The organism is Streptomyces sp. NPDC034037, assembly GCF_055575715.1.
Genome location: NZ_JBVISC010000002.1, coordinates 801009 through 915704, shown reverse-complemented (window position 1 = coordinate 915704; position 114696 = coordinate 801009). Strand labels below are relative to the sequence as shown.

Genomic DNA, 114696 nt, shown 5'->3' with positions numbered 1-114696 from the left:
AGTCCGAGCGGACCATGGCCTATCTCAAGCGGGAGGACATCCCCTTCCACTACGCCCTCGCCGACGCGTTCACCATCTGTGACGACTACCACTGCTCGTTCATGGGCGCCACCGACCCCAACCGCTACTACATGCTCACCGGCCATGTCGGCAACGACGGCAAGGGCGGCGGCCCGGTCCTCGGCAACCAGGAGGCGGGCTACGACTGGACGACGTACGCCGAGCGCCTGGAGCAGGCGGGCATCTCCTGGAAGGTCTACCAGGACATCGGCGACGGCCTGGACGCGGCCGGGCACTGGGGCTGGATCGACGACGCCTACCGCGGCAACTACGGCGACAACTCCCTGCTGTACTTCAACAAGTTCCGCAACGCCAAGCCCGGCGACCCGCTCCACGACAAGGCCCGCACCGGCACCAATGCCAAGGCGGGCGACGGGTACTTCGACATCCTCGCGGCCGACGTGCGGGCCGACCGGCTCCCGCAGGTCTCCTACATCGCCTGCCCCGAGGCGTTCACCGAGCACCCCAACTGGCCGGTGAACTACGGCGCCTGGTACATCGCCCAGATCCTCGACGCGCTCACCTCCAACCCCGACGTGTGGGCCAAGACGGCGCTGTTCGTCACCTACGACGAGAACGACGGCTACTTCGACCACATCGTCCCGCCGTACGTCCCCAAGGACGCGGCCCAGGGCAAGTCCACCGTCGACACGACGCTCGACTACTTCCCCGGCAACGCCTCCTACGCGGCCGGCCACTACGGCCTCGGCCAGCGCGTCCCGATGATCGTCGTCTCGCCGTGGAGCACCGGCGGCTTCGTGAACTCCGAGGTCTTCGACCACACGTCGATCATCCGGTTCATGGAGCGGCGCTTCGGCGTCAAGGAGCCCAACATCTCGCCCTGGCGCCGCGCGATCTGCGGCGACCTGACCTCCGCCTTCGACTTCAGCGGCAAGGACACCGGCCCGGCACGGCTGCCCGACACCGCCGCCTACGAGCCGCCGGACGACAAGCGCCACCCCGACTACGTGCCGAAGGCGCCCGCGAACCCGGCCCTGCCCAAGCAGGAGCGGGGCACGCGCCCCGCCCGCGCACTGCCGTACGCCCCGCTGGTCGACGGCAGCGCGGACGCGGCCGCCGGCAAGTTCACCCTGACGTTCGGCGGCGGCGACAAGGCGGGCGTCTGCTTCCACGTCCGCTCGGCCAACCGCACCGACGGCCCCTGGACGTACACCACGGAGGCGGGCAAGACGCTCTCCGACACCTGGAACTCCGCGTACTCCGGCGGCTCGTACGACCTGTCGGTGTTCGGTCCGAACGGCTTCCTGCGCACCTTCAAGGGCCCCGGCAAGAAGGCGGGCCCGGAGGTCACCGCCCGGCACGACGGGACGACCGGCAACATCAGGCTGACGCTGCGGAACGCGGGCGGCACGGATGTGAACCTCACGCTGACCAACGCCTACGGCGGCACCCCGCAGACCTTCAAGGTCAAGGCCGGCGCCACCGTGTCGCACACCGTCGACCTGCGGGCGAGCAGGCGCTGGTACGACCTGAGCGTGAAGTCCGACGCCGACACGGGCTTCCTGCGCAGGCTCGCGGGCCACGTGGAGACCGGCGCGGCGGGCGTGAGCGACCCGGCGATCATCACCGGCTGACCGGCGCCGGTGGCGCGGAGGGCGGCGAGCGGGGGCCTCGGCGGGCGACAGCCGGGACTCCCGCGGCGACGGTACCGCAGACGTTCCCGGAGCGGCCGGTGTCCCCTCTTCTCCGTGGCCCCCGACGTCTCAGACGCCGCCCCCGCCGTCGACGCTCAGCACGGTGCCGGTGATGAAGTCGGCGTCGGGCCCGGCGAGGAAGGCCACCGCGGCGGCTATGTCCTCCGGCGTGCCGATCCTGCCCAGCGGCCGGTCGGCGGCCTCGGCGAGGAACTCGGCGTCGGACTGGCCGAGTTGACGCGCCTCCCGGGCGAGCATCGGTGTACGGGTGTCGCCCGGGGCGACGCAGTTGACCCTGATGCCGGCGGGGCTGTGGTCCAGCGCCATGGCCTGCGTCAGCATCACCACACCGGCCTTGGCCGCGCAGTACGCCGCGGCCTTCTTTCCGGCGCGCAGCCCCCATCCGGAGGCCACGGTGACGATGCGGCCCTGCCCCGCCCGCTCCATGAGGGGCAGCACCGCCCGGCACACCAGGAAGACGGAGTCCACGTTGTCCGCGAACGACCTGTGCCATTCCGCCAGGGACAGCTCCGGCACCGTGCCGCGCCGGATGCTGCCCGCGACACAGCACACGTCGGTGATGGTGCCGAGGCGGCCGGTGACCTCCTCGACCAGGGCCGACACCTCGCTCTCCGCGGCCAGGTCGCACAGGAACGACTCGGCGCGCCCGCCCGCCTCCCGGATGCGCCCGGCCACCGCCTCGGCCTCGTGGTCCCGGTCGACGACCGCGACGTGCACGCCGTCGTCCGCGAGCCGCCGCGCGACGGCGCCGCCGATGCCCCCGCCGCCCCCGGTGACCAGGGCCACCCGCGTGCCGCGGTTTGCCGCCGTCATCGCGGGCCGCCCTGGAGCGTGCCGTCGAACAACTGGGTGAGCAGCGCCTTCTGGGTGTGGAGTCGGTTCTCGGCCTGCTGGAAGATCTTCGACCACGGGCCGTCCTTCACCTCGGCGTCGACCTCCTCGCCCCGATTGGTGGGCATGCAGTCGAGGAACACCGCCCCGTCGGCGGCCCGCCGCATCAGCGGTGCGGTGATCCGCCACCGGTCCGCGAGCCGGGTCCTCGCCTGGATCTCCTCCTGGCCGACGAGCGTCGGGGACTTCCAGCTCAGGGTGTACACCGCCGCACAGTCCTGGACGGCCCCCTCCAGATCGTGGGTGAGCTCGATGCTCGCACCGGTACGGGCGGCGACGGACCGGGCGGCCCGGGTCACCCGCTCCTCCGGCGCGAAGCCCGGGGGGTGCGCGACGGTGATGCGGTGCCCGAGCACGGCCGCGGCCATCATCGAGGAGTGCAGCACCCCGGGGGTCTTCTGCCGCGGCGAGTAGGACCAGGCGTACACGACCCGTTTGGCCGGTACCCGCGCCCCGTACAGCTCGCGCAGCGTCATGAGGTCGGCGAGCACCTGGCAGGGGTGCTCCTCGTCGTCCAGCGCGTTGATGACGGGGATCGTCGCGCGCTCGGTCATCGCGCGCAGCCGGCGGTGGCCCGCGCCGTAGTCGTCCATGTCGTACCAGCGGACCACGAGCGCGTCGAGATAGCGGTTGAGGACGCCGATGGTGTCCTCGATCGACTCGCGGTTGGCGAGCCGCAGTTCCTCCACCCCGTACGGGTAGCTGTGCGCGCCGAGTTGGGAGGCGGCGACCTGGAAGGAGACCCTGGTTCTGGTGGAGGGCACGTTGAAGAGGAGTCCGATGCAGCGGCCCGCCAGGTGGGCACGGGTGTCGTCGCCGCGTTTCATCGCTTCGGCGAGGTCGAGCAGGCAGCACATCTCCTTGGCGGAGAGGTCCTGTATGCGCAGGATGTGTCGCACACTCATGTGAGGACTCCTGTCTCGGTGGGTGGGGTGACGCGCTTGCGCAGGCACCGCTCGGCGATGACGGAGAGCAGCAGCATCGCCAGCGCGATGACGAGACTGACGCCGAAGAACGGCAGCATGGCGACGGTGGCCGCGATGACCGCCAGATTCAGCCGGGCGGTGCCGCCCCGGGGCAGCAGTCTGGCCGCGGAGAGGAAGGCCATCAGGAAGATGAGCAGGTAGGTGGCCGACGACGCCTTGATGAGGGCGGTCTCACTGGAGTCGGTGACGAGGAGGACGACGACCGACACCGCGTAGCCCGGCAGGAGCGCGAGAATGGCGCGCGTCGGGATCCGGCCCCGGGCGGTGAGCCTGCTCAGCTTGGCGGGCAGGAGGCCGTCGCGGGCGAGGGCGAAGACGAGGCGCGAGGTGCCCAGGCACCAGGCGTTGGTGGTGAGGAGCAGCAGAACTCCGGCGACGAGGAATCCGCTGCTCCGCAGGCCGGTCCCGGTGGCCACCTGGAGGAGCCGCACGAATGCCGTCAGATCCGACTGCCCCGACCCGCCGGAGTCGCCCGCGGGCGATGCGGGCAGCGCCACCGAGACGGTGAAGGCCATCGCGAAGTACAGGAGCCCCACACAGCTGACGGCGTAGAGAATGCCTTGGGGAAAGGTGCGTTCGGGGTCCCGTACCTCCTCGGCCACCGGCGCGGCGTTCTCCCAGCCGATGAATCCGAAGAAGCAGATGAGCAACGTGGTGCCGAGAGCGCTCCAGCCGTGCGGTGCGAACGGCGTGAGGCGCGTGTAGTCCCCCTTGGGCAGCGCCAGGCAGATGACGACGGCCAGCAACAGCACCACGGTGCCGAGAACCACCATCTGGGCGCGCGTACTCACCTTGATCCCCCAGAGGTTGAGGGCCACGCAGAACACGATGACGGCCGCGCCCGCGAGCAGCGCCGCCCGGTTCGAGGCGCTGGAGTCGACGGCCGAGAGCAGATAGCGGCCCGCGGCGAGTCCCAGCACGGGATTGCCGGCGAGCAGGGTGATGAGCAGGAAGACGGCGGCGATCCGGCCCGCCCGCGCGCCGAAGGCCGCTTCCACGAACTGGGCGACGCCCTTGCTCGTGGGATGCCGTACGGAGAGCTTCGCGAAGATCAGGGCGAAGGGGTAGCTGTAGAGGATCAGCAGCCCCCACGCGACCAGGGACAGCGGTCCCGCCTCGGCCCAGGCGAGCGCGGGAATGAGCAGCACGCCCGCGCCCATCACGGAGGTGATGTAGTGGACGACGAGCCCCGATGTGGTCAGCTGCCGCGGCAGTTGAGGGGGCTCGTGGCCTGGTGCGGGAGTCCCCCCGGCAGACGTCATACGGTCTGTTCCGCCTGTTCCTCGCGCGAGCCGCGCCAGAGCCCGTCCATGGTCTCGTGACTGATCTGTTTGTGCAGATCGGCATGGGAGGCGTAGCCCATGTTGATGATGAGCCGACGGCCGCGGCTCAGGGGATAGACACGGTGCAGGGTGGTGTCGGTGCGCATCAGGTAGAGGTCGCCCGGCCGCAGTTCGAAGGAGTGGATGGGCTGCCTGAGGAACTGCCGGTGCACTTGCGGGTCCTGCTTGTTCCAGTACGTGCGCGGCACGCACTGGACGAATCCGCCGTGCTCCGCGGGCGGGCAGTCGACCACCCAGACGAGCGCGAAGCTGTAGTCGTCCCAGTGCCAGCCGTGCGTGTCACCGGACCGCTCCAGCTCGGTGATCACGTACCGCTCCGGCTCGTAGGGGCACATGAGCACCGGCTCACCGGCGACTCTGCCCAGAGCTCTGAGGAGATCCGGGGAGGAATACACCGCCGGAATGACGGATCCGTGGTCGCTGATTTCCTTGTGGCGGACATTGCGCATGTGCCGGGGCGTATGTCCGGTCTCCTTGAAGCTGATTCCACGGCGAACGCCGTGCTCCGCTACGAGGCTTTCGATTTCGTCCGCAATCGCTGTTTTGACACGGTCGGGCGCGAGGAAGGGCAGTGTGGTGAATCCGCGCTGGAGGAAATCGCGGCGCGCGCCCTCCAGGCGGTGTTCCTCGACATTCCTGACCAGGTGTTCCGAGAGGGACTGAACGAGGCCCCCGATCCGCTCGTCCGGTCGCATGACCAGCTCCCCACGTAGTCGGCAGGAGGTGTGCTCACTTCGGCCTATTTCAAAGACGGAAGCCTACCCGGTCACTGTGTGGGCGCCAAAGAAAGGGATGTGTTCCAGCCAGTCGGCGGGGAAGTCAGGTGCGCTTCGCTGTACAGATCACCCGGGATATGACGATCCGATTTACATGATTCGGCAGGACTGTTGTGGCCTTGTTCTTGACGCAGTGATTCTTTTTGTCATGCTCGGCGGTCCGGTTAATCCGGCCGCCTGTCCGGCCCGCCCGATCCGCGGGCGGCGGGCCGGATCGAGGCGCCGGCCCCGCGCGAGGGACTGGTGGGCACCCGGTGGCCTGAGGGTAGGGTCACCCGGGTGACAACGCATTCGAACACTCCTGCAGGCTGGTACCCGGACCCCCAGGGTGACCCCCAGCAGCTCCGCTGGTGGGACGGCTCCCAGTGGACCCAGCACACCAACCCGGCCCAGCAGGTACCGCAGCAGCCGCAGGCCCCGCAGGCCCCGCAGGCCCCGCAGGGTCAGTTCGGCGGGCCGCAGGGCCAGTTCGGCCACGCGCCGGCCCAGCCGCAGGCCGCGCCGGTGGCGCCCCCCGCCGCCGACCCCGCGAAGGTGCAGCGCCAGGTCCAGCACCAGGCCGGCGTCGCGCCGTCCGCGCAGGGCGGCGGCACGCTGTTCACGGAGCCGGTCCTGGTGGTGAACCAGAAGGCCAAGCTCATCGAGCTGACCAACGAGTACAGCGTCATGGACCAGTCGGGCAACACGCTCGGCACGGTCGTGCAGGTGGGCCAGAGCACGCTGAAGAAGGTCGCGCGCTTCGTCTCCAGCCTCGACCAGTACATGACCCACAAGCTGGAGATCCGCGACGCGCACGGCCGGCCGCAGATGCTGCTGACCCGCCCGGCGAAGTTCATGAAGTCGCGGGTGATCGTCGAGCGCGCGGACGGGCAGCCGATCGGCGAGATCGTCCAGCAGAACATGATCGGCAAGATCAACTTCGCGATGATGGTCAACGGCCAGCGAGTCGGCGCCATCAAGGCGGAGAACTGGCGCGCCTGGAACTTCGCGATCGTCGACCACGCGGACAACGAGGTCGCCCGGATCACGAAGACCTGGGAAGGTCTCGCCAAGACCATGTTCACCACCGCGGACAACTACGTCCTGCAGATCCACTACCAGCTGCCCGAGCCGCTCCTGAGCCTCGTGGTGGCGACGGCCCTGACGGTCGACACGGCCCTCAAGCAGGACGCCCGCGGCTTCGGGTGACCCGGCCGCTCGGCTGCTCGGCCGCCGGGCCGATGAACGAGAACGGCGTCGGCCGCACCCTCACCAGGGGGTGCGGCCGACGCCGTTCCCGCGTCCGTACGACGCCGTTGCCGCGTCCGTACGACCTCGTCAGGGCCGGGACAGCCGCAGCGCCGCCGGTTCCACGGCCGGCGAGGGGATCGGTGGCAGGTAGTCGGGCGTCGCCGGTCCGTCCCCGGGCAGCCGCGGGGAGCGGGTGAGCACCAGGACCCCGTACGCCGCCACCGCCGCGCCCGCCACCGCGAGCAGGAGCCCGCCGGCCCCGCCCCGCAGCCGCTCGCCGAGCAGCGCGACGCCGATGACGGAGGCCGCCAGCGGGTTGGACAGGGTCACCACGGCGAGCGGCGCGCCGAGGCCGCCGCGGTAGGCGGTCTGCGAGAGCAGCAGCCCACCGGCGGCGAAGGCCGCGACCAGCAGCGCCACGACGATCACCTGCGGGCTGAGCAGCGGGCCCGAGCGGTCGGTCACGGCGACCGTCACGGTCTGCGTGAGCGCCGAGGCGACGCCGGAGGCGAAACCGGACGCGGTCGCGTGCCGCAGTCCCGGCCGGGCCCCCGGGCGCGAGAGCAACCCGATGACCGCCATGGTGGTGGCGGACACGACCAGCGCCTCGGGCACCGTGAGGGTGTCGTCCGGCGCCGGACCCGAAGCGGTCAGGAGCAGCGCGCCGAGGCCCATCAGCGTGAGGCCGGTGCCGCGCCACTCCAGGCGGGTGACCCGGCGTCCGGCGAGCCGCGCGCCGAGGGGTACGGCGGCGACCAGGGTGAGCGCCCCCAGCGGCTGGACCAGGGTGAGCGGCCCGTACTTCAACGCGGCCACGTGCAGCAGGGCGGCGGCCGCGTTGAGCCCGACCGAGGACCACCAGACGCCGCTCGCGAGCATCCGCAGCGCGCCGCTCTCCCCCTCGGCGACCCGGGAGGCGAGCCGCTCCTGGGCCACGGCCGCGGCGGCGTAGGCGCCCGCCGAGACGAGGGAGAGGACGACGGCGACGAGGGTGGCGCTCATCGGTGGACCCCCGAGACGGTCAGCGCGGGTGCGGAGGGTGCGGAGGGTGCGGCGGGTGCGGCGGGCGCGGCGGGCGGGGTGGCAGGGCCCGGCCGGGGATCTGCTGCGGGCCGGGCCCCGGAACGCCGTACGACGAGCGACGGAGTCGGGCGCGGCAGCCGGATCACCGCGAGGGCCACGCCGAGCAGGGCGCTCGCGGCGATCGCGTCGAGCCAGTAGTGGTTCGCGGTGCCGACGATCACGAGGAGCGTCAGCAGCGGGTGCAGCAGCCACAGCCAGCGCCACCGCGTCGACGTCGCGACGATCATGCCGATGGCGAGCATCAGCGCCCACCCGAAGTGCAGGGAGGGCATGGCCGCGAACTGGTTGGCCATGGTGTCCGTCGCGGGCTTGGCGGCGTACACCGAGGGCCCGTAGACCCGCGCGGTGTCCATGAGGTGCGCGGCGGCCAGCATCCGGGGCGGCGCGAGCGGGAAGCCGAGGTGCAGCACGAGCGCGGCCGCGGTCAGCGCGGCAAGGACCCGCCGGGTCCAGACGTAGTGCCGGGGGCGGCGCGCGTAGAGCCAGACCAGGAAGAGCAGCGTGGCCGGGAAGTGCACGGTCGCGTAGTAGGTGTTCGCGACGTGGATCAGCGTCTCGCTGCTCAGCAGCGCGTCCTGCACGCCGCCCTCACCGGGCAGGCGCAGGGCCCGCTCGGCGTCCCACACGCGGTGCGCGTTGCGGAACGCCTCGCCGGTGTGGCCGTTGGCGAGCTGCCTGCCGAATTTGTAGACGAGAAAGAGTCCTGCGACGAGGAGGAGCTCGCGGACGAGGGGCGGTCGGGCAGATGTGTCCGGCTTCCGGACGCGTGTGTCCGGCGTCCGGACCATGCTGTCCGGCTCCCGTTCGGCAGGCTCGGTTCGGGATTCCATCCCCCGGCCCCTTTGCGTGATGACTGGGTAGTGCGGTGCCGAGCGGGGGATCGCCCCGCTCATCGATACGCCAGTGTACCGATACGTCGACGTACCGGTACACTGGCGTATCGATGAGGGTCGTTCCAGCCGGACCGGCCGCCGTACCGAGGGGAAGAGTCATGACGTCGACGTCGAGTCGCTCGAAGATCACGCCCGAGCGTGAGCAGGAGTTCTACGACGCCGTCCTCGACCAGCTCCGCGAGTGCGGCTATGAGGCGCTGACCATGGAGGGCGTGGCCGCCCGCACCCGGTGCAGCAAGTCCACGCTCTACCGCCAGTGGAAGACCAAGCCGCAGTTCGTCGCGGCGGCCCTGCGCGCCAACCGCTGCGTGCGCTTCGCGGGCATCGACACCGGCAGCCTCGCCGGCGACCTGCGCGAGGCGGCCCGCGCCGCGGGGGAGCAGTCGGGGCGGGACACGATGCTGGTCCAGGCGCTCAGCCACGCGGTCCTGCAGGACGTGGACCTGCGCCGGGTGCTGCGCGAGACCCTGGTCGAACCGGAGCTCCAGGCCATGGACGCGATCATCCGGCGCGGTGTCGAGCGCGGCGAGATCGCCGAGGGCCACCCGGCGGTGGAGTTCCTCACGGTGCAGCTGTTCGGCGTGCTGCGGGCGCGGCCCATCATCGAGGGCGCCCACGCCGACGAGGAGTATCTGAGCCGGTTCGTCGAGGCCTGCGTGCTGCCCGCGCTCGGCCTCACCTGATCGTGGGCCCGAGTCCGTGGGATGACGGGACTCGGGCCTGCCCGCGCCGCACCGTGGGGACGGGGGCGGCGCGCACCCCCGGGCCGGACGGGGTTCCTCGTGAGCGGCGAGGAACCCCGCCCGGCCCTTTGGGTCCGTGCGCCGGGCGTCGGACCGCGCTCAGACCTCCTGCCCGGCTCCCGCCCCGCCGTCACCGGTGGGACCGGCCTTGATGCCCTTGGCGATCTGGTCCATGACGGACGGCGAGGGGGCCTTGGGGTTGACGTCGATGCCCATGCGGATGACGACGAGCTTCGACTTGTCGGCGGGGGAGGGGAAGGCGAGCGATTCGACGTAGCCGTCGTCGCTCTTCTCCGTGACGGCCTTCCAGCGGACGTAGTAGCCCTTCTGGCCCGCCACGGTGATCGACTCGGACGCCAGGACCTTGTGCGAGGTGATCCGGCCGTAGGTCTTGCCGCCGTACCCTTCGTTGGCGTTGCTCTTGATGTCCGCCTTGGCGACCGCCTCGGGCGTCTTGCCGTCGAGGTGCAGGCGGTCGGCGGTCTGGGAGTACGCGCTGCCGCGGGTGCACTGCTCCTCGGCGTTCCCGGGACAGGGGAGCGGGGCGGTCTGCACGGCGGCCCCGCGCTCGGTGGTGCCGCCCGTCCAGCCGTCCGGCACCGGTATCTTGATGCCGCTGACGGGGTCGCTCGCGAAGCCCTTCTCCTGGCCCGGCGCGCTCGGCGCCCCGGGGCCCTCGGGGGTCTGCGTCGCCCCGGGCTTGCCGGGCTCCTCGGGGGCGCCGGTCGACGGCTTCCGCGCCGCGGAGCCACCGCCGTCGCCGTCGCCGTCGTCACCGGAGGTCAGCGCGTACACGCCGCCGCCTACCCCGGCGAGGACGACCAGCACCACGCCGACGGCTATCGCCACGCGCAGGCCTCCCCGTGGCGCGGGGGGCTGCCCCGGATGCGCCGGGAAGGCCGGCTGAGTCGGATAGGCGTGCGCGTTCTGGGCGGCGCGCACCTGCTCCGTCCACACGTTCCCGTCCCACCAGCGCTCGGTGGGAGGACCGCCGGCGGTCTGGCCGGGGTCGGGGTACCAGCCTGGGGGAGTCATCTGCGTCATGGGCGCCAGAGTATGAGCCCCGCGTGAAAGGGGCATGAGAGGGGCCGGTCGAAAGGCGGCGTCGATGCTGCGCTGCTTGAGGGCGGTGATCGCGCCGCCCGCCATCCGTCGTGGGCACCGACCTCGGCGGGCGGCAGGCGGGCCCGCAGTGTCTCGCTCAGCGGGGACGCGGGCATCGTCATCGGCACCATCGGATGGGAGGGCCACCCGGTCCGCATCAGGCGGCCGCACGACGCCCAGAACCTCGGCGTGGCTCGGGCCGGGGAGGCGGCCGCCTACCGTGTTCCGCCCCCATGTCCGTCGACGACCAACCGCGTCGGGGCCGCCTTCTCCGGGACCGTTTCAGGCCACGGCGTGCCGCGCCGGCCCGGGGTGATCGAGCCCAGCACGCTCGCGTGGCGGGCTCCCGTGCTCGCCGGGACCGTCCCCGGCAGGCCGTGCAGCGTCAGGAAGCCGAGGACGGCGAAGGCGTACGCCTCCTTCGCCGCGGCCGGCAGACCCAGCTCGTCCGAGGTGCGCACCGGCACGCCGACGCCCAACTCCGCCCGCAGAAAGGCCATCAGGGCGGGATTGCGGGTCCCGCCGCCCGAGGCGACGACCTCCGAGGCCCGCACCGAGCGCACGGCGTCGGCGACCGTGCGGGCGGTGAGCCGGGTGAGCGTGGCGACGACGTCCTCGGTGGGCAGCGCCTCGTACCCCTTCAACGCCGTACGCAGGTACGGCAGATGGAACAGTTCCTTGCCGGTCGTCTTGGGCGCCGGACGGGCGTAGTAGGGCTCGGCGAGGAGGCGGTCCAAGAGGTCCTGGTGGACGGTGCCGCGCAGGGCGATCTCCCCGTCCAGGTCATAGGTGAGGCGGCCGCCCGTCGCCTCGGCCACCACGGCGTCCACCAGGGCGTTGGCGGGGCCCGTGTCGAAGGCCGTGCCGTCGGCGGCGGTGATGTTGGCGATGCCGCCGAGGTTCAGCGCGGCGGGGGTGCCGGGGCGGTCGCGCAGCCACATCCGGTCGACGAGGCTCACCAGGGGCGCGCCCTGGCCGCCCGCGGCGATGTCGCGCGGGCGGAAGTCGGCGACCACCGGCAGCCCCGTCGCCTCGGCGATCCACGCGGCCTGCCCGATCTGCAGGGTGCCGTGCGCCTGCCCGTCCTCCACCCAGTGGTAGACGGTCTGGCCGTGCGAGGCGACCAACTGCGCCTGCCCGTCGCACAGTTCACGGTCGGCTTCGACGGCGGCGGCGGCGAAGGCGCGGCCGATGGCGGTGTCCAGGCGGCAGATGTCGGCGAGCGTGGTGGGCGCGGGCGGCAGCGCGGCGGCGAGCGAGGCGCGCAGTCCTTCGTCGTAGCCGCGGGTGATCAGCCCGAGGGGGGTGAGCGTCAGCCGGTCCCCGTCGAGGGTCAGATCGGCGGCCGCGGCGTCGATCGCGTCGTACGAGGTCCCTGACATGAGCCCGATCACGCGCACGTGGGGCCTCCTTCTCGGTCGGCTCACCGTTGAGCTTGATCATCGCATCCCGGAGGAGGGGGGTGACGCGTCTTCCACGAAAGCGGCGGCGGGGCGCTGGACTGCTTTCACGGCGGTGCCTGGCCCGGCGGGGCCGTGCGCGCGGGGTGGCGCACGGGGGTGCGCTTCCGGCGCGAAGCCGTTGCGGAGCGTGGTTTCACGCGGACGTCCCCGAGGTCCCGGACGCATGGCGCTCGGCCGCTCGGACGTCGGGCGCGGCGGACCTGCGCTTCGGTGCCGTCGACGCGCAGGTCAACGCCCTCCGCGCTGGCGCAGGCGAACAGGTCCGCCAGCGCGCGCTTCCTTCCAGTCGGGTAGGACTTCGCCCTTGCGTCGAGGAGGGGGCATGACGAGTCCCGTACCGGGGTAGCCGCCGTCGGTGATCGTGAGTGTCCTGCCGACGGCGGCCTTGGCGCCGGATTCCTCCCATGCCTTGCAGTCGTTACGGTTACCGGCGAGTGGCCGCCCGACCGCGACGACTAGGCGGGTGTCGGCGTCGATGACGACCTGGTGGTTGGTGGAGTACCGATAGTTCTTCGACCGCTCGGCCACAGTGTGGTCCCGGGTGGGGACCAGGGTGCCGTCCACGATGAGCACGGTGTCCTTGGCGAACCGTTTGCGGGCTGGAGAGCGAGCATCTGCCCGAGGTGGTCGATGATCCAGTCCGCCGCCGACTTCGAGACCCCGAACAGCGGCGTGAGCTGCCGCATGGTCGGATTCGTGCGCCAGTACGCCGTGACCAGCAGGGCCCGGTCCTCCAGGGGAAGGCTCCACGGCCGGCCCTTGTGGAACGCGCCTGCGCCCTGGCGCCGCAGAGCCGTCATCAGCTTCCAAAGGCGCGCGGGCTCAGCCCGGGGAACGGGGCCATCCAGGACGGCTGCGACGCCGTGATCACCCCACCCATGCTGTGATCATTTCACTGTGGCGGAGTGGGGTAGAAGGCCGTCATCCGCCCTCCTCTCCGTCGGCGAGCCGGCGACGCCACCACAGGTCAGAGCGCCACTCCCGCTGATGGGCGAAGGGATCGGGCAGGCAGCTCTTGCAGGACCTGTTCCAGCACGGCGCGTGCATGTCGCACGTCGTCGAAAGAACAACCGCGGCACGAGCAGTGCGCGTATCGCGGGTACAGAGGGCAACGTCCCTGCGGTGCCAGGAACTCTCGATACCGCCGCAACGCGCGTTCAGTAGCACCGGGATAGATGTAGTAGTCGGTGGAAAGCGACTCCACCCGATGTATCGTAAGGCTGGTGCGGCCAGAGAGCCCTTGGATCCGATCCGGGGACAGGTCCTCCCAGATGCGAAAGCCACATTGTTCGGCGCGCAGGGCGCCCGGCCGTCTACGCGGCATCGGCCCTTCGGTATGCAGTCATGGACGTCATCATGCCAGCCCCCTACCCTTGCCACCGCCCCGGCCGCATTAGCGGGACAAGTCTTAGACCAGTTTTTTGGCCGGTCGACGCAGGCAAGAGGGTTCGCACGGAGCTGAGTTCCAGCTCTCAATCTTCATGCGACACGCCGAGGTCGTGGCGCATGGCGGTTCTCATGGTTCGGAGCATCTCCCAGACCTCGTACTGGGCCTGGGCCGCGGTCTCCGTCGTTTCGCCTGGTTCAGGGGCGTCGCGTTCCAGGCGCTTGACCTGGCCGTAGACCTTGTTCAGGGCTTGGTTGACGACACTCGCTCTTATGAGCACTTCTTCGGGGGCGATCATCTGTGCTTCGGAGTATCGATCGCGATGCGCGTTCTTCGCCTCCTCAAGTGCGTCGCTGTCGGCCTCCTCTACGCCGCGTTCCCTCATGACGTGCAGGTGGCGGTTGAGTGCGGTGGTGAACTGCCGGGCATCTCGGTTGAGTTCCGCATAGCAGGTGCGTCGCAGCGAACGGTTCTCGCGGGCCTCCTCATGGCTTCGAACTAGCTCTATCTCTCGGCGCTTCGCTCGTTCGGAGCCGCGTTGGGTGAGTAGCGCCCCTCCCAGGGTTCCGGCGACGCCTGCGACAGCGATGATCACTGAGCTGAGATCCACCGACGTACCCCCGTGAACTTCTTCAGCCTCGTGCCGGTGCACATGGCCCAGGCCGTTAGGTTTGCCGCTCCTCGGTGCGCCGGGGTTCGGGGCCCTTCTTGTGGTGGGCGCTTGTGGTGGGCGGGGCGGCTGTAGGGCTTCGCCGGTAACAACCTCACATCCGCTGAACTGCAAAAACGCCGATCAAGTTCGAGCTGCGTTCGGCCTCGGACCTTCAATGCCGAGCTAAGCTCCTGTGCCCATGGAGATGGGGGAGCCGGACCGCGGGCGGCGGGCATGGTGGGACGGGCGGGTCGGGCATCGTACAGCCGTGGCTCTGTTGGCCGGGGCCGCGGGGCTGGTCGTTCTGGGCACCGTCTTCGTCCTGCTGCCCGGTGTGGTGGTCGACCACGATCTCGCCGGGGCGAGCGTCGCCGCACAGGATCGGCTGAAGGCCGTGAATGATGTCCGCACGACGCTTCTGCAGGTGATCGGCGGCCTGGTCGTGCTCTTCGGCGCGTATGCCACCTGGCGGCAACTGCGGGTGAGTCAGGAGGGGTTGCGCGCCACCCAGGAGGGCTACGTCACCGACCGATTCAGCCGGGCCGTCGACCAGCTCGGCAGCGACAAGCTGGATGTGCGCATCGGCGGGTTGCACGCCCTGTGGCGGATCGCCGAGCAGTCCGCCCGCGACCGGGAGGCCATCATCTCCATCCAGGCCGCCTATCTGCGCACGCACCTGCCCTGGCCGCCCACCGGGCCGGAATCACCGGCGGCGGACGTGCCCATCAACGACATCGCACCCCTGGAGACTCGCGCCGCCGACGCCCAGGTGGCACTGACCGCGCTCGGCGTGCTGTGCCGGCACCGGGAGCAGTCCTGGGTCAATCTCAGCATCACCGACTTGCGCCGGGCCGACTGCGACGGACTCTGGTTCCCCGAGGTCAACCTCGACCGCGCCTGCCTGGAGGCCGCGGGCCTGTACCACGCCAACCTGACCCAAACGTCCCTGGTCTCGGTCAACCTGCGGCACGCCGACCTCACGACGGCGATTCTCCGGCGGGCTCGCTGCGTTCTGGCCGACCTGCGGGGCGCGAAGCTGGTCGAAACCGACTTGGGTGACGCCGACTTCACCGAGGCCGACCTGCGCGAGGCGAACCTGCGCAAGGCCGTCGCCCACGGCGCGGTCTTCCAACGCGCCGATCTCCGCATGGCCGACTTGCGAGGCACCGACTTGAGCTCCGCCAACCTTGCCGAGGCGCGCCTGACCGACGCCATGGCCAGTGAGCGCACCCGTTGGCCCGCCGACTTCGACCACACGGCCGCCGGAGTCGTCGACACCGATGACCCCGGCCCCGAGCCCTCGCCCCTGCTCCAGCCCCCGGGGATGACGTGGCAGGCGGCGCCGCTCCGGTTCACTCCCTGACCGCGAGGCCCGCCGGGCGAGCGCCCCGCTTCCGCGCCGGCCGAGCGCCGTACGCCCGGGCCGGCAGCCGTCACTCGGCGAGGACCTGTCGCCGCCATACCTCCGGCCCTCCCCACGCCCCCCGCAACGCACGCGCCTTCGTGAGCCACAGGGAGAGGTCGAACTCGGCGGTGTAGCCGATGGCCCCGTGCAACTGGAGGGCCGCGCGAGCGGCGCCGTACGCCGCGTCGCCTGCGGCCACCTTGGCGGCGGCGACATCCGCCGACGCCATGGTCGACGCGGCGCCGAGCACCAGCGGCCGGGCGAACTCCAGGCGCACCAAGACATCCGCGAGGCGGTGCTTGACGGCCTGGAAAGCCCCGATCGGCGTCCCGAACTGCGTGCGCTGCTTCACGTAGGCCACGGTCCTGTCCAGCAGCGCGAGCCCGACGCCGAGCGCCTGCGCGGCCGTGGCGAGCGCCGCCCACTGCATCGCGTGCCGCGCGGCCGCCGCCACGGCCGCTCCGTGGGCGAGCAGTTCGCCACCGGGCAGCGGGGCGGCCGGGCGGCGGACGGGATCGAGGGACTGACGTACGCGCGCGTGCCCGGGAGCGAGCCGCAACTCGTCACCGGCCACGACCAGGATCACGCCCACCGCCTCCGTGTCCAAGGCGTACGGGCTCCCTTCCGGGAGAGTCAGCGTCGCATTCAGCGCACCGGAGGCGAGCGCGGGCAAGAACTGCTCGGCCGGCCCCGGCTCGCCCTGTTCCGCCAAGCGGGTGAGCAGCGCCGCCGCGGCCACCGTCTCGACGGCCGGCCCCGGCACGGCGTGCCGCCCCAACTCCAGGAAAGCCACGGCGGTTTCGACGGGCAGCGGGCCCACCCCGTCGTACGCCTGCGGAACCGGCAGTGCGAAGACGCCCAGGTCCGCCAGCCGCGCCCACAGCGCGCGCCCCGGCCCGAGATCGCCTGCGCCCCACGCGCGCGCGGCCGCCACGGTGTCGGACGCCGCCAGCATCGCGTTCAGGGAGCGCGCGAACTCCCGCTGCTCCGCGTCCAGGAGGAACCTCATCAGCGGCGCCCCTTCGGCAGACCGAGCAGCCGCTCGGCGATGATGTCGCGCTGGATCTCGTTCGTACCCGCGTAGATGGGGCCGGCGAGCGAGAAGACGTACCCCTCTAACCAGTCCGTGCCGTCCGTCAGTTCCCCCTCCGGGCCCAGCAGGTCGAGCGCCGTCTCGTGCAGAGCGATGTCGTACTCCGACCAGAAGACCTTGTTGAGGCTGGACTCGGCGCCGACGGCCTCCCCGGCCGCGAGGCGCGAGGCGCAGGACCAGGTGAACAACTCGTAGGCGCGCGCACCGATGACGGCGTCGGCGACACGGTCGCGGAGCGCGGTGTCCGAGGGGTCGCCGCGCGCCCGCCAGTCCCGCACCAGACGGTCCGCCGAGGCGAGGAAACGGCCGGGGGAGCGCAGGGTCAGACCGCGTTCGTTGCCGGTGGCCGACATGGCGATACGCCAGCCCTGGCCCGGCTCACCGATCACGTCCTCGTCCGGCACGAAGACGTCGTCGAGGAAGAGTTCGGCGAAGGCGGGCTTGCCGTCCAGGCGACCGACGGGACGGATCGTCACGCCGTCGGCGTCGAGCGGGAACATCAGGTAGGTCAGCCCATGGTGCGGCTTGGCCGGAACGCCGCCCGTTTTCCCAGTGGCGTCGGCACCGGTCTTTCCCGTGCCCTCGCCGCCGGTCTTGCCTGCGGTCTCGGCACCGGCCTTCCCCTTGGCCTGGGCACCGGCCTCGGTACCGGCCTTCCCCTTGGCATCGGCACCGGCCTCGGCACCGGCCTTCCCCTTGGCCTCAGCACCGGCCTCGGCACCCGCCTTCCCCGTGGCCTCAGCCTCGGCCTCACCCCCGGCACCGGCCTCATCGACGCCACTGCCGGCACCGCCGACGCCGGCCGTGTATACGCCCCCGCTCGCACCGCAGGCCCCCGGCTCCCCGCCGTGACCGGTCTGGCCGGCAGCGCTGGCAGTATGGGCGGCGCCTGTCTCGGCGGGGTCCCCAGGCCGACTGACGGTGCCGGCGGCGCCCGTCCCGCCGGTGGCGCTGGTCGCATGGGCGGCGTCCCCTTCGCCGGGGACGCCAAGCGGGCTGCCGGTGCTGGCCGTGCCGGCGGCGCCCGTCCCGCCGACGGCACCGCCCGTGCCGCTACCGCCCATGCCCGCCCCGGCGCCGTCCGGACCGGTGCGGAACAATCCGAACGCGCGGTCCGCGAACGCCGCCCGCGACGACCACGTCTTCTGGCCGCGCAGCAGCCAACCGCCCGCCACCCGCCGTGCGGTGGAGCGCAGGGACGCGAGGTCCGAGCCGGCCTCCGGCTCCGACCACGCCTGCGCCCAGATCACCTCGCCGCTCGCCATGGCGGGCAGCACCCGTGCCCGCTGCTCGGCGGTGCCGAAGTCGAAGAGCGTCGGCGCGAGCAGATGGATGCCGTTCTGCGAGACGCGGCCCGGCGCCCCCGCCGCGTAGTACTCCTCCTCGAACACCAGCCACTTGACGATGTCGACGCCCTGCCCGCCGTACTCCTCGGGCCAGGACACCGCCGACCAGCGGTCGGCCGCCAGCTCGCGCTCCCACTCCCGGTGGGCCGCGAAGCCCTCCGCGGTCTCCAGGGAGGGGAGGGGCACGGCCGGCACATGCGCCGCGAGCCAGTCGCGCGCCCGCCGCCTGAACTCCTCTTCCCCGGCGGTGAAGTCGAGATCCATCAGCCCCCACTCTCCCTGCCAACCCGCTCTTCCCTAACAAGTGTTTGGTAGGTTACCTTGTGGGGAGACTCGAGTCGAGGGAAATGTCCTGGCACCACAGCCGCACCGGAAAAGGGGGGAGCCGCTCATGGTCGACGCACCCGCGTCCTCGCCGGGCCACGATCTGCTCGCGGGCCGCACCGCGGTGATCACGGCTGCCGCCGGAGCGGGCATCGGCGGCGCCACCGCCCGCCGCTTTCTGGAAGAGGGGGCGCGCGTCGTCATAGGCGACGCCCACGCACGCCGCACCAAGGAGTCCGTCGCGGCACTCGCGGCGGAGTTCGGCGCCGACCGGATCGACGGCATCCCGTGCGACGTCACCGACGAGGCGCAGGTCCAGAGCCTGTTCGACCTGGCCGAGCGGGCCCACGGCCGCCTGGACATCGTGGTGAACAACGCCGGACTGGGGGGCACGGCGGAGCTCACGGACATGACCGACGAGCAGTGGACCAGGGTCATCGACGTGACACTGAACGGCACCTTCCGTTGCCTACGGGCCGCCCTGCGCCGGATACGGGCCGGCGCGGGGGACGGCGACGGCACCCGCCCCGCCGGAGCGATCGTGAACAACGCCTCGGTGCTCGGCTGGCGCGCCCAGGCGGGCCAGGCGCACTACGCCGCGGCGAAGGCCGGCGTCATGGCCCTCACCCGCTGCGCCGCGATCGAGGCCGCCCCTCACGGGATCCGGGTCAACGCGGTCGCGCCGAGCCTCGCCCTACACCCCCATCTGGCAAAGGTGACCACGCCGGAGCTCCTGGAGGAATTGACCGCGCGCGAGGCGTTCGGGCGGTACGCGCAGCCCTGGGAGATAGCCAACGTCATCGTCTTCCTGGCCAGCGGCTACTCCTCGTACATGACGGGCGAGACCGTCTCGGTCAGCAGCCAGCACGCGTAGGCGGAGAATGGCCGTGTGTCGAAACCGAAACAGAGCACCAACGCACGACAGCAGAGCGCCGACGCGGCACAGCAGAACACCGACGCGGAACAGCACGGCACCGACGCTCGACCGCAGGGCACCGGGGCGCGCCGGCAGGGCACCGGGGCGGGTCCGCAGCGCCCGGCCAAGAAGAAGACCCAGGTGAGTCCCTCGCCCGAGCGGCGCCGCGAGCTGCTCGGCATCGCCGCCGACGTCTTCGCCGAGCAGGGGTACAACGCCACCACGGTCCGCAAGATCGCCGACGCCGCGGGCATGCTCGCCGGCAGTCTCTACTACCACTTCGATTCGAAGGAGTCGATGCTCGAAGAGATCCTCCGCACCTTCCTGAGCGAGCTGTGGGACGGGTACGACTCCGTGCTCGGGGCCCGGCTCGACCCCCGCGCGACCCTCGAAGCGCTCGTGACCGAGTCCTTCAGGGAGATCGACCGGCACCGCGCCGCCGTCGCGATCTACCAGAAGGAGTCCAGGCACCTGGTCGCCCAGCAGCGCTTCCAATACCTGTCCGACTCGCAGCAGCGCTTCGAGAAGGCCTGGCTGACGACGCTGGAGCGAGGTGTCGCGGAAGGCGCCTTCCGCGACGACCTGGACATCCGGCTCGCCTACCGCTTCGTGCGCGACACCGTCTGGGTGGCCGCGTCCTGGTACCGCCCCGGTGGCGGCCACAGCCCCGAGGAGATCGCCCGCCAGTACCTGTCGATGGTCCTGGACGGCATCTCCGTACGCACCTGAGCGGCGCGTTGCCACGCGGCGCCGCCCGACCGAGGAGTACGCAGTCATGGCCGACGCCTACATCGTCGAAGCGGTCCGCACCCCCGTCGGCAGGCGCGGGGGAGGCCTCGCCCGGGTCCACCCCGCCGACCTGGGCGCCCACGTCCTCAACGCCCTGATGGAGCGCACCGGCGTCGACCCGGCCGCCGTCGAGGACGTCGTCTTCGGCTGCCTGGACACGGTGGGACCCCAGGCCGGGGACATCGCCCGCACCAGCTGGCTCGCCGCCGGGCTCCCCGAAGAGGTGCCCGGCGTGACCGTCGACCGGCAGTGCGGATCGTCCCAACAGGCCGTGCACTTCGCGGCCCAGGGCGTCCTGTCCGGCACCCAGGACCTCGTCGTCGCGGGCGGCACGCAGAACATGTCGATGATCCCCATCGCCTACGCGTCCCGGCAGGCCGCCGAACCGCTCGGCCTCACCGAAGGCCCCTACGCCGGCAGCGAGGGCTGGCGCGCCCGCTACGGCGACCTGCCGGTGAACCAGTTCCACGGCGCCCAGGCGATCGCCGAGAAGTGGGGGATATCCCGCCGCGACATGGAGGAGTTCGCGCTCCGCTCCCACCGGCGGGCGATCCGCGCCATCGACGAGGGCCGCTTCGTACGCGAACTGATCGCGTACGGCGACGTCACCACCGACGAGGGCCCGCGCCGCGACACCACCCCGGAGAAGATGGCGGCCCTGAAACCCGTCGTGGACGGCGGCACCATCACCGCCGCCTGCTCCTCCCAGGTCTCCGACGGCGCGGCAGCCATGCTGCTCGCGAGCGAACGGGCCCTGCGCGTCCACGGATTGACGCCCCGCGCTCGGATCCACCACCTCTCCGTGCGGGGCGAGGACCCCATCCGGATGCTGTCCGCGCCGATCCCCGCCACCGCGTACGCGCTCCAGAAGACCGGCATGAGCATCGACGACATCGACCTCGTGGAGATCAACGAAGCGTTCGCGCCGGTCGTCCTCGCCTGGCTCGGGGAGACCGGGGCCGACCCGGAGAAGGTCAACGTCAACGGCGGCGCGATCGCCCTCGGTCACCCCCTCGGCGCGACGGGGGCGAAGCTGATGACGACGCTCCTGCACGAACTGGAGCGCACGGGCGGCCGGTTCGGCCTCCAGACGATGTGCGAGGGCGGCGGACAGGCCAACGTGACGATCATCGAACGCCTCTGACCGCCCCGCCCGTCCCCGCCGGACCACTCGGGCCCGCACTCCCGGAAAAGTCCGCCGGGCCGCCGGGGCCGGCATCCCGCTCACCCCTTGTGGGAGTACCTGGGCCGACCGTGCTCCACAGCGGCCCCGACCCGGCTAGTCTCGACTCCTGTACGTCGATTGAGCGACCCCGGGAGGTAGCGCGATGACGCAGGGACGGCCCGGCGGAGCCGCCTGGACCCCGCTCTGGGAGCGCGACGCCGAAATCGCCACGGCGACCAAGGCCGTCGAGCGGCTCTGCGCGGACGCCGCGAGCGCGGGCGGCCTGCTCGTCTTCAGCGGAGAGGCCGGCATCGGCAAGACCGCGCTCCTCGCCGAGGTGCGGCGCATCGCGGAGGACCACGGTGCCACCGTCTGGACCGCGCGCGGCGGCGAGGCGGTCACCTCCGTCCCCTTCAACGTCGTGCGCCAGCTCCTCCAGCCCGTCCTGATCGCGATCTCCGACGAGGAGACCCGCGAATACCTCGGCGACTGGTACGACATCGCGGGCCCGGCCCTCGGCATCGTCCAGCCCGGCGGACGCCAGGTCGACCCTCAGGGCGTGTGCGACGGCCTCGTCGAAACGGTCGCATGCCTCGCGCAGCTGAAATGGCCGCTCGTCCTCGTCGTCGACGACGCGCACTGGGCCGACCAGGAGACCCTGCAGTGGCTGGTCGCCTTCGCCCGCCGCCTGGACGAGCTGCCCGTCCTCGTCGTCGTCGCACACCGCCCCGGCGACACCACCGTCCAGAGCCTGCGCCAGCTGGCCTCGGCCGGCGCGTCGGCCCGCTCGTTCAGCACCCTGCGCGCGCTCACCCCCGACGCCGCCGCGGGCCTGACCCGCGCCACCCTCGGCGAGCACGCCGACGAGCCCTTCTGCCGCGAGGTGTGGGCGGTCACCGGCGGCAATCCGTACGAGTCCGTCGAACTGCTCGCCAAGGTGCAGGACGCCGAACTGGAACCGGTGGAGAGCTCCGCGGACGCGCTGCGCGCCCTCAACCGCTCGGCCAAGGGCCACGGCCTCGTCGCCCGGCTCGAGGAGCTGGGCACCGACGCCACCCGCTTCGCCTGGGCGGTCGCCATCCTCGGCACCGCCACCCCCCTCGACATGGCCGCCGGCCTCGCCGCCATGCCCCGCGAGACCGCCGAACGCTGCACGGAACGGCTCTGCGCCGCACGCATCCTGCTCCGCGACGCGGACACCCTGGAGTTCGTCCACCCCCAGATCGCGAGCACCATCTACCGCTCGATCCCCGCCGCCACCCGCACCGCCCTGCACGGCGTGGCCGCCGAGGTGCTCACCCGGGAGGGCCGGAGCGCGGCGGCCGCCTCCCGGCACCTGCTGGAGGTCCACCCCGAGGACGACCCCAACATGGTCGAGCAGTTGCGCCGGGCCGCCGCCGAACACCTCGCGGTCGGCGCGCCCGAGGCGGCCCGCCGCTGCCTGGAGCGGGCCCTGCGGGAGCCGCCCCTGCCCGAGATCCACGCGCGCGTGCTCTACGAACTGGGCTGCGCCACCCTCCTCACCTCGCCCGTCACCACCATCGGGCACCTGCGCGACGCGCTCTCCATGCGCGGCCTCGACCAGGAGCTGCGCGTCGACGCGGTCTGCCGGCTCTCCCAGGCGCTCGTCCACAACGACCAGCTCGGAGAGGGCCTGCGGGCCATCGACGAGGAGGCGGAGCGGCTCGCCCAAGGGCCCTTGAAGCTGCGCCTGCAAGCCGTGCGCTACATGTGGGAGGGCATCCACGCCGGGGAGAAGGACTCACCGGGGCGCTCGCGGCGGCTGGCCGCACTCGCCGGACCCCTCACGGGCCGGGACAACTCCGAGCGGGCCCTGCTGATCCTGCGGGCCTTCGACGCCATGACCCGCGGCGAGAACGCCGAACTGGTCGTCGAGCTCTGCGACCGTGCCCTCGTCAACGGCCGCCTGGCACCGGGCCTCGGCTGGACCGACACGGAGTGGAGCTTCGAACTCCGGCTGATGCTCGGCGGTTCCTACGCCTTCGCGGACCGGCTCGACCGTGCGGAGAGCCTGTTCACCGAAGCCGTGTGCGTCTACGAGACGGCGGGCTGGAGCGGCGGGCACCTCGCCCTCGCCCATGCCTTCCTCGGCTACGTCCACCGCAGACGCGGCCGACTGGTCGACGCCGAGCGCTCCCTGCGGGAGAGCCTGCGCCTCGCGGACCGCGTCGGCGAGGGCCTGCCCATGCACTGGGAGGCGGCCAGCATGCTCATCGACACCCTGCTGGCGCGCGGCCACACCGAGGAGGCGGGCGCCGTCGCCGACCGCTACGGCTTCGCGCCGCCCTCCGCCTCCACGATCTACGTGCCCGACGCCATGTCCGTACGCGGCAGACTGCTGCTCGCCCGCGGACGCACGCGCGAGGGACTGGACGTCCTGGAAGCGACGGGGAAGGCGCTCACCGCGCGCGGACAGTACAACACCGTCCTCGCGCCCTGGGCCTACGACCTCGCCCGCGCTCTGGCCCACGACGACCCCGAGCGCGCCGGGCGCCTCGTCTCGGACGCCCGCACGCAGGCCGAGCGGTTCGGCACGGACACCGCGATCGGCGAGGCCCTGCGGTGCGCCGCCGCCCTGGAGAGCGGACCGCGCTCCATCGAGCTGCTCCGCAAGGCCGTCACCTACCTGGAGGCCTCACCCTGTGCCTACGAACACGCGGTCGCCCGCGTCGAGTACGGCATCGCGACCGGTTCCGCGCCCGAGCTGGAGCGGGGCCTGACCCTGGCCCGCAGCTGCGGGGCGGACGGCCTCACCGACCGAGCACTGGACCACCTGTCCCCGGCGCGACGCTGACGCCGAGCCTGACGCCGGGTCGCGTGGCGGTGAGGCCGGGCCGCGCGACCCTGACGCCGGGCCGCGCGGGGCCGAGGCCGAGCCACGCAGCGCGGTGAGGCCACGGGGCGTGGCCCGGGGCCTCACCGTTGACGCCGAGCCGCCCGGCGCCATGGCCCAGGCCCCACCCCCGCCACCTGGGCGGCCCACAGGCGGCCTCCAGCGCACGCTCAGGGGCACCAGGGGCGGACCAACCGGTCCCTCACCTCCGCCGCCTCCGTCATCACCCGCTCCACCAGTTCCGCGCACGACGGCAAGTCCTCGATCACGCCCGCCACCTGGCCGGAGGCCATCACGCCCAGGTCGGGGCGGCCGTCCACCATCGCCGCCTTCAGCATCATCGGCGTGTTCGCCGCGAGCAGGACCTGGCCCCACGTCAGCTCCTTGCCGTGCTTCATCGCGAGGCCGTCGCGCGCGAGGCGCGTCCAGCCGAGACCGGAGACCTTCCGGAACGCCGCGGCGTGCCGCACCGCCCGGGCCAGGGACGTGATCCGGCCCGACTTCTCCAGGGCGGCCACCAGCTCCGTGCGCAGCATCCGGTGCGGCAGGCCGTCCACGTGCGTGGTGACGGTGACGTCCTTGACGGTGGCCGCCAGATAGCGCGCCTTGACCGCGTCCGGCACCGTCGAGTCCGAGGTGAGCAGGAAGCGGGTGCCCATCGCCACCCCCGCCGCGCCATAGGCGAGCGCGGCGACCAGGCCCCGCCCGTCGTGGAACCCGCCCGCCGCGATCACCGGAATGTCCACCGCGTCGACGACCTGCGGCAGCAGAACCGTCGTGGCGACCTCACCCGTATGACCACCGCCCTCACCGCCCTGCACGAGTACCGCGTCCGCGCCCCACGCGGCGACCTTCTCGGCATGCCGGCGCGCGCCGACCGAGGGGATGACCACCACGCCCGCGTCCTTCAACTCGGCGATCAGCTCCCTGGACGGCGCGAGCGCGAAGGACGCGACCCGCACGCCCTCGTCCACGATGACCCGGACACGGTCGCGCGCGTCCCCCGCGTCCGCACGCAGATTCACCCCGAACGGCGCGTCCGTACGGGACTTGACCTCCCGCACGGCCGCACGCAGCCGCTCGACGGTCATGGTCGCCGAGGCCAGGATGCCGAGCGCCCCCGCACCGGCCACGGCCGACACCAGCCGGGGGCCCGCCACCCAGCCCATGCCGGTCTGCACGAGCGGATGCCGCACCCCGACCAGCTCGGTCAGTGCCGTCCTGAAGGCGGGCACGGGCGGCGTCACGCGCGCACCTCGCGCTCACGCAGGCCCCGAGGGTCCACCACCTCGCGGATCAACCGCAGTTCCTCGCCCGTCGGCTCCCGCGTGCACGGCACCTCGTCCGGTACGCAGAGCGCGAAACCGGTCGCCCCGCGCACCTGGTCCAGCGTGACGCCCGGATGCAGGGACACCAGACGCATCGAGTGATCGGGCGTGGCGAAGTCGAAGACACCGAGGTCGGAGACCACGCGCCGCAGTTCGTGGAAGCGCGTCGCGGCGGGACCGGCGGCGGCCGCGCTGTCGTACCCGACACCGCTGATCATGTCGACCTTCGCGACGAACACCCGCGCCGAATGCCGGGGGATCCAGTAACTCACCGGGTTGTTGACCGTGTTGCCCGGGGCGCCCCGCACGCCGAGGAGCTGTCGCCGGGGGCCCCGCCAGTCGCCGACGCAGGAGATGTTCTGGTTCCCGAAGCGGTCGATCTGGCTCGCGCCCATCATCACGTGCCGCTTGCCGCCCATCACCATCGTCAGATGCCGCCGGTAGGGCAGCCAGCCCTCCGTCACGCCCGAGGCGGCGCCCACCGCGGGCACGTCGCCGATGAGCAGCGCCTCGCCGTCCGTGAGCAGCAGCTCGGGCGAGAACGTTAGCTTGGCCAGGCGCGCGCCGACGGAGGGGATCGTGCCCATCGGGGACGCGAGGATCTCCCCGTCGCCCCGCCAGGCCTCGGCGCAGGCGATCACGCAGTACTCGGCGCGGGTGGCCGCCCGCCCGGCCGTCGGCGCACCGGTCGGCGTCCTCATCGCTGCTCCTCGTGCCAGGCCTCGACGGCCAGCCGATAGTCCTGTTCGGTGCCGGTGAGGAAGCGGGCGTGGAAGGCCGCCCAGGCCTCGGGGTCGGCGGCGGCGGTGGCGTACGCCTGCTGGAAGGGCTCGTCGCGGCCGTAGTCGGGCACGCACGACGTGAAGTGCGCGCCGTGTGGCGTCTCGGTCACGCCCGTCACCGCGTGCCGCGAGACGAGCATGGTCTGGGGAGCCGCGTGCGCGGTCAGCTCCGCGGAGTCGACGATCCGCTCGCACGAGACGTACGCGGTGTCGGAGGCCTCGCAGAACAAGTCGTCGAAGTAGGGGTCCGGGCCCAGATACTGGCCGTTGCCGAACCGGTCGGCGCGGTTCATGTGCACCAGCGCCGCGTCCATCCGCAGGGCGGGCACGGCGACCAGCTCCTCCCCGTCCTCGTACGGCGAAGTGACGGTGCGCAGGCCGGGGTTGACGCGCGGCACGTCGGAGCCGAGGCCCGCGCGGATCGGCAGGAACGGCAGCCGCTGGGCGCCCGCGGTGAGGCCCTGCATCAGCATCGCCTCGTCCCACTCGACCAGTTCGAGGGCGCCACGCTCGCGTGCCGCCCGGAAATGCGGTTCCAAGGGGATCGAGTCGAGCGTCGCGAAGGCCGTGATCAGCTTGCGGAGGCGGCCGGCGGCGGCGAGCAGGCCGACGTCCGGGCCGCCGTACGACACGACCGTGAGGTCCGTGACGTCGGACCGCAGTAGCGCGCGCACCAGCGCCATCGGCTTGCGGCGGGAGCCCCAGCCGCCGATGCCGAGCGTCATCCCGCTGCTCAGGCGCCCGACGATCTCCTCCGGCGTCATCGTCTTGGCCGTCCGTGCCGGGTGCGTCATGTCCCGTCCTCCCCGTGCGCACCGACGTCCCCGCGGATGCGGCCGGCCAGGCCGCTGAGGTTCGCCTCGAAGGTGAAGCCCTGCTCGAAGCGGTAGCTGCGGTGGACGTCGACCGGGTCGATGCCGTTGATCGCCGCCTTCGCGAGGCGCAGCAGCGTGCCGTCCTTGTGGGCGATCTCGTGCGCCAGCGCCAGGGCCGCCTCACGCAGTTCCGCACGCGGGACGACCCGCCAGACCGAGCCGTGGGCGTGCAGCTCGGCGGCCGTCACGGTGCGCGAGGTGTAGTACAGGGTGCGCATCAGGTGCTGGGGGACCAGGCGGGCCAGGTGCGTGGCCGCGCCGAGCGCGCCCCGGTCCAGCTCGGGCAGCCCGAAGGTGGCGTCCTCGCTCGCCACGATCGCGTCCGCGTTGCCCACGAGGCCTATGCCGCCGCCCAGGCAGAAGCCGTGCACGGCGGCGACGACCGGCACCTCGCACTCGTACACCGCGCGGAACGCGGCGTAGCACCCGCGGTTGGCGCCGAGCAGCGCGCTGTGGCCGCGGTCGCGCCGCATCTCCTTGATGTCCACGCCGGCGTTGAACCCCCGGCCCTCGGCGGTCAGCACCACGCAGCGCGTGGCGGGGTCGCGCCCGGCGGCGCGCACGGCGTCCGCCAGCTCGAACCACCCTTGCGCGGGCAGGGCGTTGACGGGCGGACGGTCGACGGTGACCACGGTCACGCCGTCGTCCGGGACGGAGGTGGAGACAGACATCAGAGGATCCGCTACCTTTCGACCACACGCCTTCAACCAAACATTTGTTAGTCAGGAAGGTAGCAGCGATGACTGACACCGGACAGGTCGTCGTCGTCACCGGCGGCACCCGTGGCGTCGGTGCCGGGATCGCCCGCGCCTTCCTCGCCGCCGGGGCGCGCGTCGTCGTCTGCGCCCGCCGGCCGCCCCGGGAGCCGGTCGAAGCGGCGGGCGCCACCGCCGAGTTCCGCCCGCTGGACCTGCGCGACGCCGAGGCGATCCCCGCGTTCTTCGACGCGGTGGCCGCCGACCACGGCGGGGTGGACACGCTCGTGAACAACGCGGGCGGGACGCCGTACGGCCTCCTCGCCGGTGCGGCCCCGGCCCGCCAGGCCAGGATCGTCGAACTGAACCTGCTCGCCCCGCTGTACGCCTCCGTCGCGGCCCACGAGGTGATGCGCGCCCAGGAGGGCGGCGGCAGCATCACGATGATCGGCAGCGTGAGCGGCACGCGGCCCTCGCCCGGCAGCGGGGCCTACGGCGCGGCGAAGGCGGGGCTGGAGAACCTCGCCCGGACCATGGCGGTCGAATGGGCCCCCGCCGTGCGCGTCAACACGGTCGTCCTCGGCCTCGCCCGGACCGAGCGCGCCCATCTGCACTACGGCGACGTGGAGGGCGTCGAACGGGTCGCCCGCACCGTCCCGCTGGGCCGTCTCGCGGATCCTGCCGACGTCGGCGACGCCTGCGTGTTCCTCGCCTCCGACCGCGCCCGGTACATCAGCGGCGCCGCGCTCCAGCTGCACGGCGGCGGTGAACGCCCGGCCTTCCTGGACGCCGCCTCCGTCAACCACTGAACCTCCCGAGGGAGTTGCCGCATGACCTCGCCCGCCACATCCGCCGCCGTGCCCGACCCCGCCTCGACTTCCCCCGCCCCGGCCGGGATCTGCGCGGGCCGCGTCGTGATCGTCACGGGCGCGGGGCGCGGGCTCGGCCGTGCGCACGCGCGCGCGTACGCGGCCGAGGGCGCACGGGTCGTCGTCAACGACCTCGGGGTGGGCCCGGAAGGCTCCGGGGGGTCCGGCGGGCCCGCGCTCGCCGTGGTCGAGGAGATCCGCGCCGCGGGCGGCGAGGCGGTCGCGCACGGCGGTGACGTCGCCACGACGGACGGCGCCGCCTCCCTGGTGCGGGCCGCCCTGGACACGTACGGCCGTCTCGACACCCTCGTCAACAACGCGGGCTTCCTGCGCGACCGGATGCTGGTCAACCTCGCCGAGGACGACTGGGACGCCGTGCTGCGGGTCCACCTCACGGGCCACTTCCTGCCCTTGAAGCACGCTGCGGCGTACTGGCGGGCCGAGGCGAAGGCCGGCCGGACGCCGCACGCCTGCGTGGTCAACACCAGCTCCGGGGCGGGCCTGCTGGGCAGCGTCGGACAGGGCAACTACAGCGCCGCCAAGGCCGGCGTCCTCGGCCTCACCATGGTCGCCGCCGCCGAACTCGCGGCCTACGGAGTGCGGGTGAACGCCATCGCCCCCGCCGCCCGGACCCGTATGACGGAGCGGACCTTCGCCGAGACCATGGCGGCCCCCGGGGACGGCGCCTTCGACGCGATGGCCCCGGAGAACGTCTCCCCGCTGGTCGTCTGGCTCGGCGCCACCGCCTCGGCGGGCGTGACCGGCCGCGTCTTCGAGGCGGAGGCCGGTCGCATCACCGTCATGGAGGGCTGGCGTCCCGGGCCCACCGCCGACAAGGGTGCCCGCTGGACCCCCGCGGAGGCGGGCGAGACGGCGCTCAGACTCCTCTCCGACGCGCAGCCGCCGCAACCGGTGTACGGGGCGCGGTGAGCCACCCGCGCCCGTCCCTGCCCACCGGAAGCCGGCCGCGAACAGCCGTCACCGGCGCGTGAGCCGAACGTCAGCGAAACGTGAGCGCTCCACGCCAAGGTAGGGGCACAGCGTCGTCACGGGGTCGGTTCCCCGGCAGCGGTGAGCGGTCCCGCTGGTCCGGGCGTCGAGCCGGCCGTCCGGACGGCGCACCCGGCACCCCACTCCTTGTATTGTCATGCCCATTTTGTTTGTGCGCCGTTCGTCGGCGGACGTCGAGAGGACCCTCATGCGGAGCCGAATACCCGGCACATCAGTACGGACGAGCCGGCGCGCGGGCGGACGGGCCGGACGTACCCGGCTCCAGATCGCGGTCGCCACCGGCGTGGCCGTCGCGGCCGGCCTCGCCGGGAGCGGCGGCGCCATCGCCGCCGACACCACCCCCGGCACCCCGCCGTCCGCCGCGTCCTCGCCGTCGGAAGGACCTCAGCGGCAGGTCGAGTACTTCCCCGGCCCCGACAGCCACCCGCGGCACGCCACCATCCCCGTCCCCGCCCCGCTCAACAGCAGGCAGCGCTCGGCCATCGCCCAGGACGGGAAGGTCGTCTCCCTGGTGCGGAACGGCCCCATCGGCACCAAGGCCGACGTGGTGTTCCTCGGCGACGGGTACACCAAGTCCCAGCAGGAGGACTTCCTCTCCGACGTGCGCAGGAAGTGGAAGGAGGTCTCCGCGGTCGAGCCGTACCGCACGTACAAGAAGCAGTTCAACGTCTGGGCGGTCCAGGCCCACTCCCCGGAGTCCGGTGTCGGCGGCGACCCCGACTACCACACGAGCAAGAGAACCGCTCTCGGCACGTCGTTCTACTGCGACAACGTCGAGCGCCTGCTGTGCGTCAACCCCGAGAAGGTCGAGGCGTACGCGAGCAAGGCCGCCGACGCCGACCTGGTGATCGTCCTCGCCAACTCCACCAAGTACGGCGGCGCGGGCTACAACGACATCGTCTCCCCCTCGGGCTACGACGGCATAGCCACCGCCTCCAGCGACAACCCCGACTCCTCCCAGATCGTCGTGCACGAGACCGGGCACTCCCTGGGCAAGCTGGCCGACGAGTACTGGTACGACGAGTACGACACCTACACCGGCGCCGAGCCGTGGGAGTCGAACATCAGCAAGCTCAAGGCGGCGCAGCTGACCGCGCAGAAGAAGAAGTGGTACCGCTGGATCGGCCGGACGTCCCCGGACGGCGGCACCGTCGGCGCGTACCGGGGCGGCGGCTACTACCCCCGTGGCATCTACCGGCCCACTCAGAACTCGATCATGCGGACCCTCGGCAGCGAGTTCAACCTGCCCGGCCGCGAGGCGATGATCGCCGGCTTCCACCGGCACGCGTCGGTCATCGGCGCCACCACCCGCACCGACCGGGAGGTGAGCCGCACGCAGCCCGTCACCGTCGAGGCGGGCAAGGGGATCCAGCTGCGCTGGTACGTCGACGGCCACGCGACCGACAAGGGCAAGGGCGAGAAGAGCATGACGCCGCGCGCCCTGGGCGTACCGGCCGACGGCCGCGCGCACACCGTCTCGGTGCGGGGCACCGACGCCACCGACGCGGTCCGCGACCCGGCGTTGCGCAAGCTCCTGACCAAGAAGCTCACCTGGCGCGTCGCGGGCTGACACCTCCCGGCCCTCACGCCTTCGCGTACACCACCCACACCTGGCCCTCGGCGAACGGCAGCGGCCTGCCGTCGGGGGTCGTGAACCGGGTGCCGTCCGCGGCCGACGGGCGCCGCCAGCGGGCCTCGTAGGAACGTCCGTCCCGCAGCACGCGTGCCGTCCCCTCGCCCACCGTCTGGGTGAACGGGGTGACGCTGCCCGCGCGGTCGTGGAAGGCGGAAGGGCGCACCTTCACGTACTGCACGACGACCGTGGCCGCGCGCAGCTCCTTGCCCCCGGAGGCGCGCGCCCGCTCGCCGTCCATCGTGACGCGCCAACGGCCCTCGTACTCGACCCAGTCGAAGGCGAAGCGCGCCGCGGGGAAGCGGACCGTCCGGTGCGTCTGCCGGGTGCCGCCCGCCGGGCGCGGCCCGAACCGGAACCCGGTGCTCTCCAGGGCGCCCGCGCGCGGGGCGGCCTTCAGCGCCTTCGGGCGTACGAAGAGGTTGTGCGGCGCGGCCCGCCCGCCGTCCCGGTAATAGGCGTCCCCAGGCGCCTTGCCGGGCGGCAGGGCCCGCACGGGCGCGCCGGCGATCAACGGCAGCAGCTTCGACTGCGCCCCCGAGAAGGCGAGCACGGGCCGGTCGAACTGCCGCAGCAGTTCGAGATCCGTCTCGCGCGCGCTGCGCACCGGGCCGATCACGGGCGGCAGGCGGGAGGCGTAGACCGCCATCAGCCGGCTCAGCCCCGCCTCCACCTGCTCGACGTAGACGATGTCCGCGGCGTCCAGACCGGTCTGCGGGCGCGCCGGACGGACGTTGTCGATCTTCACGGCGAGGACGGTGCCGCCGCCACCGGGGCCGCCCGCGGACGGCCCCGTCCCGTCGGGCCGCACCGTGCAGCCCGCCACCAGGGCGGCGAGCACCACCGCCCCGGCACCCACGCGCGTCCGTATCCGCCGTCTCATGGGTACGTCATACCCCGCGCGCACCGGATGCAGCCCGCGCAGGGCATACCCTGCGCGCTCACCCCAGGTCGAGGGCGTTGCGCAGCCCGAGCCGGTAGCGGACGCGGTCGTGGCGCTTGGCCGACTCGAGCGCCGGGGGGCGGAAGAGCGGCGTCACCGTGCACGGCGTGTGGTCGGAACCCACCCGCTCCAGCAGCGCGTTGACCGCCTGGCGGGCGGAGGCGTTGGCGCCCTCCATCGTGGCCAGGTCGATGTCCACGGACACGTAGTCGCCGCAGAGGAAGAGGTTGGGGATCCTCGTCGCGGCCGAGGGCCGGTTGTGCAGGGTGCCGACCGGGTGGATGAGGAGCTGGTCCTCGTTGGTGGGGTTCGGCGTGCCGAGGCCGTCGACGCCCGGGTCGAGGAACCACGAGTGCAGCTTGCCGTCGCTCAGGACCGTCCTGCCGGTGTCGTTCAGCGCGGCCTTGAGCTGCGCCCACACCTCCTTGGCGACCTCCTCGCGGGTGCACTGCTTGGCCGTCTTGCCGTACAGCACGCCCGGCTTGTCCCACTCGGAGATGTCCACCGACAGGCAGTCGACCGCGACCCCGTCGCCGTAGTCGGCGGGGAAGTCCCGCGCGGGCCAGTGGGCCGCCTGCGCGATACCGGTCAGTGACCAGGGGGAGTCGATGCAGTTGAAGTGGCCCTTCACGAGCGGCGGTCGCTCGGTCAGATAGAACTGGATGCCCGTCATCCAGTCGGTCTGCAGCTTGTCGCAGCGCGCCAACTGCGGGTCGGCCGCCTTCATCGCGGCGCTCCACGTCCTGCGCGCGTGTTCCACCGGCATGGCCTGCACATAGTGGTCGGCGGTGATGTCACGCCGTACGCCGTCGGGGTCCTCGATCACCGTCTTGGTGACGCGGCCGCCGCCGAACGCCAGCTCCCGCACGGTCCAGCCGATGCGGAACCGCACGCCGAGCGACTTCAGGTGCGTCACCCACGGGTCGATCCAGGCCTCGTTGGTGGGCGCGTTCAGGAGCCGGTCGGGCGGGCCGTCGGCGCCGCGGCCGAGCGCGTTGAGGACGAAGGCCTCGCCGAGGGTGCCCACCGTGCGGGTGCTCGCCTCCTCGGCCTTCGTCGCCACGATGTTGCGGGTGACACCGATCGCGAGGATCCGCTGATAGTCCTTCGACATCCTCTCGGCGCGCACGAAGTCCCACCAGGGCGTCGCCTCCCAGTGGTCGTCGCGGCGCTCGTCGCAGCTGGTGAGGTAGACCAGCGCGCGGTTCACGAAGTACGCGACCTCGTGGGCCGGCAGATGGAGCGCGGTGTCGAGCAGCGCGGTGAGCGCCCGCGCGATGTCGTCGAGGGTGAGCTTCTCGGGCTCGTGGCCGGGCCACGGGATCGGCATGCGGAGGTCCTCGCGGCCGGTGCGCGCGAACGCCATCTCGCGCGGTGCCACGAGGTTGTCCCACACGCCGTTGGCGTTGCCGGGGAAGGGGATGCGGCGCATCGTGTCGGGCAGGTTGTGGTAGATTCCCGGGATGAAGCGGAAGCCGTGCTCACCCGGCAGCGGCCTTCGGTTGCCCTTCGCGCTGTCGGGTACGTCCATGCTGCGGGCCTTGCCGCCGAGTGCCCTGCGTTCGTACACCGTGACGGCGAAGCCGCGTTCGGCCAGCTCGTGAGCGGCCGTCAGCCCGGCGACACCGCCACCGAGGACGGCCACGGACTGCTCCTGACGCGGCCCTTCCGGTGCGGCGGCCGCCGCGGGCAGCGCGCCCGCTCCCGCACCCAGCGCGGCCGCTCCGCCGACCGCCGCCGCCCCCGCGACGAACCCTCTTCGCGTGCTTCCCCCGGCACCACAGCGCCCCATGCCCGCCCCCCTTACCGTCGGTAACTGACGTGTCAGGCGCAGGAGCATAGGGGCGCGGCGGGGGAGGCGGAAGATGCCGGGATGTCGTGTCGAACATTGGCGCGATTAAGGTGCCGGGGCGCCGCCTATGGGTGTGGTTGTTACGGTACCGGGGCGCCGCCTGTGGGTGTGGTTACGGTGCCGGGGCGCCGCCTGTTGGGTGGTTACGGAGCCAGGGGGCTCCGCCCTTGGCCTGGTCATGGCGCCGGGGCACCGCGGGGCTCGTCAGGCCGGGGGTCCGAGGACGTCGGCGAGGGAGTAGCGCACCGGCTCCTCCAGCTGGGCGTACGTGCAGCTGTGCGGGTCGCGGTCGGGGCGCCAGGTGCGAAAGCGCGCCGTGTGGCGAAAGCGCCGCCCGCCCTCCATGTGGTCGTACGCCACCTCGCAGACCCGCTCCGGGCGCACCGGCACCCACGACAGGTCCTTCTTCCCCGACCAGCGGCTCGGCGCCCCCGGCAGCCGCGCCGTCTCGTGCGCCGCCTCGTCCCCCCAGGCCGCCCACGGATGCCCCTCGGCGGTCCCCATCCGCAGCGGCTCCAGCTCCTCGACGAGTTCCGCGCGCCGCTTCATGGTGAACGCCGCCGCGACGCCGACGTGCTGCAGGGAGCCGGCGCCGTCGTACAGGCCGAGGAGGAGCGAGCCGACGACGGGGCCGCTCTTGTGGAAGCGGTAGCCGGCGACCACGCAGTCCGCGGTGCGCTCGTGCTTGACCTTGAACATGACGCGCTCGTCCTGGCGGTAGAGCAGATCGAGCGGCTTGGCGACGACACCGTCGAGACCCGCGCCCTCGTACTGCTCGAACCAGCGCAGCGCCACCTCCGTGTCCGTGGTCGCCGGCGCCACATGGACGGGCGCGCTCACCCCGGACAGGGCCGTGACCAGGCGTTCGCGGCGTTCGGCCAGGGGAGTGGCGAGCAGGGACTTCTCCGCGAGGGCCAGCAGGTCGAAGGCGACGAGGGAGGCGGGGGTGCGCTCGGCCAGCGTCGCCACGCGCGAGGCCGCCGGATGGATGCGCTCGGTGAGCGCGTCGAAGTCCAGGTGCCCGTCCCGGGCGATGACGATCTCCCCGTCGAGCACGCAACGCCCCGGCAGCCGCTCCCGCAGCGCCGCGACCAGCTCGGGGAAGTAGCGGGTGAGGGGCTTGCCCGTACGGCTGCCGATCTCGATGTCGCCCCCGTCCCGGAAGACGATCGCGCGAAATCCGTCCCACTTGGCCTCGTACTGCATCCCGGGCGGGATCTTCGCCACGGGCTTGGCGAGCATGGGCTTCACGGGGGGCATCACCGGCAGGTCCATGCTCCGATTCTGCGGCGATCCGCTCCATACCGCCCGGTGTGCGGTGAATGTCCGTGCCGTTTAGCGTGGCTCCATGGGTGAAGCCAAGGGCAAGAGCGCGGCCGTCGAGATCGACACGGGGGAGCGGACGGTACGCCTGTCCAGCCCCGACCGGGTGGTCTTCCCCGAGCGGGGCTTCACCAAGCTGGACGTCGCCCGGTACCTCGTCGCCGTCGGCCCCGGCATCCTGCGCGCGCTCCGGAACCGGCCCACCACCCTCCAGCGCTACCCGGACGGGGCGGCCGGCGAGTTCTTCTACCAGAAGCGGGCCCCGAAGAACCATCCCGACTGGATCCCCACCGCCACCATCACCTTCCCCAGCGGCCGCACCGCCGACGAGATGTGCCCCACGGAGGTGGCCGCCGTCATCTGGGCTGCGCAGTACAACACCCTCACCTTCCACCCCTGGCCGGTCCGGCGCGACGACCTCGACCACCCCGACGAACTGCGCATCGACCTCGACCCGCAACCCGGCACCGACTACGCCGACGCGGTGCGCGCCGCCCACGAACTGCGCGCCGTACTCGATGAGTTCGGCGGCCTGGTCGGCTGGCCCAAGACGTCCGGCGGACGCGGCATGCACGTGTTCGTGCCCATCGAGCCGCGCTGGACCTTCACCCAGGTGCGGCGCGCGGCGATCGCCTGCGGGCGGGAGCTGGAGCGCCGGATGCCGGATCAGGTGACCACGGCGTGGTGGAAGGAGGAGCGCGGCCCCCGGATCTTCGTGGACTACAACCAGACGGCCAGGGACCGCACCATCGCCTCCGCCTACTCGATCCGCGCCCGCCCGCACGCCCCGGTCTCCGCGCCGCTGCGCTGGGACGAGGTGGACGACGCGACGCCCGAGGACTTCGACATCGCCACCATGCCCGAACGCTTCGCGAAGACCGGCGACGTCCACGCCCGCATGGAGGACCGGGCCTACTCCCTCCGGGCCCTGCTGGACCTCGCCGACAAGGACGAACGGGACCACGCGCTCGGCGACCTGCCCTACCCACCGGAGTACCCGAAGATGCCGGGCGAGCCCAAGCGCGTACAGCCGAGCCGCGCCAAGCGGGACGAGCACGGGGAGTAGACCCCGGTCGGGCGCGAGGGGGGGGCAGCGCCTGGAGCGAGACCGTGGGCCGGCGAAACGTGCTGTGGCGCGGGGCCGGGCGGCTACATTGCGGGTTACTCGCGACGAGGAGGCCCGTATGCACGAACACACCGCCCACACGGACAGCGGTCGACCCGGCACCGAACCGGACGAAGCGGGGGGCGCGATATCCGGGTCCGCGCCCGCTTCAGGGGCCGAGGGACACGAGGCGATCCGGCGATTACTCGGGCAGGCCGTGACCCGAGGCGGCCTGCCCGGCATTCTCGCCGAGGTCCGCGACGGCGACCGGCAGTGGTTCGGGACGGCGGGAGTGGCCGACACCGGAACCGGCCGCGAGCGTTCGCGGCAGGACCGGTTCCGCATCGGCAGCATCAGCAAGACGTTCGTGGCCACCGTGGTGCTGCGACTGGCGGCCGAAGACAGGCTGAGTCTGGACGACACCGTGGAGGAGTGGCTGCCCGGCGTGGTCCATGGTCCGCACCACGACGGTGCCCGGGTGAGCATCAGGATGCTGCTCAACCACACCAGCGGGATCTTCAACTACACCGATGACCAGGAAGCCCTGAACCGTCACGAGACACACCCGCCCGAGACGCTGACACAGATCGCCTTGTCCCGTCCGGCCGCGTTCCCGCCGGGGTCGGGCTGGGCTTACTCCAACACCAACTACGTCCTCGCCGGCCTGGTCATCGAACGGGTCACCGGCCGCGCGCTCGCCGAGGAGATCACCGAGCGGATCTCCCGCCCACTCGGTCTGGCGGGGACGTACCTGCCGCGCGGCAGCGACCCTACGATCCACGGGCCGCACTCCCGGCACTACACCAAGCTGTTCCGGACCGACCCCGGCGCGCCGGTCCACGACGCGACCGAGTTCGACTCGTCCATGTTCTGGGCGGCCGGCGGCATGATCTCCACCGCCGGGGACCTGAACCGCTTCTTCGGCGCCCTGCTGGGCGGCCGGATCCTGCCGGCGGACCAGCAACGCGACATGTTCACCACCGTGCCCACCCGCGACTGGATACCCGACGCCGCCTACGGCCTCGGCGTCTCCTCGGTGCGACTGCCGTGCGGGGAAACGGTCTGGGGCATGGGGGGCGCGCTCTTCGGATCGTGGTCCTACGCGTACGGGGCTCGCGACGGCGCGAAGACGGTCACCGCCAACGTCAACGGTGACTGGTGCGAGGGTGGTTGGGACGATCCCATCGGTGTCTTCACCGACTTGCTCGGCGCGGAGTTCTGCCGCCGGAGCGCCACCTGAACGCCGACGGGCCGGTATCCGGCACCAGTCCGGGCGCGCGGGGCGGCGACCCCCTCGCCGGGGAGCGGGCCGGGTCCATGCGCGAGGATGCTCCCTGACACCGTCAGGGAGGAGTGAGCGAAGGTGACCGAGGAACCGCGTCCCACCCTGGAGGCCGTGGCCGCCCGTGCCGGGGTCTCCAGGGCCACCGTGTCCCGTGTCGTCAACGGCGACCCGGGAGTGCGGGAGAGGCTCGCCGAGAAGGTGCGGCACGCGGTCGCCGAACTCGGCTACGTCCCCAACCGCGCCGCCCGCAGCCTGGTCACCCGGCGCCACGACGCCGTCGCCGTGGTGATCGCCGAACCGGAGACACGGGTCTTCGCCGATCCGTTCTTCGCCCTCCAACTGCGCGGCATCAGTAAGGAACTGACGGAACATGACGTCCAGCTCGTGCTGCTGCTCACAGAGGGGCGTGATGACCACGAACGGGTCGGCCGCTATCTCGCGGGCGGGCACGTCGACGGCGCCCTCGCCTTCTCGCTGCACCTCGACGACCCGCTGCCCGGCATCATCCGGCGGGCCGGGGTGCCGACCGTGTTCGGCGGGCGCCCCGGCTGGCCCCAGCCGGCACCGGGCGAGCCGAGCACCTCGTACGTGGACAGCGACAACCGCGGTGGCGCGCGCGAGGCGGTGCGGCACCTGGTGGGCCTCGGCCGCGGCCGCGTCGCGCACATCACCGGCCCCCTCGACCAGACCTCTGCGGTCGACCGGCTCGACGGCTACCGGGACGTCCTCGGTGAGGCGGACCCACGGCTGATCGCCGAGGGGGACTTCACACCCGCCGGAGGAGAGCGCGCCATGCGCGAACTGCTGGACCGGTTACCAGAGTTGGACGCGGTCTTCGCGGCCAACGACCTGTCCGCGTCCGGCGCCCTGCGGGTGCTGCGGGTGCGGGGCAAAAGGGTGCCGGACGACGTCGCGGTGGTCGGCTTCGACGACATGCTGCCGGTGGCCGAACAGACCGAGCCGCCGCTGACGACGGTCCGTCAGGACATCGAGGGCATGGGCCGGTTGATGGCGCGGATGCTGCTGCGCGGCAGGGAAGGGGAGGACCCGGCCGCCGAGCCCTCCGGTGTGGTCCTGCCGACCGCGCTGGTGCGCAGGGCCTCGGCCTGAGGGACCGTACCGGGGCGAACCACACCGGGCAGGACCACACAGGGGGCATGCGGTCGGTCAGGATCCCACGCTCACCGTGAACCGCCGAGGATTGCCGTCGTGCGCGGCACCCGAGACGTCCGGCTGCCCGTCGGGCCGCACGTCGTCGTAGGGAAAGGCGTAGCCGATGGGGGAGTTGGCGTGCACCACCCGTGCCCAGTGGTTGGTCACCTCGCCCCGGTAGTAGTCGGCGGCGGTCGCGCCGCCCGGCTGCGTGGGGTGGGTCAGCATGATGCTGCGGTTGAACCCGGCCGCGAGCCGCGCGAGGAGGCCCTTCTTGTCGTCCGGGTCGCCCGGATTGTTGGCGAAGGGGCCGTGATTGCAGGTGAAGATGTCCTTCGACGTCGGCCTGGCGAAGGAGTGGCCGCCGTTGAACGTCAGTACGTCGCCACTGACGCGCCCGGTGAACACGCCGCGGCCGCCCTGGAGGTCGATCCTCAGGTCCGTGGAGCGGTACTTGTCCCACACCCGGTCGATGTAGGCGTTCCACACGTCGCGGAAGGGCATCTGGTCGGGCCGGTCGAAGTAGGGGGCCATGAGGTTCTGCGGTGAGATCACCCGCAGGACGCCGCCGCCGGCCCCCCGGATGACCAGTTTGTCCCACGGCTGCCCGTCCCTCGCCGCCTGCGCCGTGAGGTCGGCGGCGATCCTGTCGACGGCCCCGTCGGGGAGCGGGGCGACGGTGTGGGTGGCATCGCCCTGGAGGGTCAGACCGATGGGCAGCGCCGTGACGAGGTCGACATAGCTGATGTTGGCGTACAACTGCTGGGGGTTGAAGGTGAACTCGCAGAACGACCAGGTGCGGCCGTAGTTGGGGTCCGCGGGGGTCGCGAAGGCGGGCTCGACCAGTGCGGGCCCGGGGTTGAGGAAGAAGTCCAACTTGGCGTCGCGCACGAAGTAGACGCGGGCGCCGTACATCTGCGGCAGCGTCAGCACTCTGGGCGCCGAACCGGCGGCGCCCAGAGGGATGGCGCAGTCGACGGGCAGCGGGGTCTGCGGCGCGGACGGCGAGTCGGGGCGGTACACGCCGCCGTCGGGCCTGAGCAGCACCCAGCGGCCGGTGCCCTGCTCGTGGCCGGTGACGTAGGCGTGCACGCGCCCGGGGAGCGACTTGTTCCGCAGGGCGAGTTCGCAGGTCGCGGGCGCGGCCTTGCCGACCGCCTCGGCACGCGGGCCGAGAGCGCCCGCCCGGCCAGGATGGATGAGGGCGCCCGCGGCGCCGGCGGCGGTAGTGGTCAGGAACGTACGACGCGAGATCACGGAAGGTCTCCTGCGCGGTGGGGGGCTACGGGGAGGTGCTCGAACCGTGTGCGTGGGGGTGACGCATCACTGCCGTGGTGGACGGTGCGCCCTGTCGTAGGGGCCGATGCGCCACTGCCGTAGGGGAGTGGTGCACCACTGTCGTGGTGGGTGGTTGCGGCGTCAAGAGTTATGACTGAGAGCGCTCTCAAAAGGGTCGTGCTTCCAGGAAATGACAACAGGCGCGTTGTCAGTGGGGGGTGCCAGACTCGGAAGAGACGGCGGAAGCGCCCTACGAGAGACGGCAGGGAAGTCCCTAGGAAGACGACAGGCGAAGTCCGTCGGAAGACAGCAGGGAAGTCCGTCGGATGACATGCAGGGAAGTCCGACGAGAGACGGCGGAGAGATCCGACGAAGGAGTCGATCATGCTCAGTTCCCGTTTTGCTGCGGGCGCCCCGGTCTGGGTGGACATGTGCGCCCCCGACCTGGACGGCGTCAGCGCCTTCTACCGCGAGTTGTTCGGCTGGGAGCTCCAGCGGGGCGGCGAGGAAGTGGGGGGTTACAGCCAGTTCCGGCTCTCCGGCGGGACCGCCGCCGGCGCCATGGCGATGCTCGCGGAGGAGGCCCCACCGGCCTGGACGCTGTACTTCCGCACGCCGGACGCGGACGCCACGGCCAAGCAGGTCGAGCAGGCCGGCGGCAGCACGCTCCACGGCGTCGTGGACGTCCTCGACCTCGGCCGCATGGCGGGCTTCACCGACCCGGCGGGTGTGCCCTTCTCGGTCTGGCAGCAGGGGCAGATCAAGGGGCTCGACGTGGTGAACGAGCCGGGCGGTCTCGTCTGGACGGAGCTGTACACCCCGGACGCCTCCGCGGCCACGTCGTTCTACGGCTCGGTGTTCGGCTGGCAGACCACCGCGATGGAGTCCCCCGCGGGCACGTACACGATGGTGCACCCCGCCGACGGCACCCCGGACGACATGTTCGGCGGCATCGCGTCCCTCGACGACGACCCCGCCGAGTCGGAGGCGTACTGGCTGCCGTACTTCCAGGTGGACGACTGCGACGGCGCGGTCGCCAAGGTCCGGCGGGAGGGCGGCACGGTGCGCATGGACACGGTGGAGATGGCGGGCGTGGGCCGCTTCGCCAAGTTCGCGGATCCGGCGGGCGCGCGGTTCGCGGTGCTCCAGCCGGCCCCTCCCGGCGAGCCGATGGCGTCGTAGCCGAGCGGGGCACCAGAGTGGCGGGGAAACGCCGGCCGGCGGCGCGTTGATCGTTCGTTGATCGCTTGTTTCGCGCGCCGGGGCACCATCGTGCCCATGCAGATCGACACGATGGCCCAGCCCGAACTCGCCTGGCAGGAGCAGGCGCTGTGCGCGCAGACCGGAGCGGACTTCTTCTTCCCCGAGCCGGGCAGCTCGGTGCGGGAGGCGAAGGACATCTGCCGGATGTGCGAGATGCGCCCGGCCTGCCTGGAGTACGCCCTCGCCAACGACGAGCGGTTCGGCGTCTGGGGCGGCCTCTCCGAGAAGGAGCGGTTCGCCCTCAGACGCGTGCCGGCCGGGGCGCGGACCGGGGCGCGGTGACGCGGCCGGTCCGGCGCACGCCACCGCGCGTGCGGGGCGTCAGGCGCCCCGCGCCGCCATGCGCGCCTTGCGCGCCGCGAGCCGCTCGTCGAACTTGGACGCCTCCGCGTCGAGCCCGCCCATGAAGAAGCCCAGCTCCTCCTGGGCCTTCAGGCCCTGGGGGCCGAGGCCGTCGATCTCCAGGACCTTCAGGTGGCGCAGCACGGGCTGGAGCACGTCGTCGTGGTGGATGCGCAGGTTGTAGACCTCGCCGATGGCCATCTGGGCGGCGGCCCGCTCGAAGCCGGGAATGCCGTGGCCCGGCATGCGGAAGTCGACCACCACGTCCCGCACGGCCTGCATCGTCAGGTCGGGGGCCAGCTCGAAGGCGGCCTTCAGGAGGTTCCGGTAGAAGACCATGTGGAGGTTCTCGTCGGTGGCGATGCGCGCCAGCATGCGGTCGCAGACCGGGTCACCGGACTGGTGGCCGGTGTTGCGGTGCGAGATGCGGGTCGCCAGCTCCTGGAAGGCCACGTAGGCGACCGAGTGCAGCATCGAGTGGCGGTTGTCCGACTCGAAGCCCTCGCTCATGTGCGACATCCGGAACCGCTCCAGCTGGTCCGGGTCGACGGCGCGCGAGGCGAGGAGGTAGTCGCGCATCACGATGCCGTGCCGGCCCTCCTCGGCCGTCCAGCGGTGCACCCAGGTGCCCCAGGCGCCGTCCCGGCCGAAGAGGGAGGCGATCTCGTGGTGGTAGCTCGGGAGGTTGTCCTCGGTGAGCAGGTTGACCACCAGGGCGATGCGCCCGATGTCGGTGACGGGGGACTGGCTCTTCTCCCACGCCTCGCCGTCCTCGAAGAGGCCGGGGAAGTTGCGGGCGTCGGAGAACGGCACGTACTCGTGCGGCATCCAGTCCTTGGCCACCTTCAGGTGGCGGTTCAGTTCCTGCTCGACCACTTCCTCCAGCGCGTGGAGGAGCCGGGCATCGGTCCAGTTGTCCGAGCCGGCGAGGTGGGGAGAGGTGATCGTCACGTGTGCTCCATACGGGGGCGGGGATTGCTTACGGGCAGTGCGAGCGGTGCACTACCTACGGTGTCGTAGGTTACGTTGCCGTAGGTTAAACCCTCCGTAAAGAGGCAGCGAAACCACCCCCTGCGTGCGCCTCCCCCGTAGCTCGGGCCCCCTCGCGGCTCAGACGTACAGTTCGCGGAGTCGAACTGAGAGGCACGTCACACAGCCTTCGAGCTTCTCGAATTCGCTGATGTCCACCAGAACCGGGTCAAAGCCGAGGTCCGCGAAAAGCTCCGCGCTCTTCGGCGCGCTCGCCGCCATCAGCAGCTTCCCACCCCCGAGCAGCACCACGTGCGCGCCCGGCTCCTCCGGCACCGGCAGGAAGGGCGCGAAGAGCGAGGGGCTGTCGACCAGCGGCTCGTACCCGATCACGGTCCCGTCGGGCAGGGCCGTCACCGCCGATTTCAGGTGCAGGACCTTGGCGACCGGGACGGCCACCACGCGGGCGCCGAGCGGTTCGAAGACGGCCCGCAGCTGCCGCACCCCCTCCGCGTTGGTCCGGCCGCCCCGCCCCACGTAGATCGTGTCGCCGACCTTGAGGACGTCGCCGCCGTCGAGCGTGCCCGGCTCGCGGACCTGGTTCACCGAGCAGCCGAGCCGGACCACGGCCTCCTCCACGCCGGCGGTCTCGCCCCGCCGGGCCTCGGCCCCCGGCCGGGCGATCAGCGCCACGTTCCGGAACACCACCACCGCGTCCTCCACGAACACGGCGTCGGGGCAGTCGTCGGCGGGCGCCACCTCCAGCGTCTGCCAGCCGTGGGCGTGCAGTGCCGCGACATAGCCCTCCCACTGCCGAAGGGCCAGCTCCACGTCGACCGGGGTGCGCTCCAGGTGGGTGAGCAGTCCTTCGGCGAGGCGCGGGCCGGGGCGGCGGATCAGGACCTTCTTGGTGTGCACGGGGTACTCCTCATGAGGGCGGGGCGTTGCCGCACATCATGCAGCGCGCTCCCCCTGCGGGCCCAGAGCGGCTCGGAGGTGATCCGCCGTGAACGACCCGCGGGCCCGCAGCAGCTCCGCCGGGGTGCCCTCGAAGACGACCCGCCCGCCGTGCTTGCCGCCGTCGGGGCCGAGGTCGATCACCCAGTCCGCGTGCTTGACGACGTCGAGGTTGTGCTCGACCACGACGACGGTGTTCCCGGCGTCGACGAGCCGGTCCAGCAACGCGAGGAGTCCGTCCACGTCGGCCATGTGCAGACCGGTGGTCGGTTCGTCCAGGACGTACGTGGTGCCGGTGCGGTGCAGCTGCGTGGCCAGCTTGATGCGCTGGCGCTCGCCGCCGGACAGGGTGCTGAGCGGCTGGCCGAGCGTGAGGTAGGTGAGCCCGACGTCCCGCAGGGCACCGAGGCGCCGGCGTACCGCTTGGTCCTCGAAGCGCGCGAAGAAGTCGAGCGCCCGCTCGGCGGTCATCTCCAGGACGTCCACGACGGAGCGGCCGTCGACGGTCAGGCGCAGCACCTCCTCCTTGAAGCGGCGGCCCTCGCAGGCCTCGCAGGTCGTGGTCACCGGGTCCATGAACGCGAGATCGCTGTAGATGATCCCGCGCCCTCGGCAAAGCTCGCACGCGCCATGGGAGTTGAAGCTGAACAGGCTGGCCTTCGCGCCCGTCTCCCGCGCGAAGAGCCCCCGTACGGTGTCCATGATCCCGAGGTAGGTCGCCGGGGTCGAGCGGCCCGAGATGCCGATGGAGGACTGGTCGACGACCACGGCGTCCGGGTGGGCGCCGGTGAACGCCTTCGACACCAGCGTGCTCTTGCCGGACCCGGCGACGCCGGTGACCGCGGTGAGCACCCCGGTCGGCATCCGCACGCTGACGTTCTTGAGGTTGTGCAGATCGGCGCCCCTGATCCAGTGGCCGCCGGTCGCCTCGCGCGGCTTGTCCTTGACGCCCCTGACGCGGCGCAGGTGGCGGCCGGTGAGGGTGTCCGCCCCGCGCAGCTCGTCGGGCGTGCCCTCGAAGACGACCAGGCCGCCGCCGGTGCCGGCCGCCGGACCCATGTCGACCACATGGTCGGCGACCGCGATCACGTCCGGGTCGTGCTCGACCACCAGCACGGTGTTGCCCTTGTCGCGCAGCCGCAGCAGCAGGTCGTTGAGGCGCCCCACGTCGCGTGGGTGCAGGCCGACGCTCGGTTCGTCGAAGATGTACGTCATGCCGGTGAGGCTGGAGCTGAGGTGGCGCACCATCTTCAGCCGCTGCCCCTCGCCGCCGGAGAGGGTCGACGTCTCGCGGTCCAGGCTGAGATAGCCGAGGCCGATCGCCTCGATCCGCTCCAGGGCCGCCACGGCCGCCGCGGCGACGGGGCCGGCCACCGGGTCGTGGACGCGCCCCAGCTCCCGGACGAGGTCGGTGACCTCCATGCGGACGCAGTCCGCGATGCCGAGGCCGTTGATCCGGGTGGCGAGCGCGGCGGGGTTGAGCCGGGCGCCCCGGCAGGCCGGGCAGGGGCCCTCGTGGAGGAAGCCCCGCACCATGTCCCGGGTCTTCTGGGCGAGGGAGGAGAGGTCCCGGTGGAGGTAGAGCCGCTCGAAGCGGTCGGCCAGGCCCTCGTAGTCGATGTCCCGGGCGCCGCCGGTGTTGTCGACGCTGACCTTCTTTCGTCCGCCCGCCCCTCGTCCGCCGCGCAGCAGGAACTCCCGCTCGGCGTCGGTGAATTCGCCGACCGGCTTGTGCGTGTCCAGGTCGGGGGTATTGGTGTAGGTCTGGCCCTGCCAGGTCCCGGCGGCGAACGGCGGGAAGAGGATCGCGCCGTCCGCCAGGGACCTGGTGGGGTCGATGATGCGGTCGTAGTCGGGCCGCACGGTGCGGCCGAGCCCGTCGCACGCGGGGCACATGCCCGACGGGTCGTTGAAGGAGTACGCCGTCGCCGGGCCCGCGCTCGGCGTGCCGTACCGGGAGAAGAGCACCCTGATCACGGAGTAGACGTCCGTGATCGTGCCCACGGTGGAGCGGGAGTTGCCGCCGATCGGCCTCTGGTCGACGACGATCGCGGGCGAGAGGTCCTCGATGGCGTCCGCGTGCGGCCGCTCGTACTTCGGCAGCCGGTTGCGGACGAACCACGTGAAGGTCTCGTTCAGCTGCCGCTGGGACTCGACCGCGATCGTGTCGAAGACGACCGACGACTTCCCGGACCCCGACACCCCCGTGAAGACCGTGAGGCGGCCCTTGGGGATGCGCAGGTCCACCTCCTTGAGGTTGTTCTCCCGGGCTCCGGAGAGGGTGATGTGCCCGTGGGCGCCGGGCTGCCTGTCCTGGGGGGTGTCGTGCCGTGTGTGCTGGTGCATACACGCGAAGCTAGTCAAAATACCCGACAGCTTCTGTCTTCTTTTCCTGGGTGATTTCCGTCAGCTCCCCGTCCAGCAGGAGCCACCGGGTGATGCCGATGGACTCCAGGAACGCCAGATCATGACTGGCCACGATCAGTGCGCCCTGGTACGACTCCAGAGCCGTCGAGAGCTGCCGCACGCTCGCCATGTCGAGGTTGTTCGTCGGCTCGTCGAGCATGAGCAGCTGCGGTGCCGGCTCGGCCAGCAGCAGTGCCGCGAGCGCCGCGCGAAACCGCTCGCCGCCGGAGAGGGTCGCCGCCCGCTGGTCGGCCTTGGCGCCCTTGAACAGGAACCGGGCCAGCCGTGCCCGGACACGGTTCCTGGTCGCCTCGGGGGCGTACGCGGCCACGTTCTCGGCGACGGTGAGGTCGTCGTCGAGAACGTCGAGGCGTTGCGGCAGGAAGCGCATCGGGACATGCGCCCGCGCCTCGCCGGCGACCGCTTCCAGCTCGCCGGCGACGGTGCGCAGCAGTGTCGTCTTGCCCGCGCCGTTGCGGCCGATCAGCGCGATCCGCTCGGGCCCGCGCAGTTCGAACTCGCCCTGGACCCGGGCTCCATAGCGCAGTTCCAGGCCGCTCAGGGTGAGGACCGTGCGGCCCGGGTGGACCAGGGTGTGCGGCAGGTCGACGCGGATCTCGTCGTCGTCCCGCACCGCCTCCACGGCCTCGTCGAGACGCTCCTTGGCCTCGGCGAGCTTCTCCTCGTGCATGACGCGATGCTTGCCCGCCGACTCCTGGGCGGCGCGCTTGCGGGCGCCCATCAGGATCTTCGGCTGGCTCCTGCTCTCCTGGATCTTCTGCCCGTAGCGCTTGCGGCGGGCCAACTTCACCTGGGCGTCGGCCAGATCGCGCTTCTGCTTGCGCAGGTCCGACTCGGCGACGCGCACCATGCGCTCCGCCGCCTCCTGTTCGCCGGCGAGGGCCGCTTCGTACGCGCTGAAGCCGCCCCCGTACCAACTGACCGTGCCGTCGCGCAGATCGGCGATCTGGTCGACCAGTTCGAGGAGTTCGCGGTCGTGGCTGACCACCACCAGGATCCCGGACCAGGCCTCGACGGCCGCATAAAGGCGCCGACGGGCGTACAGGTCAAGGTTGTTGGTCGGCTCGTCCAGCAGCAGGACATCGGGGCGGCGCAGCAGCAGCGCGGCCAGGCGCAGCAGCACCGACTCGCCGCCCGAGACCTCGCCCGTGGTGCGGTCGAGGCCGATGTGGCCGAGCCCGAGCTGGTCGAGGGTGGCGCGGGCCCGCTCCTCGACGTCCCAGTCGTCACCGACGGCCGTGAAGTGTTCCTCGCTCGCGTCACCCGCCTCGATGGCGTGCAGGGCGGCGCGCGTCGCGGCGATGCCGAGCACCGCGTCGACGCGCAGCGCGGTGTCGAGGGTGACGTTCTGCGGCAGGTAACCGACCTCGCCGAGGGCCTTGACGGTACCGTCGGTGGGGGTCAGTTCGCCGGCCAGGAGCTTCAACAGCGTTGACTTTCCGGAGCCGTTGGCGCCGATGAGCCCGGTACGGCCGGGGCCGAAGGCCACTTGGAGGCCTTCGAAGACGCTGGTCCCGTCGGCCCAGGCGAAGGTGAGCGACGAGCAGCTGAGAGAGGTGGGGGAAGGAGACATACGGGCCTCGCGGTTGCGTGGTGGAGCGCGGTCAGGGGCAACGCGTTCGAGACACCGCGGCGGGAAGGGAGGCCGAAGAACGGAAAAGGCCTGTGCCGGGGGGACGGGACGGCTCGGATGCCGAGGTCGCACACGGCGTGCACGGCAGCGAAGGCTGCGTGACGCGGTGTCTCATGACCTCAGACGAGCAACGTCCTTCTCCTATCGACGGCAACAGAACCGCGGTACACGTTAGGAACCCCTACGGGCCCCTGTCAACGTTTTATCGCCGCCCCGCGTCAGCGCGAAGCCGGCGGGACGGGGGGCACCGGCGGCACCGGGCGCTCGAAGAAGGTCTCCAGCGACACGGTGGCCTGCGTGCCGCTCACGCCGTCGATGGCGTACAGCCTGCGCAGCACGTCCTGGAGCTGTTCCGTCGTCGCCGCGCGCACCTTCACCAGGACCGAGGCGCTGCCCGCGATGACATGCGCCTCCTGGATCTCGGGGATCGCGGCGAAGGCCTCGGCCGAGTCCCCCATCCAGGCGTTCGACTCGACCATGACGAAGGCCAGCACGCCCCGCCCGAGCGCGGCCGGGTCCACGTCGATGGTGGTGCGCCGGATGACGCCCCGCTCCCGCAGCTTGCGCACCCGCTCGTGGGCGGCCCCCGCCGACAGGCCGACCTCCTTGCCGAGCGCGGCGTACGCGGTGGTCGCGTCCTGCTGGAGCACCGCGAGCAGCTGGCGGTCGATGTCGTCCACGTCGTTCCCCGATCCCATGGCGCAACCATATACGGTTCTGACATAGTCCAACGAAGCAAAATGTCATTCAGTGTGTGAGCAATTGGGAGCAAGCATGTCCGGTTCTGCCGACACCGAGCTGTACGAGATCCTGGACGAGCGGTTCCGCACCGGGCGGTGTGCGAACGGCGACGACCGCCTGGAGAAGCTGTACGACCACTGCCGCTGGGCCGAAGGTCCCCTCTACCTCCCCGCCTGGCGCCAGCTCGTCTGGAGCGACATCCCCAACGACCGGATGCTGCGCTGGGACGAGGCGACCGGCGCCGTGTCCGTCTTCCGCTCCCCGGCCGGACACAGCAACGGCAACACGCTGGACCGCGAGGGCCGGCTGATCACCTGCGAGCAGGGCAACCGCCGGGTCACCCGCACCGAGCCCGACGGCAGCATCACCGTGCTCGCCGACCGCTACGCCGGCAAGCGGCTCAACAGCCCGAACGACGCCGTCGTACGCTCCGACGGCTCGGTGTGGTTCTCCGACCCCGACTTCGGGATCACCAGCGACTACGAAGGCCACCGCGCCGAGCGGGAACAGGACGGTCTCAACGTCTACCGCATCGACCCCGGCACGGGCGAGGTGCGTCTGGTCGCGGACTGCTTCGAGGCGCCGAACGGACTCGTCTTCTCGCCCGACGAGCGGCGGCTGTACGTCTCGGACACCCGCGGCGGCGTCATCCGCGTCTTCGACGTGCGCGAGGACGGGACCCTGTCCGACGGGGAGGTCTTCGCCGAGGCCACGGACGGCGTCAGCCGCTTCGACAACCTTCGCTTCGACGACGGGGGCCGGCTGTGGGCGGCGGCCATCGCGGGCGGCGTGCACTGCTACGACCCGGACGGGACGCTCATCGGTCGGCTGAACATCCCCGAGCCCGTCTCGAACATCGCCTTCGGCGGCCCCAAGAACAACCGGCTGTTCATCACCGCGTCGACCTCGCTGTACTCGCTGGTGACAGCGGTCACCGGGCTGCCGCGCGTACGGTGCTGACGCGGGGGAACCCTTCTCCTCCCGACCGGAAACAAGAGCAGGAACGACAGCAGGAGCGACCATGACCGACCGTGCGTCCCTTTCCCCGCGGCAGGAGACCGCCTCCGCGCAGCAGGAGATCGCCCGGGCCCTCCAGGTGAGCGCGGACTTCGCCGTGCGACAGGAGATCGAGCGCCGCGTGGCCTTCCTGGCCGACCAGCTGACCTCCAACGGCCTGCGCTCCCTGGTGCTCGGCATCAGCGGCGGCGTGGACTCCACGACCGCGGGGCGGCTGTGCCAGCTCGCGGTCGAGCGGGTCCGCGCCGACTCGGGGCAGGAGGCGACGTTCTTCGCCATGCGGCTGCCCTACGGCGCCCAGGCCGACGAGCACGACGCCCAGGTGGCACTGGACTTCATCCGGCCGGACAAGATCCTCACCGTCGACGTGAAGCCCGCCTCCGACGCCGCCCTGGAGGCCGTGGTGACGGGCGGCGCCCTCTTCCGGGACGCCCACCACCAGGACTTCGTCCTCGGCAACATCAAGGCCCGCCAGCGCATGATCGCCCAGTACGCGGTGGCGGGGGCGCACGAAGGCCTGGTGGTGGGCACCGACCAGGCGGCCGAGGCGGCCTCCGGCTTCTTCACCAAGTTCGGCGACGGCGCCGCGGACGTCGTCCCGCTCACCGGCCTCACCAAGCGGCGGGTCCGCGCCCTGGCACGGGAGCTGGGCGCACCGGACGCCCTGGTGAACAAGGTCCCGACGGCGGATTTGGAGTCGTTGAACCCGGGTCTGTCCGACGAAGAGGCGCTCGGCGTCACGTACCACGACATCGACGCCTTCCTGGAGGGCGAGCCGGTCGACGAGACCGTCGCAGCCAAGATCATCCAGCGCTACCGGCTGACCGCGCACAAGCGGGAACTGCCGATCGCGCCCTGAATCCCGGGGACACCCCCGGCACGTCACGATGATGTCGGATTTCCGCCGGACACCGGTCAGGGCCGCTGGTTGAGTACGCCGCATGACGACGCACCTTCGTGAAGCCGCCCTCGCCTTCCGCGCCCTGCACACCGCGGGCCGCCCCCTTGTGCTGCCCAACGCCTGGGACGCCGCGAGCGCCCGGGTCATCGAGGCGGCGGGCGCCCGGGCGATCGCCACCACCAGCGCGGGCGTCGCCTGGGACCTCGGCGTCGCGGACGGTGACCGGCTGGGCAGGGACCGCGCCCTGGGGGCCGTGGCCACGATCGCCGCGGCGGTGGGCGTGCCCGTGAGCGCCGACATCGAGAGCGGCTACGCCACGGACGCGGCGGGCGTCGCCGAGACGGTGCGCGGGGTCCTCGCGGCGGGCGCCGTGGGCGTGAACATCGAGGACGCGGCGTACGAGGGCGCCGCGCCGCTGCGCGCGTCGGCCGACCAGGCGGCGCGGATCGAGACGGCCCGCAAGACGGCGGACGCGGCGGGGGTCCCGCTGTTCATCAACGCGCGCGTGGACACGTATCTGCGCGCGGTGGGCCAGGAGACGGACCGGCTCGCGCTCACCCTGGAGCGGGCCGCCGCCTATCTGGCGGCGGGGGCCGACGGGATCTTCGTGCCGGGCGTCGCGGACCCCGACACGCTCGCGGCGCTGGTCGCGGGCGTCGGGGGCCCGCTCAACGTGACGGCCGGGCCAGGAGCGCCGTCCGTCGCGGAGCTCGCCGCGCTCGGGGTCGCGCGCGTCAGCACCGGCGCGCGCATCGCCCAGGCCGCGCACGCCGTCGTACGGGAAGCCGCGCTGGAACTGCTGGCGAAGGGGACGTACGGCCCGCTGGAGGGCGGGCTCGACTACGGGGAGCTGAACACGCTGCTCGGCGGCTGAGGGAGCGCAGGGGAGGGGCAGGCCCGAGGGGGTGCGGGCCGGGGCTGCCGGCTGAGGGAGGCCGGCGCGTGTCCCTCCCTCAGCACGCGTCCCGCATCAGCTCCGCGAGGTCCTGGTCCAGATCGACGTGCCGGTGCTCCTGGCCGACCGGCACCAGCGTCGTCGTACGGCGCAGGAAGTGACGCAGCTCCCCGGTGCGGATGTGGACGATCGCCGTGCCCTCGGGCGCGTGGAACTCCAGGACCGTGCGGTCGAAGCCGTACGGGCGCACCCGCACGTCGCCGTGGCCGACCGCGCGCTCCACGCCGTCGGTGAGCAGCTCGCGGGCGAAGGTCCAGTAGACCTCGACGCCCTCCAGGGTCGCGGGAGCGGGAAAGCTCATCCGCACGGCGAAGGGGTCCCGCCGGTCGTAGTGGAGTGTCGCGGGAATGGTCGGCATCCGCGGCGCGGTGGCGACCAGGCGGGCCTCTACGGCTTGCTCGATGACGGTGGACAACGCCTGCTCCCTCACTGACTGCTGGACGACTGGGGTCGGCACTTGGATAGACGACGGAAAGACGGGTTCCGTGCACACGCGAGGAGGGTGAGACCGAGTGACCTCTGTCACCGCGACACCGTGGGAGCGCCCGCGGTTCCCGCCGCCCGTCCTGCGGGGGACGCCTTCAGGCCATCTGGACGAGCCGCAGCGCGTCGGCTAGCTTCGCCCGCCATGAGGCCCATGGGGAAGTCGAAGTCGATGAGGCGCGCGGTGCCGACGGCGGTGTGCGCGGCGGCGCTCGCCGCGGGCGTCCTCGCGTGGCCCGCCACCGCCCGGCCGGACGGCCCGGGGCAGACGCCGAAAGGGGCCCCGAGCTGGCAGCTCAAGGACAGCGGCACCGACGCCCGCTTCCGGGGCCTCGCCGCCGTCAGCCGGGACACGGCCTGGGTGGCCGGCTCGAAGGGGACCGTGCTGCGCACGTCGGACGGCGGCAGGACCTGGCGCGATGTCTCCCCACCGGGCGGCGCCGCGCTCGAACTCCGGGACGTCGAGGCCTTCGACGCCCGGCGGGCGGTCGTCCTCGCCATCGGTGAGGGCGAGGCGTCCAGGGTGCTGCGGACCGACGACGGCGGCGCGACCTGGACGGAGTCCTTCCGCAACACCGACCCCAAGGCCTTCTACGACTGTGTGACCTTCTTCGACCCCCGCCACGGCCTGGCGCTGAGCGACCCGGTCGACGGCAGGTACCGCGTCCTGTCCACCGCCGACGGCGGCCGCTCCTGGAAGGTGCTGCCGAACACGGGCATGCCCCGGGCGCAGGAGGGCGAGGCGGCGTTCGCGGCGAGCGGCCAGTGCCTGGTGGCCGCCGGGCCGCGCGACGTGTGGCTGGCCACCGGCGGCGCGGACCGCGCGCGCGTCCTGCACTCCGCGGACCGGGGCCTGACCTGGCGGGCCACCGACGCGCCGATCCCCGCCGGCGACCCGGCCCGCGGTGTCTTCGGGCTCGCCTTCCGCGACCGTACGCACGGCATCGCGGTCGGCGGCGACTACCGCCCCGACCAGGCCTCGCCGAAGGCGGCGGCGCACACCCGCGACGGCGGCCGCACCTGGACCCCGGCCGGGCGGCCGCCGCCCGCCTACCGCTCGGGCGTGGCCTGGCTGCCGCACAGCCGCACCACCGCCCTCGCGGTCGGCCCCACGGGCACGGACCTCACCTCGGACGCCGGGCGGACCTGGCGCACGGTCGGCCCCGGGTCGTTCGACACCGTGGACTGCGCCCGGGACGGGGGCTGTTGGGCGTCCGGCGAGAAGGGGCGCGTCGCCCGCCTGGAGCGCTGAACCCGCCCGGAGCGCTGACGGGGCCGCCCCGGACGCGGCTACGCGGGCAGTTGCTCGCGGTACGAGGCCAACTCCGGGGCCGTCTTGGTCGCGTAGAACTCGGTGATCCGGTACGCGCACACCCCGGCCACGACGAAGGGGTCCGCGGCGGTGATCTCCTCGATCCGCGCGCGGTCCTCCGCCACGGCGATGATCACACCGCCGTCGCGCGGATTCTTGCGCCCGGAGGCGATGAACGTCCCCGCCGCGTACTGCTCGTCGAGCCACGCCACATGGGCGGCCAGCTGCTCGTCGACGGCGGACAGGGGCGCGGTGTAGGTCAATTCGAGAATGAACATGATCGCGAGGCTACCCCCGTCCTGCGGCTCCGGTCGGCCCGGAACGGCGCCCCACTAGGGCGCGTGCCAGGCGTCGCCAGGCAGACGGGACTTTCACCACACGCCCTAGGCTGACGCGCATCATGATCAGTTACTCACTTCCCGCCGACTGGCCCTCCGACGAGGCGGCGGCGCGCGCCGTCCAGGACGAGTTGCGCGCCCGCGTGGTCCTCGACGAGCAGGGCCCGCCGCCCGGCACCGGACACGTGAGCGGGGTGGACGTCGCCTACGACGACGAGCGGAACGTCGTCGCGGCCGCCGTGGTCGTGCTGGACGCGGCGACGCTCGACGTGGTCGAGGAGGCGACGGCGGTCGGCACCGTGGCCTTCCCCTACGTGCCGGGCCTGCTGGCCTTCCGGGAGATCCCGGCCGTGCTCGCCGCCCTCTCCCGGCTCACGGTCGACCCCGGCCTCGTCGTCTGCGACGGCTACGGCGTCGCCCACCCGCGCCGCTTCGGCCTCGCGAGCCACCTCGGCGTCCTGACGGGACTGGCGACGATGGGCGTCGCGAAGAACCCCTTCACCTTCTCGTACGAGGCTCCGGCCGCACCCCGGGGCAGCAGCTCACCGCTGCTGGACGGGACGGAGGAGGTGGGCCGGGCGCTGCGCACCCGGGAGGGCGTGAAGCCGGTGTTCGTCTCGGCCGGCCACCGGGTGACGCAGGCCGGGGCGTGCGCCCACGCCCTACGGCTCACGCCCCGGTACCGGCTGCCGGAGACCACCCGCCGCGCGGACGCGCTCTGCCGGGCCGCTTTGCGGGAAACGGCCAGGTGAAAGCGGTGGAGCGACCGGGTGAAAGATCAAAAGACGAGCGGGTTAGCATATGAGCGCCGCCTAGCTCGAAAGAGAAACCTGTGACTGTCAACGACGACTCGTTCACCAACTGGAAGAACCGCGAGGAGATCGCGGAGTCGATGATCCCGATCATCGGGAAGCTGCACCGCGAGCGGGACGTGACGGTCCTGCTGCACAGCCGCTCCCTGGTGAACAAGTCGGTGGTCAGCATCCTCAAGACCCACCGCTTCGCCCGGCAGATCGCCGGCGAGGAGCTGTCGGTCACCCAGACGCTGCCCTTCCTGCAGGCTCTCACCGCGCTGGACCTCGGCCCGTCCCAGATCGACATCGGCATGCTCGCCGCGACGTACAAGAGCGACGACCGCGGCCTGTCGGTGGCCGAGTTCACCGCGGAGGCGGTCGCCGGCGCCACCGGCGAGAACAAGATCGAGTGCCGCGAGGGCCGCGACGTCGTCCTCTACGGCTTCGGCCGCATCGGCCGCCTCGTCGCCCGCCTGCTCATCGAGAAGGCCGGCTCCGGCAACGGCCTGCGGCTGCGCGCCATCGTCGTGCGCGGGGGAGGGGAGCGGGCCGCCGAGGACATCGTGAAGCGGGCGTCGTTGCTGCGCCGCGACTCCATCCATGGCCAGTTCCAGGGCACCATCACCGTCGACGAGGCGAACAGCAAGATCATCGCCAATGGCAACGAGATCAAGGTGATCTACGCGAACGACCCCACCGAGGTCGACTACACCGCGTACGGCATCAAGAACGCCATCCTCATCGACAACACCGGCAAGTGGCGTGACCGCGAGGGCCTCTCCAAGCACCTGCGCCCCGGTGTCGACAAGGTCGTCCTGACCGCCCCGGGCAAGGGCGACGTGCCCAACATCGTGCACGGCGTCAACCACGACACGATCAAGCCGGACGAGCGGATCCTGTCCTGCGCCTCCTGCACCACCAACGCGATCGTCCCGCCGCTGAAGGCGATGGCCGACGAGTACGGCGTGCTGCGCGGCCACGTGGAGACCATCCACTCCTTCACCAACGACCAGAACCTCCTGGACAACTACCACAAGGCCGACCGCCGCGGCCGCTCGGCGCCGCTCAACATGGTGATCACCGAGACCGGTGCGGCCTCCGCCGTCGCCAAGGCGCTGCCGGACCTGAAGGCGCCGATCACCGGCAGCTCGATCCGGGTCCCGGTGCCGGACGTCTCGATCGCGATCCTCAGCCTCACGCTCGGCCGCGAGGCCACCCGCGAGGAGGTCCTGGACTACCTCCGCAACGTCTCGCTGACCTCGCCGCTCAAGCGCCAGATCGACTTCACCAGCGCTCCCGACGCGGTCTCGAACGACTTCATCGGCTCGCGCCACGCCTCGATCGTCGACGCGGGCGCCACCAAGGTCGACGGCGACAGCGCGATCCTCTACCTCTGGTACGACAACGAGTTCGGCTACTCCTGCCAGGTCATCCGGGTCGTCCAGCACGTGTCCGGAGTGGAGTACCCGACATATCCCGTGCCGGTCGCCTGATCCCGAGCCCATGGCCCCGCGCCTCCGTCGCCGCTCGCGGCGGCGGAGGCGCGGTGGGCTTCAGCCCGTGTCGCCGCGCCCACACATGCCAGACCCGGTTCGCGGGTCGGGGCGCGAGGAAATCCGTGGACGGGTTCGCGGGGGACCGCTTAGGGTGTGGTTCCACGCCCTGAGACGGATGGAAGGAGGCGAGTGCCGTGCGGTTCACACCTTTCCAGCGCTCCCTCTTTCCGCTGTCCCGGCGTGGTTCGTGAGTTCTGACCGGGAGCGCTCCAAGCAGCCTGTATCCCGGAGGAATCCATGACCGAAGTGGTCATCCGCGCGCTCACCGCGAGCGACGCTCATCTCTTCGACGCACTCCCCGACCCCCTGGGCGCCCGTGAGGGCCACCGGCGTACCCGGTTCCGCCCCGACTGGAAGCGCGTCGCCCTGCGCGACGGCGAGGTCGTCGCACGCGGCGCGTGGTGGGGCGGCCCCGACGACCCGCAGCCCATGAACATCAACTGGTTCGACGTGGCCGAGGGCGAGGAGGAGGCCGGGGCCGAGCTCCTGCGCTCCGCTCCCCGGCAGGTCGAACTCGAGATCAACCTGCCGGGCGGCTGGCGGGAGAAGACCGACCTGCGGGCCGCCGCCGAGGCGCGCTTCGCCGCCGCACGGGCCGCGGGGTACGAACTCCTGGTGGAGCGCTTCCTGTACCGCTGGACCCCGGAACGAGGTCTGCCCGAGCGGCCCGGACGCCTGCGCTTCAGCGCCGAACCCGACGACGCCGTGTTCTTCGACGCGTTGCGCCGCATCCACTCCGTCACCCTGGACGCCCACGCGCTCAGGGCCATCGAAGAGGGCGGCCTCGACCAGGCGGCCCAGGAGGAACTCGACTTCTTCCACTGGTGCCCCTCCCCACGGGAGTGGTGGCAGACCGCGCACACACCGGAGGGTGACCTGGCCGGCATCCACATCCCGGCCCACAACCCCTCAGGCCCGACCGTCGGCTTCATCGGCGTCGTCCCGGAACAGCGCGGTCACGGCTACGCCTACGACCTCCTCGCGGAGTGCACCCACCTGCTCGTCGAGCAGGGCGCGGAGTTCGTCACCGGAGCGACGGACCAGGGCAACTTCCCCATGGCCGCGAACTTCGCCAAGGCCGGCTTCCCCGTCGTCAGGGAACGCATCAACTTCCACCCGACGACGGGCCAAGCGGCCTAGCGAGGTACAGCACACGCCGGGGGGCCCGGTCCGGGGAAAGGCCGGGCCCCTTGTCGGCATGGGTGGGCTTCTCTTGTCGGAGGGTGGGCCGTAGCCTTCTGTGTCGACCGTCTGAGTCTTACTGCATGGACTGGGGGCACGTGGACACGGCGAGTCTGCTTCTGATCGGGGCGGCAGGCGGAGCGGTGCGTGGAGTCGTGCACGCCTATGACTGCATGACCGAATGGCTCCTGCGACGGCAGGAGTTCCGGCTCTCCGAGCAGCCCGAGACCGAGGGACCGCCTCCTGCCTTCGGCGCTTACTACGATGTCGCGGGCCAGAGCATCGCAGCCGTGGTGCACATGGTGATGGGAGCCGGGGTGGCCCTGCTCATGGCGGCCTGGGGGCAGATCGACGGCGGCTTCGCGACGTTCGCCGTCGGGGCGTCGGCGCCCTTGATCCTCGTCCAGCTCAAGCACACCCGGCTGGCGGGAGTCCTCATCGGGGCCCCCGACGCACCGCAGGGCGCCCCGCCGCAGGTCCCCCCGCCGCAGGACGCCCCACCGCCGGTGACCGGGCCGCCGGCCGAGCGGCCTGTCTCCCGGCGTCCGGCCGCTGGCCGGAGCGGCACGGAATGACCCGGCCCACGCTGCTCCGTCGCGCGGCCGCGGCCGCGATCGGGGTCGACCGGCGCCCGAGCCACGCTCGCGCCCTGCCCCTCGCGCAGGGCCTCACGCTGACGCGCAGGGCCGCCGCCGCGATCATCGGCATCCGTGCGCACCGCTTGCCCGTGGACGCGACGGCCGAGGCGGCGGCGCGGAAGGTGGAAGGGGAGAGCGCGGGTCGCCTCACACGGTCCGCGCCGTCCCCGTTGGTGACCCTGGGAGCGGCGCCGGGACGGCCCCCGGTCAGGGAACGGCCTCGCCGTGGACTGGTCTTGGCCGCGGCTGCCGCCGTCACGGCCGTTGCCTTGGGCGCCTACGTCCACCATGAGGGGGGCTTGAGCGTGGCGGAGCAGCCCCCGGTTCACCAGCCGGCCGGCGTTCTGCCGAAGGAGTACCTCGGTACCTGGGAGACGACCGTCGAGAACGGGGAGGGGCTCCACACCCGGAAGATGGTGATCCGGCAGGGATACGTGGACGAGACGGTGATGACCCTGACGGCAGTCGGGAGAAAGGAGGGGGGCGGCGCATACCGCTGTGTATTCGAAGCGAGACTGGACTCCGTCACCTCTGGCGTCGTCAGGTTGAGCAGCTCGACGGTGACGTCCGGCAAACCGCCCTCGGCGTGTACGCCCGGTGGACCGTCGACGCTGACCCTGATGGGCGAGGACAGGCTCCGGCGCGACGACAGGGACGGCACCACCCCCGCGCAGGTGTACAACCGTTCCCGATAGGACGAGCAACTACTGACGCGCGGAACGGGACCAGGCGGTGATCGAGTGCCGGCACCCGGCCGCGTTCACCGACGAGCGGCCAGCACCGCCGCCAGGCCGTCCCGCAGATCCTCGACGAAATACTCGGGGACCTCAAGCGACGGGAAATGCCCCCCGGTTGCGGGCGACCTCCATCGGACGATCTGGCGGAAGCGCTCCTCGGCCCACGCGCGCGGATACTTCTCGATGTCGCGGGGATACGTCGTGATCGCCGACGGGACGTCCACCCGAAGCTCCGGGTCGAGCGAGTCGTGGCTCTCGTAGTAGATCCGGGCCGCCGACGCGCCCGTCCGTGTCAGCCAGTACAGGGTGACGTTGTCGAGAAGCCGGTCCAGGGAAATCGTCTCGAACGGGCTGTCCTCGGTGTCCGACCACTCGGCGAACTTGTCGAGGATCCAGGCGAGAAGCCCGACCGGTGAGTCGACGAGCGAGTAGCCGATGGTCTGCGGCCGGGTCGCCTGCTGCTTCGCGTACGCCGTGTGGTGGTGCCAGAAATAGCGGGTCTCCTCGGTCCATTCGCGCTCGCCCGCGGTCAGCCCGTCCGTCGACAACCCGGGCGGTGCCTGCGCCAGCGTCGTATGGATGCCGAGTACCCGCTCCGGAAACCTGCCGCCGAGGATCGTGGTGATCACACCTCCCCAGTCGCCGCCGTGGGCCGCGAACGTGTCGTAGCCGAGCCTGCCCATCAGTTCCACCCACGCGGCCGCGATCTTCTCGGTCCCCCACCCGGTGGTGGCCGGCTTGTCGCTGTGACCGAAGCCGGGCAGTGACGGGACCACGACGTGGAACGCCGGCGCGTCCACCTCCTTTGGCTCCGCCAGTTCGTCCACGACATCGACGAACTCGGCGACGCTGCCCGGCCAACCGTGCGTCAGGAGCAGGGGAGTGGCGTCCGCACGCGTCGATCGGCGGTGCAGGAAGTGGATTCCCAGACCGTCGACGACCGTGCGGAACTGGCCGATCAGGTCAAGGCGCGCCTCGAACGCCCGCCAGTCGTACGCGGTGCGCCAGTAGTTCACGACGTCCACGAGGGCGGCGAGCGGAACGCCCTGTTCCCATCGGCGAGGACCGGGCGCGGCGCGGCGGACGGTCTCGGGCTCCGGCAGTCGCGCCGAGGCCAGTCGTGCGCGCAGATCGTCGAGTTCGGCATCAGTGGCACGGGCCTCGAACGGTTGGACGTCGTTGGTCGGACGGGACATGAGACCTCCTGGCCGTCGCGGAGCCGGCCACGAACAGGTGTGAACCGGCTAAGACGGTTCTACCGTGCCGACCTGTCGACGCGCAACCGGCTAAGGTGGTTCCATGCCTGCTGAGTTCCCTGACTTCCGCCTCGGTGACGTGCTGGCGACCAGCTTCACGGGGACCTTGTCGGAGCGTCACGGCAACGCGGTGGAGCGCATTCCCACGCCGCACCGACTCGTCGACTGGCTGACGGTGAGCGGTCTCGCCGTGCCGTCCTGCACCCCCGCGCAGCTGGACCTCGCCCGGGAACTGCGGGAGTCGATCCACGCCGCCGCGACGGCGCGCGCGCTCCAGGAGCCTCTCCCCGCCCCCGCTGTCCAGGTCATCAATGACCGCAGCGCCCAAGGCCGGGCCGCGGCCGTCCTGACGCCCGAGGGTGAGCGGCGCTGGCTGCTCGGCTCGGCCTCCTGCGTGGCGGACGCCCTCGGCGTGATCGCCGCCGACGCGATCAGCGTCATCGCCGGCGCACGAGACGGAAGACTGGCCTTGTGCGCATCGCCGACCTGCCGGGCCGCCTTCTTCGACACCAGTCGGAGCCGTACGCGTAAATGGTGCGACATGAATACCTGTGGGAATCGCCAGAAGAAGGCGCGCTTCAACGCCGGTCAACGCAAGAACTCCCGAGACCCTCGATGAGGGCCTCGGGGGCATGACCAGGACTTTCGCGGGAGCTTAGCGCACCGAGGCCACCCGGAAGGTGAGGCCCGCGGCCCGCAGTCGCGCGAGCAGCGCGTCGCCCATCGCCACGGCCGTGGTGAGCTGCCCGGCGACCGGCGGCAGGGTGTCCAGCGCGAGGCACAGCGCCGACTCGCCCAGCATCTTCGCCGTCTCGTCGTACCCCGGATCACCGCCCGCGACCTCGGTGAAGACCCGCTTGCCGCCGCCCTCGCCGACGAACCGCACCGAGAACCACGCCTTGTCCCGCACATCCTGCCGGGGCCCGTCACCGGGCTTGAGCCGGTCCGAGAGCCACCGCCGGACGGGCGGCAGCTGCGCGGCGACGGCCAGGCCGCCGACGGCGACCGTGCCGCCGAGAGCCATCGGCAGCGTCCGCACGGCGGCGTAGTGGCGGTAGCGGAAGTCGGGCCCGTACCGCTCCAGGGCCCGCGCCGAGCGCCGCACCACCTGCGGATCGATCGTCGGCAGCGGCAGCGCCCACGCGCCGACCTCCCCCGCGTACCGCGGAGCGCTCGGCGGGGCGTACGCCTTGCGGTCCGCCGGGCGCGGTTCGAGGCGCCGCCGCTCCTTGGCGGCGGCCATCATCTGCGGCCCCCGGGCGAACTGATGGAGCGCCGACGCGAAGGTGCCGCCGGAGAAGCGCCCGTTCGTCCGCACGAACCCGTCGACGCGCAGCGGCACCCCCTCCGGCAGCTGCCCCACCGTGAAGTACGCCCCCAGGTCGTGCGGGACCGAGTCGAAGCCGCAGGAGTGCACGAGCCGCGCGCCCGTCTCCCGGGCGCGGGCGTCGTGCCGCGCGTACATCACGTCCACGAACTCGGGCTCACCCGTGAGGTCCACATAGTCCGTGCCCGCGTCCGCGCACGCCGCGACCAGCTCCTGCCCGTACGTCAGGTAGGGGCCGACGGTCGTGGCGACCACGCGCGCCCGAGCGGCCAACTCCCGCAGGGAGGCGGGGTCCGCCACATCGGCGCGCACCAGCGGAAGCCCCGCGCACGCCGGGACGATCGAGGCCAGCCGCTCGCGCAGCCGCTCCAGCTTGCCCGTGTCGCGCCCCGCGATCGCCCACCGCAGCCCCTCGGGCGCGTGCCTGGCGAGGTACTCCGCGGTGAGCACCCCGACGAAGCCGGTCGCGCCGAAGAGCACGATGTCGTACGCGCGATCGTCCTTCGCGCCCGCCTCGCCCGCGCCGCTCGGTGCCTCCTTCGCACCGCTCGGCGGGCCCTGCCCGCCGTCCGCCGCCTTGCTCCCGCCGTTCTCGCCGTGCTGACCGGTCATGACACCTCTTCGCCGTACGCAGGGGCAGTTGGGTGGCCGAGGCTAGCGCGCGTCCCCAGGGGGTGGCGCCCGCGCCCCCGGCCCTCGTGGGGCCAAGATTGGCTAAGCGCTTGCTCGTCAAGGGCTTGTGCACAGTGGAACACGTTCTTAGCATCACTGGTGTTACATCAGTTGTGTCATAGCGCTGGGGGCTCAATGGCAGTGCCGGGCAAGGGCTTTGACGGGCCGCTCGCCGGGGTGCGCGTGGTGGAGCTGGCGGGCATCGGGCCCGGCCCGTTCGCGGCCATGCTCCTGGCCGACCTCGGCGCCGACGTTGTGCGCGTGGACCGCCCGGACGGCGGCGGCCTCGCGATCGACCCGGCGTACGACGTCACCAACCGCAACAAACGCTCCGTGCTCATCGACCTGAAGGCGGCCGGCGGCCCGGGACGGGTCCTCGACCTGGTCGAGCGCGCCGACGTCCTCATCGAGGGCTACCGGCCCGGCGTGGCCGAGCGCCTCGGCGTCGGACCCGAGGCCTGCCACGCGCGGAACCCGGCGCTCGTCTACGGCCGCATGACGGGCTGGGGCCAGGACGGGCCGCTCGCCCGGAGCGCCGGGCACGACATCGCCTACATCGCGATCACCGGCACCCTCGGCATGATCGGCAAGGCGGGGGAGCCGCCCGCGATTCCCGCGAACCTCCTCGGCGACTACGCCGGCGGCTCGCTCTACCTCGTCGTCGGCGTCCTCGCCGCGCTCACCCACGCCCGCGCCCACGGCACGGGGCAGGTCGTGGACGCCGCGATCGTCGACGGGGCCGCGCACCTCTCCACGATGATCCACGGCATGCTCGCGGCCGGCGGCTGGCAGGACCGGCGCGGCGCCAACCTCCTCGACGGCGGCTGCCCCTTCTACGGCACCTACGAGACCTCCGACGGCGGACACATGGCCGTGGGCCCTCTGGAGCAGCGGTTCTACGACGAGTTCATCGCGCTGCTCGGCCTCGCCGAGGCGGCCCCCGCCCGCAAGGACCTGGCCCGCTGGGACGAGCTGCGCGAGGCCGTCGCCGCGCGCTTCAAGGAACGTACGCGCGAGGACTGGACCGCTGTCTTCGAGGGCTCCGACGCCTGTGTGGCGCCCGTGCTGTCCCTGCGCGAGGCTCCCGCGCACCCGCACCTCGCCGCGCGCGGCACCTTCACCGACCACGGCGGCATCACCCAGCCCGCCCCCGCGCCCCGCTTCTCCGCGACGCCCACGCGCGTGCGCACCGGCCCCGCGCGGCCGGGCGCCGACACCGCCGAGGTCGCCCGCGACTGGGACGTACCGGCCCTCGCAGCGCCGAAGACGCCATGACGACCGCGACCGCCGGCCACCGAGGGCCGGCCCGCACAGGGCTCCAGGAGGCCACGTACCGATGAAACGGCAGATCTTCTCCGCCGAGCACGACGCGTTCCGCGAGACCGTGCGCACCTTCCTCGCCAAGGAGGTGCTCCCGCACTACGAGCAGTGGGAGAAGGACGGCATCGTCTCCCGTGCGGCATGGCTGGCCGCCGGCCGGCAGGGGCTGCTCGGGCTCGCCGTCCCCGAGGAGTACGGCGGCGGCGGGAACACCGACTTCCGCTACTCCGCGGTCCTCGCCGAGGAGTTCACGCGCGCGGGCGCCGCCGGGCTCGCGATCGGCCTGCACAACGACATCGTCGGCCCCTATCTGACCTCCCTGGCCACCGAGGAGCAAAAGCGCCGCTGGCTGCCCGGCTTCTGCACCGGTGAGACGATCACGGCCATCGCGATGACCGAGCCCGGCGCGGGCTCCGACCTCCAGGGCATCCGCACCAGCGCCGAGGACCGCGGCGACCACTGGGTGCTCAACGGCTCCAAGACGTTCATCTCCAACGGCATCCTCGCCGACCTCGTCATTGTCGTCGCCAAGACCTCCCCGGAGGGCGGCGCCCACGGCCTGTCCCTGCTGGTGGTGGAGCGCGGCGCGGCGGGCTTCGAGCGGGGCCGCAACCTCGACAAGATCGGCCAGAAGGCCCAGGACACCGCCGAGCTGTTCTTCGACGGCGTACGCGTCCCGAAGGAGAACCTCCTCGGCGAGCTGAACGGCGCCTTCGCGCACCTCATGACGAACCTCGCCCAGGAGCGCATGGGCATCGCCGTCGCGGGGATCGCCGCCGCCGAGCACCTCCTGGAGATCACCACCGCTTACGTCAAGGAGCGCGAGGCCTTCGGCCGGCCGCTGGCCAAGCTCCAGCACATCCGCTTCGAGATCGCGGAGATGGCCACCGAGTGCGCCGTCACCCGCGCCTTCCTCGACCGCTGCGTCGTCGACCACGCGAACGGGGAACTCGACGCCGTCCACGCGTCGATGGCGAAGTGGTGGGCCACCGAGCTGCAAAAGCGCGTCGCCGACCGCTGCCTGCAACTGCACGGCGGCTACGGCTACATGAGCGAGTACCGCGTCGCGAAGGCCTTCACCGACGGACGCATCCAGACCATCTACGGCGGCACGACCGAGATCATGAAGGAGATCATCGGCCGTTCCGTCCTCGGCTGAACCGCCCTCCCCCGGACACCCCCGAAAGGCTCACGCGTGACCACCGAAGCGTACGTATACGACGCGATCCGCACCCCGCGCGGACGCGGCAAGGCCAGTGGCGCCCTGCACGGCACCAAGCCGATCGACCTCGTCGTCGGCCTGATCCACGAGATCCGGGCCCGGTTCCCCGGCCTTGACCCGGCGGCCATCGACGACATCGTCCTCGGCGTGGTCGGGCCCGTCGGCGACCAGGGCTCCGACATCGCGCGGATCGCCGCCATCGCCGCCGGACTGCCCGACACGGTCGCCGGCGTCCAGGAGAACCGCTTCTGCGCCTCGGGCCTGGAGGCGGTCAACCTCGCCGCGATGAAGGTGCGTTCGGGCTGGGAGGACCTCGTCCTCGCGGGCGGCGTCGAGTCGATGTCGCGGGTGCCGATGGCCTCCGACGGCGGCGCCTGGTTCAACGACCCGATGACCAACTTCGAGACGGGCTTCGCGCCGCAGGGCATCGGCGCCGACCTCATCGCCACCGTCGAGGGCTTCTCGCGGCGCGACGTCGACGAGTACGCGGCGCTCTCCCAGGAGCGCGCCGCCGCGGCCTGGAAGGACGGCCGCTTCGCGCGGTCCGTCGTCCCCGTCAAGGACCGCAACGGCCTGGTCGTCCTCGACCACGACGAGCACATGCGCCCCGGCACCACCGCCGACTCCCTCGCCGGCCTCAAGCCGTCCTTCAAGGACATCGGCGACCTGGGCGGCTTCGACGCCGTCGCGCTGCAGAAGTACCACTGGATCGAGGAGATCGACCACGTCCACCACGCGGGCAACTCCTCCGGCATCGTGGACGGCGCCTCGCTGGTCGCCGTCGGCGCCAAGGAGGTCGGCGAGCGGTACGGGATCACGCCGCGGGCGCGGATCGTCTCCGCGGCCGTCTCCGGCTCCGAGCCGCTGATCATGCTGACGGGGCCGGCGCCGGCGACGCGGAAGGCCCTCGCCAAGGCGGGGCTGACCATCGACGACATCGACCTCGTGGAGATCAACGAGGCGTTCGCGGCGGTCGTGCTGCGCTTCGTCAAGGACATGGGGATCTCCCTGGACAAGGTCAACGTCAACGGCGGCGCGATCGCGCTGGGGCATCCGCTGGGCGCGACCGGCGCGATGATCCTCGGCACGCTCGTGGACGAGCTGGAGCGGCGGGACCTCCGGTACGGGCTGGCCACGCTGTGCGTCGGGGGCGGGATGGGTATCGCGACGATCGTCGAGCGGCTGTAGGGCTGAGCGCCGCAGGGGTTCGGGTGCGTCGCCGACCGCGGACGCGTCGTGGTCGCTCGCGCGGTTCCCCGCGCCCCTGAGGCAGCGGCTTCGCCGCGCCTCCCCTCCCCGGCCCTCCCCGAACCCGCCCCCAAGAGCCCCCTCAGACCTCACGGAGACACAGACATGACCGAGCGCACGACCATCCGCTGGGAACAGGACGACACCGGTGTCGTCACCCTCGTGCTGGACGACCCCGAGCAGTCCGCGAACACCATGAACCAGGCGTTCAAGGACTCCATCGCGGCCATCGCCGACCGCGCCGAGGCCGAGAAGGACGCCATCCGCGGCATCATCTACACGTCCGCCAAGAAGACGTTCTTCGCTGGCGGCGACCTCAAGGACATGATCAAGGTCGGCCCGGAGAACGCCCGGCAGGCGTTCGAGACGGGCAACGCCATCAAGCGCTCGCTGCGCCGCATCGAGACCCTCGGCAAGCCCGTCGTCGCCGCCATCAACGGCGCCGCCCTCGGCGGTGGTTACGAGATCGCCCTCGCCGCCCACCACCGCGTCGCCCTGGACGCCCCCGGCTCCAAGATCGGCCTGCCCGAGGTCACCCTCGGCCTGCTGCCCGCGGGCGGCGGCGTCACCAGGACCGTACGCCTGATGGGCATCACGGACGCGCTCCTGAAGGTGCTGCTCCAGGGCACGCAGTACAACCCGAGGCGCGCCCTGGAGAACGGCCTCGTCCACGAAGTGGCGGCCACCCCCGAAGAGATGATGGCCAAGGCGCGGGCCTTCATCGACGCCAACCCCGAGTCGCGGCAGCCCTGGGACAAGCCCGGCTACCGCATCCCGGGCGGCACCCCCGCCCACCCGAAGTTCGCGGCGAACCTGCCCGCGTTCCCGGCCAACCTCAAGAAGCAGACGGCGGGCGCCCCCTACCCGGCCCCGCGCAACATCCTCGCCGCGGCCGTCGAGGGCTCCCAGGTCGACTTCGAGACCGCGCTGACCATCGAGGCCCGGTACTTCACCGAGCTGGTCACCGGCCAGATCGCCAAGAACATGATCCAGGCGTTCTTCTTCGACCTCCAGGCCGTCAACTCCGGCGCGAACCGCCCCAAGGGCATCGAGCCGAGGACCGTCCGCAAGGCCGCCGTGCTCGGCGCCGGCATGATGGGCGCGGGCATCGCGTATTCCTGCGCCCGCGCGGGCATCGAGGTCGTCCTCAAGGACGTCTCGGCGGAGGCCGCCCAGAGGGGCAAGGCCTACTCCGAGAAGCTCTGCGCCAAGGCGGTCGAGCGCGGACGTACCACCCAGGAGAAGGCGGACGCGCTGCTCGCCCGCATCACGCCCACCGCCGACCCGGGGGCCCTCGCCGGCTGCGACGCCGTGATCGAGGCCGTCTTCGAGGACACCTCGCTCAAGCACAAGGTGTTCCAGGAAATCCAGGACATCGTGGAGCCGGACGCGCTGCTCTGCTCCAACACCTCCACCCTGCCCATCACCACGCTGGCGGAGGGCGTCACGCGCCCCGCCGACTTCATCGGCCTGCACTTCTTCTCGCCCGTCGACAAGATGCCGCTCGTCGAGATCATCAAGGGCGAGCGGACCGGTGACGAGGCGCTGGCCCGCGCCTTCGACCTCGTGCGCCAGATCAACAAGACGCCCATCGTCGTCAACGACTCCCGCGGCTTCTTCACCTCGCGCGTCATCGGGCACTTCATCACCGAAGGCGTCGCGATGGTCGCCGAGGGCATCGAGCCCGCCTCCGTCGAGCAGGCGGCCGCGCAGGCGGGCTACCCGGCCAAGGTCCTGTCCTTGATGGACGAGCTGACCCTCACCCTGCCCCGCAAGATCCGCGACGAGGCGAGGAGGGCCGTCGAGGAATCGGGCGGCACCTGGGCGGGCCACCCCTCGGACACCGTCATCGACCGCATGGTGGACGAGTTCGGGCGGCCCGGCAGGAGCGGGGGAGCGGGCTTCTACGACTACGTGGACGGCAAGCGCGGCAAGCTCTGGCCGGGCCTGCGCGAGCACTTCACCAAGCCCGGCCACGAGATCCCGTTCGAGGACATGCGGGAGCGCATGCTCTTCTCCGAGGCGCTCGACACCGTGCGCCTCCTGGAGGAGGGCGTCCTGACGTCGGTCGCCGACGCCAACATCGGCTCCATCCTCGGCATCGGCTTCCCCGGCTGGACGGGCGGCGTGCTCCAGTACATCAACGGCTACGAAGGCGGCCTGCCCGGCTTCGTGGCCCGCGCGCGGGAACTCGCCGAGCGCTACGGGGAGCGGTTCACGCCGCCCGCGCTGCTGGTCGAGAAGGCGGAACGCGGCGAGAAGTTCAGCGACGCCTGAGCCCTTCGGCGGAGCTGCGGCGAAGAGCAGGGGGAGGCGTTCAGCGCTCGGCGCGGAACGCCTCCCTCAGCTCTTCCCTCAGCGACCGCTGGAACGCCGTCACCAGGGCCTGCACGACCATCGGCTGCATATGGGCGGACAGCGACTTCATCGCCGCCACATGGTCGGGATCGGCCTCCCGCTCGCGGTAGGGGTCCCACACCTCCTCGCGGAAGAGACGCGTCAGCTCGTGCGCGGCCTCGCGCGTGTGCTCCAACAGGACCGTGCGGGCGGCCAGGATCGTCTCGTGCGCGATCGGCACCCCGAGCAGCTGCACCCCGAGCCGCAACAGGCCCGGGTCCACGCGGTAGGTGTCGGAGTCCTCCCCGTACGCGATGACGTCCATCGCGGCGAGGCGGTCCAGGTCCGCGCCGGACAGCGGCCGGCCCGCCCTGCGCTCCAGCTCGGCGCGCGAGACGTCCTCGGCCGACTCGGGGGCCCAGCCCGCCACCAGGGCGCGGTGGATGGCCAGGTCATGTGCGCTCAGGTCCGCGGGCAACTGCTCCAGATACCGCTCGATCGCCGCGAGCGTCATGCCCTGGTGCTGCAACTCCTCGATCAGCGCCAGCCGGGACAGATGGTCCTGCCCGTAGTGCCCGACGCGGCGCGGGCCGATCACCGGCGGCGGCAGCAGGCCCCTGGTGCCGTAGAAGCGGATCGTGCGGACGGTGACGCCCGCGCGGGCGGCCAGCTCGTCCACCGTGAACGTCGGCTCCTCGGCGCGCGCCGGCGCGCTCCCGGTGTCCGTCGTCATGGCCCGCCTCCCTCCCCACGTCCCCCTCGGCCCCCAGGGGTGGCCCCCGCGCCGATCCGGTCCAACAGTATTGCTGGCACACCAGTGTTGTGAAACCCTCCGGGCCAGTTGCTGCTCCGCCGCACGCCCGGCCCCGCCCATGTCACGCGTCCGCACACGCCCTGCCGATGGCACCTGGAGGCGGTCATGACCACGATCCCGCGACTCCCCGAAGCCCCCGCCGACCTCACGCTCCCCGCCCTGCTGCTGCGCAACGCCGAGGACCACGGCGCGCTGCCCGCCCTCTCCTGGCGCACGGGCGCCACCTGGTCGACGCTCACCTGGCGCGCGGCACGGCGCGAGGTCGCCGTCCTCGCCGCCGGCTGCGCCGCGCTCGGCGTCGAGCGCGGCGAGCACGTCCTGATGATGATGGGCAACCGCCCCGAGCACTGGTTGAGCGACCTCGCCCTGACGCACCTCGGCGCCGTCCCCGTCACCGTGTACGGCACCTCCGCCCCCGAGCAGATCGCGCACATCGTCCGGCACAGCCGCGCCCGCCTCGCGATCATCGAGGGCGCCCGCGAGTTACCCCGCTGGGAGCCCCTGCTGGCCGACGCCGACTCCCCGCTGGAGCGCCTCGTGGTGGTGGAGGCCGCCGAGGCCGGCGAGCACCGCACCTACGACTCCCTGCACGCCACCGGCGGCCGCCTCTTCGACCCCGACGCCTTCGAGGAGGCCTGGCGCCGCACCCGCCCGACCGACGCGCTCACCGTCGTCTACACCTCGGGCACCACCGGCGACCCCAAGGGCGTGCGCCTCACCCACCGCAACGTGTTCCTCGGCGGCATCGCCCTGGACAAGGTCGTCGACTTCCCCGAACACGTCGGGCACATCTCCTACCTGCCGTTCGCGCACATCGCGGAGCGCCTGCTCAGCATCTACCTCCCCGTGCTGCGCGCCGCGCACGTCCACCTCTGCGCCGACCCCGCCGAGGTGGCCGCCACCGCCCGCGAGCTGCACCCCTTCCAGTTCTTCGGCGTGCCCCGCGTCTGGGAGAAGCTCGCCGCGTCCGTGCGGGCGGCGCTCGCCGGGCTGCCCGAGGAGCGGCGGCGCGCCATCGAGGCGGCGAACGAGACGGCCCGCGCGCACGTCGCCTGCCAGGAGCGGGGCGAAGAGCCACCGGCGGCGCTGCGTGCCGCGTACCAGCGGGCGAAGGCGGAGGTGCTCGACCCGCTCCTGGAGCTCGCCGGGTTCGACCGGCTGGTGTGGACGGCGAGCGCCTCGGCGCCGATGCCGCCGGACGTCACCCGCTTCTGGGCCGGCTTCGGACTGGTGATCATGGACGCGTGGGGGCTCACCGAGACCTCCGGCGTGGTCACCACCAATACCCCCGCCGCGTTCCGCCTCGGCTCGGTGGGCCGTCCCCTCGAAGGCCTGGAGATCCGCACCGCCGAGGACGGCGAGATCCTGGTGCGGGGCGCGACGGTGTGCGACGGCTATCTGCGGCCCGACGGCGGCGTCGACCGGGCCCGCGACGCGGACGGCTGGTTCGCGACCGGCGACGTCGGCCGCGTCGACGCGGACGGTTTCCTCTGGCTCACCGACCGCAAGAAGGAAATGATCGTCACCTCCACGGGCAAGAACGTCTCGCCCGCTCTCGTGGAGAACGCGCTCAAGGAGCACCCGCTGATCGGCCAGGCCTTCGTGCACGGCGACGGTCGCTCCTACCTGGTGGCGCTGCTCGTCCTGGACGCGGAGGTGGCCCCCGCCTGGGCCGCCGCCCGCGGCGTCGAGGGCGACCTCGTGGCCCATCCGGCCGTGCGGGAGGAGGTCGGCCGTGCCGTCGAAGCGGCCAACGCCCGCCTGAACCGCACCGAGCAGATCAAGCGGCACCGCCTCCTCGCCGGGGAGTGGGGGCCCGCGAGCGGCGAGCTGACCCCGTCCCTGAAGCTGCGCCGCCGCGTCGTCCGGGAGAAGTACCAGCAGGTGATCGACGCCTTGTACACCCCCTGACCAGCATGTGAGAAGTCCCGCTATGTGACGTGCGCCACCGCGTGCGCGGCAATGCGTGAGGGAAGGTGTCCCGTCGGTCCGCGCGCGTCAGGGGTGTCGTGGGCCGGAGCACCATCCGGACCCCGGAGTTCCTTCCGGGCACCAGAGAGTAGATCCCCCACGTGAGCAAGGAAGCCGTAGACACGGCCGCCGTGGACGTGTCCCGCACAGACGCGTCCCAGGCCCCCGCGGACGCGGGCGACGCCGGTTACAGCAAGGACCTCAAGGCCCGTCACGTCAACATGATCGCCATCGGCGGCGCGATCGGCACAGGGCTCTTTCTCGGGGCGGGCGGCCGCCTCCACTCGGCGGGCCCCGCGCTCGCCCTCGCGTACCTCGTGTGCGGTGTCTTCGCGTTCTTCGTGGTGCGCGCCCTCGGCGAGATGGTGCTCTACCGTCCCTCGTCGGGCTCGTTCGTGAGTTACGCGCGTGAGTTCCTCGGCGAGAAGGGCGCGTACTTCGCCGGTTGGATGTACTTCCTCAACTGGTCGACCACGTGCATCGCCGACATCACGGCGATCGCCCTGTACACGCACTACTGGAGCTTCTTCACCGACATACCGCAGTGGGTGCTCGCGCTGATCGCGCTCGCGGTGGTGCTCTGCGTGAACCTCATCTCGGTGAAGTACTTCGGCGAGATGGAGTTCTGGTTCTCGATCATCAAGGTCGCCGCACTGACCGCCTTCATGATCATCGGCATCTTCCTGCTGGCCAGCCAGCACGAGGTCGGTGGCGGGAAGCCCGGTCTGAGCATGATCACCGACCACGGCGGCTTCCTGCCGAACGGCATGATGCCGGTCGTGATCGTGATGCAGGGCGTCGTCTTCGCGTACGCCTCGCTGGAGCTGGTCGGCGTCGCGGCCGGCGAGACCAAGGACCCGCAGAAGATCGTCCCGCGCGCGGTGAACTCGATCATGTGGCGCGTCGGCCTCTTCTACGTCGGCTCCGTGGTGCTGCTCGCGCTGCTGCTGCCCGGCACGCTGTACTCGGCCGACCAGAGCCCGTTCGTGACGGTGCTGTCCAAGATCGGCGTACCGGCCGCCGGCGACGTCATGAACTTCGTGGTCCTCACCGCCGCCATGAGCTCGCTGAACTCCGGCCTGTACTCCACCGGCCGCATCCTGCGCTCGATGGCGATGTCGGGCTCCGCGCCCAGGTTCACGGCGAAGATGAACCGCAACCAGGTGCCCTACGGCGGCATCCTGCTCACCGCCTCCATCGGCGTGCTCGGCGTCGGCCTGAACCGGATCGTCCCGGACCAGGCCTTCGAGATCGTCCTGAACGTCGCCTCGCTCGGCATCATCGGCACCTGGATCATGATCATGGTCTGTCACCTGGCCTTCGTGCGCCGCGCGAAGGAAGGCGTGATCACCCGGCCGACGTTCCGGCTGCCCGGCAGCGGCATCACCGAGTACGTGACGATCGCGTTCCTGCTCGCCGTCCTCTGCCTGATGTGGAAGGACGCCGAGGTGGGCCGCAAGACGCTGTTCCTCATCCCGATCGTGGGCGCGGCCCTGGTCGTCGGCTGGTTCGGCGTCCGGCGCCGGGTGGAGCGCGAGGCGCAGAGCCTCACGGCGCCCCAGCAGGACTCGGAGCGGTAGCAGCGGCTTTCCGCCCTCTCACGGTGGCGTCACCCCGGAGCACTCGGCTCCCGGGTGGCGCCACCGCGCTGTATGCGGCCGGCCGGACGGGGGAGCCACCCGATCGGGTGCCGCGCGGGCCTTTCCCCGGCGGCTTCGCGGCCCTCCGTCGCAGACTCGGGGCATGGACGCGATGATCCCGGTCAAGGACGCAACGATCCCGGTCAAGGACGGCGAGGTCTGGGCCCACGACTCGGGCGGGCCCGGGGGCACGGACGACGCCGGCCCGCCCCTGGTCCTTCTCCATCCGGGAGTCGGTGACTCCCGGATCTGGGACCCGGTCCTGCCACGCCTCGCGGAGCGCCATCGGGTGATCCGCTACGACGCGCGCGGCTACGGCAGGTCCCCGGCGCCGAGTGCCCCGTTCTCCCCGGTGGCGGACCTGACCGCGGTCCTCGACCACTTCGGCGTGGCCCGCGCGGTCCTCGCCGGGTCCAGCATGGGCGGTGCCGCGGCCCTCAGCCTCGCCGTCGGCGACCCGGCCCGGGTGGCGGGCCTCGCCCTGGTGGTCCCGGGCGTCACGGGCGCCGAGGACCTTCTGACGCGCGACTTCACGGCCGAGGTCGGCCGGCTGGCGCGGGCGGGCGACATCGACGGCATCGTGGCGCTGACGCTGCGCACCTCCGGCGCCGCCGGCACGGGCGCCGACGCGCGGGCCGAGGCGCACGTGAGGTCGGTCGTCCCGGCGTGGCTCGCCTGCCACCCGTACCACGTCCCCGACCCGCCCGTCCTCGACCGCCTCGGCGAGATCGACGTGCCGTGCGTCCTCGTCATCGGGGAGCACGACCGGCCCGAGGTGGTCCGCACCAACGAGGCGATGGCCGAACGCATCCCGGACTGCCGCCTCGTACGCCTCGCCCACAGCGACCACTTCCCGACCCTGCGCGAGCCGTCGGCGGTCGCGGACGCCATCCTGGCGGCGTGCGAGGCGGCACGTTGAGACTCCGCCGCCCCCAGGTGGCCGGTCCGGTACCGCGCCTGCCGGTCACCCTGACCGGCAGGCGCGGCTCACCGCGTGACCGTCAGTGGCCGGGGCCACGCCCGTGGTCGGGTCCGTGGTCGTGCACGCCGTTCGTGGCGGCGATCTGCTTCCACGACTTCGGCCGGGCGGGCGTGGCCGAGGACCGGGCGAGCCCGGCCTCCCGCGCGGCGGGGGCGTCCGGCCGTGACGGCTGGTAGAGCCAGGTGTCGAACAGGTCCGCGAGCGGCTTGCCCGAGACCTTCTCCGCGTACTTCACGAAGTCGCCGACCCTGGCGTTGCCGTACTTGTACTGCTGCGGCCAGCCCTTGAGGACGGCGAAGAACGACTCGTCGCCGATCTCGTTCCGCAGCGCCTGCAGGGCGAGCGCACCCCGGTCGTAGACCGCGCCGTGGAACTGGTTGTCCGGGCCCGGATCGCCCGGCTTGACCGTCCAGAACGGGTCGTCGGCGGGCCGCAGCGCGTACGCGTAGTCCGCGAGCTCCTGCGCCGTGCCCTCGCCCTCCTTCTCCGACCACAGCCACTGGCTGTAGCGGGCGAAGCCCTCGTTGACCCAGATGTCCTTCCAGTGGTGCACGGAGACGCTGTCGCCGTACCACTGGTGGGCCAGCTCGTGGACGACGATGGACGCGTTGGAGCCGTTCGCGAACGCCGCCGGGCTGTAGAACGGCCGCGTCTGGGTCTCCAGGGCGTAGCTGCTCTTCACGTTCGGCACGTAGCCGCCGAGCGCGTTGAAGGGGTACGCGCCGAAGACCGTCTCCAGCCACTCCGCGACCTCGGTCGTGCGCTCGATGCTGGCCCGCGCCGCGCCCGCGTTGTCGCCGAGGTCCTTGCTGTAGGCGTTGAGGACCGGCAGGCCGCTCTCGGTCTTGTCGGTCGTGATGTCGAACTTGCCGACCGCGAGCGTGGCCAGATAGCTCGCCTGCGGCTTGTTGGAGCGCCAGTTGAAGCGGGTCCAGCCGAGCTTCGAACTCTGCGACTGCAGCACGCCGTTGGATATCGCCTGGCTGCCGTCGGGCACGGACACCGACACGTCGTACGTCGCCTTGTCCAACGGGTGGTCGTTGGAGGGGAACCACCACGCGGCGGCCTCCGGCTCCTGCGCGGCTACGCCACCGTCCGGTGTGCGGTGCCAGGCCGTGTACCCGTTGATCTTCAACTCGGAGGGCTTGCCCGCGTACCGCACGACCACGGTGATCTGCGTGCCCTTGGCCAGACCCGCGGGCGGGGTGATCTCCAGCTCCTGGTCGCCGGTCTTCTGGAACTTCGCCTTCTTGCCGTTGACCCGCACCTCGGAGACCTTGAGGCCGAGGTCGAGGTTGAAGCGCGAGAGGTTCTGGGTGGTGCGGGCGTTGATCGTGGCCGTGCCCTCCAGGAGGTCGGTCACGGGCTGGTACTTCAGCCTCAGGTCGTAGTGGGAGACGTCGTATCCGCCGTTGCCGCTCGCCGGGTAATAGGGATCGCCGATGCCCGGCGCCCCGGGGGTGAAGTCGGCGGCCGATGCCGGGATCGCCAGCAGGAGAGAGGCCGCGAGCGCGCCCGGGGCAATGAGTCTGCGGTGCACGTCAAGCTCCAAGTCGTAGGGGCTCAAGATCGGTTCGTCTTGTCCGACGACCCTATTCAGCCCGCCCCGCACAGGTCATGTCCATGGCCCCTGCTGTCACACGATCGCCATTCGGCCGACATGTGCCGCTATGCCCCACGAACCTGACGCGGCGCGTACGGCCCTCTGTCGCACCGGAGTTCACCGGTGTACCTTCCGCGCCATGCCGATACGCGCGCGACGCACCCGCCTCCTGTGGAGAACGCTGCTCACGGCGGCCCTGGCCGCCCTGCTGGCCACACTGATGTCCCCGGTCGCGGCGCAGTCGGCCGCCGGCGCCCCGCGCGCACCCGGCGAGGCACCCCGCCGCGCGGGCGAGAGCAGGCCCGTGTACTCGTACGAGAACGCGATACGCGAGTCCGTATGGGTCGACACCGGGATCGACGGCGACGCGAACGGCCGGACCGACCGCGTCGCCGTCGACGTCGTCCGCCCCCGCGAACTCGACCGCACCGGCCGCCGCATACCGGTGATCATGGACGCCAGCCCGTACTACGCCTGCTGCGGCCGCGGCAACGAGGGCCAGAAGAAGACGTACGACGAGAACGGCGACCCCGTCCGCTTCCCGCTCTACTACGACAACTACTTCGTGCCCCGCGGCTACGGCTATGTCGCCGTCGACCTCACCGGCACGAACCGCTCCGACGGCTGTGTCGACATCGGCGGCCGCTCCGACGTCCAGTCGGCCAAGGCGGTCGTCGACTGGCTCAACGGCCGCGCCCGCGGCTACACGAACCGCACCGGCGAGAAACGCGCCCGCGCCTCCTGGACCAACGGCAGAACGGGCATGATCGGCAAGAGCTACGACGGCACCATCGCGAACGCCGTCGCCGCCACCGGCGTCAAGGGCCTGAAGACGATCGTGCCCATCGGCGCCATCTCCTCCTGGTACGACTACTACTTCGCCAAGGGGGCCCCGCTCTACGGCAGCGGCCCCGACGGCCTCGCGAGGGCCGTGGAGAGTCCCGAGGCCGGCGCCCGCTGCGCCGCCGCCCATCAGCGGCTGATCGACGGAGCGCCCCGCAGCGGCGACTGGACCCGCCTGTGGGACGAGCGCGACCACGTCCCCGACGCGGACCACGTACGGGCCAGCGTCTTCGCCGTGCACGGCATGCAGGACCTGAACGTGCGCACCAAGCACTTCGGCCAGTGGTGGGACGCGCTCGCCGAGAACGGCGTGGACCGCAAGGTCTGGCTCAGCCAGGCCGGCCACGTCGACCCCTTCGACTTCCGCAGGGCCCACTGGGTGCGCACCCTGCACCGCTGGTTCGACCACGAACTCCTCGGCCGCGACAACGGCGTCGACCGCGAACCGATGGCCGACATCGAGCGGACCCCCGACCACTGGACCACCGACCGCGTATGGCCCCCGCGCGGCACCGCCACCGCCACGCTGCGCCCCGCGAAGGGCGCCGCACCCGGCGTCGGCACGCTCGGCCCGCGCCCCGGCAGGGGCACGGAGACCTTCACCGACGACCCGGGGCTGAGCGAGACCGACTGGGCCGAGCGGATCCACGCCTCCACGCCCGCGAAGGCCGGGTTCGTCAGCCGGCCGCTGAGCCGTGACCTGCGCCTGTCCGGCTCATCGAAGGTGACCGTCACCGCCACCCCGACGGCCCGCACCGCCCACCTCTCCGCGGTCCTGGTCGACCTCGGCCCCGCCACCATCCGGGACTACGCCGACGTGGCGGAGGGCATCACCACGCTCCCCGCACGCACCTGCTGGGGCGCGAGCACCACCGGCGACAGTTCCTGCTTCAAGGAGACGAGGGCGAAGACCGCCGACGTCGACTACACGATCTTCAGCCGCGGCTGGGCCGACCTCGGCAACTGGGCGGACGCCCGGCACGGCCGCCCGCTCACCCCGGGCAAGCCCCACACCATCACCCTCGACCTCGCCGCGAGCGACCACGTCGTCCCCGAGGGCCACCGCCTCGCGCTGATCGTCGCGGGCACCGACAAGGGCCTCATCGAACGCCCCGCCGACACCCCGACGCTCACCCTCGACCTGGCCCGCACCTTCGCCGAGCTGCCGCTGGTGGGCGGCGCGAAGGCGTTCACCACCGCCGCGTCCGCCACCCCCCGCGCACCCCGTCTCGACGGCGTGGCCCCGCCGCGTCCGCTCAACCCGCTCCCGGGAGGCAGTACTTCATGACACCGCGCATCCGCACCCTGGCGCTGTCCTGCGCCGCCGTCGCCCTCGCCGCACCGCTCCTGACGGCACCCGCCCAGGCGACCCCGAAGCCGCCGCGCACCGGGTTCGAGGAGAGCGACGGCGCCCGCTGGACCACCCAGCCCGAGGAGCAACGGCTCCTGGCCGCCGTGGACAAGGCGAGCAAGCGGGTCCGCGTCTCCCGCATAGGCACCACCGGGCAGGGCCGCCCCCTCCAACTGGTCCGCGTCGGCGAACGCCCCACGAAGAGCGTCGTCCTGCTGATCTGCAGCCAGCACGGCGACGAACCCGCGGGCCGCGAGGCCTGCCTGTCGACCATCCGCGACCTCGCCCACACGAAGGACGACAGGACCCGGCGCTTCCTGGCCCGCACCACGCTCCTGTTCGTGCCCACGGCCAACCCGGACGGCCGCGCCGCCGACACCCGCGGCAACGCCGACGGCGTCGACATCAACCGCGACCACATCGCCCTGAAGACCGCCGAGGGCCGCGCCCTGGCCGCCGTCATCCGCGACCACCGGCCCGACGTCATCTACGACCTGCACGAGTACGGCGCCACCCCCAAGTACTACGACAAGGACCTCTTCGACCTCTGGCCGCGCAACCTCAACACCGACGAGGCGGTGCACGAAGAGGCCCAGACCCTGTCGAAGGCGTACGTACGACCGGCCGCCGAGGCCGCCGGACACACCACGGGCACCTACGGCATCTGGACCGACCCCGTCACCGGGGATCCCGTCAAGCAGACGGCGGGCGACGGGCAAGAACGCATCCTGCGCAACATCTCCGGCATCAAGCACGCGGCGGGCCTGCTCATCGAGAGCCGCGTCGACCCTCTCACGGAGGCGGAGAAGAATGACGCGGCGCTGAACAACCGCCGCCGCGTGAAGTCCCAAACCGCCGCCCTCGAAGGCCTCTTCGCCTTCTCCGACGAGCGGCGCGGCCGCCTGGAGCGCGCCACCGACGCCGCCCGCGCCGAGGGGCTGCGCGACCGCGGCCCGGTCTACCTCGGCGGCGCCGACAACGACCCCGCCGAACCGTCCGAAGTCATCCAGGACCCGCCCTGCGGCTACCGCCTGGACGCCGGACAGTACGCGGACATCAAGGACGAACTGGCCCTGCACGGCGTGACGGTGGAGCGCCGCAAGTCCGGCGCCCACGTCCCGCTGCGGCAGTCGGCGCGGGCCCTCGTGCCGCTCCTGCTCGACGAGCGCGCGCCGTATCACATGGTCACAGCTCGGCCCGACATGGACTGTTGAGCGCCTGAGACGCCCGTCACATGTGGTAGGGGGTATCGGAGAACAAAGTTCTGACTCATTCGACCCCCTTGAAAGGTGTCACCTGTGACGCAGGATCAGCGACAAGCGGACGACGGGGGAGGGTCCAAGGAGATCATGGCGCCCGCCCCCGGCGGCCGGTCCCCGCACACGGACCGGGTGGTGTTCGGCGTGACCGCCGTGCTCACCCTCGCGTTCGTGGTCTGGGGCGCGGTGGCGACGGACTCGCTCAAGAACGTCACCACGGACATGCTCGACGGCCTGATGCACAACGGCGGCTGGTTCTTCATGCTGACCGCCACCGGGTTCGTGGTCTTCGCGCTCTGGCTCGCCGTCAGCCGGTACGGGAAGATCACCCTCGGCAAGGAGGGCGAGGAACCGGAGTTCCGCACCGTCTCCTGGGTCGCCATGATGTTCAGCGCCGGCATGGGCATCGGCCTGATGTTCTACGGGGTGAGCGAGCCCCTGGCCCACTTCACCGCACCGCCGCCGGGCACCGACCCGGCCGACTCGGCCGCGGCGATGGAGACCTCCATGGCCACGACCCTCTTCCACTGGACGCTCCACCCCTGGGCCATCTACGCGGTGGTGGGCCTCGCCATCGCCTACAGCACGTTCCGGCGCAACCGCCGCCAGACCATCAGCGCCGTCTTCGAACCGCTCATCGGCAAGAAGCACGCCCACGGCACCTGGGGCCGGGTCATCGACATCCTGGCCATCTTCGCCACCCTCTTCGGCTCGGCCGCCTCCCTCGGCCTCGGCGCCCTGCAGATCGGCAGCGGCATCGAGGTGCTGGACTGGATGGACGACGCCGGCACCGGACTGCTCGTCGTGATCATCGGCGTGCTGACCCTGGCCTTCGTGGCGTCCGCCGTCTCCGGTGTGGAGAAGGGCGTCCAGTGGCTGTCCAACATCAACATGGTGCTCGCGCTGCTGCTCGTGGTGTTCGTCTTCATCGCGGGCCCGACCGTCATCATGCTCGACATGCTGCCGACGTCCCTCGGCGCCTACCTCGACGACCTGCCCCAGCTGATCGGCCGCACCGAGGCCTCCAGCGGCAAGGGCGTCGCGGACTGGCTGAGCGGCTGGACGGTCTTCTACTGGGCCTGGTGGATCTCCTGGACGCCCTTCGTCGGCATGTTCATCGCCCGCATCAGCCGCGGCCGTACGATCCGTCAGTTCGTCGGCGGCGTCATCCTCGTGCCGAGCACGGTCAGCCTCATCTGGTTCGCGGTCTTCGGCGGCAGCGCCATGACCGTCGCGGACCGGGGCGGCCTCAAGGGCGAGACGACACCGGAGGCGCAGCTCTTCGGGCTGCTCCACGAGTACCCGATCGCGACCGTCACCAGCCTTCTCGTGATGCTCCTCGTGGGCATCTTCTTCGTGTCGGGCGCCGACGCCGCGTCGATCGTCATGGGCACGCTCTCCCAGCGGGGAGCGCTCGAACCCGGCCGGTTCGTCGTGATCTTCTGGGGCATCGTGACCGGTGCCGTGGCGGCGATCATGCTGCTCATCGGCGACGGCTCGGACGACGCGCTCACCGGCCTGCGCAACCTCACGATCCTGGTAGCCGCGCCCTTCACGCTCGTGATGATCGGCATGTGCGTCTCCCTCATGAAGGACCTGCGCCACGACCCGCTGATCGTGCGCGGGGAGCACGGCACGGAAGCCGTCGAGAAGGCCGTGATCGCGGGCCACGAGCAGTACGACGGCGAGTTCGAGATCCGCATCGGCCCCGCCCAGAACGACGGCGAGGACCTGGCGGACGACGACGACCCGGCCCGCACCCGCTGACCCGGCCCCGGGAGCGGCCCACATCGGACGTGCCGCCCCGGGCCCTCACCGGCGTCCGGCGCCCTCGGCACGGGTACGCCCCCGACCACGCGTACGCAGCGATCCGCGTCCCGGGTGGCCCGGGGCACGGCGCCACCGCCCCGGCCGACGAAACGGGGCCATGCCGTGCTCACATCACCTCTCGGGTGGGGGTACCCACCGCATGTCTGCCCGGTACGCGACTCTCGCCCTGGCACCGGCGTCCTGGTCGCCCCCACCGCCGCCCGCTGGACCGACCGGCACCCTGCGGGGCCGCACCGGCCCGCCCGTAGGATGACCCCCTGATGACCGCAACCCTCGTCGCCAAAGACCTCACCGCCGCCCACGGCGACCGCACCCTCTTCGCCGCCCTGGACCTGGTCGTCGCCCCCGGCGACGTCATCGGCCTCGTCGGTGCCAACGGCGCCGGCAAGTCCACCCTCCTGCGGCTGCTCGCGGGCCTGGACACCCCCGAGGGAGGCGAGCTGCGGCTTTCGCCCCCGTCCGCCTCCGTCGGCCACCTGCCCCAGGAGCCGGACCGCCGCCCCGGCGAGTCGATCCGCGCGTTCCTGGCCCGCCGCACCGGCGTCGCCGAGGCCCAGCGCGTCCTGGACGAGGCCACCCAGGCCCTGGTCGACGGCGCCCCGGGAGCCGACGACGCCTACGCGGACAGCCTGGAGCGCTGGCTGGCCCTCGGCGGCGCCGACCTGGACGAGCGCGCCGAGGAGGTCACCGAGGACCTGGGCCTGACCGTCGGCCTGGACCAGGAGATGACCTCCCTCTCCGGAGGCCAGGCGGCCCGCGCCGGCCTCGCCTCCCTCCTCCTGTCCCGCTACGACGTCTTCCTCCTGGACGAGCCCACCAACGACCTCGACCTGGCGGGGCTGGAGCGCCTGGAGAGCTTCGTCAGGGGCCTGCGCGCCGGCACGGTCGTGGTCAGCCACGACCGCGAGTTCCTCAGCCGCACGGTCACCAAGGTCCTCGAACTCGACCTGGTCCAGCAGCAGATCAACCTCTACGGCGGCGGCTACGACGCGTACCTGGAGGAGCGCGAGGTGGCCCGCAAGCACGCCCGCGACGACTACGACGAGTACGCGGACAAGAAGGCGGCGCTCCAGGGCCGCGCCCAGATGCAGCGCTCCTGGGCCGACAAGGGCGTCAAGAACGCCCGCCGCAAGGCCGCCAAGGCGGGCGGCGGCGACAACGACAAGATCGGCCGCAACTTCCGCGCCGACGCCAGCGAGAAGCAGGCCGCCAAGGCCCGCCAGACGCAGCGCATGATCGAGCGCCTGGACGTCGTCGAGGAGCCCCGCAAGGAGTGGGAGCTGCGCATGGAGATCGCGGCGGCGCCCCGCTCGGGCGCGGTCGTGGCGAGCCTGCGCGAGGCGCGGGTGCGCCGGGGCGACTTCACCCTCGGGCCCGTCACGCTCCAGATCGACTGGGCCGACCGCGTCGCGATCACCGGCGCGAACGGCTCGGGCAAGTCGACGCTGCTCGGCGCCCTCCTGGGGCGCGTCCCGGTGGACACGGGCCACGCGGCCCTCGGCTCGGGCGTCCTCGTCGGCGAGGTGGACCAGGCCCGCGCCCTCTTCCACGGCGAGGAGTCCCTGCTCGACGCGTTCTGCGCGGCGGTACCGGACACCGAACCCGCCGAAGTCCGCACGCTGCTGGCCAAGTTCGGCCTGAAGGCGGAGCACGTGCTGCGCCCCGCGGCGACGCTCTCACCCGGCGAGCGCACCCGCGCGGCCCTCGCACTGCTCCAGGGCAGGGGCGTCAACCTCCTGGTCCTGGACGAGCCGACGAACCACCTCGACCTGCCCGCGATCGAGCAGCTGGAGGCGGCCCTGGAGTCCTACGAGGGCACGCTGCTGCTGGTCACGCACGACCGCAGGATGCTGGACGCGGTCAGCGTGACGCGCCGCCTGGAGGTGGCGGAGGGCGAAGTGACCGAGCTGTCGCTCTGACCTCCGCCCCGCCGCGCCCTCGTCAGCCCCGCTTCGGATCGACCAGACCGGCCCGCCGCAGCGCCTCGGCCATCGCGTCGTTGGCGGGCGGCGGGCCCTGCCGCTGCGGCTTCTGCCCGCGCCGGCCCTGACCGCCCTGCCCCTGACCTCCCTGACCGGCCGGTCCCTGGCGCCGCTGCTGCGGCGGGCGCCCGCCGCGCTTGGGCCGCTCCGCGCCCGCCTCGCCCGAGGGGGCCGCCTCGTCGTCGAGGCGGAGCGTCAGCGAGATCCGCTTGCGCGGGATGTCGACGTCCATGACCTTCACCCTGACGATGTCGCCGGGCTTGACCACGTCCCGCGGGTCCTTGACGAAGGTCTCGGACATCGCCGAGACGTGCACCAGACCGTCCTGGTGCACCCCCACGTCCACGAAGGCACCGAACGCGGCCACGTTCGTCACGACGCCTTCGAGGATCATCCCCGGGGCCAGGTCGGAGATCTTCTCCACGCCGTCCTTGAAGGTCGCCGTCCTGAAGGCGGGACGCGGGTCGCGCCCGGGCTTCTCCAGCTCCCTCAGGATGTCGGTGACCGTGGGCAGACCGAAGACCTCGTCCACGAAGTCGTCCGGCCGCAGCGACCGCAGCGTCGCCGTGTCGCCGATCAGCGAGGAGACCTGAGCGCCCGCCGACTTCGCCATCTTGCGCACCACCGGATACGCCTCCGGGTGCACGCTGGAGGCGTCCAGCGGGTCGTCGCCGCCACGGATGCGCAGGAAGCCCGCGCACTGCTCGTACGCCTTCGGGCCGAGGCGGGGCACGTCCTTGAGGGCCTTGCGGCTCTTGAAGGGGCCGTTCGCGTCGCGGTGCGCCACGATGTTCTCCGCGAGGCCCGCGCCGATGCCGGAGACCCGGGCGAGCAGCGGGGCGGAGGCGGTGTTCACGTCCACGCCGACGCCGTTCACGCAGTCCTCCACGACGGCGTCCAGCGAACGCGACAGCTTCACCTCCGACAGGTCGTGCTGGTACTGGCCGACGCCGATCGACTTCGGGTCGATCTTCACCAGCTCCGCCAGCGGGTCCTGGAGCCGCCGCGCGATGGAGACCGCGCCGCGGATCGACACGTCGAGGTCCGGCAGCTCCTGAGAGGCGAACGCCGAGGCGGAGTACACCGAGGCGCCGGCCTCGGAGACCATCACCTTGGTGAGGTTCAACTCCGGGTGCTTCTCGATGAGTTCGGCGGCGAGCTTGTCGGTCTCGCGCGAGGCCGTGCCGTTGCCGACGGCGATCAGGTCGACCGCGTGCTTCCTGGCGAGCCCGGCGAGCGTCGCCAGCGACTGGTCCCACTTGTTCGCCGGGACGTGCGGGTGGATCGTGTCGGTCGCGACGACCTTGCCGGTGGCGTCCACGACGGCGACCTTCACGCCGGTACGGAACCCGGGGTCGAGGCCCAGCGTCGCGCGCGTGCCCGCGGGCGCCGCGAGCAGCAGGTCGCGCAGGTTGGCCGCGAAGACCCGCACCGCCTCGTCCTCGGCGGCCGTACGCAGTCGCAGCCGCAGGTCGATGCCGAGGTGGACGAGGATGCGGGTCCGCCAGGACCAGCGCACGGTGTCCTGGAGCCACTTGTCGCCGGGGCGGCCCCGGTCGGCGACGCCGAAGCGCCGGGCGATCATCCCCTCGTACGAGGAAGGGCCCTCCACGGGCTCCTCGGGCTCCAGGACGAGATCGAGGACCTCCTCCTTCTCGCCGCGCAGCATGGCGAGCACACGGTGCGAGGGCAGCTCCTTGAAGGGCTCCGCGAAGTCGAAGTAGTCGGCGAACTTGGCGCCCGCCTCCTCCTTGCCCTCCCGGACCTTGGCGACGAGCCGGCCGCGCACCCACATGCGCTCCCGCAGCTCACCGATGAGGTCGGCGTCCTCCGCGAACCGCTCGGCGAGGATCGCGCGCGCTCCGTCGAGGGCGGCCTGCGGGTCGGCCACGCCCTTGCCGGCGTCCACGAACGCGGCGGCGGCCGCCTTCGGCTCCACGGCCGGGTCCGCGAGCAGCCCGTCGGCCAGCGGCTCCAGGCCCGCCTCCCGGGCGATCTGTGCCTTGGTGCGCCGCTTCGGCTTGAACGGCAGGTAGATGTCCTCCAGGCGCGCCTTGGTGTCGGCCTCGCGGATGCGGGCCTCCAGGTCGGTGGTGAGCTTGCCCTGCTCACGGACCGAGTCGAGGATCGCCGCGCGCCGGTCCTCCAGTTCGCGCAGATAGCGCAGCCGCTCCTCGAGCGCGCGCAGCTGCGCGTCGTCGAGCATCTCGGTCGCTTCCTTGCGGTAGCGCGCGATGAAGGGCACCGTCGAACCGCCGTCGAGCAGGTCGACGGCGGCCTTCACCTGCCGCTCCCGTACGCCGAGCTCCTCGGCGATCCTGCCTTCGATGGACGAGGGAGTGGACGTCTTCAAAGCTGCCACGTTCCGGTACCGCCTTCTCGCTGGGGTTGCCGGGCAATTGTGGCAGGTGGCACCGACGACGGGGGGCGGACCCGGCGGGCCCGACCCTTGAGACCGGCAAACCCCTGCCGGTCCCAGCGCGGTCCCAGCCCGGTCTCAGCCCTTGCCGACCAGATCCGCCGGGAACGCGCCGGCCTCCAGCGCCGTGCCGATGAACGCGGTGCCCAGCTCCGTCAGCCGCTCGACGCCCGCCACGCCCAGGTGCTCATAGGGCGCCCGGTCCAGGCGGTCCGTCTCGGCCTCGACCTCCCGGCGCAGCGCCACGCCCGCCTCGGTCAACTCGCCCTCGCCGTCCAGCAGTCCGCGCCCGCGCAGCCGCTCCACGGCCGCGTCCCACTCCTGCCGGTTCCAGCCGCGGGTGGCCAGGACCCACTTGGGGGCGGTGCCCTTGCCGGTGGCGGTGTGGGTCACCATCGCCTCCAGGCCGTCGAGTCCGGCGCCGAGCAGCACGGTCAGGTGCCCGTCGCCGCGGTGCTCGCGCAGCAGCGTCGCCGCGTGCCAGTACGCGAGGTGCGGCTCCTCGGGCACCGGCAGGTCGGCGTGCGCGGAGTACAGGGGCCGCGCGGCGCGGGAGCAGGCCTCGGTGGCGCGCAGCGCCAGACGGGCGGCTTCCGCCATCTCCGGCGAGGCGACCGCGTCGTCGCCGAGCAACCTGCGCAGGGTCGCGTCGACACCGCGCAGCCGGGCCGCGAGGACCTCCGCGGGGGAGGCGGTGTCCCAGATCCTCGGCACGTGCGCCGCGACCAGCTCGTACTTGTAGTTGTAGAAGGTGGCGGCGACCGTGCCCGCGCCGACGGCCCCGAGCGCCGCCGCGCGCACCGCGAAGTTCACGGCGGCGGAGTGGGTGATCCCGAGCCCCGCCAGCTCCCGCGTGACGTCCGGCGAGAAGTAGTGCGACGAGTGCGTGGCGTTCAGCACGGTGTGGCAGCGGCGCCCGGCGCGCGGGTGGAGCGCGGGGGCCGGGGACGAGGGCGTCGTAGAGGTCATGGCAACAGGTTACCTACTGGTTGGTATGTGAGGGGAAAACCTTCCGTCCCACGACCTCCCACCACCTGTGACCAGGCCCGGCGCCCCCAGGGGGGCTCCGGCTCACCCGGTCGGGGCGCTCCACGTGAAGCGGGGCTGCCTGCGCTCCAGGAAGGCGGCGACGCCCTCGGCCGTGTCGCCGCCGAGGCGCGCCTGCTCCGTCCAGTGGGCGTCCCGGTCCGTGCGTCCCGCGGCGAACTCCTTGGCCGCGGCCTGCGTCAGCTGGGAGCGCGTGGCGAGGACGCGGGCGAAGTCGGCGACCCGCGCGTCCAGGCCGCCGGCGGGCAGCACCTCGTCGACGAGACCGGTCCGCAGGGCCCGCTCCGCGCCGATCAACTCGCCCGAGAAGAGCAGGTACTTGGCGGTGGCGGGCCCCACCAGCGAGACCAGGCGCCGGGTGGACGAGGAGGGGTAGACGATGCCGAGCTTCGCGGGCGTGACCCCGAACGAGGCGCCCTCGTCCGCGAACCGCAGATCGCACGCCCCCGCCAGCTGGCAGCCACCGCCCACACAGAAGCCCCGCACCGCGGCGAGCGTCGGCTTGGGGAAGGCCGCGAGCGCCTCCTCGGCCCGCACCGCCAGCTCCTGCGCCCCCTCGGCCGACCCGCGCAGCGAGGAGATGTCGGCGCCCGCGCAGAAGGTGGCGCCCTCACCGGTCAGCACGAGCACCCGCACGCCCGGGTCGGCGCTGAGCCCCGACAGGAGCGGCGGCACCTGGCGCCACATGTCCGCGGTCATGGCGTTGCGCTTGGCCGGGTGAGCGATGACGACGGTGGCGACGCCGTCGGTGACGGTGTGCCTCAGCTGCGGCTCCATGCGCCGGATGCTATCCGCACCCCTCGAACGTAAGATCAAGAAGGGGGTCGCCGAGCGAGAGGGAGACCCTGATGTTCCGACGTAGGGGCACCACATCCGCGCGGCCCGGCAGCGCCGGGGCCCAGGGCGCCCGGGTCAGCCGCGGCTTCGGCTGGCTCGCGCTGCTGGGGGTGATCCTGGCCGTCGCCGGGATCGTCGGCCTCGTCTACACCGGCGTCGCCACCTTGACCTCCATGCTCCTGTTCGGCTGGCTCCTGCTGGTCGGCGGCATCGTCGGCCTGCTGCACGCCGTCCAGTCGCGGGGCAGCAGCTTCTTCTGGCTGGGCGTCGTGGTCGCCGCGCTGAACCTCGCCGCCGGCGTCGTGATCATCCGCAGGCCCGACGTGGCGGCGGAGGCGCTGACCATGTTCGCGGCGCTCCTCTTCCTGACCGGCGGGGTGTTCCGCCTGGTCGGCAGCCTCGTGGTGCGCGGCCCCCAGTTCGCCCTGACCCTGCTGCAAGGGGCCTTCGGTCTGCTCATCGGCGTTCTGGTGCTCGCCGAGTGGCCGAGCAGCAGCCAGTACGTCATCGGCTGCTTCTTCTCCCTGGCACTGCTCTTCGACGGTCTGGGACTGATCGCCACCGGCATCGGCGGCCGCCGCATCGTGAGTCTCGTACAACCTGAAGAAACCGGGAAGCGCGAACAAGGAGGACAGAATCAGTCGTACAACTGACGCTGTCATACGCCTTCGATCAAATCCCGTCATTAATCGCTGACTTCTGGTCAGTAGCGCGGTCCGGAGCTGTACGTTCCCAACACTCGACATGTGGTGACAATCGAGCGCGAGGGCGGCGACCGGACGATGGAGAACGACGGGAGGGGCCCCGGCCCACTCCCCGGCGGGGACGGGCAGGTGCCGTACGAAGGGGTGTGGCGCTTCACCGCCCCCGCCGTCGACGCCTCCGTCCCCCAGGCGCGGCACGCGGTGCGCGACCTGCTGGCCCGGCAGGGCGTACCGGCCTCGGACGACCTCATCCAGGGCCTGCTGCTCATCGTCTCGGAGCTGGTCACGAACGCGGTGCGGCACGCGGCCCTGCTCTCGCCGATGCTCGCGGTCGAGGTCGCGGTCGGCGCCGAATGGGTGCGGGTCTCCGTCGAGGACGACCATCCCTACCGGCCGACCGCGCTGGTGGCCGACCACGGGCAGACGGGCGGCCGGGGGCTGCTCATCGTCCGCGAGATCACCGAGGAGGCGGGCGGCGCCTGCGACGTGGAGCACACCGCGAGCGGGGGCAAGGTCATCTGGGCGGCGCTGCCCCTGAAGCCCGGCCACGGCCGCTGACGGGGCCCGTCCCGCCCGGCGGCGGACGCGGACGGGCCGGGCGGCTACCAGCCGGTGGCGGCCCCGGTCAGCTCCTTGATCGCGGGCCGTGCCGCGTCGAGCACCGTCATGAACCACGCGGAGAACGGCGCCTCCTCGTGCCGGGCCGTCAGCTCCTCGGCCGTCACGAACGCGGTCCGGCCGACCTCGGAGGGGTCCGGGCGCAGCGGTGACTGCACCATCCCCACGAAGAGGTGGTTGTACTCCTGCTCCACCAGGCCCGACGCCGGGTCCGGGTGGTTGTAGCGCACGGTGCCCGCCTCGGCGAGCAGCGACGGCGAGACACCCAGCTCCTCGTACGTGCGCCGGGCGGCCGCGGCGAACGGCGCCTCGCCCGGGTAGGGGTGGCCGCAGCAGGTGTTCGACCAGACGCCGGGGGAGTGGTACTTGCCGGACGCGCGCTGCTGGATCAGCAGCCGGCCCTGTTCGTCGAAGAGGAAAACGGAGAACGCCCGGTGCAGCTGCCCGGGCGCCTGGTGCGCGGAGAGTTTCTCCGCTGTGCCGATCGTCCTGCCGTCCTCGTCGACGAGTTCGAGCAAGATCTCTTCTCCGGTGCCGTTCCCGTTCGACGAGGTGTTCGCCGCGGTGGCAGGTGTGATCGGCATACTCATCCTTCGCTTCGGTTCGAGCCTCAAGTCTGCCGTACCCGTTGGACACTCCAGGCACTCCAGGACCCGCATGTCCCGGCGCGCGGATGCACGCCGGGACATGCGGGCGGACGCCCTCGTCGGCACGAGCCGCCCGCCCCGGTCAGTGGCAGAGCTTCAGCTCGTGCTCCGCGTGGCCGCTCGGCTCCAGCTGGAACGTGCAGTGCTCCACGTCGAAGTGGTCGCCCAGGCAGCCCTGCAACTCGTGCAGCATCTTCTCGTGGCCGATCGAGTCCAGGGTGTCGGAGCCGACGACGACATGTGCGCTGAGCACGGGCATGCCCGAGGTGATCGTCCAGGCGTGCAGGTCGTGGACGTCCTCGACGCCGGGCAGGTCGAGGATGTGGGCCCGCACCTCGGCCATGTCGACGCCCGGGGGCGCCGACTCCAGCAGGACGTTCAAGGTCTCCTTCAAGAGCTTGACCGTGCGCGGGACGATCATGACGCCGATGACGAGCGAGGCGATCGGGTCCGCCGCCTGCCAGCCGGTGAGCATGATCACGGTCGCCGAGGCGATGACCGTGACCGAGCCGAGGGTGTCCGCCACCACCTCCAGGAAGGCGCCGCGCACATTGAGGCTGTCCTTCTGGCCGCGCATCAGCAGCGCCAGCGAGACCATGTTCGCGACCAGGCCGAAGGCGCCGAAGAAGACGGTCAGGGAGCCCTGCGTCTGGGCCGGGGTGATGAACCGCTCGACCGCCTCGTACAGCACGTAGCCGCCCACGCCGAGCAGCAGCAGGCAGTTGGCGAGCGCGGCGAGTATCTCGGCGCGGGCGTAACCGAAGGTGCGGTTCTGCGTGGGCGCTCTGTTCGCGAAGTGGATGGCGAGCAGAGCCATGCCGAGGCCCAGGGCGTCGGTCGCCATATGCGTCGCGTCCGCGATGAGCGCGAGTGAATCCGCCATGAGGCCACCGACGATCTGGGCGCACATCACCGTGACGGTGATGGCGAGCGCCGCCCGCAGCCGCCCCTTGTAGGCATGGGCCGCCGTACCCGTCGTCGGTGCGCCGTGCGTATGTCCGTGATCGTGCCCAGCCCCCATGGAGCCCGCCTCCCGCATCGGTCCTCGGTCTGCTGTCCGGTCGTCGCGCGACCACAGTCAACTACGGGTGGGGGGTATCTGGCAACGCGGCACTGAACACCGTTGTCATCTGCCCTGACCTGCGAAAATGGCAACGATTGCCGTCAAGGGAAGGGGCGCAGGTCAGGGCTCCGCGACGATCAGGCGCGGCGCGCTTCGGGGTGGTGCAGACACCATCCCGCCCACGCCGACTCGACCATCTCGCGCACCCCGAGCCGGGCCGTCCAGCCCAGCTCCCGCGCGGCCAGCCGCGCGTCGGCCACGGCCCGCGGCGCGTCACCGGCGCGCGCCGGCTCGACGAGCGCCGGCCGCCGGTCGCCGCTCACCTCACCGATCAGGTCGATCAGTTCCCGTACGGAAACACCCTCGCCGCGGCCGATGTTCACCGTCAGATCGCCCGTCGCGCCCTCCGTGAGCCGCCGGGCCGCCGCCAGGTGGGCCTCGGCGAGATCGGAGACGTGGACGTAGTCGCGTACGCAGGTGCCGTCGGGAGTGGGGTGGGTGTCGCCGAAGACGCGGGGCGCCTCGTCGCGGGTGAGACGGTCGAAGACCATCGGGATCACGTTGAAGACACCGGTGTCCGCCAGTTCGGGGGCGGCGGCGCCCGCCACGTTGAAGTAGCGCAGGCACACCGTCGCGATGCCGTGCGCCCGCCCGGCCGCGCGCACCAGCCACTCCCCGGCGAGCTTCGTCTCGCCGTAGGGGCTGACCGGGGTGCACTGGGTGTCCTCGCCGATCAGCTCCACATCCGGCGGGTTGCCGTACACCGCCGCCGACGAGGAGAACACGAACCGCCGCACCCCCGCCTCGGCCACCGCGTCGAGCAGCGTCACCAGGCCGCCCACGTTCTCCCGGTAGTAGCGCAGCGGCTGCTCCACCGACTCCCCGACCTGCTTGCGGGCCGCGAGGTGGACCACCCCCGTCACGGCGTGCTCGGCGAGGACGCGGCGCAGCAGATCGCCGTCCAGCGAGGAGCCCTTGATGAGGGGCAGACCCGCGGGGAGCCGCTGCGGCACCCCCGAGGAGATGTCGTCCAGTACGACGACGTCCTCGCCGGCGCTGGTCATGACCCGCGCCACGTGTGCCCCGATATATCCGGCTCCGCCGGTGATCAGCCATGTCATGGGCGCCCACCCTAAGGGGCCGGGCCACCCGTCCCTAAGCGAGCCCTATGCGGGCAAGCCGGGCACCGGACGGGCGCGGTTTGGAGGGGCGGGCCCCCATCCACCATGATGATCGTGCGGGCCCAGGCCCTGGCAGGCCGCCCTTATCGGGGCGTGAACGGGTGGTGAACGCCCGCTTCCCATCATCCGATAGCCTCTGCCGACGTGCCGCCCGGCCGCCCAGGCCAGGGGCGCCCCCCCTTACGCACGTGCCCGGCGCCAGCCGTGCCGGGAATCAAGGAGTGAGTTCGTCTGTCGACCGCCATCGTCACCGGTCAGCCGGTCCCCGGGTCGCCGCTCGAAGGCGATCTGCGGTCCCTCGGCTTCGACGTGCGGGTCGCCTCCGACGCTGCGGACGCCGAGACGCTGCTCGCCGCCGTCCCGGGTGACCAGCGGGTCGCCGTCGTCGACGCCCGCTTCGTCGGACACGTCCACGCGCTGCGCCTCGGTCTCACCGACCCCCGCTTCACCGCCGCGGCGGTGCCCGGCGCCGTCACCGCCGGGCCACAGGCCCGCAAGGCCCTGACGCACGCGCTGCGCACGAGCGCCACCACCGGCGGCGTCCCGGCCTCGGAGGTGCTCCCGGACTCCCTCGCTGCCGCCATGGCGGCCGAGGCGACGGACGTGCACCGGCCCGAACTCGGCACCCTCGTCGCCACCGTGCCCACCGACCCCCAGACCCGCAACGAGGCGCGGCAGGCCGTCGCCGCCGTCGACGACGAGGCCGTGCGCCTGCGCACCGCGGTCAAGTCGCGGGACGGCTTCTTCACGACGTACGCCATCAGCCCGTACTCCCGCTACCTCGCCCGCTGGTGCGCACGCCGCGGCCTGACCCCGAACCAGGTCACCACCGCCTCGCTGCTCACCGCCCTGATCGCGGCGGGCTGCGCGGCGACCGGGACGCGCGGCGGCTTCGTCGCCGCCGGCCTGCTGCTGATCCTCTCCTTCGTCCTGGACTGCACCGATGGGCAGCTCGCCCGCTACTCCCTGCGGTACTCGACGCTCGGCGCCTGGCTCGACGCCACGTTCGACCGCGCCAAGGAGTACGCCTACTACGCGGGCCTCGCGCTCGGCGCCGCCCGTGGTGGAGACGACGTATGGGCGCTGGCGCTCGGCGCGATGGTGCTCCAGACCTGCCGGCACGTCGTGGACTTCTCCTTCAACGAGGCGAACCACGACGCGACGGCCAACACCAGCCCCACCGCGGCCCTCTCCGACAAGCTCGACAGCGTCGGGTGGACCGTCTGGGTACGCCGGATGATCGTGCTGCCCATCGGTGAGCGCTGGGCGCTGATCGCCGTGCTCACCGCGCTCACCACCCCGCGCATCACCCTCGTCGTGCTGCTCATCGGCTGCGCCCTCGCCGCCTGCTACACCACCGCCGGCCGCGTCCTGCGCTCGCTGACCCGCAAGGCCACCCGCACCGACCGTGCCGCGACGGCGCTCGCCGACCTCGCCGACAACGGCCCCCTCGCCTCGGCCTTCGCCGCCCTGCGGCCACGGGTGACCTGGCTGCGTCCCGCCCCGGTGCTCGCCTTCGTCGGCGGCGCCGTACTCGTCGGCGCGGCGCTGGCGGGCCCCTACGGCAGCCCCGTGGTCGTGGCCGCCGCCGCGCTGTACATCGCCCTGTCGGGGCTCGCCCTGATCATGCCCCTCAAGGCCGCCCTCGACTGGCTCGTCCCGCCGTTCTTCCGCGCCGCCGAATACGGCACGATCCTTGTCCTGGCGGCCAAGGCGGACGTGAACGGGGCGCTTCCGGCGGCTTTCGGACTGGTGGCCGCGGTCGCCTACCATCACTACGACACGGTGTACCGCATCAAGGGCGGCACCGGCGCGCCGCCGGCCTGGCTGGTGCGCGCGATCGGCGGCCAGGAGGGCAGGACCCTCGTGGTCGCGCTGGCGGCGGCTGTGCTGCCCGCCGCAGATTTCCCCGTCGCGCTCACGGCACTCGCCGTGGCCGTGGCACTCGTGGTGCTCGTCGAGAGCATCCGCTTCTGGGTCGCCGCAGAGAAACAGGGCGCACCCGCCGTACACGATGAAGGAGAACCCGCATGATCGGCCTCGTGCTGGCGGCCGGCGCCGGACGGCGTCTTCGCCCTTACACGGACACCCTGCCCAAGGCCCTGGTGCCCGTCGACGGCGACACCACCATCCTCGACCTGACGCTCGGCAACTTCGCCGAGATCGGCCTGACCGAGGTCGCGATCATCGTCGGCTACAAGAAGGAGGCCGTCTACGAGCGCAAGGCGGCCCTGGAGGCGAAGTACGGCCTCAAGCTCACCCTGATCGACAACGACAAGGCCGAGGAGTGGAACAACGCCTACTCCCTGTGGTGCGGCCGTGACGCCATCAAGCACGACGTGATCCTCGCCAACGGCGACACCGTGCACCCCGTCTCCGTCGAGAAGACGCTGCTCGCCGCCCGCGGCAACGGCCAGAAGATCATCCTTGCCCTCGACACGGTGAAGCAGCTCGCCGACGAGGAGATGAAGGTCATCGTCGACGACGCCAAGGGCGTCCAGCGCATCACCAAGCTGATGGACCCCTCCGAGGCCACCGGCGAGTACATCGGCGTCACCCTCATCGAGGGCTCCGCCGCCGACGAGCTGGCCGACGCCCTGAAGACCACCTTCGAGCGCGACCCCGACCTCTACTACGAGGACGGCTACCAGGAGCTGGTCAACCGCGGCTTCAAGGTGGACGTGGCCCCGATCGGTGACGTCAAGTGGGTCGAGATCGACAACCACGACGACCTCACCAAGGGCCGGGAGATCGCGTGCCAGTACTGACGAGGCTCATCCCCTCGCCGGTCGTCGTCGACATCCGGCCGGGGGCGCTCAACGACCTGGCCGGTGTCCTCGCCGACCAGCGGATCTGCTCGTCGACCGGCAAGCTCGCCATCGCCATCAGCGGTGGCTCCGGTGCGGTCCTGCGCGACCGCCTCATGCCGTCGCTGCCCGGCGCGGAGTGGTTCGAGGTGGGCGGCGGCACCCTCGATGACGCCATCAAGCTCGCCGACGCCATGAAGAAGGGCCGCTACGACGCGGTCGTGGGCCTCGGCGGCGGCAAGATCATCGACTGCGCCAAGTTCGCCGCGGCGCGCGTCGGCCTGCCGCTGGTCGCCGTCGCGACGAACCTGTCGCACGACGGCCTGTGCTCGCCCGTCGCGACCCTCGACAACGACGCGGGCCGCGGCTCGTACGGCGTGCCGAACCCCATCGCGGTCGTCATCGACCTCGATGTGATCCGGGAGGCGCCCGTCCGCTTCGTCCGCTCCGGCATCGGCGACGCCCTGTCCAACATCTCCGCGATCGCGGACTGGGAGCTGGCCGCCCGGGAGCGCGGCGAGGACATAGACGGCCTGGCGGCCGCCATGGCCCGCCAAGCGGGTGAGGCCGTCCTGCGCCACCCCGGCGGGGTCGGCGACGACGCCTTCCTCCAGGTCCTCGCCGAAGGCCTGGTCCTCACCGGCATCGCGATGTCCGTCTCGGGCGACTCCCGCCCGGCGTCCGGCGCCTGCCACGAGATCAACCACGCCTTCGACCTCCTCTACCCCAAGCGCGCCGCCAGCCACGGCGAGCAGTGCGGCCTCGGCGCGGCCTTCGCGATGCACCTGCGCGGTGCCCGCGAGGAGTCGGCGTACATGGCCTCGGTGCTGCGCCGCCACGGCCTGCCCGTGCTGCCGGAGGAGATCGGCTTCACCGTGGCGGAGTTCGTGAAGGTCGTGGAGTTCGCTCCGCAGACCCGCCCGGGCCGCTACACCATCCTGGAACACCTCGACCTGTCCACCGACCAGATCAGGGACGCATACGCCGACTATGCAAAAACCATCGGTAGCTGAGCTCCGCCCGGTCGTTCACCCCCCGGGGGTGAAGGACCGGCGCAGCGGCGAACACTGGGCCGGCCGGCTCTACATGCGCGAGGTGTCCCTGCGCATCGACCGGCACCTGGTGAACACGCGGGTCACGCCCAACCAGCTGACCTACGTGATGACCGTCGCCGGCGCCCTCGCCGCCCCGGCCCTGCTGGTGCCGGGGATCACGGGCGCCGTGCTCGGCGTGCTCGCGGTCCAGCTCTACCTGCTGCTCGACTGCGTCGACGGCGAGATCGCCCGCTGGAAGAAGCAGTACTCGATGGCCGGCGTCTACCTCGACCGGGTCGCCGCCTATCTGTGCGACGCCGCGGTCCTGGTCGGCTTCGGGCTGCGCGCCGCCGACCTGTGGGGCTCGGGGCGCATCGACTGGCTGTGGGCCTTCCTCGGCACCCTGGCCGCCCTCGGCGCGATCCTGATCAAGGCCGAGACCGACCTCGTCGGCGTCGCCCGCCACCAGACGGGCAAGGAGCCGGTCAAGGAGTCGGCGTCCGAGCCGCGCTCCTCCGGCATGGCGCTGGCCCGCAGGGCGGCCGCCGCGCTGAAGTTCCACCGGCTGATCCTCGGCGTCGAGGCGTCCTTGCTGATCCTGGCCCTCGCGATCGTGGACCAGGTCCGGGGCGACCTGTTCTTCTCGCGCGTCGGCGTCGCGGTCCTCGCGGGCATCGCGATGCTCCAGACCCTGCTCCACCTCGTGTCCATCCTCGTATCGAGCAGGTTGAAGTGAACACCCCGGCACATGAGCTGAAGGTCGGCGCCGTCATCATCACGATGGGCAACCGGCCGCAGGAGCTGCGCGCCCTCCTCGACTCGGTCGCCAAGCAGGACGGCGACCCGGTCGAGGTGGTCGTGGTCGGCAACGGCGCCCCCGTGCCGGACGTGCCCGACGGCGTCCGCACGGTCGAACTGCCCGAGAACCTCGGCATCCCCGGCGGCCGCAACGTCGGCATCGAGGCCTTCGGGCCCGGCGGTACCGACGTCGACGTCCTGCTCTTCCTGGACGACGACGGCCTGCTCGCCCACACGGACACGGCGCGGCTGTGCCGCGAGGCCTTCGCCGCCGACCCGCGGCTCGGCATCATCAGCTTCCGCATCGCCGACCCGGACACCGGTGAGACCCAGCGGCGCCACGTGCCGCGGCTGCGGGCCTCCGACCCGATGCGCTCCTCGCGCGTGACGACCTTCCTCGGCGGCGCCAACGCCGTCCGCACGAAGGTCATCGCCGAGGTCGGCCCGCTCCCCGGCGAGTTCTTCTACGCCCACGAGGAGACCGACCTCGCCTGGCGCGCCCTGGACGCCGGCTGGATGATCGACTACCGGTCCGACATGGTGCTCCTGCACCCCACGACCGCGCCCTCCCGGCACGCGGTCTACCACCGGATGGTCGCCCGCAACCGCGTCTGGCTGGCCCGCCGCAACCTCCCCGCGCCGCTGGTCCCCGTCTACCTCGGCGTCTGGATGCTGCTCACCCTCGCCCGGCGGCCCTCGGGGCCCGCGCTGAAGGCCTGGTTCGGCGGGTTCAAGGAGGGCTGGAGCACACCGTGCGGACCGCGCTCTCCCATGAAGTGGCGTACGGTGTGGCGGCTGACGCGACTGGGCCGACCTCCTGTCATCTGACAAGCTCGGATCTGAGAGCATCTGGGCCATACCCCGGTCCCTGGCCCAGGCCTACGCCCGACCGGCTGCGCATCTGAAGACGAAAGTTTCCACTCGTGAGTGAGACAACGCATGACGGCGGAGTCGCGGTGACAGCGTCCCCGTCGACACCGCCGCCCGATGACGGGCTCTCCCGGGCCGAGCTCGCCGCCCAGTACGGTCTGACCGTCAGCGGCGCCCGGCCCGGACTTTTCGAGTACGTCCGCCAGCTCTGGGGACGGCGTCACTTCATCCTCGCCTTCTCCCAGGCAAAGCTCACCGCCCAGTACAGCCAGGCCAAGCTGGGTCAGCTGTGGCAGGTGGCGACGCCGCTGCTCAACGCGCTCGTCTACTTCCTGATCTTCGGCCTGATCCTGGGCGCCGACCGGGGCATGCCCCGCGCGGTCTACGTCCCGTTCCTGGTCACCGGCGTCTTCGTCTTCACCTTCACGCAGTCCTCGGTGATGGCGGGCGTCCGGGCGATCGCGGGCAACCTCGGCCTGGTGCGCGCGCTGCACTTCCCGCGCGCCTCGCTGCCGATCTCCTTCTCGCTCCAGCAGCTCCAGCAACTGCTGTTCTCGATGATCGTGCTGTTCATCATCATGATCGGCTTCGGCAGCTACCCGAAGCTCTCCTGGCTCTTGATCGTGCCGGTCCTGGTGCTGCAGTTCCTCTTCAACACCGGCCTCGCGATGATCATGGCGAGGCTGGGCAGCAAGACCCCCGACCTCGCCCAGCTGATGCCCTTCGTGATGCGTACGTGGATGTACGCGTCCGGCGTGATGTTCTCCATCCCCGTCATGCTGGAGAAGCATCCGGCCTGGATCGCGGACGTGCTCCAGTGGAATCCGGCCGCCATCTACATGGACCTCATGCGGTTCGCGCTCATCGACGGCTACGGCTCACAGAATCTGCCGCCGCACGTCTGGGCCGTCGCGCTGGGCTGGGCCGTCCTGCTCGCCGCCGGCGGGTTCGTGTACTTCTGGAAGGCTGAGGAGCGGTACGGCCGTGGCTGATGACAAGAGCGCCGAGGTCAGCCTCGGCAAGAACGCCGGCAAGGGGCACATCCCCACCGTCATCGCCGACGAGCTGCACATCGTCTACCGCGTCAACGGCGCGCGAACGGGCAAGGGCAGTGCCACCTCCGCGCTGAGCCGCATCCTCCGGCGCGGCGAGGAGCGCGGCGTACGCAAGGTGCACGCGGTGCGCGGCGTCAGCTTCACCGCCTACCGCGGCGAGGCCATCGGCCTGATCGGTTCGAACGGCTCGGGCAAGTCCACCCTGCTGCGCGCCATCGCGGGCCTGCTGCCCGCCGAGCAGGGCAAGGTCTACACCGACGGCCAGCCCTCGTTGCTCGGCGTCAACGCGGCCCTGATGAACGACCTGACGGGCGAGCGCAACGTCATCCTCGGCGGCCTCGCGATGGGCATGTCCCGCGAGCAGATCAAGGAGCGCTACCAGGACATCGTCGACTTCTCCGGGATCAACGAGAAGGGCGACTTCATCACCCTGCCGATGCGCACCTACTCCTCCGGCATGGCGGCCCGCCTGCGGTTCTCCATCGCGGCGGCCAAGGACCACGACGTCCTGATGATCGACGAGGCCCTGGCGACCGGCGACCGCAAGTTCCAAAAGCGCTCCGAGGCCCGCATCCGGGAGCTGCGCAAGGAGGCCGGCACGGTCTTCCTCGTCAGCCACAACAACAAGTCCATCCGTGACACCTGTGACCGCGTGCTGTGGCTGGAGCGCGGCGAGCTGCGCATGGACGGACCGACCGACGAGGTCATCAAGGAGTACGAGAAGTTCACGGGCAAGTAACCCGTTCGCGCCATCGCGGACCACCCGTCCGGCGGCAGGGCCCCGCAGGGATCTTCCCCGCGGGGCCCTGCCGCGTCCCCGGGCCCCGCGAGCCCCTCGCGGCACGTCAACTCGCCGCCGTACACGGAAGGTTGACACCAATCGGTGTGTTGTTGTGATGTGCCGAACACCCCGACGGTACGTGTGGGGTTGTACAACGTAAGCTGTACCGGTGCTGATTCGCCGCAAGTGGGGCGATATCGCGCGGTTCCCCGGCCGGGGGCGCGGTCCATCTCGGGCGGGGCTGGGCGGCGTGTCCGAAATGGGATGTATTGGGTCGGCAGTGTAGAACGGGAGATGTGACGGCAATGGCTACGGACGATCTCCGGCTCCGCGATGCATCCGCCGTCCTGGACAAGGCCGCGGCCGAGAACTTCCCCGTGGCCCCCTTCTTCCTGCCCCGGGCCTGGCGCGAGGACCTCATGGCCGTCTACGGCGTCGTACGGCTCATCGACGACATCGGCGACAGCGACCTGGCGCCCGAGGCGGCGCACGCCCGCCACCTGGGCCTCGACCCGGCGGACGCCGACCCGCTGCGCCTGCTCGACGCGGTCGAGGCCGACCTGCGCACGCTCTTCGGCGGCGGCGAGGCCGGCCACCCGCTGGTGGGGGCGCTGCGGCCCGCCGCCGACCGCGGCGCCGTGACCGTCGACCCCTTCCTCGGCCTGATCGCGGCCAACCGCCAGGACCAGCACGTCACGCGCTACGAGACGTACGACGACCTCGTGGCGTACTGCGCACTGTCCGCGAACCCCGTCGGCCGCCTCGTCCTCGCCATCACCGGCACCGCCACCCCCGAGCGGCTGCGCCTGTCGGACGCCGTCTGCACCGGTCTGCAGATCGTCGAACACCTCCAGGACGTCGCCGAGGACCTGCGGCGCGACCGCATCTACCTGCCCATCGAGGACATGTTGCGCTTCCACGTCAGCGAGGCCGACCTGGCCGCACCCACAGCAGGCGCATCGGCGCGCGCACTGGTCGCATACGAAGCGGAACGCGCCCGCCACCTCCTGAATGAAGGCACCCCCCTGGTGGGTAGCGTCCACGGCAGGCTGAAGCTGCTGCTGGCCGGGTTCGTGGCCGGGGGGAGGGCTGCGGTCCGCGCGATCGCCGACGCCGGGTACGACGTGCTTCCCGGCCCGCCCAAGCCCACCGGGCCCCGCCTGCTGCGCGAGGCCGGGGCGGTTCTGCGAGGGAAGGGGTGAGCCGGGCCGTGGAGTCAGATCCGCAGCTGTCCGCGCCGGTACTCGCCGCGTACGGCTACTGCGAGACCGTCACCGGACAGCAGGCGCGCAACTTCGCCTACGGCATCAGGCTGCTGCCGACCCCCAAGCGGCGCGCCATGTCCGCCCTCTACGCCCTCTCGCGGCGCGTGGACGACATCGGTGACGGCGCGCTGGCCCCAGGCGTCAAGGCGGACCGGCTGGACGAGACCCGGCAGCTCGTCGAGCGTGTCCGCGCGGGTCGCGTGCGGGAGGACGACACCGACCCGGTGGCCGTCGCCCTCGCCCACGCCGCGGCGCACTTCCCCATCCCGCTGGAGGGCCTGGACGAACTCATCGACGGCGTCCAGATGGACGTACGCGGTGAGACGTACGAGACCTGGGAGGACCTGAAGGCCTACTGCCGCTGTGTCGCCGGGGCGATCGGCCGGCTCTCCCTCGGCGTGTTCGGCACCGAACAGGGGGCGCTCGATGCCGAGCGCGCGCCGGAGTATGCCGACACGCTCGGTCTCGCACTCCAACTGACCAACATCCTCAGGGACGTTCGCGAGGACGCGGAGGGCGGACGGACCTACCTGCCCGCCGAGGACCTCGCGAAGTTCGGCTGCGCCGCGGGCTTCTCGGGCGCCGTGCCGCCCCCCGGATCCGACTTCGCCGGCCTCGTCCACTTCGAGGTGCGCCGCGCCCGCGCCCTGTTCGCCGAGGGCTACCGGCTGCTCCCCATGCTGGACCGGCGCAGCGGCGCCTGCGTCGCGGCCATGGCCGGCATCTACCGCCGCCTGCTGGACCGCATCGAGCGCGAGCCCGAGGCCGTCCTGCGCGGCCGCGTCTCGCTGCCGGGCCACGAGAAGGCGTACGTCGCCGTGCGCGGCCTGTCCGGCCTCGACGCGCGCAACGTCTCCCGCCGGGCCGTCAGGAGGCGCGTGTGAAGCGCGTGCGCGGCGGCCCCGGGGCGGCCCGAACCGATCGGTGGGCAACCCCGCGCTCCAAGGTCGCGTCCCAGACTGCGACAGCCGAAACGGAGAGCGTGTGAACAGCGAGGACATGCGGCCCGACGGGCCGAGTGCGGACAGCGCGGGCCGCCCTGGTGGGGCGGCCGCCGTAGTGATCGGCGGCGGCCTCGCCGGCATCACCGCCGCGCTCTCGCTGGCCGACGCCGGGCTGCGCGTGACCCTGCTCGAAGGACGCCCGCGCCTCGGCGGCCTCGCGTTCTCCTTCCGGCGCGGCGAGCTGACCGTCGACAACGGCCAGCACGTCTATCTGCGCTGCTGCACGGCCTACCGGTGGTTCCTCGACCGCGTCGGGGGCGCGCACCTGGCCCCCGTGCAGGAACGTCTCGACGTGCCCGTGCTCGACGCCGACCGCAACCGCCTCGGCCGGCTGCGCCGTGCCGAGCTGCCCGTGCCGCTCCATCTGGCGGCCAGCCTCGCCACGTATCCGCACCTCTCGCTCGCCGAGCGGGCCAAGGTGGGGCGCGCGGCGCTCGCCCTCAAGGGGCTCGACCCGGCCGACCCCGTCCTCGACGGCCAGGACTTCGGCAGCTGGCTGGCCGCCCACGGCCAGTCGCCGCGCGCCGTCGAGGCCCTGTGGGACCTCGTGGGCGTCGCCACGCTCAACGCCGTCGCGGGCGACGCCTCGCTCGGCCTCGCCGCGATGGTGTTCAAGACCGGGCTGCTATCCGACCCGGGCGCCGCCGACATCGGCTGGTCCCGGGTGCCCCTCGGCGACCTGCACGACAAGCTCGCCCGCAAGGCGCTCGACGCCGCCGGGGTGCGCACCGAACTGAGGACCCGCGTCACCGCCGTCACCCGTACGGGCGATGGCGGTTGGCGCGTGGAGCTGCCCGGCGAGGCCGTCGAGGCGGACACCGTCGTGCTCGCCGTGCCCCAGCACGAGGCGCACGACCTGCTGCCCGACGGCGCCCTCGACCAGCCCGACCGGCTCCTCGACATCGACGACGCGCCGATCCTCAACGTCCACGTCGTGTACGACAGGAAGGTGCTGAAACAGCCCTTCTTCGCCGCGCTCGGCACACCCGTCCAGTGGGTCTTCGACCGGACCGAGGCGTCCGGTCTCACCGACGGGCAGTACCTCGCGCTGTCGCAGTCCGCCGCCCAGGACGAGATCGACGCGCCCGTCGCCGCGCTGCGCGAACGCTATCTGCCCGAGCTGGAGCGGCTGCTGCCCGCCGCGCACGGCGCCGAGGTGCGGGACTTCTTCGTCACCCGCGAGCGCACGGCGACCTTCGCCCCCACCCCCGGCGTCGGCAGGCTCAGGCCCGGGGCCCGCACCAAGGCCCGCGGCCTCTACCTCGCGGGCGCGTGGACGGCCACCGGCTGGCCCGCGACCATGGAGAGCGCCGTGCGCAGCGGCATCGGCGCGGCGAGCGCCGCCCTCTCCACCCTCGACCGCCCCCGTGATCACCTCTTCGCGTATGAGGAGGCGACGGCGTGAAGCTCGACCTTCTGGGGTCAGGTCCCCAGAGAAACAGCACCGGAACAAGAGGAGAAACTGTGCCGACTGTGCCCTCGGCCGAAACGGCTGCCGACACGGTGGACGTGACCTCACTGCTCGAGCGCGGAAGGGCGCTGGCCACCCCGGTGCTGCGGGCCGCCGTGGACCGCCTCGCGCCGCCCATGGACACCGTCGCCGCCTACCACTTCGGGTGGATCGATGCCGCGGGCAACCCGTCCGACGGCGACGGCGGCAAGGCCGTGCGCCCCGCGCTCGCCCTGCTCTCCGCCGAGGCCGCGGGCGCCGCCCCCGAGGTCGGCGTCCCCGGCGCGGTCGCCGTCGAACTCGTGCACAACTTCTCGCTGCTGCACGACGACCTGATGGACGGCGACGAGCAGCGCCGCCACCGCGACACCGTGTGGAAGGTGCACGGCCCCGCGCAGGCCATCCTCGTCGGCGACGCCCTCTTCGCGCTCGCCAACGAGATCCTGCTGGAGATCGGCACCGTCGAGGCGGGCCGCGCCACGCGCCGCCTCACCACCGCCACCCGCGCCCTCATCGACGGCCAGGCGCAGGACATCTCCTACGAACACCGCGAGCGGGTCACCGTCGAGGAGTGCCTGGAGATGGAGGGCAACAAGACCGGCGCCCTGCTCGCCTGCGCCGCCTCCATCGGCGCCGTCCTCGGCGGTGCCGACGACCACACCGCCGACGTCCTGGAGAAGTACGGCTACCACCTCGGCCTCGCCTTCCAGGCCGTCGACGACCTGCTCGGCATCTGGGGCGACCCCGAGGCCACCGGGAAGCAGACGTGGAGCGATCTGCGCCAGCGCAAGAAGTCCCTGCCCGTCGTCGCCGCGCTCGCCGCTGGCGGCCCCGCCTCCGAGCGCCTCGGCGAACTGCTCGCCGCCGACGCCAAGAGCAGTGACTTCGAGAGCTTCTCCGAGGAGGAGTTCGCCGCGCGCGCCGCCCTGATCGAAGAGGCCGGCGGGCGCGCCTGGACCGCCGAGGAGGCCCGGCGCCAGCACACCATCGCCATCGAGGCACTGGACACCGTCCAGATGCCCGACCGGGTACGGGCGCAGTTCGTCGCGCTCGCCGACTTCGTCGTCGTACGAAAGAGATGATCACCATCGCCCGTATATGACTCGCAGTCGCCGGCCGGCGCTTCGCGTCGGCCGACGGCGGACCCACAGCAGAGGAAACGACTGCACGAAGGGGAAGCCATGACAGCGACGACCGACGGAAGCACCGGAGCGGTGACGCCCCGCGTGGCCTCGGCCGGCCCACCCGTCCACGCGAGTGACGCGACAGCGGGAGCACGGGAGGCCGCCGCGCGCGCCATACAGCGCTCGGTCGACTTCCTGCTCTCCCGGCAGGACGCCGCGGGCTGGTGGAAGGGCGACCTGGAAACCAATGTGACCATGGACGCCGAGGACCTGCTCCTGCGGCAGTTCCTCGGCATCAGGGACGAGCGCACCACGCGCGCCGCGGCGCTCTTCATCCGCGGCGAACAGCGCGACGACGGCACCTGGGCCACGTTCTTCGGCGGCCCCGGCGAACTGTCCGCCACCATCGAGGCCTACGTCGCGCTGCGGCTTGCCGGTGACCGGCCCGACGATCCGCACATGGCCCGGGCCTCCGCCTGGATCCGCGAGCGCGGCGGCATCGCGGCGAGCCGCGTCTTCACCCGCATCTGGCTCGCGCTGTTCGGCTGGTGGAAGTGGGACGACCTGCCCGAACTCCCGCCGGAACTCATCTACTTCCCCAAGTGGCTCCCGCTCAACATCTACGACTTCGGCTGCTGGGCCCGGCAGACCATAGTGCCCCTCACCGTCGTCTCCGCGAAGCGGCCCGTGCGCCCCGCCCCCTTCGCGCTCGACGAGTTGCACACCGACGCGAGCGACCCGAACCCCGCGAAGGCCCTCGCCCCGGTGGGAAGTTGGGACGGCGTCTTCCAACGCCTGGACAAGGCGCTGCACGTCTACCACAAGGTCGCGCCACGCCGGCTGCGCAGGGCCGCGATGAACAGCGCGGCGCGCTGGATCATCGAGCGCCAGGAGAACGACGGCTGCTGGGGCGGGATCCAGCCGCCCGCCGTCTACTCGGTCATCGCCCTGCACCTGCTCGGCTACGACCTCGACCACCCGGTCCTGAAGGCCGGGCTCGCCTCGCTCGACCGGTTCGCGGTGTGGCGCGAGGACGGCGCGCGGATGATCGAGGCCTGCCAGTCGCCCGTGTGGGACACCTGCCTCGCCACCATCGCGCTCGCCGACGCCGGACTGCCCGCCGACCACCCCCAGTTGATCAAGGCGGCCGACTGGATGCTGGGCGAGCAGGTGGTGCGGCCCGGCGACTGGTCGGTGCGCAGACCCGAACTCACCCCCGGCGGCTGGGCGTTCGAGTTCCACAACGACAACTACCCCGACATCGACGACACCGCCGAGGTCGCTCTGGCGCTGCGCCGGGTCGCGCACCCCGACAAGGAGCGCGTGGAGAACGCCATCGAGCGCGGGGTGCGCTGGACCCTCGGCATGCAGTCGAGGAACGGTGCCTGGGCCGCCTTCGACGTCGACAACACCAGCCCCTTCCCCAACCGGCTGCCGTTCTGCGACTTCGGCGAGGTCATCGACCCGCCGTCCGCCGACGTCACCGGGCACGTCGTGGAGATGCTCGCCGTCGAGGGCATGTCCCACGACCCGCGCACCCGGCGCGCCATCGACTGGCTGCTGGCCGAACAGGAGCCCGAGGGGGCCTGGTTCGGCCGCTGGGGCGTCAACTACGTCTACGGCACGGGGTCGGTGGTGCCCGCGCTGATCACGGCCGGTCTGCCCGCCTCGCACGGCGCGATCCGCCGGGCCGTGCGCTGGCTGGAGTCGGTGCAGAACGACGACGGCGGCTGGGGCGAGGACCTGCGCTCCTACCGCGACCGGGGCTTCGCCGGACACGGCACGTCGAGCGCCTCGCAGACCGCCTGGGCGCTGCTCGCCCTGCTCTCGGCGGGCGAGCGCGAGACCCCGTCCGTGCGGCGGGGCGTCGACTGGCTCGTCGGCACGCAGGCCGAGGACGGGTCGTGGGACGAGCCGTACTTCACCGGCACCGGCTTCCCCTGGGACTTCTCCATCAACTACCACCTCTACCGCCATGTGTTCCCCCTCACCGCGCTGGGCAGGTACGTCAACGGCGAGCCGTTCGCGGGCAGCCCCGGCCGCCCCGCCAAGGCCGGCTGATGACCGAGGCCCCGGCCGCCCGGCCGGGCCCCGCCCCGCTGCTGATCGCCTGCGCGCTCGGCATCGAGCGCCTCGCCCTGCGCACGGGCGACCGCGACGGCGCCCCGGCGGCCATGACCGTCCTGCGCACCGGCATGGGTCCGGTCAACGCCGAGCGCGCCGTCGGCCGGGCGCTCGGCACCGCGCCCCTGCGCGGCGCGTCCGTCGTGGCCACCGGCTTCTGCGCGGGACTGGCGCCCGGAATGCACCCCGGTGACCTCGTCGTCGCCGAGGAGACCAGGGACGAGGGCGGCAGCACCCCGTGCACGGACACCGGAGTGCTGGTCGAGGAGCTGGTGCGGACGCTGCCCGGCCGCACCGTCCACACCGGCCCGCTCACCGGCTCCGACCACGTCGTGCGGGGCGCCGAGCGCGGCGCCCTGCTGGCCACCGGCGCGATCGCCGTGGACATGGAGTCCGCCGCGACGCTGCGCCGCGCCGTGCGCGCCGGCCGGCGGCCCGTTGCCGCCGTCCGGGTGGTCGTGGACGCCCCGCAGTACGAACTGGTCCGCATCGGCACGGTGCGCGGTGGAATATCAGCGTTCCGCGTTCTTCGTGCCGTGCTCCCCGCTTTCTTCGAATGGCACCGTTCTTCTTTGCTCCCCCGGAGGTGAGCCAGATGGCCATGCCGCTGCGCCAGTCCATCAAGGTCGCTACGTATCTCTTTGAACAAAAGCTCCGCAAGCGTGAGAAGTTCCCGTTGATCGTCGAGTTGGAACCGCTCTACGCCTGCAATCTCGCCTGTGAGGGCTGCGGAAAGATCCAGCACCCGGCCGGCGTGCTCAAGCAGCGCATGCCGGTGGCGCAGGCCGTGGGCGCCGTGCTCGAATCCGGGGCGCCGATGGTCTCCATCGCCGGCGGCGAGCCGCTGATGCACCCTCAGATCGATGAGATCGTCCGGCAGTTGGTGGCGAGAAAGAAGTACGTCTTCCTGTGCACCAACGCCATGCTGCTGCGCAAGAAGTTGGACAAGTTCCAGCCCTCGCCGTACTTCGCGTTCGCCGTGCACATCGACGGCATGCGGGAGCGGCACGACGAGTCCGTCGCGAAGGAGGGCGTGTTCGACGAGGCGGTGGCGGCCATCAAGGAGGCCAAGAAGCGCGGCTTCCGGGTCACCACCAATTCGACGTTCTTCAACACGGACACCCCGCAGACCATCATCGAGGTCCTGAACTTCCTCAACGACGACCTCAAGGTCGACGAAATGATGCTGTCACCCGCCTACGCCTATGAGAAGGCGCCCGACCAAGAGCACTTCCTCGGCGTCGAGCAGACCCGCGAGCTGTTCAAGAAGGCCTTCGCCGGCGGCAACCGGCGGCGCTGGCGGCTGAACCACTCCCCGCTCTTCCTGGACTTCCTGGAGGGCAAGGCGGACTTCCCCTGCACCGCCTGGGCGATCCCCAACTACTCGCTCTTCGGCTGGCAGCGCCCCTGCTACCTGATGAGCGACGGCTACGTCCCCACGTACCGCCAGCTCATCGAGGAGACCGACTGGAGCAAGTACGGCCGGGGCAAGGACCCGCGCTGCGCCAACTGCATGGCCCACTGCGGCTACGAACCCACCGCCGTCCTGGCCACCATGGGCTCCCTCAAGGAGTCCCTGCGCGCCGCCCGCGAGACAGTCGCCGGAAGCCGCGGCTGACGGACAACCACCAAGGGGGCCCGAGCATGACCCTTCTCGAAACCATCCGGGGGCCGCGCGAGCTGAAGGCGCTGACCGAGCCCGAACTCGGTGAACTGTCCGAGGAGATCCGCCGGTTCCTGGTGCAGGCCGTCGCCAGGACGGGCGGTCACCTCGGGCCCAACCTGGGGGTGGTGGAACTCTCCCTCGCCCTCCACCGGGTCTTCGACTCGCCCGTCGACCGCATCGTGTGGGACACCGGCCACCAGAGCTACGTCCACAAGCTGCTCACCGGGCGGCAGGACTTCTCCAAACTGCGCTCCAAGGGCGGCCTCTCCGGCTACCCCTCCCGCGAGGAGTCCGAGCACGACATCGTCGAGAACAGCCACGCCTCGACCGCGCTCGGCTGGGCCGACGGGCTCGCCAAGGCACGCCAGGCACGCGGCGAGGAGGGCCATGTGGTCGCCGTCATCGGCGACGGCGCGCTCACCGGCGGCATGGCCTGGGAGGCGCTGAACAACATCGCCGCCGCCAAGGACCGGCCCCTGATCATCGTCGTCAACGACAACGAACGCTCCTACGCCCCGACCATCGGAGGCCTCGCCGACCACCTCGCGACCCTGCGCACCACGGACGGCTACGAACGGTTCCTCGCCTGGGGCAAGGACGTGCTCCAGCGCACCCCCGTCGTCGGACAGCCGCTCTACGGGTCCCTGCACGGCGCCAAGAAGGGCTTCAAGGACGCCTTCGCGCCGCAGGGCATGTTCGAGGACCTCGGGCTCAAGTACGTCGGGCCGATCGACGGGCACGACACGGGGGCCGTCGAATCGGCGCTCCGCCGCGCGAAGCGCTTCCACGGCCCCGTCCTCGTCCACTGCCTCACCGAGAAGGGGCGCGGCTGCGCACCCGCGCTGGCCGACGAGGCCGAGCGCTTCCACACGGTCGGCGTCATGGACCCGCTCACCTGCGAACCCCTGGCGCCCACCGGCGGGCCGACGTGGACATCGGTGTTCGGCGACGAGATCGTCCGCATCGGCTCCGAGCGCGAGGACGTCGTCGCCGTCACCGCCGCCATGCTGGGGCCGGTCGGCCTGACCGCGTTCGCCGCCGCCTACCCCGACCGGGTCTGGGACGTCGGCATCGCCGAACAGCACGCCGTCGTCTCGGCCGCGGGACTGGCCACCGGCGGCCTCCACCCCGTCGTCGCCGTCTACGCCACCTTCCTCAACCGCGCCTTCGACCAACTCCTCATGGACGTCGCGCTGCACCGCTGCGCAGTGACGTTCGTCCTCGACCGCGCCGGGGTCACCGGCGTGGACGGCGCCTCGCACAACGGGATGTGGGACCTGTCCATCCTCCAGGTCGTGCCCGGCCTGCGGATCGCCGCGCCACGCGACGCCGACCAGCTGCGGGCGCAGCTGCGGGAGGCCGTCGCGGTCGACGACGCGCCGACGCTCATCCGCTTCCCCAAGGAGTCGGTGGGCCCGGCGATCCCCACCCTGGACCGGATCGGCGGCATGGACGTGCTCCACCGGGAAGCGGACCCCGACGTCCTGTTCGTCGCGGTCGGGGTGATGGCACCCGTGTGTCTGCGGGCCGCCGAACTGCTCCGGGCGCGCGGCCTGCGCTGCACCGTCGTGGACCCGCGCTGGGTGAAACCGGTCGACGCCGCACTGCCCGGGCTCGCCGCGCGGCACCGCGTCGTCGCCGTCGTCGAGGACAACAGCCGCGCCGCCGGTGTCGGCTCCGCCGTGGCGCTCGCGCTCGGGGACGCCGAAGTCGACGTACCGGTACGGAGGTTCGGCATCCCCGAGCAGTTCCTGGAGCACGCCAAACGCGGTGAGGTCCTCGCGGACATCGGTCTGACGCCCGTCGAGATCGCGGGCCGGATCAGCGCCACGCTCGCGGCCAAGGACGGCGCGGGCGAACAGGGTTCGGGCAAGGAGCACAGCGCATGACCAAGGACCTCGACCCCGGCGCGGGGCCCGGCGGGGCCAAGGAGTTCGACCTCGGCCGGCTCCTCGCCGAGCGGGGCGCCGAGCGGTACGAACTGCACGCCCGGCACCTCAACCACCAACTGCCGCGCATGCTGCGCACCATCGGCTTCGACAAGGTCTACGAGCGGGCCGAGGGCGCGTACTTCTGGGACGCGCAAGGCGACGACTACCTCGACATGCTGGCGGGCTTCGGCGTGATGGGCCTCGGCCGGCACCACCCCGTCGTCCGCAAGGCCCTGCACGACGTCCTGGACGCCTCCCTCGCCGACCTCACCCGCTTCGACTGCCAGCCGCTGCCCGGCCTGCTCGCCGAGCGCCTGCTGGCGTACAGCCCGCACCTGGACCGGGTGTTCTTCGGCAACAGCGGCACGGAGGCCGTGGAGACCGCGCTGAAGTTCGCCCGGTACGCGACGGGCAGGCCGAGGATCCTCTACTGCGCGCACGCCTTCCACGGGCTGACCACCGGGTCGCTCTCCGTCAACGGCGAGAGCGGCTTCCGGGACGGCTTCGCGCCGCTGCTGCCCGACACGGCCGTGCCGCTCGGCGACCTCGACGCCCTCGCCGCGGAGTTGCGGAAGGGGGACGTCGCCGGGCTCATCGTGGAGCCGATCCAGGGCAAGGGCGTGCACGAGACGCCGCCCGGCTATCTGCGAGCCGCCCAGGAGCTGCTGCACCGCCACAAGGCGCTGCTGATCGCCGACGAGGTGCAGACCGGGCTCGGCAGGACCGGCGACTTCTACGCCTACCAGCACGAGCCGGGTGTCGAGCCGGACCTGGTCTGCGTCGCCAAGGCGCTGTCCGGCGGCTATGTGCCGGTCGGCGCCACCCTCGGCAAGGACTGGATCTTCAAGAAGGTCTACTCGTCCATGGACCGGGTCCTCGTCCACTCCGCGAGCTTCGGCTCCAACGCGCAGGCCATGGCGGCGGGCCTCGCCGTCCTCGCCGTCATGGACGACGAGAAGATCGTCGAGAACGCCCGGGTAACGGGTGAGCTGCTCAAGTCCCGGCTCGCCGCGCTCGTGGACCGCTACGAGCTGCTGAGCGAGGTGCGCGGCCGCGGCCTGATGGTCGGCATCGAGTTCGGGCGGCCCAAGTCACTGAAGCTGCTCGGGCGTTGGTCGATGCTCCAGGCGGCCCGCAAGGGCCTCTTCGCGCAGATGGTCGTCGTGCCGCTGCTGCAGAAGCACCGCATCCTCACCCAGGTCTCCGGCGACCACCTGGAGGTGATCAAGCTGATCCCGCCGCTGACGGTGGGGGAGCGCGAGGTCGAGCGCTTCGTCACGGCCTTCACCGCCGTCATGGACGAGGCGCACAGCGGGGGCGGACTGATGTGGGACTTCGGCAGGACGCTGGTGAAGCAGGCGGTCACCCACCGCTGAACCCCCGGCGGGCGGCTTTTTGCCCCTGAGGCAAGAAAGTTGCCTCAGGGGCAAGCTTCTGGCTGAATCGGCGTATGAGCCCCGCCGAGGCCGACGAGCCGCCGCCCGAGCCGCCCGAGGCGGCGACCGCAGACCCGCTGCCCGCCGTCGCGCCCCAGCTGCGCGAGTTGCGCCGCCGGGCATCCCTCACCCTGGAGGCCGCCGCCCGCACCGCCGGGCTCTCGCCCGCTCACCTGTCCCGCCTGGAGACCGGCCAGCGCCAGCCCTCGCTGCCGATGCTGCTCGCGCTCGCACGCGTCTACGGTACGACGGTCTCCGAGCTGCTCGGCGAGACGGTCGCCGACCAGGACGCGGTCGTCCGCGCCGCGGACATGGAGCCCACCGCGGCGGGCGGCTGGACGTACTGGCCGGCGGGCGCTCCGGGCCGCGGCATGCAGGCCCTGCGCGTGCACGTGCCGTACGGGGCGCAGGGCGACATCGTGCGCGTCCATCCCGGGGAGGAGTGGCTGCACGTCCTCAAGGGGCGGCTGCGGCTGCGCCTCGGCGACACCGCGCACACCCTCGCGCCGGGCGACAGCGCGCACTTCGACTCGCTGACCCCGCACCGGATCGCGGCCGCCGACAGAAGCGGCGCCGACCTCCTCTTCGTCCACACCTTGTTGCAGAGCCCCGCCACCGCGCTGTGCCTCGGCGGCCCCACCCAGGGAGAACCGACATGACCGAACCCGAGCCGCAGGGACCCGCCCGACCGGAGCGGCCCGCAGAGAACACGATGGAGGAGAAGTTCCCGCGGGCGCTCTGGATCCGGCTGATCATCTATGTGGCGGTCGGCCACATCTTCGCGGCCTTCGTCTATCTGCTGTTCGAGCTGGGCGCCCAGAACCAGTAGCGCGGGCCGCCTCAGACGAGAAGACGCTCGCGCAGCCGCTCGCGGGTCCCGGCGCTCACCCCGAGGCCCTCGGAGAGGTAGGCGTCGGTGCCGCCCCAGGTCTGCTCGATCGTCTCGAAGGCCGCCGCCAGATACTCGGCGCGGGCGTCGAAGAGCGGGTTGAGCAGCTCCATGACCTCGGGCGACATCGCGTTCGGGGAGTCGCTGGTGCGGCGCACCTTGTAGCGGCGGTGGGCCGCGTTCGACTCCAGGTAGTCCGCCTCGATGGCGTCGCGCTCGACGCCGACGGCCAGCAGCGTCACGGCTATCGACAGACCCGCGCGGTCCTTGCCCGCGGCGCAGTGCATCAGCGCGGGCACGCTGTCCTCGGCGAGCGCGTGCAGCACCCGGCTGTGCTCGGCCGTGCGGTCCTTGATGATCGTGCGGTACGAGGCCGACATCCGCTCGGCACCCTTCCCGTCGGACAGGATCGAGCGCAGCTGGTCGAGGTCGCCGTCGCGGACCATCTTCCAGAACTCGGCGCCGTCGGCCGGGTCGGTCAGCGGCAGGTTCACGTTGCGCACGCCGGGAAGGGCGATGTCCGGGCCTTCGAGGCGCTGGTCGGCGGCGTTGCGGAAGTCGAAGATCGTGTGCAGGCCCAGCGAGCCGAGGAACACGGCGTCGGCCTCGGTGGCGTGCGCCAGGTGGCCGCTGCGGAAGAGCACTCCGGGGCGGACGCGGCGGCCGTCCGCGGTGGGCAGTCCGCCGACGTCGCGGAAGTTGCGCACACCGGCGAGCTGGGGCTCCGACAGCTCGGGCCCCGACAGCTCGGGCTCTGACAGCTCTGGCGGCGGGACCTGCTGCGTCACGGGCTCTCCTCGGGGCTCGGCTGCCGGCGCGGCTCGCCGGTGGATGCGCCTTCGACGATACGACACCGTCTCCTGGCCGATCACCCCCTGTGCGGACGGTTGCCCGAGGGGTCACCGGCCGACGAAGACGCGCGTCGGCGGGCGTACTTGCGCGGGGTCCGGACGCGCCGCCGCGGGGTCCGAGGAACGCCGGCGTGTGCCCGTTGCGCCGGGTGCGGCGGGGGAGCAGGCGCTACGCGTGCGACGGGGGCGGCGTCAGGACCGTCGAGGGGGAGCGGTGCTTATTCCGCCTTTGAATGAATCTTGACCGGTGGGTTATCTCACCCTCCGTCAACCCCTCCCTACGGTGGCGTAGGACACTTAGGGAGGTGAAAGATATGACTCCGTGAGCGCAGAGTCGACAACCTTCATCAATCACCCCATCAACAACGGCGTATTCAGCTCCTACGCAGCGGTCGGCGACAGCTTCACCGAAGGCGTGGGTGACCCGGGCCCCGACGGTACGTTCGTCGGGTGGGCGGACCGCCTCGCCGTCCTGCTGGCCGACCGGGTACCCGAGCACACCTTCCGCTATGCCAACCTCGCCGTGCGCGGCAAGCTGCTCGACCAGATCGTCGCCGACCAGGTGCCGCGGGCCAAGGAGCTGGCCCCCGACCTCGTGTCCTTCTGCGCGGGCGGCAACGACATCATCCGCCCCGGCACCGACCCCGACGAGCTGGCGGAGCGCTTCGAGCGGGCCGTCGCCGACCTGACGTCGGCCGTCGGCACGGTCATGGTGACCACCGGGTTCGACACGCGTGGCGTCGCGGTCCTCAAGCATCTGCGCGGCAAGATCGCCACGTACAACATGCATGTCCGGGCGATCGCGGACCGCTACGGCTGCCCCGTGCTCGACCTGTGGTCCCTCAAGACCGTGCAGGACCGTCGCGCGTGGGACGGCGACCGGCTGCACCTCTCGGCCGAGGGGCACACGCGCGTGGCCCTGCGCGCCGGCCAGGTCCTCGGCCTCGAAGTGCCTGCGGACCCCGACCAGGCGTGGCCGCCGTTGCCGCCGCGCGGCACGCTCGATCTGCGGCGCGACGACGTCCACTGGGCGCGGGAGTACCTGGTGCCGTGGATCGGCCGACGCATCCGGGGCGAGAGTTCGGGCGACCGCGTACTGGCCAAGCGCCCGGACCTGCTGCCGCTGTAACGCCCCGCCGCCGGGTCCCTGCGACGCCCACGCCGGCCGTTCCGGGGATCGGCGCCTCGTCGGCCTGGCGCTCTGGCTCGGCCCTCTGCTGTCGCCGGCGCCCGGCGTTTGTTGCGGCGGGCGCGGGCGCCGGTTGCGCGGCGGTCAGACGCCTGATGCTCTGCTGCCCCGGCGCCCCGGCGCCCCGGCGCCCCGCGCCCCCGCGCCCCCGCGCCCCCGCGCCCCCGGCGCCCTGCGGCCCCGGCGCCCCGCGAGGTGGGCGCCCCGCGAGGTGGGCGCCAGAGTCGGCGTCGGGCTACGCGGCGGTCAATTCCTCGCGGTTCAGGCCCAGTTCGCGGGCGAGTGCCTCGTCCGCCCAGCCACGGGCCCGGGCGCGGGGGACCGCCCCCTCGTAGGCCGTCATCTGCACGGCGAGCCCGTCGAGGAGGGCGGTGAGGCGCAGCGCCGCTCCCATGGGGTCCGCGCACCGGAACTCGCCCCGGGCGGCGCCCTCTGCGATGACCTCGGCCAGCGCAGCCTTCCACTGCCGGTCCAGCTCGCCGGTCACCGCGCGTAGCGTCGGCTCGCGCAGGGCCGCCGACCAGCCCTCGATCCACAGCCGCCAGCCCTTGGCCTGCCCGGTCGGCGCGTACCACCGTACGGCCGCGCGCAGCCGGCGGACCGCCGACGTGCGGCGGCCCAGGAGCTTGCGGAGCCGGGTCAGATCGCGCCGGGCGGCGTGCTCGAAGGCGGCGGCGACGAGCTTCTCCTTGGACGAGAAGTGGTAGAGCACCAGCGCGTTGCTCACCCCGAGGGCCGCCGCGACATCGGCGATCCGCACGGCGGCCACACCCCGCGCCTCGATCTGCTCGACGGTGGCGGCCAGCATCTCCGCCCGCCGCTCCGACACCTTCAACCGCACGCCTTTCACGCCGAGCACCCTACCCACGCCCGGCGTACGCCCCCCGAACGAGCCGGCCGGCACCGAGCGGCGCGCGCGGCGCCCGGCCGCCGCCTCACCGGGCCGCCGTATCCGGCTGGTCCCGCAAGTCCCGCAGGTCCCGCTGGTCCCGCAGGTCGCAGGAGTCCTTGAAGCCTTGGCTGGTCAGGCCGAGGGCGGAGTTGAACCGGGAGCGGTAGTTCTCCACGGCGATCATGGCGGTCAGTTCGACGAAGGCGGGCTCACCGAGGCGGGTGCGCAGGCGCTCGGCGAGTTCGTCCCCGACGGTCGGCGGGTTCGCGGTCATCGCCTCCGCGTACTCCATGACGTCGCGCTCCAGCGGGGTGTACGCCTCACTGTCCCGCCAGGCCGGGACGTCCCGCAGCTTCCGGGGGGCCATGCCCCGCCGGTGCGATTCCCAGTAGCCGAAGTCCATGCACCACGCGCAGCCGATCGAGGCGGCCGACGCCAGTACGGCGAGCTCCTTGAGGTCGGCGTCCAGCTTGTTCCACTTGGCCACGCCCTGCTCGAAGCGGAGGTAGGTCCACAGTGCGCGCGGGTGGTGGGCCAGGGCCCTGCCGGGGTCGAGGACCTTGCCGTAGGTGCGCTCGGAGTACCACTCCATGAGGCGGAAGAAGAGGGTGCGGCGCGGGGTGAGCGAGATGCGGGCCATGGGGCCACCTCCGATGTCGTCCGCCGGCGGTGCTCGCCGGACGTCGTCCTCCGGTGTCGTTCACCGGACTACTGAAGGGACGGATCACGGCCCGCGGAATGTGACATCGCGGCCGCCGGGTGCCGCACGTCGGCCCCGCGGGAATGTGGCAGCACGGGCGGT

Annotated in this window: 96 protein-coding genes and 3 pseudogenes (1 of these 99 cut by a window edge); 58 read left to right on the top strand and 41 right to left on the bottom strand. The window is 72.0% G+C overall.

The annotated features are described in order from the left end of the window. Positions 1–1655 carry the 3' portion of a phosphocholine-specific phospholipase C gene (locus ACZ516_RS09610; RefSeq protein WP_469009398.1) on the top strand. It extends 403 nt beyond the left edge of the window, so 1655 of the gene's 2058 nt are visible here — the last part of the coding sequence; the start codon falls outside the window, past its left edge; its stop codon occupies positions 1653–1655. Positions 1656–1784: 129 nt separating this feature from the next. Here ACZ516_RS09610 and ACZ516_RS09605 read toward each other — a convergent pair whose 3' ends face one another. The 4 genes from ACZ516_RS09605 to ACZ516_RS09590 are packed head-to-tail and all read right to left on the bottom strand — an operon-like array spanning position 1785 to position 5651. Then, entirely contained in the window at positions 1785–2549 is a 765-nt protein-coding gene (locus tag ACZ516_RS09605) for an SDR family NAD(P)-dependent oxidoreductase (protein WP_358586544.1), read from the bottom strand. Continuing rightward, positions 2546–3532 (bottom strand): ornithine carbamoyltransferase, encoded by a 987-nt coding sequence (locus tag ACZ516_RS09600; protein WP_469009396.1) that lies wholly within the window; start codon positions 3530–3532, stop codon positions 2546–2548. Before ACZ516_RS09600 ends, ACZ516_RS09605 begins: the two co-directional genes overlap by 4 nt. Beyond that, positions 3529–4875 carry an APC family permease gene (locus tag ACZ516_RS09595; protein ID WP_469009395.1) on the bottom strand — a complete coding sequence of 449 codons (1347 nt, stop codon included), beginning with the start codon at positions 4873–4875 and terminating at the stop codon, positions 3529–3531. The genes ACZ516_RS09600 and ACZ516_RS09595 overlap by 4 nt, the downstream gene beginning before the upstream one ends. Beyond that, complete coding sequence (locus ACZ516_RS09590; protein ID WP_469009393.1) at positions 4872–5651, bottom strand: HalD/BesD family halogenase; 780 nt, start codon at positions 5649–5651, stop codon at positions 4872–4874. Before ACZ516_RS09590 ends, ACZ516_RS09595 begins: the two co-directional genes overlap by 4 nt. A 360-nt stretch (positions 5652–6011) precedes the next feature. Here ACZ516_RS09590 and ACZ516_RS09585 point away from each other — a divergent pair, with 360 nt between their 5' ends. Further along, on the top strand, positions 6012–6920 hold the full coding sequence (locus ACZ516_RS09585) for an LURP-one-related family protein (protein WP_358586554.1): 909 nt from the start codon (positions 6012–6014) through the stop codon (positions 6918–6920). Between the two features lie 129 nt (positions 6921–7049). Here the strand turns inward: ACZ516_RS09585 and ACZ516_RS09580 are convergent, their stop codons facing one another. Both ACZ516_RS09580 and ACZ516_RS09575 read right to left on the bottom strand, forming a co-directional pair. After that, on the bottom strand, positions 7050–7964 hold the full coding sequence (locus tag ACZ516_RS09580) for a DMT family transporter (RefSeq protein WP_469009391.1): 915 nt from the start codon (positions 7962–7964) through the stop codon (positions 7050–7052). After that, complete coding sequence (locus ACZ516_RS09575; protein WP_469009389.1) at positions 7961–8875, bottom strand: phosphatase PAP2 family protein; 915 nt, start codon at positions 8873–8875, stop codon at positions 7961–7963. Before ACZ516_RS09575 ends, ACZ516_RS09580 begins: the two co-directional genes overlap by 4 nt. Positions 8876–9036: 161 nt before the next feature. Here ACZ516_RS09575 and ACZ516_RS09570 point away from each other — a divergent pair, with 161 nt between their 5' ends. Next, entirely contained in the window at positions 9037–9621 is a 585-nt protein-coding gene (locus ACZ516_RS09570) for a TetR/AcrR family transcriptional regulator (protein WP_358588845.1), read from the top strand. 159 nt (positions 9622–9780) lie between these two features. Here ACZ516_RS09570 and ACZ516_RS09565 read toward each other — a convergent pair whose 3' ends face one another. The 4 genes and pseudogenes from ACZ516_RS09565 to ACZ516_RS09550 form a co-directional block, all read right to left on the bottom strand. Beyond that, on the bottom strand, positions 9781–10725 hold the full coding sequence (locus tag ACZ516_RS09565; protein WP_469009388.1) for a DUF2510 domain-containing protein: 945 nt from the start codon (positions 10723–10725) through the stop codon (positions 9781–9783). Between the two features lie 275 nt (positions 10726–11000). Then, positions 11001–12185, bottom strand: coding sequence for an anhydro-N-acetylmuramic acid kinase (locus tag ACZ516_RS09560; protein ID WP_469009387.1), 1185 nt, complete (start codon positions 12183–12185; stop codon positions 11001–11003). A 303-nt stretch (positions 12186–12488) separates the two neighbouring features. Beyond that, positions 12489–13128: pseudogene (locus ACZ516_RS09555) on the bottom strand (transposase family protein); the annotation flags it as partial. Positions 13129–13720: 592 nt separating this feature from the next. Beyond that, positions 13721–14230 carry a hypothetical protein gene (locus ACZ516_RS09550; RefSeq protein ID WP_469009385.1) on the bottom strand — a complete coding sequence of 170 codons (510 nt, stop codon included), beginning with the start codon at positions 14228–14230 and terminating at the stop codon, positions 13721–13723. A 331-nt stretch (positions 14231–14561) separates the two neighbouring features. On the opposite strand from ACZ516_RS09550, the gene ACZ516_RS09545 reads away from it, so the two are divergent. Continuing rightward, a complete protein-coding gene (locus ACZ516_RS09545; protein WP_469009633.1) occupies positions 14562–15650 on the top strand; it encodes a pentapeptide repeat-containing protein in 1089 nt (362 codons plus the stop codon). A 70-nt stretch (positions 15651–15720) separates the two neighbouring features. Here ACZ516_RS09545 and ACZ516_RS09540 read toward each other — a convergent pair whose 3' ends face one another. The 3 genes and pseudogenes from ACZ516_RS09540 to ACZ516_RS09530 all read right to left on the bottom strand — a co-directional run. Then, positions 15721–16701, bottom strand: coding sequence for an acyl-CoA dehydrogenase family protein (locus ACZ516_RS09540; RefSeq protein ID WP_469009384.1), 981 nt, complete (start codon positions 16699–16701; stop codon positions 15721–15723). Further along, positions 16701–17312 (bottom strand): annotated as a pseudogene (locus tag ACZ516_RS09535) (acyl-CoA dehydrogenase family protein); the annotation flags it as partial. The gene ACZ516_RS09540 and the pseudogene ACZ516_RS09535, both read right to left, overlap by 1 nt. A gap of 552 nt (positions 17313–17864) precedes the next feature. Further along, positions 17865–18395 (bottom strand): annotated as a pseudogene (locus tag ACZ516_RS09530) (acyl-CoA dehydrogenase family protein); the annotation flags it as partial. A 127-nt stretch (positions 18396–18522) separates the two neighbouring features. On the opposite strand from ACZ516_RS09530, the gene ACZ516_RS09525 reads away from it, so the two are divergent. The 4 genes from ACZ516_RS09525 to ACZ516_RS09510 all read left to right on the top strand — a co-directional run bounded on the left by ACZ516_RS09525 (position 18523) and on the right by ACZ516_RS09510 (position 24140). After that, positions 18523–19329, top strand: coding sequence for an SDR family oxidoreductase (locus ACZ516_RS09525; RefSeq protein ID WP_358588866.1), 807 nt, complete (start codon positions 18523–18525; stop codon positions 19327–19329). Between the two features lie 183 nt (positions 19330–19512). Next, positions 19513–20100 carry a TetR/AcrR family transcriptional regulator gene (locus tag ACZ516_RS09520; RefSeq protein ID WP_467466412.1) on the top strand — a complete coding sequence of 196 codons (588 nt, stop codon included), beginning with the start codon at positions 19513–19515 and terminating at the stop codon, positions 20098–20100. Between the two features lie 46 nt (positions 20101–20146). Further along, complete coding sequence (locus ACZ516_RS09515; protein ID WP_469009382.1) at positions 20147–21304, top strand: acetyl-CoA C-acetyltransferase; 1158 nt, start codon at positions 20147–20149, stop codon at positions 21302–21304. A 184-nt stretch (positions 21305–21488) separates the two neighbouring features. Next, positions 21489–24140 carry an ATP-binding protein gene (locus tag ACZ516_RS09510; protein WP_469009381.1) on the top strand — a complete coding sequence of 884 codons (2652 nt, stop codon included), beginning with the start codon at positions 21489–21491 and terminating at the stop codon, positions 24138–24140. Between the two features lie 209 nt (positions 24141–24349). On the opposite strand, the gene ACZ516_RS09505 is transcribed toward ACZ516_RS09510, so the two are convergent. Genes ACZ516_RS09505 through ACZ516_RS09490 form a run of 4 tightly spaced genes read right to left on the bottom strand, consistent with a single transcriptional unit; the run spans position 24350 to position 27835 of the window. After that, the gene (locus ACZ516_RS09505) at positions 24350–25426 is read right to left on the bottom strand and encodes an NAD(P)H-dependent flavin oxidoreductase (RefSeq protein ID WP_361082288.1); all 1077 of its coding nucleotides are present in this window, start codon (positions 25424–25426) and stop codon (positions 24350–24352) included. Further along, positions 25423–26208, bottom strand: coding sequence for a CoA-transferase subunit beta (locus ACZ516_RS09500; RefSeq protein ID WP_361082290.1), 786 nt, complete (start codon positions 26206–26208; stop codon positions 25423–25425). The genes ACZ516_RS09505 and ACZ516_RS09500 overlap by 4 nt, the downstream gene beginning before the upstream one ends. Beyond that, positions 26205–27083 (bottom strand): CoA transferase subunit A, encoded by an 879-nt coding sequence (locus ACZ516_RS09495; protein ID WP_361082292.1) that lies wholly within the window; start codon positions 27081–27083, stop codon positions 26205–26207. Before ACZ516_RS09495 ends, ACZ516_RS09500 begins: the two co-directional genes overlap by 4 nt. Continuing rightward, positions 27080–27835 (bottom strand): enoyl-CoA hydratase family protein, encoded by a 756-nt coding sequence (locus tag ACZ516_RS09490; protein WP_469009379.1) that lies wholly within the window; start codon positions 27833–27835, stop codon positions 27080–27082. Before ACZ516_RS09490 ends, ACZ516_RS09495 begins: the two co-directional genes overlap by 4 nt. A 68-nt stretch (positions 27836–27903) precedes the next feature. On the opposite strand from ACZ516_RS09490, the gene ACZ516_RS09485 reads away from it, so the two are divergent. From ACZ516_RS09485 to ACZ516_RS09475, 3 genes are all read left to right on the top strand, one after another. After that, positions 27904–28668: an SDR family oxidoreductase gene (locus tag ACZ516_RS09485; RefSeq protein ID WP_469009378.1), complete on the top strand. Its 765-nt coding sequence runs from the start codon at positions 27904–27906 to the stop codon at positions 28666–28668. Positions 28669–28689: 21 nt separating this feature from the next. Then, on the top strand, positions 28690–29658 hold the full coding sequence (locus ACZ516_RS09480) for an SDR family oxidoreductase (protein ID WP_469009376.1): 969 nt from the start codon (positions 28690–28692) through the stop codon (positions 29656–29658). Positions 29659–29875: 217 nt separating this feature from the next. Next, positions 29876–31309 (top strand): M64 family metallopeptidase, encoded by a 1434-nt coding sequence (locus ACZ516_RS09475; protein ID WP_361082300.1) that lies wholly within the window; start codon positions 29876–29878, stop codon positions 31307–31309. A 13-nt stretch (positions 31310–31322) separates the two neighbouring features. On the opposite strand, the gene ACZ516_RS09470 is transcribed toward ACZ516_RS09475, so the two are convergent. The 3 genes from ACZ516_RS09470 to ACZ516_RS09460 all read right to left on the bottom strand — a co-directional run bounded on the left by ACZ516_RS09470 (position 31323) and on the right by ACZ516_RS09460 (position 35442). After that, on the bottom strand, positions 31323–32255 hold the full coding sequence (locus tag ACZ516_RS09470; protein ID WP_361082302.1) for a DUF3048 domain-containing protein: 933 nt from the start codon (positions 32253–32255) through the stop codon (positions 31323–31325). Positions 32256–32313: 58 nt separating this feature from the next. Beyond that, positions 32314–34107: a hydroxysqualene dehydroxylase gene (locus ACZ516_RS09465; protein WP_469009373.1), complete on the bottom strand. Its 1794-nt coding sequence runs from the start codon at positions 34105–34107 to the stop codon at positions 32314–32316. A gap of 264 nt (positions 34108–34371) precedes the next feature. Next, positions 34372–35442 carry an ATP-dependent DNA ligase gene (locus tag ACZ516_RS09460; RefSeq protein WP_469009372.1) on the bottom strand — a complete coding sequence of 357 codons (1071 nt, stop codon included), beginning with the start codon at positions 35440–35442 and terminating at the stop codon, positions 34372–34374. 73 nt (positions 35443–35515) lie between these two features. On the opposite strand from ACZ516_RS09460, the gene ligD reads away from it, so the two are divergent. The 3 genes from ligD (at position 35516) to ACZ516_RS09445 (ending at position 38990) form a co-directional block, all read left to right on the top strand. Next, positions 35516–36556, top strand: a complete 1041-nt coding sequence (ligD, locus tag ACZ516_RS09455) for a non-homologous end-joining DNA ligase (RefSeq protein ID WP_469009370.1) — start codon at positions 35516–35518, stop codon at positions 36554–36556. A 118-nt stretch (positions 36557–36674) separates the two neighbouring features. Then, the gene (locus ACZ516_RS09450) at positions 36675–37835 is read left to right on the top strand and encodes a serine hydrolase domain-containing protein (RefSeq protein ID WP_469009369.1); all 1161 of its coding nucleotides are present in this window, start codon (positions 36675–36677) and stop codon (positions 37833–37835) included. Between the two features lie 123 nt (positions 37836–37958). Next, a complete protein-coding gene (locus ACZ516_RS09445; RefSeq protein ID WP_469009368.1) occupies positions 37959–38990 on the top strand; it encodes a LacI family DNA-binding transcriptional regulator in 1032 nt (343 codons plus the stop codon). 57 nt (positions 38991–39047) lie between these two features. Here the strand turns inward: ACZ516_RS09445 and ACZ516_RS09440 are convergent, their stop codons facing one another. After that, positions 39048–40289, bottom strand: a complete 1242-nt coding sequence (locus ACZ516_RS09440) for a glycoside hydrolase family 64 protein (RefSeq protein ID WP_469009367.1) — start codon at positions 40287–40289, stop codon at positions 39048–39050. Between the two features lie 405 nt (positions 40290–40694). Here ACZ516_RS09440 and ACZ516_RS09435 point away from each other — a divergent pair, with 405 nt between their 5' ends. Then, positions 40695–41492 (top strand): VOC family protein, encoded by a 798-nt coding sequence (locus tag ACZ516_RS09435; protein ID WP_469009366.1) that lies wholly within the window; start codon positions 40695–40697, stop codon positions 41490–41492. Between the two features lie 96 nt (positions 41493–41588). Beyond that, positions 41589–41855, top strand: a complete 267-nt coding sequence (locus tag ACZ516_RS09430) for a WhiB family transcriptional regulator (protein ID WP_358584919.1) — start codon at positions 41589–41591, stop codon at positions 41853–41855. A gap of 39 nt (positions 41856–41894) precedes the next feature. Here the strand turns inward: ACZ516_RS09430 and ACZ516_RS09425 are convergent, their stop codons facing one another. From ACZ516_RS09425 to ACZ516_RS09405, 5 genes are all read right to left on the bottom strand, one after another. Then, on the bottom strand, positions 41895–42866 hold the full coding sequence (locus ACZ516_RS09425) for an acyl-ACP desaturase (protein WP_358698244.1): 972 nt from the start codon (positions 42864–42866) through the stop codon (positions 41895–41897). A gap of 159 nt (positions 42867–43025) precedes the next feature. Further along, a complete protein-coding gene (gene ddaH / locus ACZ516_RS09420; protein ID WP_469009365.1) occupies positions 43026–43802 on the bottom strand; it encodes a dimethylargininase in 777 nt (258 codons plus the stop codon). Between the two features lie 36 nt (positions 43803–43838). Further along, positions 43839–46187 carry an ATP-binding cassette domain-containing protein gene (locus ACZ516_RS09415; RefSeq protein WP_469009364.1) on the bottom strand — a complete coding sequence of 783 codons (2349 nt, stop codon included), beginning with the start codon at positions 46185–46187 and terminating at the stop codon, positions 43839–43841. 10 nt (positions 46188–46197) lie between these two features. Continuing rightward, positions 46198–47841 carry an ABC-F family ATP-binding cassette domain-containing protein gene (locus ACZ516_RS09410; protein WP_469009362.1) on the bottom strand — a complete coding sequence of 548 codons (1644 nt, stop codon included), beginning with the start codon at positions 47839–47841 and terminating at the stop codon, positions 46198–46200. A gap of 278 nt (positions 47842–48119) precedes the next feature. Beyond that, on the bottom strand, positions 48120–48581 hold the full coding sequence (locus tag ACZ516_RS09405; RefSeq protein WP_469009630.1) for an Lrp/AsnC family transcriptional regulator: 462 nt from the start codon (positions 48579–48581) through the stop codon (positions 48120–48122). A 94-nt stretch (positions 48582–48675) separates the two neighbouring features. Here ACZ516_RS09405 and ACZ516_RS09400 point away from each other — a divergent pair, with 94 nt between their 5' ends. The 3 genes from ACZ516_RS09400 (at position 48676) to ACZ516_RS09390 (ending at position 51434) form a co-directional block, all read left to right on the top strand. Next, positions 48676–49602 (top strand): SMP-30/gluconolactonase/LRE family protein, encoded by a 927-nt coding sequence (locus ACZ516_RS09400; protein WP_469009360.1) that lies wholly within the window; start codon positions 48676–48678, stop codon positions 49600–49602. A gap of 61 nt (positions 49603–49663) precedes the next feature. Continuing rightward, positions 49664–50518: an ammonia-dependent NAD(+) synthetase gene (nadE, locus tag ACZ516_RS09395; RefSeq protein ID WP_358584910.1), complete on the top strand. Its 855-nt coding sequence runs from the start codon at positions 49664–49666 to the stop codon at positions 50516–50518. 82 nt (positions 50519–50600) lie between these two features. After that, positions 50601–51434 carry an isocitrate lyase/PEP mutase family protein gene (locus ACZ516_RS09390; RefSeq protein ID WP_361082325.1) on the top strand — a complete coding sequence of 278 codons (834 nt, stop codon included), beginning with the start codon at positions 50601–50603 and terminating at the stop codon, positions 51432–51434. A 79-nt stretch (positions 51435–51513) separates the two neighbouring features. Here the strand turns inward: ACZ516_RS09390 and ssgD are convergent, their stop codons facing one another. Further along, complete coding sequence (gene ssgD / locus ACZ516_RS09385) at positions 51514–51930, bottom strand: spore wall synthesis regulator SsgD (RefSeq protein WP_358584906.1); 417 nt, start codon at positions 51928–51930, stop codon at positions 51514–51516. A gap of 213 nt (positions 51931–52143) precedes the next feature. Between ssgD and ACZ516_RS09380 the strand changes: the two genes are divergently transcribed. Next, on the top strand, positions 52144–53250 hold the full coding sequence (locus ACZ516_RS09380; protein ID WP_469009357.1) for a WD40/YVTN/BNR-like repeat-containing protein: 1107 nt from the start codon (positions 52144–52146) through the stop codon (positions 53248–53250). Positions 53251–53288: 38 nt separating this feature from the next. Here the strand turns inward: ACZ516_RS09380 and ACZ516_RS09375 are convergent, their stop codons facing one another. Then, the gene (locus tag ACZ516_RS09375) at positions 53289–53588 is read right to left on the bottom strand and encodes a YciI family protein (protein WP_358589555.1); all 300 of its coding nucleotides are present in this window, start codon (positions 53586–53588) and stop codon (positions 53289–53291) included. Positions 53589–53710: 122 nt separating this feature from the next. Here ACZ516_RS09375 and ACZ516_RS09370 point away from each other — a divergent pair, with 122 nt between their 5' ends. From ACZ516_RS09370 to ACZ516_RS09350, 5 genes are all read left to right on the top strand, one after another. Further along, positions 53711–54400, top strand: coding sequence for an endonuclease V (locus ACZ516_RS09370; RefSeq protein ID WP_469009355.1), 690 nt, complete (start codon positions 53711–53713; stop codon positions 54398–54400). Positions 54401–54480: 80 nt separating this feature from the next. Further along, positions 54481–55935 carry a glyceraldehyde-3-phosphate dehydrogenase gene (locus tag ACZ516_RS09365; RefSeq protein ID WP_358589550.1) on the top strand — a complete coding sequence of 485 codons (1455 nt, stop codon included), beginning with the start codon at positions 54481–54483 and terminating at the stop codon, positions 55933–55935. Between the two features lie 300 nt (positions 55936–56235). Continuing rightward, positions 56236–57138 (top strand): GNAT family N-acetyltransferase, encoded by a 903-nt coding sequence (locus ACZ516_RS09360; RefSeq protein ID WP_469009353.1) that lies wholly within the window; start codon positions 56236–56238, stop codon positions 57136–57138. A gap of 215 nt (positions 57139–57353) precedes the next feature. Beyond that, entirely contained in the window at positions 57354–57755 is a 402-nt protein-coding gene (locus tag ACZ516_RS09355; RefSeq protein ID WP_469009352.1) for a hypothetical protein, read from the top strand. Positions 57756–58123: 368 nt separating this feature from the next. Further along, positions 58124–58513 (top strand): hypothetical protein, encoded by a 390-nt coding sequence (locus ACZ516_RS09350; RefSeq protein WP_469009350.1) that lies wholly within the window; start codon positions 58124–58126, stop codon positions 58511–58513. A 65-nt stretch (positions 58514–58578) separates the two neighbouring features. Here ACZ516_RS09350 and ACZ516_RS09345 read toward each other — a convergent pair whose 3' ends face one another. After that, entirely contained in the window at positions 58579–59751 is a 1173-nt protein-coding gene (locus tag ACZ516_RS09345) for an epoxide hydrolase family protein (protein WP_469009348.1), read from the bottom strand. A gap of 103 nt (positions 59752–59854) precedes the next feature. On the opposite strand from ACZ516_RS09345, the gene ACZ516_RS09340 reads away from it, so the two are divergent. Further along, a complete protein-coding gene (locus ACZ516_RS09340; protein ID WP_358700182.1) occupies positions 59855–60430 on the top strand; it encodes a CGNR zinc finger domain-containing protein in 576 nt (191 codons plus the stop codon). Positions 60431–60466: 36 nt separating this feature from the next. Here the strand turns inward: ACZ516_RS09340 and ACZ516_RS09335 are convergent, their stop codons facing one another. Beyond that, positions 60467–61750, bottom strand: a complete 1284-nt coding sequence (locus tag ACZ516_RS09335; RefSeq protein WP_469009346.1) for a saccharopine dehydrogenase family protein — start codon at positions 61748–61750, stop codon at positions 60467–60469. Between the two features lie 195 nt (positions 61751–61945). Here ACZ516_RS09335 and ACZ516_RS09330 point away from each other — a divergent pair, with 195 nt between their 5' ends. From ACZ516_RS09330 to ACZ516_RS09315, 4 genes are all read left to right on the top strand, one after another. Beyond that, on the top strand, positions 61946–63085 hold the full coding sequence (locus ACZ516_RS09330) for a CaiB/BaiF CoA transferase family protein (RefSeq protein ID WP_358909018.1): 1140 nt from the start codon (positions 61946–61948) through the stop codon (positions 63083–63085). Positions 63086–63146: 61 nt separating this feature from the next. Beyond that, complete coding sequence (locus ACZ516_RS09325; RefSeq protein WP_469009344.1) at positions 63147–64289, top strand: acyl-CoA dehydrogenase family protein; 1143 nt, start codon at positions 63147–63149, stop codon at positions 64287–64289. 36 nt (positions 64290–64325) lie between these two features. Further along, entirely contained in the window at positions 64326–65540 is a 1215-nt protein-coding gene (locus ACZ516_RS09320) for an acetyl-CoA C-acetyltransferase (RefSeq protein ID WP_469009342.1), read from the top strand. Positions 65541–65705: 165 nt separating this feature from the next. After that, on the top strand, positions 65706–67877 hold the full coding sequence (locus ACZ516_RS09315; protein WP_469009340.1) for a 3-hydroxyacyl-CoA dehydrogenase NAD-binding domain-containing protein: 2172 nt from the start codon (positions 65706–65708) through the stop codon (positions 67875–67877). A 40-nt stretch (positions 67878–67917) separates the two neighbouring features. Here the strand turns inward: ACZ516_RS09315 and ACZ516_RS09310 are convergent, their stop codons facing one another. Further along, positions 67918–68670, bottom strand: a complete 753-nt coding sequence (locus ACZ516_RS09310; protein WP_469009339.1) for a MerR family transcriptional regulator — start codon at positions 68668–68670, stop codon at positions 67918–67920. A gap of 186 nt (positions 68671–68856) precedes the next feature. Here ACZ516_RS09310 and ACZ516_RS09305 point away from each other — a divergent pair, with 186 nt between their 5' ends. The 3 genes from ACZ516_RS09305 (at position 68857) to ACZ516_RS09295 (ending at position 73281) form a co-directional block, all read left to right on the top strand. After that, positions 68857–70662 carry an AMP-dependent synthetase/ligase gene (locus ACZ516_RS09305; RefSeq protein ID WP_469009337.1) on the top strand — a complete coding sequence of 602 codons (1806 nt, stop codon included), beginning with the start codon at positions 68857–68859 and terminating at the stop codon, positions 70660–70662. Between the two features lie 161 nt (positions 70663–70823). Beyond that, positions 70824–72302, top strand: a complete 1479-nt coding sequence (locus ACZ516_RS09300) for an amino acid permease (protein WP_361082350.1) — start codon at positions 70824–70826, stop codon at positions 72300–72302. Between the two features lie 163 nt (positions 72303–72465). Next, positions 72466–73281, top strand: coding sequence for an alpha/beta fold hydrolase (locus tag ACZ516_RS09295; protein ID WP_469009336.1), 816 nt, complete (start codon positions 72466–72468; stop codon positions 73279–73281). Positions 73282–73363: 82 nt separating this feature from the next. On the opposite strand, the gene ACZ516_RS09290 is transcribed toward ACZ516_RS09295, so the two are convergent. Next, positions 73364–74884: a M1 family metallopeptidase gene (locus ACZ516_RS09290; protein WP_469009334.1), complete on the bottom strand. Its 1521-nt coding sequence runs from the start codon at positions 74882–74884 to the stop codon at positions 73364–73366. Between the two features lie 202 nt (positions 74885–75086). On the opposite strand from ACZ516_RS09290, the gene ACZ516_RS09285 reads away from it, so the two are divergent. From ACZ516_RS09285 to ACZ516_RS09270, 4 genes are all read left to right on the top strand, one after another. Next, complete coding sequence (locus tag ACZ516_RS09285) at positions 75087–77078, top strand: Xaa-Pro dipeptidyl-peptidase (protein WP_469009332.1); 1992 nt, start codon at positions 75087–75089, stop codon at positions 77076–77078. After that, complete coding sequence (locus ACZ516_RS09280; protein ID WP_469009330.1) at positions 77075–78355, top strand: M14 family metallopeptidase; 1281 nt, start codon at positions 77075–77077, stop codon at positions 78353–78355. The genes ACZ516_RS09285 and ACZ516_RS09280 overlap by 4 nt, the downstream gene beginning before the upstream one ends. Before the next feature lie 135 nt (positions 78356–78490). Then, positions 78491–80167, top strand: coding sequence for a BCCT family transporter (locus ACZ516_RS09275; protein WP_358587110.1), 1677 nt, complete (start codon positions 78491–78493; stop codon positions 80165–80167). A gap of 323 nt (positions 80168–80490) precedes the next feature. Next, entirely contained in the window at positions 80491–82149 is a 1659-nt protein-coding gene (locus tag ACZ516_RS09270; protein ID WP_361082359.1) for an ABC-F family ATP-binding cassette domain-containing protein, read from the top strand. A 22-nt stretch (positions 82150–82171) separates the two neighbouring features. Here the strand turns inward: ACZ516_RS09270 and ACZ516_RS09265 are convergent, their stop codons facing one another. The 3 genes from ACZ516_RS09265 to ACZ516_RS09255 all read right to left on the bottom strand — a co-directional run bounded on the left by ACZ516_RS09265 (position 82172) and on the right by ACZ516_RS09255 (position 86455). Then, the gene (locus tag ACZ516_RS09265) at positions 82172–84574 is read right to left on the bottom strand and encodes a Tex family protein (protein ID WP_469009328.1); all 2403 of its coding nucleotides are present in this window, start codon (positions 84572–84574) and stop codon (positions 82172–82174) included. A gap of 135 nt (positions 84575–84709) precedes the next feature. Then, a complete protein-coding gene (locus ACZ516_RS09260; protein WP_469009326.1) occupies positions 84710–85600 on the bottom strand; it encodes an SCO6745 family protein in 891 nt (296 codons plus the stop codon). A 102-nt stretch (positions 85601–85702) separates the two neighbouring features. Then, the gene (locus ACZ516_RS09255; RefSeq protein WP_469009325.1) at positions 85703–86455 is read right to left on the bottom strand and encodes an enoyl-CoA hydratase/isomerase family protein; all 753 of its coding nucleotides are present in this window, start codon (positions 86453–86455) and stop codon (positions 85703–85705) included. 71 nt (positions 86456–86526) lie between these two features. Here ACZ516_RS09255 and ACZ516_RS09250 point away from each other — a divergent pair, with 71 nt between their 5' ends. Together ACZ516_RS09250 and ACZ516_RS09245 are read left to right on the top strand one after the other, a co-directional pair. Beyond that, positions 86527–87168, top strand: coding sequence for an HdeD family acid-resistance protein (locus ACZ516_RS09250; protein WP_469009323.1), 642 nt, complete (start codon positions 86527–86529; stop codon positions 87166–87168). Between the two features lie 129 nt (positions 87169–87297). Then, positions 87298–87777, top strand: coding sequence for an ATP-binding protein (locus tag ACZ516_RS09245; RefSeq protein WP_358587111.1), 480 nt, complete (start codon positions 87298–87300; stop codon positions 87775–87777). Positions 87778–87821: 44 nt separating this feature from the next. Here the strand turns inward: ACZ516_RS09245 and idi are convergent, their stop codons facing one another. From idi to galE, 3 genes are all read right to left on the bottom strand, one after another. Next, on the bottom strand, positions 87822–88421 hold the full coding sequence (gene idi / locus ACZ516_RS09240) for an isopentenyl-diphosphate Delta-isomerase (RefSeq protein WP_358587104.1): 600 nt from the start codon (positions 88419–88421) through the stop codon (positions 87822–87824). Between the two features lie 145 nt (positions 88422–88566). Next, positions 88567–89505 (bottom strand): cation diffusion facilitator family transporter, encoded by a 939-nt coding sequence (locus tag ACZ516_RS09235; RefSeq protein WP_469009322.1) that lies wholly within the window; start codon positions 89503–89505, stop codon positions 88567–88569. Positions 89506–89684: 179 nt separating this feature from the next. Beyond that, positions 89685–90668: a UDP-glucose 4-epimerase GalE gene (gene galE / locus ACZ516_RS09230; RefSeq protein WP_469009321.1), complete on the bottom strand. Its 984-nt coding sequence runs from the start codon at positions 90666–90668 to the stop codon at positions 89685–89687. A gap of 291 nt (positions 90669–90959) precedes the next feature. Between galE and ACZ516_RS09225 the strand changes: the two genes are divergently transcribed. The 18 genes from ACZ516_RS09225 to ACZ516_RS09140 all read left to right on the top strand — a co-directional run bounded on the left by ACZ516_RS09225 (position 90960) and on the right by ACZ516_RS09140 (position 110902). Continuing rightward, positions 90960–92762 carry a DUF5941 domain-containing protein gene (locus tag ACZ516_RS09225; protein WP_469009629.1) on the top strand — a complete coding sequence of 601 codons (1803 nt, stop codon included), beginning with the start codon at positions 90960–90962 and terminating at the stop codon, positions 92760–92762. Further along, positions 92759–93496 (top strand): phosphocholine cytidylyltransferase family protein, encoded by a 738-nt coding sequence (locus ACZ516_RS09220; RefSeq protein WP_358577478.1) that lies wholly within the window; start codon positions 92759–92761, stop codon positions 93494–93496. The genes ACZ516_RS09225 and ACZ516_RS09220 overlap by 4 nt, the downstream gene beginning before the upstream one ends. Next, on the top strand, positions 93484–94548 hold the full coding sequence (locus ACZ516_RS09215) for an iron-containing alcohol dehydrogenase family protein (RefSeq protein ID WP_358577480.1): 1065 nt from the start codon (positions 93484–93486) through the stop codon (positions 94546–94548). The genes ACZ516_RS09220 and ACZ516_RS09215 overlap by 13 nt, the downstream gene beginning before the upstream one ends. Beyond that, positions 94526–95305 carry a CDP-alcohol phosphatidyltransferase family protein gene (locus ACZ516_RS09210; RefSeq protein ID WP_358577482.1) on the top strand — a complete coding sequence of 260 codons (780 nt, stop codon included), beginning with the start codon at positions 94526–94528 and terminating at the stop codon, positions 95303–95305. Before ACZ516_RS09215 ends, ACZ516_RS09210 begins: the two co-directional genes overlap by 23 nt. 17 nt (positions 95306–95322) lie before the next feature. Beyond that, positions 95323–96195 (top strand): glycosyltransferase family 2 protein, encoded by an 873-nt coding sequence (locus ACZ516_RS09205; RefSeq protein ID WP_358577687.1) that lies wholly within the window; start codon positions 95323–95325, stop codon positions 96193–96195. 95 nt (positions 96196–96290) lie between these two features. Then, positions 96291–97229: an ABC transporter permease gene (locus ACZ516_RS09200; protein WP_469009319.1), complete on the top strand. Its 939-nt coding sequence runs from the start codon at positions 96291–96293 to the stop codon at positions 97227–97229. Then, positions 97222–98031, top strand: a complete 810-nt coding sequence (locus ACZ516_RS09195; protein ID WP_358577487.1) for an ABC transporter ATP-binding protein — start codon at positions 97222–97224, stop codon at positions 98029–98031. The genes ACZ516_RS09200 and ACZ516_RS09195 overlap by 8 nt, the downstream gene beginning before the upstream one ends. Positions 98032–98378: 347 nt before the next feature. After that, positions 98379–99275 carry a squalene synthase HpnC gene (hpnC, locus tag ACZ516_RS09190; protein WP_469009318.1) on the top strand — a complete coding sequence of 299 codons (897 nt, stop codon included), beginning with the start codon at positions 98379–98381 and terminating at the stop codon, positions 99273–99275. After that, on the top strand, positions 99272–100222 hold the full coding sequence (hpnD, locus tag ACZ516_RS09185; protein ID WP_469009316.1) for a presqualene diphosphate synthase HpnD: 951 nt from the start codon (positions 99272–99274) through the stop codon (positions 100220–100222). Before hpnC ends, hpnD begins: the two co-directional genes overlap by 4 nt. A 115-nt stretch (positions 100223–100337) precedes the next feature. Then, positions 100338–101747 (top strand): hydroxysqualene dehydroxylase HpnE, encoded by a 1410-nt coding sequence (gene hpnE / locus ACZ516_RS09180; RefSeq protein WP_469009627.1) that lies wholly within the window; start codon positions 100338–100340, stop codon positions 101745–101747. Then, complete coding sequence (locus tag ACZ516_RS09175; RefSeq protein WP_358577494.1) at positions 101744–102874, top strand: polyprenyl synthetase family protein; 1131 nt, start codon at positions 101744–101746, stop codon at positions 102872–102874. The genes hpnE and ACZ516_RS09175 overlap by 4 nt, the downstream gene beginning before the upstream one ends. A 99-nt stretch (positions 102875–102973) precedes the next feature. Next, a complete protein-coding gene (gene shc / locus ACZ516_RS09170; RefSeq protein WP_469009315.1) occupies positions 102974–104977 on the top strand; it encodes a squalene--hopene cyclase in 2004 nt (667 codons plus the stop codon). Beyond that, positions 104977–105630: a phosphorylase family protein gene (locus tag ACZ516_RS09165; protein ID WP_361082379.1), complete on the top strand. Its 654-nt coding sequence runs from the start codon at positions 104977–104979 to the stop codon at positions 105628–105630. Before shc ends, ACZ516_RS09165 begins: the two co-directional genes overlap by 1 nt. A 5-nt stretch (positions 105631–105635) precedes the next feature. Continuing rightward, positions 105636–106658 carry an adenosyl-hopene transferase HpnH gene (hpnH, locus tag ACZ516_RS09160; RefSeq protein ID WP_358577501.1) on the top strand — a complete coding sequence of 341 codons (1023 nt, stop codon included), beginning with the start codon at positions 105636–105638 and terminating at the stop codon, positions 106656–106658. A 26-nt stretch (positions 106659–106684) separates the two neighbouring features. Further along, positions 106685–108595 carry a 1-deoxy-D-xylulose-5-phosphate synthase gene (gene dxs, locus ACZ516_RS09155; protein ID WP_469009314.1) on the top strand — a complete coding sequence of 637 codons (1911 nt, stop codon included), beginning with the start codon at positions 106685–106687 and terminating at the stop codon, positions 108593–108595. Beyond that, positions 108592–110013, top strand: a complete 1422-nt coding sequence (locus ACZ516_RS09150; protein WP_469009313.1) for an aspartate aminotransferase family protein — start codon at positions 108592–108594, stop codon at positions 110011–110013. The genes dxs and ACZ516_RS09150 overlap by 4 nt, the downstream gene beginning before the upstream one ends. A gap of 74 nt (positions 110014–110087) precedes the next feature. After that, positions 110088–110732 carry a helix-turn-helix domain-containing protein gene (locus tag ACZ516_RS09145; RefSeq protein ID WP_361082385.1) on the top strand — a complete coding sequence of 215 codons (645 nt, stop codon included), beginning with the start codon at positions 110088–110090 and terminating at the stop codon, positions 110730–110732. Positions 110733–110785: 53 nt separating this feature from the next. Continuing rightward, positions 110786–110902: a DUF6126 family protein gene (locus ACZ516_RS09140; RefSeq protein ID WP_358577691.1), complete on the top strand. Its 117-nt coding sequence runs from the start codon at positions 110786–110788 to the stop codon at positions 110900–110902. A gap of 11 nt (positions 110903–110913) precedes the next feature. Here the strand turns inward: ACZ516_RS09140 and ACZ516_RS09135 are convergent, their stop codons facing one another. Beyond that, positions 110914–111750 (bottom strand): tyrosine-protein phosphatase, encoded by an 837-nt coding sequence (locus ACZ516_RS09135; RefSeq protein ID WP_469009312.1) that lies wholly within the window; start codon positions 111748–111750, stop codon positions 110914–110916. A 385-nt stretch (positions 111751–112135) separates the two neighbouring features. Here ACZ516_RS09135 and ACZ516_RS09130 point away from each other — a divergent pair, with 385 nt between their 5' ends. Next, positions 112136–112942, top strand: a complete 807-nt coding sequence (locus ACZ516_RS09130; RefSeq protein ID WP_361082389.1) for an SGNH/GDSL hydrolase family protein — start codon at positions 112136–112138, stop codon at positions 112940–112942. Between the two features lie 295 nt (positions 112943–113237). Here ACZ516_RS09130 and ACZ516_RS09125 read toward each other — a convergent pair whose 3' ends face one another. Further along, complete coding sequence (locus ACZ516_RS09125) at positions 113238–113810, bottom strand: TetR/AcrR family transcriptional regulator (protein WP_358577694.1); 573 nt, start codon at positions 113808–113810, stop codon at positions 113238–113240. Positions 113811–113937: 127 nt separating this feature from the next. Beyond that, entirely contained in the window at positions 113938–114534 is a 597-nt protein-coding gene (locus ACZ516_RS09120) for a carboxymuconolactone decarboxylase family protein (protein ID WP_469009311.1), read from the bottom strand. Positions 114535–114696 lie beyond the last annotated feature (162 nt).

Bases quoted from the DNA above. Each gene is read 5' to 3' on its own strand.
- ACZ516_RS09325 (WP_469009344.1), top strand. From the start codon at position 63,147: ATGAAACGGCAGATCTTCTCCGCCGAGCACGACGCGTTCCGCGAGACC.
- ACZ516_RS09255 (WP_469009325.1), bottom strand. From the start codon at position 86,455: ATGGAGCCGCAGCTGAGGCACACCGTCACCGACGGCGTCGCCACCGTC.
- ACZ516_RS09280 (WP_469009330.1), top strand. From the start codon at position 77,075: ATGACACCGCGCATCCGCACCCTGGCGCTGTCCTGCGCCGCCGTCGCC.
- ACZ516_RS09605 (WP_358586544.1), bottom strand. From the start codon at position 2,549: ATGACGGCGGCAAACCGCGGCACGCGGGTGGCCCTGGTCACCGGGGGC.
- ACZ516_RS09570 (WP_358588845.1), top strand. From the start codon at position 9,037: ATGACGTCGACGTCGAGTCGCTCGAAGATCACGCCCGAGCGTGAGCAG.
- ACZ516_RS09460 (WP_469009372.1), bottom strand. From the start codon at position 35,442: ATGGACCTGCCGGTGATGCCCCCCGTGAAGCCCATGCTCGCCAAGCCC.
- ACZ516_RS09295 (WP_469009336.1), top strand. From the start codon at position 72,466: ATGGACGCGATGATCCCGGTCAAGGACGCAACGATCCCGGTCAAGGAC.
- ACZ516_RS09150 (WP_469009313.1), top strand. From the start codon at position 108,592: ATGACCAAGGACCTCGACCCCGGCGCGGGGCCCGGCGGGGCCAAGGAG.
- ACZ516_RS09525 (WP_358588866.1), top strand. From the start codon at position 18,523: ATGGTCGACGCACCCGCGTCCTCGCCGGGCCACGATCTGCTCGCGGGC.
- ACZ516_RS09220 (WP_358577478.1), top strand. From the start codon at position 92,759: ATGATCGGCCTCGTGCTGGCGGCCGGCGCCGGACGGCGTCTTCGCCCT.
- ACZ516_RS09380 (WP_469009357.1), top strand. From the start codon at position 52,144: ATGAGGCCCATGGGGAAGTCGAAGTCGATGAGGCGCGCGGTGCCGACG.
- ACZ516_RS09515 (WP_469009382.1), top strand. From the start codon at position 20,147: ATGGCCGACGCCTACATCGTCGAAGCGGTCCGCACCCCCGTCGGCAGG.
- ACZ516_RS09595 (WP_469009395.1), bottom strand. From the start codon at position 4,875: ATGACGTCTGCCGGGGGGACTCCCGCACCAGGCCACGAGCCCCCTCAA.
- ligD (WP_469009370.1), top strand. From the start codon at position 35,516: ATGGGTGAAGCCAAGGGCAAGAGCGCGGCCGTCGAGATCGACACGGGG.
- ACZ516_RS09400 (WP_469009360.1), top strand. From the start codon at position 48,676: ATGTCCGGTTCTGCCGACACCGAGCTGTACGAGATCCTGGACGAGCGG.
- galE (WP_469009321.1), bottom strand. From the start codon at position 90,668: ATGACATGGCTGATCACCGGCGGAGCCGGATATATCGGGGCACACGTG.
- ACZ516_RS09120 (WP_469009311.1), bottom strand. From the start codon at position 114,534: ATGGCCCGCATCTCGCTCACCCCGCGCCGCACCCTCTTCTTCCGCCTC.
- dxs (WP_469009314.1), top strand. From the start codon at position 106,685: ATGACCCTTCTCGAAACCATCCGGGGGCCGCGCGAGCTGAAGGCGCTG.
- ACZ516_RS09375 (WP_358589555.1), bottom strand. From the start codon at position 53,588: ATGTTCATTCTCGAATTGACCTACACCGCGCCCCTGTCCGCCGTCGAC.
- ACZ516_RS09235 (WP_469009322.1), bottom strand. From the start codon at position 89,505: ATGGGGGCTGGGCACGATCACGGACATACGCACGGCGCACCGACGACG.
- ACZ516_RS09565 (WP_469009388.1), bottom strand. From the start codon at position 10,725: ATGACGCAGATGACTCCCCCAGGCTGGTACCCCGACCCCGGCCAGACC.
- ACZ516_RS09465 (WP_469009373.1), bottom strand. From the start codon at position 34,107: ATGGGGCGCTGTGGTGCCGGGGGAAGCACGCGAAGAGGGTTCGTCGCG.
- ACZ516_RS09305 (WP_469009337.1), top strand. From the start codon at position 68,857: ATGACCACGATCCCGCGACTCCCCGAAGCCCCCGCCGACCTCACGCTC.
- ACZ516_RS09580 (WP_469009391.1), bottom strand. From the start codon at position 7,964: ATGAGCGCCACCCTCGTCGCCGTCGTCCTCTCCCTCGTCTCGGCGGGC.
- ACZ516_RS09430 (WP_358584919.1), top strand. From the start codon at position 41,589: ATGCAGATCGACACGATGGCCCAGCCCGAACTCGCCTGGCAGGAGCAG.
- ACZ516_RS09600 (WP_469009396.1), bottom strand. From the start codon at position 3,532: ATGAGTGTGCGACACATCCTGCGCATACAGGACCTCTCCGCCAAGGAG.
- ACZ516_RS09490 (WP_469009379.1), bottom strand. From the start codon at position 27,835: ATGTCTGTCTCCACCTCCGTCCCGGACGACGGCGTGACCGTGGTCACC.
- ACZ516_RS09485 (WP_469009378.1), top strand. From the start codon at position 27,904: ATGACTGACACCGGACAGGTCGTCGTCGTCACCGGCGGCACCCGTGGC.
- ACZ516_RS09210 (WP_358577482.1), top strand. From the start codon at position 94,526: ATGCAAAAACCATCGGTAGCTGAGCTCCGCCCGGTCGTTCACCCCCCG.
- ACZ516_RS09390 (WP_361082325.1), top strand. From the start codon at position 50,601: ATGACGACGCACCTTCGTGAAGCCGCCCTCGCCTTCCGCGCCCTGCAC.
- ACZ516_RS09355 (WP_469009352.1), top strand. From the start codon at position 57,354: ATGACCGAATGGCTCCTGCGACGGCAGGAGTTCCGGCTCTCCGAGCAG.
- ACZ516_RS09435 (WP_469009366.1), top strand. From the start codon at position 40,695: ATGCTCAGTTCCCGTTTTGCTGCGGGCGCCCCGGTCTGGGTGGACATG.
- ACZ516_RS09540 (WP_469009384.1), bottom strand. From the start codon at position 16,701: ATGAGGTTCCTCCTGGACGCGGAGCAGCGGGAGTTCGCGCGCTCCCTG.
- ACZ516_RS09250 (WP_469009323.1), top strand. From the start codon at position 86,527: ATGTTCCGACGTAGGGGCACCACATCCGCGCGGCCCGGCAGCGCCGGG.
- ACZ516_RS09285 (WP_469009332.1), top strand. From the start codon at position 75,087: ATGCCGATACGCGCGCGACGCACCCGCCTCCTGTGGAGAACGCTGCTC.
- ACZ516_RS09260 (WP_469009326.1), bottom strand. From the start codon at position 85,600: ATGACCTCTACGACGCCCTCGTCCCCGGCCCCCGCGCTCCACCCGCGC.
- ACZ516_RS09275 (WP_358587110.1), top strand. From the start codon at position 78,491: ATGGCGCCCGCCCCCGGCGGCCGGTCCCCGCACACGGACCGGGTGGTG.
- ACZ516_RS09270 (WP_361082359.1), top strand. From the start codon at position 80,491: ATGACCGCAACCCTCGTCGCCAAAGACCTCACCGCCGCCCACGGCGAC.
- hpnC (WP_469009318.1), top strand. From the start codon at position 98,379: ATGGCTACGGACGATCTCCGGCTCCGCGATGCATCCGCCGTCCTGGAC.
- nadE (WP_358584910.1), top strand. From the start codon at position 49,664: ATGACCGACCGTGCGTCCCTTTCCCCGCGGCAGGAGACCGCCTCCGCG.
- ACZ516_RS09475 (WP_361082300.1), top strand. From the start codon at position 29,876: ATGCCCATTTTGTTTGTGCGCCGTTCGTCGGCGGACGTCGAGAGGACC.
- ACZ516_RS09140 (WP_358577691.1), top strand. From the start codon at position 110,786: ATGGAGGAGAAGTTCCCGCGGGCGCTCTGGATCCGGCTGATCATCTAT.
- ACZ516_RS09245 (WP_358587111.1), top strand. From the start codon at position 87,298: ATGGAGAACGACGGGAGGGGCCCCGGCCCACTCCCCGGCGGGGACGGG.
- ACZ516_RS09470 (WP_361082302.1), bottom strand. From the start codon at position 32,255: ATGAGACGGCGGATACGGACGCGCGTGGGTGCCGGGGCGGTGGTGCTC.
- ACZ516_RS09165 (WP_361082379.1), top strand. From the start codon at position 104,977: ATGACCGAGGCCCCGGCCGCCCGGCCGGGCCCCGCCCCGCTGCTGATC.
- ACZ516_RS09495 (WP_361082292.1), bottom strand. From the start codon at position 27,083: ATGACGCACCCGGCACGGACGGCCAAGACGATGACGCCGGAGGAGATC.
- ACZ516_RS09510 (WP_469009381.1), top strand. From the start codon at position 21,489: ATGACGCAGGGACGGCCCGGCGGAGCCGCCTGGACCCCGCTCTGGGAG.
- ACZ516_RS09575 (WP_469009389.1), bottom strand. From the start codon at position 8,875: ATGGAATCCCGAACCGAGCCTGCCGAACGGGAGCCGGACAGCATGGTC.
- ACZ516_RS09330 (WP_358909018.1), top strand. From the start codon at position 61,946: ATGGCAGTGCCGGGCAAGGGCTTTGACGGGCCGCTCGCCGGGGTGCGC.
- ACZ516_RS09315 (WP_469009340.1), top strand. From the start codon at position 65,706: ATGACCGAGCGCACGACCATCCGCTGGGAACAGGACGACACCGGTGTC.
- ACZ516_RS09360 (WP_469009353.1), top strand. From the start codon at position 56,236: ATGACCGAAGTGGTCATCCGCGCGCTCACCGCGAGCGACGCTCATCTC.
- ACZ516_RS09310 (WP_469009339.1), bottom strand. From the start codon at position 68,670: ATGACGACGGACACCGGGAGCGCGCCGGCGCGCGCCGAGGAGCCGACG.
- ACZ516_RS09480 (WP_469009376.1), top strand. From the start codon at position 28,690: ATGACCTCGCCCGCCACATCCGCCGCCGTGCCCGACCCCGCCTCGACT.
- ACZ516_RS09340 (WP_358700182.1), top strand. From the start codon at position 59,855: ATGCCTGCTGAGTTCCCTGACTTCCGCCTCGGTGACGTGCTGGCGACC.
- ACZ516_RS09450 (WP_469009369.1), top strand. From the start codon at position 36,675: ATGCACGAACACACCGCCCACACGGACAGCGGTCGACCCGGCACCGAA.
- ACZ516_RS09335 (WP_469009346.1), bottom strand. From the start codon at position 61,750: ATGACCGGTCAGCACGGCGAGAACGGCGGGAGCAAGGCGGCGGACGGC.
- ACZ516_RS09590 (WP_469009393.1), bottom strand. From the start codon at position 5,651: ATGCGACCGGACGAGCGGATCGGGGGCCTCGTTCAGTCCCTCTCGGAA.
- ACZ516_RS09370 (WP_469009355.1), top strand. From the start codon at position 53,711: ATGATCAGTTACTCACTTCCCGCCGACTGGCCCTCCGACGAGGCGGCG.
- idi (WP_358587104.1), bottom strand. From the start codon at position 88,421: ATGCCGATCACACCTGCCACCGCGGCGAACACCTCGTCGAACGGGAAC.
- hpnE (WP_469009627.1), top strand. From the start codon at position 100,338: ATGCGGCCCGACGGGCCGAGTGCGGACAGCGCGGGCCGCCCTGGTGGG.
- ACZ516_RS09500 (WP_361082290.1), bottom strand. From the start codon at position 26,208: ATGAGGACGCCGACCGGTGCGCCGACGGCCGGGCGGGCGGCCACCCGC.
- ACZ516_RS09345 (WP_469009348.1), bottom strand. From the start codon at position 59,751: ATGTCCCGTCCGACCAACGACGTCCAACCGTTCGAGGCCCGTGCCACT.
- ACZ516_RS09415 (WP_469009364.1), bottom strand. From the start codon at position 46,187: ATGCACCAGCACACACGGCACGACACCCCCCAGGACAGGCAGCCCGGC.
- shc (WP_469009315.1), top strand. From the start codon at position 102,974: ATGACAGCGACGACCGACGGAAGCACCGGAGCGGTGACGCCCCGCGTG.
- hpnH (WP_358577501.1), top strand. From the start codon at position 105,636: ATGGCCATGCCGCTGCGCCAGTCCATCAAGGTCGCTACGTATCTCTTT.
- ACZ516_RS09125 (WP_358577694.1), bottom strand. From the start codon at position 113,810: ATGCTGGCCGCCACCGTCGAGCAGATCGAGGCGCGGGGTGTGGCCGCC.
- ACZ516_RS09145 (WP_361082385.1), top strand. From the start codon at position 110,088: ATGAGCCCCGCCGAGGCCGACGAGCCGCCGCCCGAGCCGCCCGAGGCG.
- ACZ516_RS09410 (WP_469009362.1), bottom strand. From the start codon at position 47,841: ATGTCTCCTTCCCCCACCTCTCTCAGCTGCTCGTCGCTCACCTTCGCC.